We start from the raw sequence: 115,343 nt of genomic DNA on the forward strand, positions 1-115,343 counted from the left end.
TGGTTTTGTAGCGGCTTGGGTTATTGGTTGTGAGGTTTGGGGTGTTTCTGGTTTGTGGTGAAGGGCCGCTCTGGTGAGTGGCCCTTTTTGTGTTTTCGGGGGTCTGTCGATGGTTGCGGCCTGGTGTTGTTGAAGAGGGTGTCTTCGCTTTGTTGGAGGGGCGCTGATGGATGAAGAGTCGCCGGTGGAGTGAGGGCTCCACTGGTGGCTCTTCTTGTGTTTCTGAGCGTTTGATGAGTTGCCGGCCGGTGTCTTTGTTGTCGAGGCTTGGCTTGGTAGGTGGTTCTTTTGCTGCTGGCGTGGGGGTTGGGGCTGGAGGCGTGAGACGGGCGGGTTGATGGGTTTTTGGTGCACGGGGTGCCGTTGCGGGAGCGGTTGGGGGGCAGTGGGTTGGGGGGCAGTGGGTTGGCGGTTGTCTCCAGCTGCAGCTGGGCGTCGGCGTCGGCATCGAGCTGGCGTGGGTGTGGTGACGGTCCGGCTGGCCCTTTTCTGTTTGGGGCTGCCCTCGTGGGGTCGGCATGTCTGTGTTGTGGGTTCATGGTGTGCTGTGTGCTCTGAGGGATTGGTGCTATAGCTCCTTAAGTGTGCTTGTGTTTGACCGTCCCTCCTTTTGTGCGTTCCAGTGTGTTCGCTTGGGTGGTCCGCATAGTGAGAGTGTGCGTTTGTTTATGTCCTGAGGGTGTGCCGCTGGTAACCGCCGGGGCTAATTTTGGGGGTTGCTGCAAACCAGGTCGTGCCCGCCTGGGATGATGGTGTGGGGCTGCGGGTGGGGGAGGCCCTTCGATTTCCCCTGGGGGGCTTTGATCTGGGGTTTTGAGTTGGATTTTTCTGTCGTTGTGGCGTCGTGTTCGCTTTCCTCTGCGAGGCGCTGCTCGGGGGTAAAGGCGGAAATCGCGATGTGCGACTGACTTGGCATGTTCTGTTCATCTTGATCGAGTCGATCTATATCGCGGACGTCGCTCTATAGGATGAATAGTGCTCGCGGCGCGAGAGAAGCGCCATCGGTTGTGACACGGTTGTGAGGCAGGCACGAAGCCGTGGTCGTCGCTCGGGCAGCCCGCCGTCGGCACGGTCCGGGCACGGTCCAGGCGTGGGGTGGTGACGAGCTGCTGCGACCGGCGCGCACGGCCCTCAGGGGCTTGATCAGGGTGAAGTTCAGGGCCGCGAGAGGTGAGGAGAGGCTCAAAGAGGGGAAGGGTCAAGAGGATCTGGCGAAGTACTGGATCGTTCTTGGGAGCACCTAACCCGGGGAGGGTGAGGTTAACCAGGTGAAACTAGGGCGCTAGCCGTACAAACTGGAAAGGGCACTGGGCGTGTCGCATGGCGAACTCCGAATCGTCGGTTACCGTCCAATGTGTCGGGACAAGCCGAATGCGGCGAGTTCCTGAGGAAAGGACAAGCCGATGGGGGCAGTGCGCAAGGTTGCCAGTTACCTTGGTCTGGGCGACGTTGATCATTACGACGATGCCTATGACTATGAGGGCGCTGACTATGAGGAGTGGGCGCCGGCCTCTGAGCGTGCCGCCAAGCGGTGGGGTGGCGAGAGTGCGCCGAACCGGATCATGGTGATCCAGCCACGGCAGTACAACAGTGATGCTCCGTTGATTGGGCGGCATTTTCGTGATGGGCAGGCGGTGATCATGGATGTCTCAGACATGTCGACGCCTGATGCGACCCGCATGGTGGACTTTGCGGCCGGGTTGGCGTTCGGTTGTGAGGGACGCATTGATCGCATCGCGGAGAAGGTGTTCCTGATCGCGCCGGCCAGCATCGAAGTCGACTCCGTTTGAGGCTGAGCGCCCCTTAGCCCATCCTGCTGCTCCGTGCCTCCGCCCGATCAGGTCGGGCGGGGTTCGCTTGTGGGGCTCCCCCAACCCTCAGGCGGCCCGCGGGCCTCGGCGCAGCAGGCGGTTCAGCTCCGTCAGCTCCTCGGCCGCCGTCGTCGCCCGCTGCTCAGACTCGCGGGCATATTCGTGCAACGCCCAGACCGCTCCTTGAGCCTGTTCGCGGAGTTCGGCCACTTGAGCATTGGCGTGTTCGGTGGCGGCGATCGTGTGTTTGCGCCTCATCCACAGCCTGTGGACGCCGAGGGCCAGGAAGAGCACCGCGGCGAGGGCGAGCGGCCAGGTGACGACGAGCCCGGCGACTATTGCGACGGCGGTGAGCGCCAGCAGGGCGTAGGCGAGCCAAGGGGGTCCCTGCCTAGGGATGTTCTCGGTCTTCACCTGTTGTTCCGCGGCGCGCAGGGAGTCCAGGTCCGGACCTTCCGGGCGAAGCAGCACCCGGAGCCCGAGCACAGGCAGCGTGACGGTCGAGGGCGGGGGCAGGCTGGATAGCCGTTGTTGTTCCTCGGCGACGGTACGGATGACCGGTGTCACGACATTGACGGCTATGGCGGTGAGGGTGGGGTCGGCGCCGGGGCGAAGATCGTCGAGCAGGTGGCCGACGAGGGGTGTCCCCGCGGCCTCCTTGTCTTCCCCGTTGATCAGGGCGCGGATCACCGCCAGGGGCTCGTCGTGAGCCCACGTGGCGGGAGACTGGGCGGTCCTCTCGGTGGCCCGGCGGGTTGAGGTGATTTCCACACACCTGGCCATGAGCCGGCTGAGGCGGGCGGATGCCTGGGCGGGGATCGCGAGATCCGGGATCTCTGCCAGCTCCGGATAGTCGGCCAGCGACGGCGGCACCACCGTGGCCGGTTCGTCTGGGATGAGGGCTTGGAGCCACTGCTCCGGGGTGGCCTGGTCGGCCACGGCGACGCCGTCCAGTTTGCGGAGCACGAAGATCTTGCCGGCTGGGCCGTACGCCCCCTTGGCCGCGGCGATCCACAGGGCGCGCTGCCCGAGTGTGACCGGAGTGTCGGCGGCGAGTGTGCCGAACGCCATGCCCAGCCAGGAGGCGTGGATGCGGTCGCCGTGGCCGGCGACGGCAAGCGCCAGGCAGAGGAAGAGGGCTGTGCGGCTTTCGTCGCTCTGAGCGGCCTTTGCGAGGTCGGGGAGTGCGTCTTCGCCGTGGAGGAGAGCGGCCAGCGCCGAGGCGGCCGGGAGGAACCAGGAGTCGGTGCTGTCACTGGCGCCGGGCGGTGGCGCGGTGACGATGCCGCCGGCGGCGAGGGTGGCCAGCAGCGCCTCAGCGTAGCGCTGTAGCTCCGTCGCGGCGTGGGGGCTCGCGGTTAGGTCCATGCTCAAGCGGAGAACTCCCCGAAGACGTGAGGAGTGCACACCCCTACTCAAAACCCTCGCCGGTCTACTCTTCGGCCGGCACCGGGGGCGCGCACTCCAATGACCGCGCAAAGCCTAACCCGAGGAGGCACCATGTGTGAGGTAGGCACGCCCAGAGGTGGACATGTCCGGAGCGCCTCCCAGATGGCCGCGCTGAGCCCAATCAACACCCGCGGCGTACGGCACGAGCCGGGCAGTCGTTTCCCGTGGTCAAGGGGTGAGGCATAGGTGCCGGCCTGGTTCCGCCGACCTGGTTCCCTCCAGGAAGATCGGGGTTCACCCGAGCAGCGTGTGCAAAGCTTCCAGGCAGGCCTGCCAGCCCTTCGTGACGCCGTCGGCGGTGGTGGGGTCGGTGAGGATGTGGATGAACACCATGCGGCATCCCCCACCCTCTCCGGGGTGAAGCTCGATCCTGAGGTGGTCGTCGTATTCCCGCTCCTTGCCCTCGATGTCGTGCTCGTCGAACGCGAACAAGCTCGGTGGGTCAAAGTCGGTGACCGTTCCCGTGAACGTGGTGCCCTCACCGTCGTCGAAGATCAGTTGGCCTCCCACCCAATGGTCCACGTGGGTGACCGTCATCGGATACCACTTGCTGAGCTGGGCGGGTTCGGTGATAGCCGTCCAGACTCTGGCCTGGTCGTGGGCGAGGTGGCGTTCGAAGCGCAGGGCGGGGCGGCCGTTGACGGTGACGAGGTTGCTCATGGGTTTTCCTCCAGGTGTTGTTCGAGCAGGTCGAGGTGGGTGTTCCACAGCTCGCGATAAGGCGTGAGCCAGGCGTCGACCTCGGCGAGTGGCTCCAGCCGCAGTTCGTACCACCGGCGTTGGGCCTCGGGGCGGACCGTGACGAGTCCGGCGGCCCGGAGCACTCGGAGGTGCTTGGAGACACCGGGTTGGCTCGTGCCGAGTTCGGTGACGAGCTCGCCGACGAGCCGGGGGCGGATCCGCAGCAGGTCGAGGATGCGACGCCGGGTGGGGTCGCTTAAGGCATCAAACGGCATGACCACGACACTAGTATGCGAGTCTGGTTATATAAACGCAAGGGCATCTAGCGTGGTGAGGGACATGAAGCGACCCCGCATTCAGGCGGGGTCACAAGGGGAGGCAGGCGCCAGAACGACAACGGAGCCCAAGGAATGCCCTGGGCTCCGAGCCGTCACGGAAGCCGGGGCCGCCAAAGCCCCGGAGGTGATGTCACATGCGCTCAGGCACCGGCACCCCAAGCAGGGTGAGGCCGGTTTCGAGCACGTTCAACGTGATCGCGCACAAGGCCAGCCGCGAGGCCAGCACGTCGGCCGGCGGCGGCGGCAAAATGATCGGGCACTGGTCGTAAAACGAAGTGAACGCCGTAGCCGTCTCAAACAGATAAGCGCACAGCCGATGCGGCTCCGCCGTAGCCGCCGTGTGCTCCACGGCCTGGCCGAAGCCGAGCAGCTGCAGGGCCAGGGCACGCTCCGCGGGCTCGCCGAGCTTGATCGGGCCCTTGGCCGTGGCGGGGTCGACGTCGGCCCGCCGGAAGACGGACTTGATCCGGGTCGTCGCATATTGCATGTAAGGCCCGGTGTTCCCCACGAAGTGGACCATGCGCTCGAGATCGAACACATACTCACTGTCGTGGCTGACCGACAAGTCGGCGTATTTGACCGCGGCCATGCCCACCGCCTGGGCGATCACCTGCTGCGTCTCCTCGTCGTAGCCGCGCTCGGCGATCGCGGTGGCGGCGCGGTCGACGGCCTCGGTGAGGAGGTCGTTGAGCTTGACCGACTCTCCGGACCTGGTGCGGAACCGGCGGCCGTCCTTGCCCAGCATCATGCCGATCTGCACATGCTCGGCCGACACCTTGTCCGTTAGCCAGCCGGCCTCGCGGGCGGCGGCGAAGACCATCTGGAAGTGCAGGGACTGGTCGGCGCCCACGACATAGAGGATGCGGTCGGCCCCGAGGTCGCGGACGCGGTAACGGATGGCGGCCATGTCCGTCGTGGCATAGCCGTATCCACCGTCGCTCTTGCGGATGATCAGCGGGAGGGGCTGGTCGTCGCTGCCGGTGAAGCCGGGCGGGAAGACGCAGAGGGCGCCGTCGCTGATGCGGGCGTGGCCGGACTTCTCAAGGTCTTCGCAGGTCTGGGCGAGCATCGGGTTATACATGCTCTCGCCCGCGATGTCCTTGTCGGTGAGCGTGACGCCGAGCATCGCGTAGATCTTGTTGAAGTAGCGGATCGTGGCGTCCATGAAGACGTGCCAGAGCCGCATGGTCTCGGCGTCCTCGGCCTGCAGGGTGACGACACGCAGCCGGGCCCGCTGCTGGAAGCCCGGATCGGTCTCGAACTTGGCGCGGGCGGCCTTGTAGAACTCGCTGCCCTCGCCGGCCTCCAGCTGGGCGATCGCGGCGGGCTCGCCGACGTCGAGCAGGTGCTCGATCAGCATGCCGAACGGTGTGCCCCAGTCGCCGAGATGGTTTTGCCGGATGACCTCGTTGCCGAGGTGCTCAAACGTGCGGGCCAGCGAGTCGCCCACGATCGTGGTGCGCAGGTGGCCGACGTGCATCTCCTTGGCGGCGTTTGGCGCCGAGTAGTCGATGACGATCCGCTGCGGCGGATTGCTGTGGCCGACTCCGGCGCGAGGGTCGGTGAGCAGCGTCTCGGCCTGCTCGGTGATCCACTCGTCGCTCAAGGTGAGGTTGATGAAGCCAGGCCCGCTCACCTCGACGGTGCCGGGGAAGTCGAGGTGGTCGACGATGGCCTGGGCGACGTCCCGCGGGGCTCGTCGCAGGCGCTTGGCCAGGCTCAGCGCGACGTTCGCCTGGAAGTCGGCGAACTGCGAGGACCGGATCAGCGGGTCTGCGTCGGCGTGCTCGGAACCCAGGGCGGAGGCCATCGCCCGCTGAAGGAGTTCGGTGAGCACAAGCTGCGGGTTGGTCATGCCGTCAAGGGTATCGGCTCTCCGCTCACCGCACCCGCGCGTGCCGGGCCGCCCGGAGCACCCGGTCGGCAGTATCGGCTCCCCGCTCAGCGCACCCGTTCAGGAGCCGCCGGCCGCGGCGGCGGAGGCGGCGGCTCGGCGGGCGGTTTCTTTCGGTGGGTGAAGGTGACGGCGAGGGTGAGCACGGCGGCGGCGAGCACCCCGAAGCCGACGGCGGTGAGATCGTTGATGGCGTTGCCCGGCTGGAGGGCGAACAGGGCGCGGGTCGGGGGCAGTGCCATCGCCAGCGCGAAGAGGCCGACCATGCTCGCGACGAGGATGACGCGCCACCAGGTCATCCGCCCGTCGGCGATGTAGGGACGGGCGACCAGCACCAAGACCCACCAGGTGGCGACGAACAGGGTGATGACCCCCGCCGTGCGCGCGAAGGTCAGATCCGATGAACTCGACTGCGCCAGGGCGAACGACGCGAATGTCGCGATCGCGCACGCCACTCCTGCGGGTACGGCGAGGCGCAGCACACGTGGCACAAAGCCTGTGCGTGCGCGCTCGTAGCTCGGGGCGAGGGCCAGGAAGAAGGCGGGGATGCCGATCGTCAGCGCGTTGACGAGCGTCGAGTGCCGGGGCGCGAAAGGGAAGGCGAGGCCGACGACGCCGGTCAGCAGGGACAAGACGATCGCGTAGAAGGTCTTGGTGAGGAAGAGCCCCGAGACCCGCTCGATGTTGGCGAGCACCCTGCGCCCTTCGCCGACGACGTGCGGGAGGGTGGCGAAGCTGTCGTCGAGGAGCACGACCTGGGCGACGGCCTTGGTCGCGCCGCTGCCGGAGCCCATGGCCACGCCGAGGTCGGCGTCCTTCAGGGCGAGTACGTCGTTGACGCCGTCGCCGGTCATCGCCACGGTGTGGCCGCGCGATTGCAGGGCGCCGACGAACAGGCGTTTCTGCTGCGGGGTGACACGTCCGAAGACGGTGTGCGTTTCAAGGATCTCGGCGAGCTTGTCCTGGTCGTCCTCGGGGAGGGTGCGGGCGTCGACGGCGCGGTCGCCGCCGGGCACGTTGAGTGAGGTGGCGATGGCCGAGACGGATTCGGGGTTGTCGCCGGAGATGATCTTGAGGGTGACGTTCTGCCTGGCGAAGTAGGCGAGGGTGTCGGGGGCGTCGGGACGGATGCGCTGGCTGAGGGTGATGAGGGCGGCCGCATTGAGGGGGCCGAGGTCGTCGGGGCGGGCGAGCGCGCCGTCCCCGACATGGCAGAGCGCCAGCACACGGAGGCCGGTGGCGGCCAGGTCGGCGGCTTTGCCGTACCCGGGAGTGCCGGGTTCGAGAAGGATGTCGGGGGCGCCGAGCACCCAGGAGCCGTGGGTCTCGAACTCGGTGCCGCTCCATTTGCGGGCGGAGGAGAAGGGCACGCTGGCCCGCGCGATCCAGCCGGGGGAGTCGGGGTAGCGCTGCCGCACCGCGAGGGCGGTCGCGTTGGGGCGGGGGTCGGCGTTGGCGAGGGCGCCGAGGGCGTCGGGCACGGGCAGGTCGTCGTCGAGGACGATGACCTCGGAGAGGTCCATGCCGCCCGCGGTGAGGGTGCCGGTTTTGTCGAGGCAGAGCACGTCGACGCGGGCCAGTCCCTCGATGGCGGGGAGCTCCTGGACGAGGCATTTGCGCTGGCCGAGGCGGACGACGCCGACGGCGAAGGCGATGCTGGTCATCAGCACGAGGCCCTCGGGGATCATCGTGACAATGCCGGCGACGGTACTGGTGAGGGCCTCGTCGAAGGTGGTGGCGCGGTTGAGCTGGCTGTAGATCAGCAGGAGACCGATGGGGATGACAAGCCAGGTGATGTACTTGATGAACTTGTTCACGCCGTCGCGCAGCTCGGAGTGCGCCAGGGCGAACTTGCTCGCCTCCTCCGCAAGCTTCGCGGCATATGCCTCTTTGCCGACCTTTGTCGCGACATAGATCCCGGTGCCTGCCACGACGAAACTGCCCGAAAGGACGGCGTCGCCGGGTTGCTTGTGCACCGAGTCGGCCTCGCCGGTCAGGAGCGACTCGTCGATCTCCAGCCCCGCCGACGAGGTGACCTCGCCGTCGACGAGCAGGCGGTCGCCCGGTCCCAGCACGACCAGGTCGTCCAGCACGACCGTGCGCGGGGGGATCTCCAGCTCCGCTCCGTCGCGGCGGACGCGGACGGGCGCCTCGCCGACGACGGCGAGCCGGTCGAGGGTGCGCTTGGCGCGCAGCTCCTGCACGATGCCGATGGCGGAGTTGGCCACGATGATCAGGCCGAACATGCCGTCCTGCCATTGGCCGAAGACGAGGATCAGCACCCACAACACGCCGATGACGGCGTTGAACAGTGTGAAGACGTTGGCACGGATGATCGCCGACAACGACCGGCTGGATCTGCGGGGCAGATCGTTGACCTGCCCTAGAGAGACGCGCCTCGCCACCTCACCGGCGGTGAGTCCCGCCGTCAGCTGCCCCTGGGTTGCCACACCTACTCCCCCTGCGACCGTCACCGACTATTCAGCGTACGGCCGGATGAGATCACCAGAGCCGGTGAGGCCGATGTGTGGCGGCGATCCGCTCGCTGATCCGGGTGACAATTCCCTGACGTACAAGGGTGGCGGCGACTTCGCACGCGGCGCTGACGCCCGCGGCCTTGGACGCGCCGTGCGCGATGACCACCGTGCCGTTGAGGCCGAGGAGTACGGCACCGCCGTATTGTTCGGGGTCGAGCCGCTTGTGGAGTTCGCGGATCCGGGAGCGCTGGAGGAAGGCGCCGAACCTGGCGGTCCTGCTGGTGGAGATCGTGTCGCGCAGCTCGCCGAAGGCGTAGCGTACGGTGCCCTCCATGGTCTTGAGCGCGATGTTGCCGGTGAAACCGTCGGCCACGATGACGTTCACCGCTCCGGTGAGCAGGTCGTGGCCTTCGATGTTGCCGGCGAAGTCGATGCCGGGGGCGGTGGAGAGCAGTTCGTTGGCGCGTTTGACGGTCTTGTTGCCCTTCTCGGCTTCGGCACCGATGTTGAGCAGGCCCACCTTCGGCCGCCGGATGTCCAGCGCGGTCTCGGCGTAGGCGACCCCGAGCTGGGCGAACTGCACCAGCATCTCGGGTTTGACCTCGGCGTTCGCGCCTGCGTCGAGCAGGACGGTCGGGTGGGGCAACGTCGGCAGCGTGACGGCGATGGCGGGCCGCGGCACGCCGGTCAGGCCGCGCAGACGCAGCCGTCCGGTGGCCACGACGCCCGCGGTCGAGCCGGCCGACACGACGGCGGAGGCGTCGCCCCGCCGCACCAGGTGGCAGGCGACCGCGATGCTGGAGCGGGGGCGGCGCAGGCTGGCGAGTGCGCCTTCGTGCATGGCCAGGGCCTCTTCCGCGCGCACGATGGGGATCTCGGCCGCGGCGTCGTGGCGGGTGAGGGCCTCGTGGAGAAGGCGGGGCGCGCCGACGAGCACGACGGAGAGGCCCCTTTCGCGCACGGCGTGCACGGCTCCGGCGACGATCTCGTCGGGGGCGTGATCGCCACCCATGGCGTCGAGTGCGATCGGCGCCTGGCGCGAGCCGGTGCCATCCTCGTTGTCAGGCAATCAGCCACCTCTGATGGGAAGCGAGCGTATCCATCCCGCTCCGCACCTGGGAGGGCGGTTCGGTGGACCCTGCGACCGTTGGTCGTGCGGTCCGGTCGGCGCCGGTCGCGCATCCCGGGGTGGTCAGGGTGATGGGAAATGCTCAGTCTCTCCGCATCGTAGGCAGGACGCTACCCCAGGTTGACCAGTGGGTAGCCGGAGACATGCTTCGATTCCCGCGCCGTGAGGTCAAAGGTGCGAGGGACATAGCCGGATGTCAGGTGTGAAGGCGGCTTCTGAGGGCAGGGAGCAAGGCGGCATGTGGGGGGTGACGTGAGGAAACCTCACTTAACCCGTTATTGACCAAGGTTTTGGACAAATGACCAAGGGCTGACCTGGTGCGGGAAGCGTCGGGGGAGCGGTACCGTCCGGGTATACGGGCTTTCTGCCTCACAACATCATCGAAGGGTCTATATCAGGCGAAAACCGCGAAGGGGACGTACCTAGTGATCCTTGATCAAAGGGGGGAGCGCCGATTTCGGGCGTACTCCACGAAGCATCTCGACGAGCTTCTTCAGCGTGCCGGCCTCGGCGATGAAGAGCGACTCCGGATCCGAGCGGTGGCGACCGTGTTGCCGTTCCGTACCAACTCCTATGTTGTGGAAGAGCTGATCGACTGGTCCCGGGTCCCCTCAGACCCGATCTACCGGCTCGTCTTCCCCCAATCCGACATGCTGCCCGAAAGCGACGTCATACGACTCGCCACCCTTTTGCGCGACGGAGCCGCCCCGGCCGAGTTGCGTACGGCGGTGCACGAGGTGCGCATGCGACTCAACCCCCAGCCCGCAGGTCAGCTTGACCTCAACCTGCCCTACCTTGACTCGCAGCCGATGCCCGGCATGCAGCACAAATATCCCGAGACGCTGCTCTACTTCCCCAGACAAGGGCAGACGTGTCACGCCTACTGCACCTACTGCTTCCGCTGGGCGCAGTTCGTGGACGAACCCGAGCTCAAGATGGCCTCGGGCGACGTCGAGAACCTCGTGGCCTACCTCCGTGCCCACCCTGAGGTGACCAGCGTCCTGCTGACCGGTGGCGACCCGATGATCATGAGTGGGTCGGTGCTGGCACGTTATATCGAACCCCTGCTGGCACTCGACCAGCTCGAATCCATCCGGATCGGCACCAAGTCCCTGGCCTACTGGCCACAGAGATTCCTCACCGACCCCGACGCCGACGAGACCCTGCGGTTGTTCGAACGTGTGGTGAAGAGCGGCAAGAACCTGGCGTTCATGGCGCACTTCTCGCACCCACGCGAGATGGAGACCGACCTGGTCGAACGGGCGGTGGCCGCCCTGCTCGGCACCGGCGCGGTCATCCGCACCCAGGCGCCACTGATCCGCACGATCAACGACCACCCGGACACGTGGTCGAACATGTGGCGGCACCAGGTCAGGCTGGGCATGGTGCCCTACTACATGTTCGTGGAACGTGACACCGGCCCGCAGGACTACTTCGCGGTGCCGCTCGCGCGAGCCTACGAGATCTTCCAGCGCGCCTACTCCGGCGTCTCCGGGCTGTGCCGTACGGTCCGGGGGCCCTCCATGTCCGCCACCCCCGGCAAGGTGTGCGTGGACGGCGTCGCGGAGATCGCCGGCCAGCGTGTGTTCGTCCTCCACCTCATTCAGGCCCGCGACCCCGAACTGGTGGGGCGTCCCTTCTTCGCCCGCTTCGATCCCCAGGCCACCTGGCTCACCGATCTCCGCCCGGCATTCGCGGACCGATTCCCCTTCGATCCCGCCGCCCCGGCGAGACGAATCTCCGCCTGATTTCACCGCGTACGGCGGAGGCCGCCGAGGCGCCTCCCGCCCCTGTGGCCGCCCTGTGCCTTCCGGCCGGGGCGGCCACGTTGCGGAAGATTGGCGGAGAGACGAGGAAAAGAGGGACCGGCATTTCTGTGCCGGTCTTTTTTCTATGCGGCCGAGGCGGTATCGCGCGGTCGGCCGGAGGTCGCGGGCGCGGGGGAGCAAGGGCCATTCTTTGCCGTGCTGTCGTTTATTTCGCGCTGGATTGGAAGGGGGTGTGCAAGTCATCACAAATCGCCGCTGAACTGGTCGTACGTCGGGCAGGAGGTCCTTGGGCGCCGCCTCTCGCGGTGATACAAATACCCGAGCAAGTGAGCCGGAGCGCACACCCTGTGGATGGTGCCCCACAGCGAGCGCTTTTCGTCCCTCACTGCGATTTCACCGGTCGTCCGGCGTCGGTCGGGTGGTTCACCCGGCCGCCGTCGGCATCCGGAGCGGACTCGCCGGTCGGGATGAAGAATGCTCAGTGTCGTCGCCGGTTTACGGGGGATTTGATTCACCTTTCAATGTGTCCTTCTCGCAGGCAGCCACGTCTTCCGGGATGGGTGCGGAGAAAGGGGATCACATAACAAGCCGGGAGGCATTGATGAATAGAGCGCTTCAGGTGGCGGTGGCCACGGCGGGCTTCGGTCTCGCCGCTGCCTTCGCCACGCCGGTCCAGGCGCAGGTCGCTCCGAACGAGCACGGCCCCCTTCCGGGCGAGGTAGTCGCTCCGTCGAAGGCCGTGAAGTTCCACCCCGGAAGCATGCGCGACCGGGGCATGGTCACTCACAAGCCGGGCTCTCCGTTGCCCAGCGCGGGCACGCCTGCCCAGATCGGTCACCATGGCGCGCTCCAGTCCAAGGAGTCCGTCGGCGCGGTCCAGGACCGTGGCTCGATGTGGGCTCATGAGATGTCGCAGCCGGGACGTGACGTCCTGGCTCCGGCACAGCAGCACGGAACCATGATCCGGGACATGGCTCACGCCGAGAGCGTGGTCCGGGACATGGCTCAGGCGCCCAAGGGTGAGATCCACAAGGGTGAGGCTCACCAGGGTGAGGCCTTCCGTCCGTTCGAGGCCCACCAGGGTGAGGCCAAGCCGGCGGAGGCCCATCGGGGCGAGGCTCAGCAGTGGCAGGCCCACCGGGGTGAGGCTCAGCAGCATGAGGCTCAGCAGGGCGAGGCTCAGCAGGGCGAGGCCAGGCCGTTCGAGGCTCACGCCAAGCCGGCCGGGGCTCACCAGGGCGAGGCTCAGCAGGGCGAGGCCAGGCCGTTCGAGGCTCACGCCAAGCCGGCCGAGGCTCACAAGGGTGAGGCTCAGCAGTGGCAGGCCCACGCCAAGCCGGCCGAGGCTCACCAGGCTCAGCCGTTCGCTCACCAGGCTCAGCCGTTCGAGGCTCACCAGGGTCACGCCAAGCCGTTCCAGGCTCACCAGGGTGAGGCCAAGCCGTTCGAGGCTCACGCCAAGCCGGCGGAGGCCCACAAGGGCGAGGCTCAGCACTGGCAGCAGGCTCAGCACTGGCAGCAGGCTCAGCAGGGTGAGGCCCACAAGGGTGAGGCCCAGCGTGTTCACGCCCAGCCGGCGCAGATTCAGCAGATCAAGCAGATCCGCGTCCACCGGGCCGAGCCTGTGCACGGCCGGTTCCAGCAGGGACCGATCCAGCAGGCCGCCGTCCGGGCGCCGCACCCGGCCAAGGACGTGCCGGCGTCGGCTCACGCCGTGGTCCGTCACCCGGGGCACCCCGGGACGATGGTCCAGGGCAAGGCCGCCGTCGAGCCCAGGCCGGCTCACGCGATGCCCATTGCGGGCATCCGTGACATGCCATCCGCGGCTCATGGCATGATCGAGGCCGCCCGTCCCGAGGTCCGCCACGCGGCCCCCGCCATGCCCCAGGGCATGCAGGAGGCCGTGAAGCCGGCGCAGCACATGGCGGGGCCCGTTCCCGCCCACGCGCCGGCCGTCAATGAGGCGTCGAAGGCGTGGGAGGCTCACGCCTCCCACGCCCGTCCCATGGCGCAGGAGCCTTCCCAGCAGGTCGCCGGGCAGCAGCCCGCGGCCGCGCAGGAGGCTTCCCGCCCGTGGGCAGCCCAGCCCGCCGCCGAGCACATTCGTCCCTGGGCTCAGGAATCGTCGAGTGTCGCTCCCAAGGCTCAGGAGGCCCACAAGAGCCTTCCTTGGGCCGAGCAGGGCAAGACCGAGCCGGTCGTCTGGGCGTGGTCGGTAGCCAAGCCGTCTGGAGTCACCGGAGCCGCGGCCGCGGCTGCGCTCCAGGACTGTATGTTCAAGGCGGTTCGGGGCATCGGTGTGGTGCTGGGCGAGATGCACCACGAGATGGACCGCATCATCCGCGCGATGGGCGCTCCGGCCGCCTCGCAGGCGACCTCGGTGAAGGCACCCGCCGCCGCTGAGGCCGCCACCGCCGCGGCCCCGGCCGTGGCGGAGGTCGCGTCCCAGGCGCAGCAGGCCGTTGAGGCGGCTCCTGCTGTGGCCGAGGCCGGTGCCAAGGCCGAGCAGGCCGCCGCCGTCGTGGCTCCGGCCGTGGCGGAGGGCGCGTCCAAGGCTCAGGAAGGCGCCGCGCCGACGGTCGAGGCCGCCAAGGGCACAGTGGCCGACAAGGCCAAGGCTGTGCAGCAGGCCGATAAGGCCAAGGCTGTGCAGGAGGCCGGCTCGATCGTCGAGTCCGCCTCGGCCAAGAAGATGGTCGAGACCGCCTCCGGCCGCTGACGGTCGCGTCTAGGGCAAGCGCCCCGGGCGTCGCTCGACGCCCGACATCATAAAAACGCCGACGGGTGGATTAAGCCGACCTCCTAGCCGAGGCTGACCGAGTCCATCCCCGGCAGCACCAAGCCGGTGGCCCAGGGGAATCCCCCCTGGGCCACCGGTCGTTTGGGTCCGGACTGAGTCTCTTGCAGCTGGTCCTCACCGGTGAGACGGGCCGCGCTCCGGGATCACCGGGGCGCTCCGTACGGTGCCCCCAGCCGATCGTGCGTGAATCCCGAACCGCGGATGGCGTGCCGGGTCGTGTGGGGGCCTTGCCTCTGCCGTCAACGGGCGGTCCGATGGGTGTCATGGGCTGCCGATTGTGATCCCCGTGGTGGCCGGGGGCCGTGCCTCCCGGGACCTGGGCCCCGCCACCCGCCCCCGGTCGCGGGGGCAGGGCCCGGTGCGTGGGGCGGTTACGCGCCCGGGACCCTCACCCATGTGCGCCTGGCGATCTGGACCTGCAGGCGGGCCATCTGGCGGTGCAGCTCGACGAGTTGTTCGACCAGTTGGGCGCGGGGAAGGTCGGCCGGATCCTCATCGGCCAGGTGATCGATCGCGGAAGACAGGCCTATCATCGTGCCCCCCTATGGCAGTGACCCAATGACATCGGATCGAATATACGTTCGAAATCCTATCCGAATCCGAGCCGCACTGTCAGGCGATTACCCCGTGCCTCCCCGCCGCTCCGCGCCCGCCGGGATTCAGAGTTCGTAAACCGGTGCGATGTAGCCCCTGGCCAGCGTGTTGGCCGTGATGTTGAAGCCCACGACCGCCGGTGGCGCGTCGCTGTCGACGCCGAGTGTGTCGGCCGCGAGGGCGTGCACCGTGAACAGGTAGCGGTGCGGGGAACCCGGCGGAGGGGCGGCTCCGCCGTACTCTTTCCTGCTGTAGTCGTTGCGCGCGTGGATCGCGCCCGGCGGCAGGCCCTTGAAGTCGCCGCCGCCCGCGCCGGCGGGCAGCTCGGTGATCTCCGGCGGCAGATCGAACAGGACCCAGTGCCAGAAACCGCTGCCCGTGGGAGCGTCGGGGTCGAAGCACGTGACGGCGTAGCTCCGGGTGCCGGCGGGGGCGCCGCTCCAGCGCAGGTGGGGGGAGATGTTCTGCCCCGTCATGCCCCAGTCGTTGAAGACGTGCTTGTCCGCGAGGCGCTCGCCGTCTCGGATGTCGTCGCTCTCGACGGTGAGGACGGGCACTTCGGGCAGGTAGTCGTAGGGGATAGGTGGTTGCTTGGGCACCGCTGGCCTCCCGGCGGACGTTGATCGATGGTCGTGAACCATCTTGGTCGTCCGCCGGTCGGCGTACAAACGTGTGTACGGCGGGGCGCGGGCGGCTCAGCCCTTGTTGTAGGCCGCGAGCACCGTCTCGGGATCGCCGTCCATCCGGATTTTGCCCTTGTGCAGCCAGATGACCCGGTTGCAGGTGTCCTCGATCACGTCGAGGTTGTGGGCGACGAGGAAGACCGTGCCGGCCTCGGCGCGCATCTGCTTGATGCGCTCCTGGCTCTTGCGCTTGAACTCACGGTCACCGGTGGCGAGTGCCTCGTCGATGAGGAGGACGTCGTGGGTCTTGGCGGAGGCGATGGCGAACCGCAACCGGGCTCCCATGCCCGACGAGTAGGTCGACATAGGGAACTGCACGAACTCCCCAATGCCGGAGAAGTCGACGATGTCGTCGAACTTGTCTTTGACCTGCGTGGGGTTCATGCCCATGGCGTAGCAGCCGAGCACGATGTTGCGCTCGCCGGTCAGTTCGCGCATGAGGGCGGCGTTGACGCCGAGCAGGGACGGCTGGCCGTCGGTGTAGACCGCGCCCTTGTGCGGGGGGAGCAGCCCGGCGATGGCCCGCAGGAGCGTCGACTTGCCGGAGCCGTTGCGCCCTACGATGCCGATCGCGTCGCCGTGGTAGGCGACGAAGGACACGCCCTTGACGGCGTGCACCTCCTTCATCTGCGGGCGCCCCTGTCTACGGACCAGACGCAGCAGGGCGCTGGCCGCGTTGCCCTTCTCGTGGTCGGTGGTGGCACCGTAGACGCGGTAGATGATGTGCAGGTCGTCGACGATGACGGTGGGGGTGCCTTTGGGCTCGGGCGCCGGTGCCGGTGCCGGTGCCGGTGCCGGAGGGGGCTTCGGGGCCTGCTGGGATTCCTCCACCGGGAACAGCTCCTTGGTCAACTCAGCCACGCCCGTACCTCTCTTCGGCCCGCCAGAAGTACCAGAAACCGAAGAACAGCGCGAACACCGCCCAGAATACGCAGACGATCCAGATTCCCGGACGGGGGGGATGCGACTGGATCAGGATGTCGCGCATGAACTCGATGTAGGCCGCCGCGGGGTTGAAGTACATGACGTCGGCGATCCACTGGGGGAAGTTGGCGCTCTCGACGACCTTGTCCTGAATGGAGAAGAACACGCCTGACGTATAGAGCCAGGTGCGCATGATGAACGGCAGGAGCTGATTGAGGTCTCGCGCCGTGGCGCCGACACGGGCGAGCACGAGGCTCGCGCCCACGTTGAAACAGCTTTGGAGGATCAGTGCGACCGGGATGAGCAGCCAGTAGACCGTGACCGGCTCCTGGGTGATCAACACCAGCCCGACCAGGATGCCCATGGAGATCAGGAGCTGCTGGAGCTCCTGGATTGTGTACGCCAAAGGCAAGGCGGCCCGGGGAAAGTGCAAAGCCCTGATCAGCGACAGGTTGCCCGAGATCGACTTCGCCCCACCCGTCACCGAGCGCTGGGTATAGGTGAAGACGAACATCCCCGTGATCAGGAAGGCCGCGTAGTTCGTGATGTCGTTGCTGGCGCCCAGGATGAGGCCGAACATCAACCAATAGATCAGGGCGTTGAGCAGCGGCGTGAGAATCTGCCAGAGCTGCCCAAGCATCGAGTTGCTGTATTTGGAGACGTTGCGCGAGGTGGCGTACGTCTTGATGAAGTGCCGTCGTTCCCACAGTTGGCGCAGGTAGACGGGCAGACTAGGGCGTGCGATGGCACGCCGAAGCCCGTAACGCTGGGCGAGCTTGGCCAGTGGCTCCTTGCCCCGCGGAGGGGTGCCGCCATTCCGGCCGCCCGCCTGGGCGTCCGCGATGGCGGATTCCGGCTGGCTCATGGCATGGACTCTATTGGATATGCGTAGGCGGGATAGCTGGACGGTGGTGCACGCGGCTGTCGCCGCACAGGGTTGGACGTGATCTCTAGGGGAAGAGGTTCCAGGGGATTTGTTACGAATTGCTCCTGGTCTGCGTGGCCCTGTGCGACCAGGCCCTCTTCACTTCCCGTGCTCCGCCCGCAGGTGGCGGTGGCGTGCCGGCCGGCCTGCTCGATCGGCCGCACGGCCCAGGGTGCTCGGGAGGACGAAGAAAGCTCGGCGGGTCAACGGTAGCCCAGGACATGGGCTGATGCGGGCATTGGCGCAAGCAGTCACCCCGGAGGTGAATTTTGCCTCGTCCGCTCTGGAGGGTTTGTCGCCCTGCGGGGACTTTGCGTTGTTATGGGCCTCTTTCACCGAGCGAGCTGTTATGGCGTGTGACGCCCGACACACGCACGTGTGACCGAACTGCAACGCGGCAGAGACTCGCTGGTGAGAAGTAGTGAGGGATGGTAGCGATCGACTGGCAGGGCGTCAGCCGGTTTGACCAGGTCAGCCAACCCGGGGAAGACACCTCCCCAGGAGTTCCGCGTCGCCCACGGCGCGGTTCAGCGCGGGCGCCCACCTGTAGAGGGAGGAACTACTAACAATGCGTGTTACTAAGGGCGTACAGCTAGTCGCCGGTACCGCGCTGCTCGCCCTCGCGGTTGCCGCGTGTGGTGGCAGTGCGGGAACACCCCAGCAAGGGGCCACCGGAAGCGGTGAACAGCCGGTCCGCATGGAGCTCGGTGAGCCGCAGAAGTTGTTCTACCCTGGGGACACCACTGAGACCGAGGGTTCTGAGGTCCTTAACGCGGTCTTCGCTCCACTCGTTAAATATGACGATGCCAAGAAGGCCGTTGAAGAGGTGGCCCAGTCGATCACCACCACCGACAACAAGGTGTGGACGATCAAGCTGAAGCCAGGGTACACCTGGCACAACGGTGAACCTCTCATCGCCCAGAACTACGTCGACGCCTGGAACTACGCCGCCAATCAGGAGAACAAGCAGAGCGCGAGCTACTTCTTCGGCCGCGTCGACGGCTACAAGGACGTCTCACCCGGCGAGGGCAAGACCCCGACCAGCAAGACCATGAAGGGTCTCAAGGTCGTGGACGACTCCACCTTCGAGGTCACCCTCGCCGCGCCGTTCTCGCAGTTCAAGACCATGCTCGGCTACACCTCGTTCTACCCGCTGCCGAAGGCCGCGTTCGACGCCTCGGGCAAGGTGACCGACGCATATGCCGCCAAGCCGATCGGCCAGGGGCAGTTCCAGTTCGACAAGCCGTACGCCAAGGGCACCGACCAGACGATCGACCTGACGCGCTACGACAAGTACATCGGAGCCAAGCCCTCCTTCAGCAAGCTCCAGTTCAAGCTCTACACCCAGTCCGAGGTGGCCTACAACGACCTGCGGGCCAACAACCTCGACATCCAGGACCAGCTCCCGGCCACCGCCATCGCGACCGCCAAGACCGACCTCGGCGACCGCTACATCGACCAGCCGGACGCGGGCATCGGGTACATCAGCTTCCCGCTGAAGTACAACAAGGACTACGAGAACGTCAAGATCCGCGAGGCCATCTCGATGGCGATCGACCGCAAGACGATCGCCGACACGGTCTTCTCGGGCACCCGTGTCCCCGCGGACGACTTCATCAACCCGGCCATCGCCGGCTACCGCCAGGGCGCCTGCGCCGTCTGCACCTACGACCCGACCAAGGCCAAGGAGCTTTACACCGCGGCCAACGGACCGAAGAAGCTGGAGATCGGCTACAACAACGACGGCGGCCACAAGGAGTGGATCGAGGCCGTCGCGATCAACCTGAGGTCCAGCCTCGGCATCGAGGTCACGGTGAAGCCGTTCGAGAAGTTCGCCGCCATTCTCGACGACCTCGCCGCGAAGAAGTACGGCGGCATGTTCCGCATGGGATGGGCGATCGACTATCCGTCGGCGGAGAACTATCTCGCCCCGATTTTCTCGACCGGCGCCATCGAGACGGGTTCGAACTACTCGGGTTACTCCAACCCCGAGTTCGACGAGCTCATCGCGAAGGGCGACAGCGCGAAGACCGAGGAGGAGAGCCTCAAGTTCTACCAGCAGGCAAGCGACATCCTGATCAAGGACCTCCCCTACATCCCCGTCTACTTCTACCGGGTCAACGCCGGCTACTCCACCAGCGTGAAGGGCGTCAAGATCGACCTGCAGAACCACGTGGTGTGGGAGTCGGTACAGAAGTCCTAACCGGTGCGCGGTGGGCAGCGATATGAGTATTTTTCATCTCTATGAGTGCCCCCGGTGGTAGGAAAGTGCCTGATCGGGCATATCCCTGTCACCGATTGAGGATGCGGAATGGGATGAAAATTAGCTGCCTGCCCTGATGGACCCGCATTTGGGGGCAGTCGCTCGGCACCGCACACATCTCTGGTGCGAGAGACTGCCCTCAAGGCATGTACGGGAGGCTTGAATGGGCCGTTATGTCATAAGGCGCCTGTTGCAGGCGATACCAGTCGCTCTGGGCGCCACCTTGTTGATCTTCGCATTAGTCTTCGCTCTCCCCGGCGACCCCATCACGGCGCTGGCGGGAGAGAAGAGGATGGACCCCGCGGTCGCTGACGCCTTGCGGGAGCAATATCACCTGAACGACCCGCTGCTCCTTCAGTATTGGTACTACATCACGGGTCTGCTCCAAGGCGACCTCGGCACCACCTTCTCCAGGGTGCCGGTGTCCCAGCTTCTGGTGGGCAAGTTCCAGGTCACCATCAACCTCGCCTTCACCGCTCTCATCCTCGAAGGCGTCATCGGCATCGGCCTCGGCCTGTGGGCCGCGCTGCGCAAGGGCAAGGCCACCGACACCGCGATCCTCGCCGTCACCCTGCTGCTCATCTCGGTGCCTGTGCTGGTGACCGGGTTCGTCCTCCAGCTTGTCCTCGGTGTCCAGCTCAAAAAGTCCCTGGGGATCGACTTCTTCCCCGTGGCAGGCGCCTTCGAAGGCTGGCGGAGCTACTTGCTGCCCGGTTTCGTGCTCGCCGGCACCTCGATCGCCTATCTCACCCGGCTGACACGGACCAGCCTGGTCGAGACGTTGCGCGCGGACTACATCCGCACCGCGACCGCCAAGGGCCTGACCCGGCGAAGGGTGATCGGCAGGCACGCGCTGCGCAACGCGCTGATCCCGCTGGTGACCTATCTCGGCGCCGACCTCGGCACCCTGATGGGAGGCGCCATCATCACCGAAAGCATCTTCAACCTAAACGGCATCGGCCAGCAGCTCGCCCAGTCGGTCTATCTACGCGAGGGGCCCGTTGTCGTCGGCATCGTGACGTTTCTCGTGATGGTCTACATCGTGGCCAACCTGATCGTCGACCTGTTGTACGCCGTCCTCGACCCGAGGATCCGCTATGAGTGAGAGCACACCGATGGCGCCGGGGACCTCCGACACCCTGCTGAACCCCGCCCCGCCGCTGCCCCCATCGCCGGGAAGCCGGCCGGGGAAAGCCGAAAAACCCGCGAGCCTGTGGAGCGACGCGTGGCACGACCTGCGCCGCCGCCCGCTGTTCATCGGGTCCAGCATCATGATCGTTATCCTGGTCGTGATGGCGATCTTCCCATCCCTGTTCTCGTCGGTCGACCCCACCCAGGCCACCACCTGCCAGCTGGCCACGGCGCGGCAACCGCCGAGCGCCATGCACTGGTTCGGCAAGGACAATCTCGGCTGCGACACCTTCGCCCGCACGATCTACGGTGCCCGCGTGTCGATCGTCGTCGGAATCACCGCCACGATCGTGACCGCGCTGGTCGGCGGCCTGCTCGGCCTGATCGCCGGCTTCGCCGGAGGGGGCACCGACACCCTGCTGTCCCGGGTGACGGAGATCTTCTTCGCCATCCCCGCCATCCTCGGCGCCCTGCTCATCCTCTCGGTGTTCGATACGGGCAACATGTGGACGGTCACCCTGGCGCTCTCCGTGCTCGCCTGGCCGATGATCTTCCGGATCATGCGGGCCGCGGTCATCACGACCAAGAGTCAGGACTACGTCGTGGCGGCCCGGGCACTGGGCGCGGGCAAATCGCGCATCATGTTCCGCCACATCCTGCCCAACGCGGTGACACCGGTGATCGTCATCTCGATGATCAACCTGGGGATGTTCATCTCGGCCGAGGCGGCGTTGTCCTTCCTCGGGGTGGGCATCCGGTCGCCCGAAATCTCCTGGGGTGTCATGATCGCCGACGCGCGCCCGAGGTTCCTTGAGGCGCCCAGCCCGCTGCTGTTCCCCGCCGCGTTCCTCAGCATCACCGTCCTGGCGTTCATCATGCTCGGCGACGCCGTACGCGACGCCCTCGACCCCAAACTGCGTTAGGAGGGATTCCCGTGAAGAAGACCGCGGCCGATGTATTGCCCACCGAGGGAGGGCTGGGCAATGAGCCGCTGCTCGCAGTCGACGATCTGCACGTGGAGTTCACCACGCGGCAGGGAGTGGTCAAGGCGGTCAACGGCGTCAGCTATGACCTGCGGGCGGGTGAGACGCTGGCGGTCCTCGGCGAGTCCGGGTCCGGCAAGTCGGTGACCGCCCAGGCCATCATGGGCATCCTGGACATGCCTCCGGCGCGCATCCCGAAGGGGGCTATCCGCTTCCGGGGCACCGATCTCCTCAAACTGTCGGAGGAGGCGCGGGCGCAGATCCGCGGCCAGCGCGTCGCCATGATCTTCCAGGACGCGCTGTCCGCGCTGAACCCCGTGTTCACCGTCGGATGGCAGATCGGCGAGATGTTCCGCGTCCACCGCGGCATGTCACGCAAGGACGCACAGAAACGCGCCGTCGAGCTCATGGACCGGGTGCGCATCCCCGCCGCCCGGCAGCGTGTGCACGACTTCCCCCACCAGTTTTCCGGGGGCATGCGCCAGCGCATCATGATCGCCATGTCGATCGCGCTGGACCCCGAGGTGCTGATCGCCGACGAGCCCACCACCGCGCTCGACGTGACCGTGCAGGCCCAGATCATGGAACTGCTCGCCGAGCTGCAGCGTGAAAGCAATATGGGCCTCATCCTGATCACGCACGACCTCGGCGTCGTGGCCGACGTGGCCGACAAGATCGCGGTCATGTACGGCGGGCGCATCGTGGAGAACGCCCAGGTCCACGATGTTTACCGGGCTCCCGCCCACCCCTACTCCAAGGGGCTGCTGGAGTCGATTCCCCGGGTGGACCTCAAGGGTCACGAGCTCTACGCCATCAAGGGCCTGCCGCCCAACCTCCTGGACATGCCGCCCGGCTGCGCGTTCAACCCGAGGTGCCCCTACCGGCAGGACAACTGCGTGTCCTCGGAGCCGCCGCTCTACGAGATCAACTCGACCCGCAGCAGCGCCTGCCACTACTGGAGGGAGGTCCTCGATGGCAGCCACGGATAACCCCCCGGTCCTCGAAGTGCGCGACCTCGTCAAGCACTTCCCGCTGACCCAGGGACTGCTGGTCAAACGCCAGATCGGATCCATCAAGGCCGTCGACGGCGTCTCCTTCGACCTGCGCCGCGGGGAGACGCTCGGCATCGTGGGCGAGTCGGGCTGCGGCAAGTCCACCCTGGCCAAGCTGCTCATGGCGCTGGAACGCCCCACCTCGGGCTCTGTCAAGATCAACGGCCGGGACATGGCGGCGGCCAAGGGGCGCGAGCTCAAGGCCATGCGGCGCAACGTCCAGATGGTGATGCAGGACCCCTACACCTCGCTCAACCCGAGGATGACGGTCGGCGACATCATCGGCGAACCATTCGAGATCCACTCGGACGTCGCCCCCAAGGGCATGCGCCGCCGCAAGGTGAAGGACCTGCTGGAGGTCGTGGGCCTCAACCCCGACCACATCAACCGCTATCCCCACCAGTTCTCCGGAGGCCAGCGCCAGCGCATCGGCATCGCCCGCGGCCTCGCGCTCAACCCGGAGATCATCATCTGTGACGAGCCGGTCTCGGCACTCGACGTGTCGATCCAGGCACAGGTGATCAACCTCTTGGAGCGGTTGCAGAACGAGTTCAACCTCGCCTACATCTTCATCGCCCACGACCTGTCGGTGGTGCGCCACATCTCCGACCGCGTCGCGGTGATGTATCTCGGGAAGATCGTGGAACTCGGCGGCGACGTCGAGATCTACGACCGCCCGGCCCACCCCTACACCCAGGCCCTGCTGTCGGCGGTGCCTGTGCCGAACCCCGACGGCAGGGAGGGACGCGAACGCATCATCCTGCAGGGTGACCCGCCTTCACCCGCCAACCCGCCATCGGGGTGCAGGTTCCGCACCCGGTGCTGGAAGGCGACACCCGTCTGCACCGACCGGGAGCCCCTGCTGGAGATCCGCTCGAAGACCGACCACCTGAGCGCCTGCCACCACGCCGAGAGCCACGACGTGGTCCACGCGCAATAACGCCCGGTACGGCATAAGCCACATCGTGGCCAAGCGAAGCCCCCAGCCGATTCCTGTGCGGCTGGGGGCTTCACCCTTGTCAGGCGGCCTGCTGTCAGGCGGCCTGCTGTCAGGCGGCCTGCGGATGATCGGCGGGCCGGCACCTGAGCTCGGCGGTTTCGTGGACGTGCGGTGACTTGTAGACCGCTGAGTTCGGCGGTTTGCCAACGACCTGCAGGTGTGTCTTCCTTGTCGGCTTCGTCCGGCCGTCCGGGTCAGCGCGCGGGGAGATGCGGCTGGGTGTAGAGCAGATCGGGCACGGTGCCCGGGAGCTCCTGGTTGGGCAGCAGGAGCAGGTCGTCGACGACCTTGCCCGCGGGGCCGCCGAGCCGTTCCGCGGGGCCCGCGGAGGTGTTCGTGGCGTTGGCGCCGAGTCCTTCCGAGACGGCGCCGACGGTGTTCCCCACCGGGTCGGGAGCCTTGGCGGCGGACACGGCGGCGGGACCGAGCAGGACGAGACCGGCGATGGCCGCGCCGGCGATGCTGCGTCGGATCATGGAGTTCTCCTGAGGCTGAGGGGTCGGAATCAGCACACATCCAGCGATGCACACCGTATCCGAATAACTACATTTAGTGATCTGACACCATGGTGAGGCCGGGAACCATAGAGGTTTCCCTGAAAAAGAGCTGTCGGCAAAAGGCCGAAGCCCTCCGCCGTCCGGATCGGCGAAGGGCTTCGTGACGTGTCGGCACACGTGGTTCGATGCAGTGGTCCGGCGCACGTGGCTCGGCGCACGCGATGGGCCAGATCGCGGACGCCCGCCCCGCCGGCACCCGATGGTGGGGCCGCCCCGGGCGCGGTGGTGGCGCGCGGACCAGTCAGAGGGGCGGTCGTCAGCCGGCGGACGGCACGACGCTGGTCACGCCGCTGACGGCGGCGGTGGAGCCCTGGGCCGCCTTGAGCTTCGCGATGAGGTCGTTCAGCGGGATGCTCTGGCCGCCCGTGAGCAGCGCGAGGACGGCCTTCTCGATGGCGAGAACCGGCTTGCAGAGGGCCTCGGTGACCTTGTGCGGGCCGAGGCACTGGGCCTCGCCGCTGCCCACCAGGCCGCCGAGGAGGTCGAGGCCCGAGACGGGAACGGGCGTGTGCTTGACGGCGGCCGAGGCGGTGGCGGCGGGGCCGAGAACGGCGAGGCCGACGATGGCGGTGCCCACGAGAATACGACGGATCATGGTGTTTCCCCCGATGGAATCTCGGCTCGATCGCGCACCCGTTGATGCGCTCCGTGGCCGAGTGGCTACGCATTGTCGTCAAGAAGTATGCCGTGGGATTCGCGCCTGACCACGCCGAGAAGGCGTCATCCAAAACATGTGGTGGCGATAATGGCTGACCCGTGACCAAAGGCTCTCCGGCTTGCCGTTCTCCCGACTGTCACGCGGCCGATCAGCCGTGTTCCATTGTGGTTTTCAAGGTCCCGCCCAGGCTCCGCTCGGCCCGTCGACGTGGCTTCGCCGTACGGCGGGGCCTGGTGCGTGGAGATATGAGCGGTTGGCGGTGATCGATGGCGTATGGGGAGGTAAGGCATTTTCCGGGAGTGTCTCTGCGGGGCGGTCATGCGGCCGGGCGGTTCGGCAGAGGTTGTTCGGCGAGGTGGGACGCCAGGCGGAGGGCGAGGCCGGCGTCGGCGATACCGGCAGGTGGGGACGGGCCCGGTGGTCGCCGGGTGGCCGATCCTTCGATGGCCTCGCGCACCTGGGCGGGGGAGAGCGCGGGGAACTCCGCCGTGATGAGCGCGGCGATGCCCGCGACGAGCGCCGCCGCCGAACTCGTGCCGTCGCCGACCGTGTAGGAGTCGCCGCCCGCCGCGGCCAGGATGCGGGTGCCGGGTGCCATCACCGACACGTAGTCCTGGCCGTTGGAGAACGGCGCCACGCGCAGTTGCTCGTCGACGGCGCCGACCGCGATCACACCGGGGTAGGCGGCCGGGTAGTGGCGCCGGTTGCCGTTCGCGCCGTCGTTGCCGGAGGAGGCCACGAGCACGGCGCCGCGCGCGATGGCGTAACGCACGGCTGCCGCCTCGCTGGGCGATCCCTCCGCCGAGCGGTGGCCCCCGCCGAGCGACATGCTGATGACCCTCGCGCCGAGGTCCGCGGCGTGGCGAATGCCGTCGGCGAGCGCGTTCCTGCCCTCCGCAGGGGGCGCCGCGGGGGTGCGGGGGGCCTCCCGGTGAGGTGCGCCGCTCTCCTCGGTCACCTTGATGGACAGGATCGTCGCCTCGGGGGCGACGCCCAGCACTCCCGGTAAGCGGCCTGTGCCCCGGCCGCGCCCGGCGATGAGGCTGGCCATGGCGCTGCCGTGTTTCCCCCAGCGGCCGGGTGCGAATGCCGCGCCGGTGAGATCGGGGCCGGTGAGGTAGGTGCCGGCGAGATCGCGGCCGGTGAGGTTCGGACCGGTGAGGTCGGGGCCGGGCACGACGGCTCCGGCGAGGTCGGGGTGGGCAGGGTCGGCTCCGGTGTCGAGCACGGCGACGGTGACGCCCGCCCCCCGGCTCCACTGCCACGCCTGCGACACGCGCAGGGCGGTGAGGGACCATTGGGCGGGGCGCGGGTTGCCGTCCCCGCGAAGGGGTTCCGTGCCGCCGATCGCGGCGACGGCCAGGCAGACCGGCAGGAGGACGACCGCCGCCCAGGGGAAACGGTTGTCGTGGCGGGTGGAACGGCGGGCACGATGCGTGCCGTGCCGCCTCATGCGTGGTGGACGCGGGTGGATCACAGGTGGCCTCGGTAGGTGGTTCGCCGCGGCCAGGCGGGCGAAGGGATGACAGGAGAGGGTCGGGGGGGCGAACCGTGCGCATGCGCCATGGGCACGAACCGCCTGTGCGAGGCGGTGTGCGAGGACCTATGGGCGACCTGGGGGCCACCTAAGGGCGAGCGATCTATGGGCATGGACGACCGGTGTGTGCACAACATCTGTCATCGGACGGTGTTCGGCCGTTTACACGGAGACACCCCCGACGTCCCACATTGTGACATGCACCTGTTCGACGATTCCGACCCTTCAGTAAACAAATAGATACGTACAGTAACGAGGCTTATGTCCGCCAAGGGAACTGTGAGGTTGTTTATCCCTGAGGGGGGCATGGAGTGAGAGGCGTGACGCAGGTCTCGACATCCGCCGTGAACACCCGCAATCCGCCTACTACGATGACCACGGGCCGTTCGCGCGCGTCGCACCTCGCCGCGCGCCGGACCGAGGAGGAGACCATGGACACCGCGCCGCCCCCCGAAGGCGACAAGTCCCGGGACGACGACCCCGCCGGCGAGGCGGAGACCACGGGTGCGGTGCCCACCGGTGACGAGCTGAGCGACCGGGACCGCGAGATCCTCGCCTTCGAGCGCCAATGGTGGCGTTACGCCGGGGCCAAGGAGCAGGCCATCAGGGAGGCGTTCGGCTTCTCCACCACGCGCTACTACCAGCTCCTCGGCGAACTCATCGAGCGCCCCGAAGCCATCGCACACGACCCGATGCTGGTCAAGCGGCTGCGCAGACTCCGCGCCACCCGGCAACGCGAACGCGCCGCCCGCCGCTTCGGCCCCCGCCCCTCCTGACGCCCCACGCGCGCCGCCTGCCGTTCCGGCTCGCGCTCCTCCTGACGCCTCCTGCTGCGGGCCCACATGGCGGACGGCGGACACCCCCCGCGGGCTGTGCTGCTTATGCCCACTTGTCTGGCATGTGGGATGAGGTGTCCGGAATCGGGGTACGGCTCGCCAACATGAGCATGCCGCTGCCCCAACCGACCACCGAGGCCGGAGCCGCCGGGCTCGCCGCGATCCTCACCGCCCCCGAGGCGGCGGTGATCGGGCTTGACTTCGACGGCACCCTGTCGCCCATCGTGGCCGATCCCGCCGCGGCCCGCATCCACCCCGACGCGCCCGCGGTGCTCGTCGCGCTGGGCCGCCTGGTCCGCGCCGTCGTGATCGTGACCGGCCGCCCCGTCGCCTCGGCCATCGAGTACGGCACAGCACCCGGCGGCCTCGGCCTGTCGGACGTGCCCGGCCTGGTGGTGCTCGGGCAGTACGGGGTGGAGCGCTGGGAGAACCACGCGGTGACCGCCCCTCCTCCGCCGCAGGGTGTCGCGCTCGTCAGGCAGGCGCTGCCGGCTCTCGTCGCCGCGTTCGGGGACCGGGCCTGGGTGAAGGGCGTGTGGATCGAGGACAAGGGGCGGGCTCTCGCCGTACACACGCGGAGGTCGGCCGATCCGCAGGAGGCGCTGGCGGCGCTGCGCGAGCCGCTGGCGGAGCTCGCGGAGGAACACGGGCTCGCGGTCGAGCCGGGGCGGATGGTGATCGAGCTGCGGTCGCCGGGGGTGGACAAGGGGGACGCGCTGCTGGGGTTCCTGGCGGAACGGTCGGCGAAGTCGGTGATGTTCGCCGGGGATGACCTGGGAGATCTGCCCGCGTTCGCGGCGGTGCGTGCAAGTGGGTTGCCGGGGCTTGCGGTGTGTAGTGGTTCGGCCGAGGTCGGGGTGCTGGCGGAGCGGGCCGATCTGGTCGTCGACGGGCCCGCCGGGGTGGTCAAGTTGCTCGCGGCGCTGGTGTCGACGATCAGCAGGCATCCCTAGGATGCGAAACACGCGAATCCTGGCGTTAGCCCTGCAATCGGGAGACTCCACTGCTCAGCTGGGGTGATTGATCATGATTTGCCCAGCGAACGCCAAGCAAACTGCAAGCCGATCTGGATAACGTCGGCGCTCATGTGGAAGAAGGCAATTGTTCTCGCGGCCGCCGCCTGCGCCGCACTGGTGACCGTCCCCGCTCCCGCCACGGCAACCGCCGCCCTCGGTGAGAGCACCAAACCCCTCCGTCTGCGCGCCGGCCTCACCCTGAAGGTGCCGGCTACCTGGAAGACCGTGACGAAGGGGGACTGGACACGGGTGATCACCGGGAAGTGCGCGCAGCCTCAAGGGGGATATTTCACCGCCGAGTGCAAGAGCTTCTGGGTGCTGGGTCCCAAGGTCATCAAGTTCGGCGACCTCGGGACCAAGCCGTACGACGCCGAGCAGCCGTTCTACCCCAGCAGCGATGTGAGCACCTGCCCGCAAAACCGGAAATATGTCCAGGTACACGGCAAGGCGACCGCGATCGGCTACCGCAAGGTCGGCGACCGCAAGGCGCACTACCGCTCGTGGCCCGGTCGCTGCGTGGTCGACGCGACCGGCGAGCACAAGTTCTTCTTCACCCAGCGTGAGTGGTTCCTCCCGCGGTCGGGGGTTTTGATCGTGGACCAGTGGCGGACCCCCGGCCTCGCCGCCGTCCTGGGTTCGGCGACCTGGGGATGAGCGGGGCCCCCGGTCAGCCGGACAGGGCGGTGAGCTGGTCGGCGAACCACTTTCTCGGCGGCAGCGCCGTCGCCGCCGCCGAGAGCCGGACGGCCCTGGCCATGCGCTCGGCCTCCGGCATCACCAGGGCCGCGTGCAGCGCGTCGGCGGTGCCCGACACGTCGTAAGGGTTGACGAGCAGTGCGTCGCCGCCGAGTTCGGCGGCGGCGCCCGCCTCCCGCGACAACACCAGCGCGGCGCGGGGCGACAGGATCGGCCCTTCCTTCGCGACGAGGTTCATCCCATCGCGGATGGGGTTGACCAGCAACACGTCAGCGATGCGGTAGGCCGCCAGTGAACGCGCGTAATCGTCGTCGACGTTGAGCACCAGCGGATCCCAGTCGTCGGTGCCGAACTCGTCCTCGATCTCCTTGGCGTAGCGTTGCACGGCGGCGGTGTATTCGCGGTATTCGGGTAGGTCGTGCCGGGACGGATAGGCGAAGGCGAGATGCACGACCCGCCCATGCCACTCCGGGTGCCCGGCCAGGAACTCCCGGTAGGCCATGAGGCCCCGCACGATGTTCTTGGACAGCTCCGTGCGGTCGATGCGCACGATCACCTGCCGGTCGCCCGTCTGCGCCCGCAGGGCGGCCACGTGGGACTCCACATCGGGTTCCGACGCCCGCACCCACAACTCGTGCCCGTCCACGCCGAGCGGGTGCACCCCGACGCGGGTGGTGCGGCCGTCGTGGGTCACCGTACGGCAGGCGCGGTCGACCTTGGCCCCGAGCTGGGACTCGCAGCAGTCCATGAACGCCGAGGCCCAGCGTTCGGCAAGGAAACCCGCATGGTCGGCGCCGAGTACACCCGACAGCACCTCGGCCCCGATGTCGCCCGGCAGCAGCGAGAAGTAGTCCGGCGGGGCCCACGGCGTGTGCGAGAAATGGGAGACGCGCAGGTCGGGGCGGGTGGCGCGCAACATCCCCGGGACCAGAGTGAGGTGGTAGTCCTGCACCATCACCCTCGCACCGGGGGCGGCCTCCTCGGCGAGCGCGGCGGCGAACGTCTCGTTGTAGGCCCGGTAGGACTCCCACTCGCGGCGGAAAAGCCCGTCGAACCGCGGTGAGTTGGGTGTGTTGTAGAGCAGGTGGTGGACGAACCAGAGGGTCGAGTTGGCGATCGCGTTGTAGGCCCGGTGGAAGGTCGCCGGCGGGATGTCCAGCATGCGGAGCGGGCCCGTCTCATATCCGCTGCGGTCGACCCGGCCGCCCGGCGACAGCCGTACGGCACGCCGGTCGCCGTCGGAGAGGGCCGAGCAGATCCACAACATGCCCGGCGGCGCGTCGGCCCCGGCGGCGACGTTGGACAGGCCCGAGACCAGCCCGCCGCCGCCCCTGCGGACGATGAGCTCGCCGTCCTCGGCCAGGGTGAAGGTGACCGGGCCGCGGTTGGAGGCCAGGAGCACGGTGTTCTGCTCGTGGGGCGTCATCTCGTACGACTGTATGTAACCGGAGGTCGCGCAGGTGTGCGGGGGGTCGGGAGGCGGTGGATCCGCCCCCTCGTGAGGCCCGTCGCAGGGGAGAAAGCCCTTACCTGAAGGGTTGTTCACGTAAACCCGCCTCTCCCGCAGGCTTGCCAATAGGTTAATCAGAGTTGACCCTCGACCTTAGGATGGCGAACAGTCCCGGCTGAGGCGACGGACTCGCGCGCCTCCGACGGACTGACACTGTTGATCCGACGGGACTGGCTATGGCGCTGGACGACACGACCGAGGAGCTGGCTCGCGCGGCGGCCACGGGCGATCATCGTGCCCTCGGCGAGCTGCTCAAGCAGATCGAGCCGCACGTGATGCGCCACTGCATGCGCATCCTGCCCTACCAGCAGGACGCCGAGGAGGCATGCCAGGACACCCTGTTCGCCGTGGCCCGCCACATCTCGCGGTTCGAGGGCAGGGCGAGGTTCAGCACATGGCTGCACATCGTCACCGCCAACTGCGCGCGCACGACCTATCGCACGCTCAAACGCCGCGCGGCCGAACAGGCGGACGAGGAGCTCCCGACCCAGCGGCCCGACCCGCGCCGGGTCAGCGTGATCGCGGGGTCCAGGCTCGACCTGCTCGACGCGATGGAGGCATTGGAGTCCGACAAGCCCGATCTGCTGCAGGCGCTGGTGTTGCGCGACATCTGCCAACTCGAATACGCGGAGGTCGCCGAGCAGCTCAACATCCCTTTGGGCACCGCTAAGTCGCGCATCCACCAGGCCCGCAAGTTCGTCCAGGCGGCGCTGGGATCGGACTACGGCATCTCGCGGTGAGGACGACTTCGTCTCACAGCGTGGGACATGTGTCCAGTCTCGCCCAAGAGCGTTGTAGAGTCGTATCGGCCTGCTTGCCGGGTTCACAATTCCATATTTGCTCATCCAGAGGGGTGGAGGGACCGGCCCTGCGAAGCCCCGGCAACCCTCCCGGTTAAGATCTCGCGCCGATCGCGGGGCCCACCGGGACAGGTGCCAAGTCCGGCCCGCGACCAAGGTGGTCGCCGGGCGAAGATGAGGGAAAGGCCTCGCTTCATGGCGCTCGCAACCACAAAGACCCCCGCCGCTCTCGACTTCGGTCCCGCCGCCGCGCTCTCCTGTCGCGAGTGCGGCGCTCGTTATGATCTCGGCCCGAACTTTGCCTGTCTGGAGTGTTTCGGCCCCCTGGAGATCGCCTACGAGTTCGGCAGGGTGACCCGCGAGCAGATCGCCGCCGGGCCCTCGAACATCTGGCGTTACCGCGCGCTCCTGCCCGTTCCCGTCGACGTCGGGAGCAAGCCCAACCTCGCGCCGGGGTGGACCAAGCTCGTCAAGGCCGGCAACCTCGCCCGCGAGCTCGGCCTGCGCTCCCTGCACGTCAAGGACGACTCGGGCAACCCCACCCACTCCTTCAAGGACCGCGTGGTGGCCATCGCCCTGGAGGCGGCGCGCAACTTCGGCTTCCACACCCTGTCGTGCTCCTCCACCGGCAACCTCGCCGGAGCCGTCACCGCCGCCGCCGCCCGCGCCGGGCTCGACGCCTGCGTGTTCATCCCCGCGGACCTCGAAGAGGCCAAGATCGTGATGGCCTCGATCTACGGCGGCAAGCTGGTCGGCATCGAGGGCACCTACGACGACGTCAACCGGTTCTGCTCGGAGCTCATCGGCGACCCGCTCGGCGACAAGTGGGGATTCACCAACGTCAACCTCCGGCCCTACTACGCCGAAGGCTCCAAGACCCTCGCCTACGAGATCGCCGAGCAGCTCGGCTGGCGCCTCCCCGAGCAGATCGTCATCCCGGTGGCCTCCGGCTCCCAGCTCACCAAGGTCGACAAGGGGTTCCGTGAGCTCGTGAAGCTCGGCCTGGTCGAGGACACCCCGGTTAGGATCTTCGGCGCCCAGGCGACCGGATGCTCGCCCGTCTCGGCGGCCTACAAGGCCGGCCACGACATCGTCCAGCCGGTCAAGCCCGACACCATCGCCAAATCCCTCGCCATCGGCAACCCCGCCGACGGGCCCTACGTGCTCGACATCGCCCGCCGCACCGGTGGAGCCGTGGCGGACGTCGACGACGCCCAGGTGGTCGATGCCATCCGCCTGCTCGCCCGCACCGAGGGCATCTTCGCCGAGACCGCGGGCGGCGTGACCGTCGGCGTGCTGCGCAAACTGATCGCGGAAGGCACGCTCGACCCCGAAGCCGAGACCGTCGTGATCAATACCGGCGACGGACTCAAGACACTCGACGCCGTGGCCGCCCACGCCCGCCCCACCGCGGTGATCCGGCCCTCCCTTGAGGCGTTCCGTACGGCTGTCGCCGACGCCTGACCCCCTCGGCCCCCCGTGACCATTCGAGCAACGAAAGCGAGCGCAAGATGAGCGTTTCCGTGCGCATCCCCACGATCCTTCGCACTTACACCGGCGGCGCGGCCGAAGTCGCGGGTGAGGGCGCCACCCTCCGTGACGTCCTCGCCAAGCTGGACGCCGACTACCCCGGCATCGGCGCGCGGATCCTCGACGAGTCCGGCAAGATCCGTCGTTTCGTCAACGTCTACGTCGGTGACGAGGACGTGCGTTTCGCCGACGGACTCGACACCGCCACGCCGGACGGCGTCCAGGTCTCCGTCATCCCCGCCGTCGCCGGCGGGTGCTAGCGCTTCGGCGTTCGACAGGAGTTCTCATACGACCGCGACCGCGGGCCGCCGGGTGCGTCCCGTGTTGTCGCGGTGCCATTGAGGCCGAGGGCTTGTATGCCCCTCGGCCTCTTGTGTTTTACCGGCACATGCGGCCCTTGAGGGGTGTTGGGCTGGTTCGTCCGGAGGCTTTGGAGTTCCGGGTGTTCTCCGGTGGGTGGAGGCCACTGCTCTCCACGGCTCTGGGGAAGGCGTGCCGTTGACCGGTCCAGGGGTGGGCACGTGTCGTGGCCGGGGGCCGTTCGCGGGTGCTTCTGCGGGCTCCCCGGAGGCCGCGTGGCGAGGCGTGCCCCGGGCCTGGGGATTCGCAGGGGGTTCGAGGGCGGGAGTCGCGATGCCGTGGCGCGCGGGCCTCGCGCGGCGGCTGGGGTGGCGGTGGGTTCTCGGAGGGGCGGCGCGGCCTGGCCGGGGCGCCGGATGGGGGCCGGGGGGCGGTGACGAGGTGCCTGGGAACCGTATGCGGCAAGAAGTGGCTGAAACACTCGCCTTTGGCAACTCGCGGGATCCGCGCTGTTCCTGTCCGAGCATGATGAGGATGCTGGGGAAGACCGCAATTTCTGCGCCCTTCTTCCCCATCCCGGCGCTTCTCTTTCTGCTTCTACCACTTCCAGGGAACTGTTCCCGGCGAATGATGAGTACTTTCTCATCTGTTCACCTGCTGGTCGGCAGCCGGTTGCTTGAGTCGTATCTGCTGTTGGCGTGTCATGACACCCGATGTTGGTTGGTAAGCAATAACGTTCGATCTCCAAAGTTCCTCGCCCGTGCCTTTGCAAGTGCTTATGCCCGTGCTTATGCCCATGCAACTGCGAGTGCGAATGCAGGTGCAGCTGCAGGTGCGAATGCAGGTGCAACACAACTTCCGAGGGCTCCTCACACTCATCTCCATGGCCGTAACCACCCTGTGGAGCAAGGCGCGGGGAGCGGTTCCCCCTCGTAGAGCCGCGCGTTCGGCCGCCGGGACGCCGGCCGAGCCGGCGTTTGCGCGCCCGGCCGCGCCGTGAGGCGCCGGGTGTGGGGCAGGGTCGAGTAGTCGCAGCTCAAGGGCCTTGGGTGGCTCCGCGGCATGGCGCACCGGGCTGTTCCGCCAATGTGAGGGAACGTTCCAAGAGGGGCCTATAAGCGTTCACGGAGCGGGTGTTTGTGCCGTCCTGGGGATGTCGCGGCCACGTCGTTTTCGGCGGCGGCAGTGGTTTACATCACATGCTACATAATGCAGTTTTTGACTAACTAATCTGCTCAGAACAATTCTTCGATCGTGCTATCGGCGAACGAGAAGAACTAGTTTGTCGATTGACTCTGTTGCCCCAAGGCTTCGCACAGGTATGGTCGAGGACGATCGACGTAGCGGGGCCCGCTTCAACGGGCTTAGGCAACGAAGGTCAAGGGCCATGCAAGAGGAATGGGTGTGGTCCACAGCCCAGTAAGAGGAGTCGGAAAGTGGCGCAGGGCACCGTCAAGTGGTTCAACGCGGACAAGGGCTACGGCTTCATCGCGGTCGACGGTGGTAAGGATGTGTTCGTCCATTACTCGGCGATCTTGATGGATGGCTACCGAGCTCTAGAGCAGGGTCAGCGGGTCGAGTTCGAGATCACCCAGGGCCAGAAAGGCCCGCAGGCTGAGTCCGTGCGAACAGTCTGACGTTGCACTAGTCCTGTCAGGTCGTCGGCAGGGTCCGGCGGATCACATGGCAACGCAGTCCATGAGGATCCGGTGGGCACCTCGTTGACTCGAACCCCACTGGGCCCGACTCCTCCAGAGTCGGGCCCTTTTAGTGTCTTGGGAACTCATCCCGTTGGTCGGCGGCCGATATGCGGACCCGTGCCTGACCAGGTCGGAGTCTGGTGCCGGACCGGGAGCTCCCCGCTCGGTGCTCCGGCGATCCAGGCGGGGAACGGCGGCGGCTCGCCCGGTTGAGGAAGACGGCTTGGTGCCTCGAGGGGCTGTGCCGTTGGACTGCGGCCGATCCGTGATCCCGCTCATCGGCCGCGTCCGACCAGGTCAGGGCCTGGCACCGGACCGGCGGCTCAAGGTGTTGCCGGGCTGCGACCTGCTCAACGTCGCCTTTCCCTTCGGACCGGGTGGGTAGGCGGCTCAAGGCGTTGCCGGTATGCCGGCCGGCATTTTCGGGTCCCTGGCCAGACGACACGGGCCCGGCATCTCGTGCTCAGCCGCTCCTCGCTCGGTGTCCCCCGGCGGCACTGGTAGGGAGGAACGGGCGGCGGTTAGGACCTTGGGGGGCCTCTGAGGGCCTCTGGGGGGTTGGGGAGGGTGATGGTGGGGTGCGGCTTTGCTGGGGATTCCGAACTTCTGGGAGGTAATCGGTGGTTATAGGGCTCTGACGTGGCCGTTGAGGGGGTCTCTCCGCTGGAGATGGGATTCCTTGCAGCGGTTTGAGCCTGGTCAGACGGGATGGCGCTTGCACTCGGGAGGTGAGAGTGCTAAACAGTTCGTTGGCACTCTCCTAGGGAGAGTGACAATCCGGGATCGGGGCCGATGGAGCCTGGCCGACCACGGCGACTGGTGTCGTGGGCAGGCGGGTTCGCAAGCCGTCGCGGGCGTCGACTCGATCCGCTGCAAGCCACCCTGTTATCTGGGAGGTCTAGCCGTATGGCAGCCAAGATGATCGCGTTCGACGAGGACGCCCGGCGCGGTCTTGAGCGCGGAATGAACCAGCTCGCCGACGCCGTCAAGGTGACCCTGGGTCCCAAGGGGCGCAACGTCGTTCTGGAGAAGAAGTGGGGCGCTCCCACGATCACCAACGACGGTGTCTCCATCGCCAAGGAGATCGAGCTCGAGGACCCGTGGGAGAAGATCGGCGCCGAGCTCGTCAAAGAGGTCGCCAAGAAGACCGATGACGTAGCCGGCGACGGCACCACGACCGCCACCGTGCTCGCCCAGGCGCTGGTGCGTGAGGGCCTGCGCAACGTCGCCGCGGGCGCCAACCCGATGTCCCTGAAGAAGGGCATCGAGGCGGCGGTCGAGCGCGTGAGCGAGGAGCTCTCCAAGATCGCCAAGGACGTGGAGACCAAGGAGCAGATCGCCTCCACCGCCTCCATCTCCGCCGGCGACGCCCAGATCGGCGAGATGATCGCCGAGGCGATGGACAAGGTCGGCAAGGAAGGCGTCATCACCGTCGAGGAGAGCAACACCTTCGGGCTCGAGCTTGAGCTCACCGAGGGCATGCGCTTCGACAAGGGTTACATCTCGCACTACTTCGCGACCGACCCCGAGCGCATGGAAGCGGTCCTCGAGGACCCCTACATCCTCATCGTCAACTCCAAGGTCTCCGCGAACAAGGACCTGCTGCCCCTGCTCGACAAGGTCGTGCAGTCCGGCAAGCCGCTCCTGATCATCGCTGAGGACGTCGAGGGCGAGGCCCTGGCCACCCTGGTCGTCAACAAGATCCGCGGCCTGTTCCGCTCCGTGGCCGTCAAGGCCCCCGGCTTCGGCGACCGCCGCAAGGCCATGCTCGGCGACATCGCCATCCTCGCCGGTGGCCAGGTCATCGCCGAGGAGGTCGGCCTCAAGCTGGAGACCGCCACCCTCGACCTGCTCGGCCGCGCCCGCAAGGTCGTGGTCACCAAGGACGAGACGACGATCGTCGACGGCGCCGGTGACGCCGAGCAGATCGCCGGCCGCGTCAACCAGATCCGCGCCGAGATCGACAACACCGACTCCGACTACGACCGCGAGAAGCTCCAGGAGCGCCTCGCCAAGCTCGCCGGCGGCGTCGCCGTCATCAAGGCGGGCGCGGCCACCGAGGTCGAGCTCAAGGAGCGCAAGCACCGCATCGAGGACGCCGTCCGCAACGCGAAGGCGGCCGTCGAGGAGGGCATCGTCCCCGGCGGTGGCGTGGCGCTGATCCAGGCCGGCGCCAAGGCGTTCGACAAGCTCGAGCTGGGCGGCGACGAGGCCACCGGTGCCTCCATCGTCAAGAAGGCGCTTGAGGAGCCGCTGAAGCAGATCGCCGTCAACGCCGGCCTTGAGGGTGGCGTCGTCGTCGAGCGCGTCCGCAACCTCACCCCCGGTGAGGGCCTCAACGCCGCCTCGGGCGACTACGTCAACATGTTCGAGGCGGGCATCATCGACCCGGCCAAGGTGACCCGTTCCGCTCTGCAGAACGCGGCCTCCATCGCGGCGCTGTTCCTCACCACCGAGGCAGTCATCGCCGAGAAGCCGGAGAAGGAGAAGGCCCCGGCCATGCCGGGCGGCGGCGGGGACATGGACTTCTGAGTCCGTCTTCTCAGCCTCTAGAAGGGGTGGCCCCAGGCACCGGGGTCACCCTTTCTCGCCTTTCCGGCCCCTCCCGGCGTGGGTATTCCCGGCCGTCCCCAGCGTGAGCTTTCCGGTCCTCCCCGGCGCGAGCATCCCCGGTCGTTCCTGGCGCGAGCATTTCCGGCCGTCTCCGGCGTGGGCGTCCAGGCCTTCCTCGGCGTGGGCTTTCCCGGCCGTCTCCGGCGTGGGCTTTCCCGGCACTCCCCGACTTGAGCCTTCCCGGCCGTCTCCGGCGTGGGCTTTCCCGGCACTCCCCGGCGTGAGCATCCCCCGGCCCTCCTCAGCGTGAGCTTTCCCGGCCGTCTCCGGAGTGGGCTGGGGCGCGGGCTTTCTGTTCTGGCATGGCTTATCGCCGGCTTCTGGAGGGGGCGCGGGGGCTGGGCCACCCCTTCTCGCGTTTGCGGCCCGTCCCGGTGTGGGGTTGGGGCGGGTCTTCTTCTGGTGCGGCTTTCCGTCTGCGCATCGGCCGTGGACCGACGGGTAGGACGGGCCGTTGCTGGCCGAGCGGCCGGTGGGCGGGCTTGCGCACCGGCCGCGGATCAACGGGTAGGACGGGCCCCTGCTTGCCGAGCGGGCGGGGAGTGGGCCGATGGTCTGAGGGACTGTCGCCGGCACGTTGCGTCCCCGGGCAGTTGGGTCGGCTCAGGCCGCGGGGAGGGGAAGGGTGCCAAAAATGTGGAGGCCGGCAGGGCGCTCCCCGGCCATTCGTGCGGCTAGTCGGTCAGGGCTTCGGGGAGTGGGGTGGTGTGGAGGACGGTGAGGGTGGTCACGGCGCGGGTGAGGGCGACGTAGAGGCGGGCCAGGCCGCGTTCCTCGGCGGTGGCGATGGCGGCGGGTTCGACGACGATGACGTGGTCGTATTCGAGGCCCTTGGCGAGGGTGGCGGGAACCAGGGCCAGGCGGTGGTCGGCGTCGCCGTCGGGGGTGAGGACCGCGTGGGCGTGGCCGGCGGCGGTGAGGGTGGCGGACAGGGCCGGGAGGGCGTCGTCGGCGGCGATGAGGCCGATGGAGCCCTCGCGGGCCAGGGCGGCGGCCACGGCCTCGGTGAGGGCCTCGTCCGTCGCGGCGGGGCGCAGGGTGAGGGAGCCGGCTCCGGGGCGCAGGGAGCGCGGAGGGGCGAGGCCTGGCGCGATCGAGGGGAGGAGCCGCGCGGCGTAGTCGAGGACCTCGCGGGGCACGCGGAAGCCGAGGGTCAGCTCCGTGACGGCGCCGCCGTCGATGCCGAGGTGGAGCAGCACGTCGTCCCAGGAGGTGGCGGACCACGGGGTGGTGCCCTGGGCGAGGTCGCCGAGCACGGTGGCCGAGCCGTTGCGGCAGCGGCGTCCGAGGGCGCGGAGCTGCATGGGGGAGAGGTCTTGGGCTTCGTCCACGATGAGGTGGCCGATGGAGGGGGAGCGGTCGATGAGGTCGGCGAGTTCGTCGAGCAGGGCCGCGTCGGCGGCGCTCCAGCGGGCCGACTTCCACGATCGCGGTGCTTTGCGCCAGAGGAGCAGCTCGTGCTCTTCGGGGGTGAAGGCACCCCGGTTGGCGGCGCTCAGGAAGTCGCCGTCGCTGAGAAGCCGGAAGAGCACCTGTTCTGGCACGAGCTTCGGCCACACCTGCTCGACGAGCTTCTTGACCGGCTGTGAGCGCGCGACGGACTCCTGCACCCGGTCGTCGGGGGACTCGCCGCGGCGTTCCATGCTGACGAGCACGGCGTGGGCCAGCCTCTGGGCCAGCGCCGTGCGCCCCGGGCCGTAACGGGTGGTGCCACGCAGCCCGGCCACGATCTCGCGGACCTCGTAGTCGGCCACGCGGTGCCGGTGCGACCCCTTGCTGATCAGCAGGCCCTCGTCGGGTTTGCTCACGTGCGCCCAGATGGCCCGCCGCAGAACGTCGATCATGCGGGGGTCGCCTTTGAGCGCGGCGACGGCGGGGTCCTCGGGGGTGGCGTGCCCGCCGAGCAGGCCGGTGACGGTGGTCTGGTCGACCTTGACCTCGCCGAGCGCGGGCAGCACGGAGGAGATGTAGGCGAGGAAGGCCCGGTTGGGGCCGACGATCGTCACACCGGCGCGGGTCAGCCGGTCGCGGTGGGTGAACAGGAGGTAGGCGGCGCGGTGGAGGCCGACCGCGGTCTTGCCGGTGCCGGGCGCACCCTGCACGCAGACGGTCTGCGCGAGGTCGGATCGCACGATGTCGTCCTGGTCGGGCTGGATCGTGGCGACGATGTCGCGCATGGGGCCGGTGCGGGGGCGCTCGATCTCTTCGGTCAGGATTCTGGACTGGCCGAGGGGACTGTCGCCGGTGAGAGGCTCGTCCTCGTAGGCGGTGAGTTCGCCGCCTTGATAGCCGAATCTCCGCCGCATCGCGACACCCATGGGGTTGGCCGGCCCGGCCTGGTAGAAGGCGCGGGACACTGGTGCCCGCCAGTCGACGACGAGCGGCTTGCTCGCCTGGTCGTGCACATGCCGGCGGCCCACGTGGAGGGTCGGGGGCAGGTCGTCGTCGGCGTCTCGGTTGAGGCGGCCGAAGAAGAGCGGCGTGTCGGGGTGGTCGGCGAGGGCGGCGATGCGCTGGTCGAGCAGGCCGCGCAGCGTCTGCTGCGACACCCAGTCGGCGGCGGCGTCCTCCGACAGCCCTTCGGCGTGCTCACGCATGGCGCGCAGCGCCACCCGGGAGGCTGTGAGGTGGGCGCGCTCGGCGGCGAGCACGGGGTCGGGGGAGTCCCGGGAGAGGGAATCGGTCTCGGATGGAGGTGGTGGGATTTCGGTTATGTCAGGGGCGAGTTGACTGTCGGGCACGCGACATCTCCTTGGCGCGGTGTTGGAGTGAGGGGAAACTCGCCAGACTACTCGTTCGAACGCGAAGACCTCCACCCATTTATGGTTCGCGCATGTCGACTGAGAATTGGCGCGATGGGGTAGGTGATCCACGTGACCCGCGCCCATATGGGGCTTTCCCCCGCTATACCGACAGTAGCCAGTCTGTTGCTCGCGGCTCTATGGGCCTTGTCAGTGTTTGCCGGTTGGGGGTTTGCCGCGTTCTGTGAGAGCGGGGATCTTGTGGCGGAGTGTGAGCGGCGACTGGGCTTTGCCGTGACCCTCTCGGGCGTGTTCGCCGTGGTAGCGGCGGTGTGTACGGCGGGAGCCTGGCTGGCCTTCGCCATACACCGAAACCTCTCGCGTTTCAATATCGGGATGGGAGTGGCGATTGCCGCATGGGTGGTCGCCGAGGGTGTGCTCTTCATAGGAGGAATGCTCGTTCGGTAGCCATTCCCACACTAAGCGTGATTGTGTTCCGCCTCTCGCCAAGATTCGCGGAAAAAGCCGGGCAAGTCTGGTGAATTCAGCAGATCATGGGGTATGCCGGAAGCTGGTCATCAGACCAGGCGAGGGGGTGGTTCTCTTGTCCAAGATCCGTGGTATTTCCTGGACCTAGGTCGTGAGTACTTTTCATCCTCTGTTACGAGCCGTTGTCGGCGAGGGCTCCCATGGGTTCACTGGCATGAGGGTTCAGCCGACCGTTCCAGCGGGTCGGGCAAGGGATGGAAAGTCTGCGTTCGCCCGGAGGTGTGCCCCGATGGCACACCGGCGGGCGGACACTGTTGTTGGCGGACATTGGGTTCGTGGCCATTGGTTTCATGGGCGCCGCGGTTTCATGGGCGCCGCGCCAGCGGACACCGTGTTCGCGAGGCGGTCCGCAGGCCGGGTCCGCGCCGACGAGGTCATGCCGCCATGCCCTCGGGTGCGACGCCCCGCCGGGAGGGAGCGCCGTGGCGCAGCGTGCGGTGCGCGCCGCCGTCGGCATGCCCGCGACGAGGCCGTAACGCCATCCCCCGCCATGTCCACGGCTTCCAGCGTCATGCGCCCGCTTCGCCGTACCGAACATCGCGCCCGCCTGAAGCCGCACCTCGAAGCCCGTAAAACCGCGCCGTGAAAACGACCCGGCGATTCCAGCCTACTCAAGCATCGTCGAGCACGTCGTCCGCGTCGACGATCTGATAGGCATATCCCTGTTCGGCGAGGAATCGTTGCCGGTGAGCGGCGAAATCCTGGTCGACCGTGTCCCTGCTGACCACCGAATAGAAGCGCGCCCCACCTCCGTCGGCCTTGGGACGGAGCACACGCCCGAGCCGCTGCGCCTCCTCCTGCCGTGACCCGAAGGTGCCGGACACCTGGATGGCCACCGACGCCTCCGGCAGGTCGATCGAGAAGTTCGCCACTTTGGAGACCACCAGGACCCGGATCTCCTTGTCGCGGAACGCCTGGAACAGCCGCTCACGCTCGCGCACCCGCGTCTCGCCCTTGATGACCGGGGCGGAGAGGTGCTCGGCGAGCTCGTCCAGCTGGTCGATGTATTGCCCGATGACCAGCACCTGGTCGTCGACGTGCCGCTTGACCAGGGCCTCGGTGATGCGCAGCTTCGACGGTGTCGTGGCGCAGAACCGGTAGCGCTCCTCGGCCTCGGCCATCGCGTAGGACAGCCGCTCGGCGTCGCTCAGCGTGACCCGGACCTCGACGCAGTCGGCGGGGGCGATCCACCCCTGGTTCTCCATCTCCTTCCACGGCGCGTCATAACGCTTGGGGCCGATCAGGGAGAACACGTCGCCCTCCCGCCCGTCCTCGCGGACGAGGGTCGCGGTCAGCCCGATGCGCCGCCGCGCCTGGAGGTCGGCGGTCATGCGGAAGATCGGCGCCGGCAGCAGGTGCACCTCGTCGTAGACGACGAGACCCCAGTCGCGCGCGTCGAACAGCTCAAGGTGGCGGTAGACGCCCTGCCTGCGCGTGGTCATCACCTGGTAGGTGGCGATGGTGACCGGGCGGATCTCCTTTTTGGTCCCGGTGTATTCGCCGATCTCGTCCTCGGTCAGCGTGGTGCGGCGCAGCAGCTCCTGCTTCCACTGGTGGGCCGAGACGGTGTTGGTGACCAGGATGAGCGTGGTGGCCGAGGCCCGCGCCATCGCGGCGGCGCCGACGATCGTCTTGCCCGCGCCGCAGGGGAGGACCACGACGCCCGAGCCGCCGTGCCAGAAGGAGTCGGCGGCGTCGCGCTGGTATGCCCGCAGCGCCCAGCCGTCCTCCACCAGGCCGATGTCGTGCCGCTCGCCGTCGACGTAGCCCGCGAGGTCCTCGGCGGGCCACCCCAGCTTGAGCAGCGCCTGCTTGAGGGTGCCCCGCTCGCTCGGGTGCACGCGGACGGTGTCGTCGCCGATGCGCTCGCCCAGCAACGGCTGGATCTTCTTGGACCGCAGCACCTCCTCAAGCACGGCCCGGTCGGTGCTGCTCAGCACAAGATCGTGCACGGGGTGCTTCTCCAGGCGCAGCCGCCCGAAGCGCGACATGGTCTCGGCCACGTCGACCAGGAGCGCGTGGGGCACCGGGTAGCGGCTGTGGGTGATCAGCGCGTCCACGACCTGCTCGGCGTCGTGACCGGCCGCCCTCGCGTTCCACAGGGCGAGGGGGGTCACCCGGTAGGTGTGGACGTGCTCGGGCGCGCGCTCCAGCTCGGCGAAGGGCGCGATCGCCTTGCGGCAGGCGTCGGCACCCGGGTGGCCGACCTCGAGGAGCAGGGTCTTGTCCGATTGGACGATGAGTGGGCCATCATTCACAGTGCGGACTCCAGACGTGGGCGGCTATCGCATATCAAACACCCGCGGTGCCCGAATGAGTCCCGGATCCGGAAAGCGCGCCCCCGCGGGCGTGGCCGCCCAGGATACCTGTGAGCTGTGCGAATCGCCGCCGTGCTACCGGACTGCCGCCGAGTACGGCTGTCGCGGGCGGCCGGCCGCCTCAGTCGAGATAGCCGCCCAGGCCGAAGAAGACGAGCATGCCGGCGCCGAGGACGAGGAGCCCGGCGTTCACGCCGAGGGCGATCCACGCGCCCCGCAGCAGCTTGCGGGCGCCCTGCGGGTCCTGGTCGGCCTTGGACAAGCCGATGATCGACAGGATCGTGCCGATGATCCCGCCGATGCTGACATAGCAGGTGGGCAGCGCCACGACGCTGAGCACCAGCGCCACGATGGCCTGGGTCTTGGGGCTGTCGGGGTGCGGGTTGCCGGGGCCGTAGTGCTGGTGGGGGGCGCCGTATCCCGCGCCGTATCCGGGTTGTCCGTAGTCGACCGGGCCGTATCCAGGCTGAGCGCCGTAATCGGGGCCGTAACCCGGCTGGGCGTAGTCCGTGGAGGCGTATCCCGGCTGGCCGTAGTCGGGGCCGTATCCCGGCTGGCCGTAGGACTGGCCGTAGTCCTGGGGAGGCGGGTAGCCCGGGTCCGATCCGTACGGGGCGCCGGAGGGGTAGGGGTTGGAGTCCGGTCCCTGTCCGTAATGGGGCGGCGGCGCGGAGTGCGGCCCCGAGCCGTATTGCCGGGTGGACGGCTGCTCGTAGGGGTTGCTGTGCGGGCCCACGTTGTAGGGGTCCTGCCAGGGATCCCCAGGCCCTTCAGGGGTGTAACCGCTGCTCACGTGGCTCGTCTCATTAGGTAAAGCGGGAATCGATTTGTTAAAACAATAGTCAACAGCAGCGGATCATGCGTCCTGTCAGTCACTTATGTCCGTGACGCCAGTGATGCGGTGAAGCTGGAATCGATGCACCGCCGCACGCGTCTCGTCGTAGGCGGTGAGATAGCCCGCCTCCATCCGCGCCGGCTCCAGGATGCGGCTCGTCGCGTTGCCCTGCGAGTCCAGATAGCCGATCCACACCCGGGTCCCCCGCTTGATCGCCTCCTGGAGCGCCGAGATCGTGGCCGTCGACGGGGTGCGCGGCACCTGCCCCATCGGCGCGGCGGTCGGCCGCCGCCTGGCCAGATGCGCCGCGTCCCCCGCCCGGATGGCGCGGATCGCCGCCGTGACCGCCTCGGCGGGCAGGCCGGCGAAGGAGGAGGTGACCTTGGCCGGCGGCGCGGCCTCCGCGCGGCGGGCCTCCAAGTGCGTGATCATCACATCGCCCTCGGCCGACTCGGCCACCGGCGCATATCCCATCGCCCGCAACGAGTCGACCAGCGCCGTGCTCCCGGTGCGGGAGGCGATCACCGTGGGGGCGAGCCGCCGCAGTCGCAGCGGAATGGACCGCCTGTCGGCCATCACCTGGTCGAGCAGCGCGGAGTCGTCACACCTGATGTAGGCCGAGGCGGTGCCGACCCTCATGCGCCCGTGCCGCCGCGCGGCGTCGGTGACGAGGTAGGACAGCGGCTGGGGGACCGGCGTGGCCGAGTGGCGCTCCAGCATGGACAGCAGGTCGTCGGCGCTCTGCCCCGCGTCGAGCGCCCGCCGGATCGACTGCTCGCCGAACCTGTAGACCGTCGCGCCCCCGGTCGACTCGACCTCCGCGGCGAGCGCCAGGAAGCGGTTCAGCTCCGCGGTGAGCGGGCCCGGCGCGACCGCCGTCAGGTCGGCCTGGAGCAGCACATGGTCGACCGGCTCCGGGAGCAGGGGGCCGAGCAGGTCGGCGGCCGATCTGTTGCCGATCGCGCCGTTGGGTCTGCTCTGAGGCCGCGCCTTGGACCCGGACGACAACGCCGCGCCGTGCGCGGACAGGGCGCCGAGCCCGGTGACGCCGAGTAGTTCGGCCTCCCGGAGGGTGAACTCCACAAGCTGATCGCGATAGGGCCCGCGTCTGCGGGGCTGCTCCCAGGCCAGGCGGTCGAGCACGGCGGCGAGATCGGGCGCGAGCCCCCGTTCCGCGCTCGCCAGCACGCCGAGCGTCGCCGCGCGCACCTCGGGGGCGGCCGACCGGCGGAGGTCCGGGTGGAGGGCGTTGAGGAGGCGGTCGCGTTCGTCACGATCGCCCACGATGCCGGGCACGCGGTCGGTCGAGAGCCATGCTCCGGCGAGGATGGCCCACCTGTCCTCAGTGCATTTCACCCGCCACACGTCATATCCCGACGTGGGCAGCCACTCGCCGTCCACCCCGCCGCTCGCCGCGATCAGTCCCGCCGCGAAGGCCACCTCGGTCACGAGCGCCGCCGCCTGCTCTGGCACGTCGAGCAGTTGCGCGGTGCGCTTCAGGTCGCGTACGGCGAGGCCACCCGTGCGCAGCACCCCCGGCGGGTCGAACCCCCAGCGCTCGCACAGCTCCTCCACCGCGCGCACGAAGGTGAACGCCTGTCCCGCCGCCGTCCTGTCGGACAGGCCGGAATCGCGGGAGGTGCCCCGCAGCGGCGGCGGCTCGGGGGACAGGTCGCGGTGCAGGCGTCCGCCGCGCAGGAAGAGCCCGACCTCCCTCGGCAGCGCCACACTCTCGTCACCCGTGGCCGCGAGCAGCCCGCGGGCGAGCAGTTCCTCGATGGGCGACTTCGCCGTGGAGGTACGGACTTCGCGTCTGGCGTTGGGCACCCGCCCGCTGGCCGGCCCCCAGGCGAGTTCGCCGAGCGCGGCCCGCGCCTGCGGCGACACCTCGGCGACCAGGCGCTCGACGACGGCGATGTCGTCGAGCAGATCGGCGAGTCTCTCCCTGGCCGCCGCCGAGTCGGCGAACGGCCCGGGGGCGGCGGGATCGAGGCCGATATCGGCGATGAGCAGCTCAAGCCGGTCCTGCGGGCTGTGGCGGAACGCATCGAACACGGGCGGCCCGAGCCCGGCGGGCCCCTCCAGCACCTCACGCACCCCGGGGGCCACGGAAAGGGCCTCGCACGGGCCATAGACGAGTGCGAGCATCCGCAGTCGCTCCACGGTCGCCGACACCGGGGCGGCCAGCATCGCGCGTGCGCTCTTGACCTTGCCGGCGGTGCGGCCGCCCTTGCCCGGGCCCTTGCCCGGGAGGGCCCCGGCGTCCTCGCCTGGGCCGGGCACGGCACGGGCGAGCAGCTCGACAAGGTCGGTGACCGACATGGCGGCGGGCTGCACGGCCAGCGTCTCCACCACCGCCAGGGAAAAGCGATCAAGCCGGTCGAGCACGCGGCCGACGGCCGAGGGACTCGTGGCCCGCGAGGCCAGCCCGGCCAGGTGGGCGGGGACGGGCGTCACCAGTTCGGGACGCGCTGAAGCCAGAGCGCACAACTGCTCGTCGTCGCGCTCTCGCAACCATTCAATGAACTCGCCGCTCATCGGTTCCATCGTAGGAGGTACGGCAGGCCGGGGAAGTGGGATCAAACACTTGAAGAGCGCTGGACCCGACCAACAGGACATCGGGGGCGTAGCAGGGCGTGTCCGGGGGTGTCGGGCGGGCGGGGTGCCTCACAGGGGTCATCTCTCGATCGTTGGGATCGCTATAGGGGGAAACTGGATCGCAAATACGTGTGTAGGCCACTTATTGTGGAGATGGCCGGTGCCGTTGGCCTCGATCCCCAATTTGCGGTCGATTCCACGGTCGCTTGACGCCTTGGGTGGGCATAACCTACATCCATTCACTTTCACGACAGTCTGAACGAGGTCACCCCTGTGCCGAGTGGCAAGGTCAAGTGGTACGACGCCGACAAGGGTTTCGGCTTCCTCACCCGCGACGACGGCGGTGAGGTCTTCGTGCATTCCTCCGCACTCCCCAGCGGGGTTGACTCCCTCAAGCCTGGCCAGAAGGTCGAATTCGGAGTAGCCGAGGGCCGTAGGGGACAACAGGCACTTTCCGTGCGAGTCCTCGAACAACCCCCAACTCTGGCTAAGTCTCCAAGGGCCAAGGGGAAGCGTAAGAAGCCCGACGAGATGGTCGTCATCGTTGAGGACCTGATCAAGCTGTTGGACGCCGTCTCCACGTCCTACCAAAAGGGCAAGCACCCCGACGCCACCCACGCCCGCAAGGTCGCCACGGTGCTGCGCGCGGTGGCCGACGACCTGGAAGGCTGACCCCGCGTCACCGCCGGTCCCGGCTTCGCCGTACGGCTAAGCCGGGACACGTGCCTTTGTCCCCCGAAACCGTCCTCCGGAGCCCGGCCGGCTCAGCCGAAGGGGTTGGTGAGCGGTTTGGTGCGCTCGACCGTGGCCTGGTTGTCGACGTCGTCGGCGTGGGCGGGCGGGTGGGCGGTGCGCGCCGGGGGCCGGAACGGCGCGAGGCGTTTGCGCCTGGCGATCAGCAGCCACCCGAGCATGACCCCCATGACGGCGCAGGTGAACATGAGCCCGGCCGGCCCCGTCGAGAACAGCGACATGAGCAGGCCGGCCACGCCGCCCAGCACCCAGGCGAGCTGGAGCAGCGCCTCCACGACGCCGAAGGTGGACGATCGCACCTCCTCGCCGATCTCCTGCTGGACGACCGCGTCGAGCGCCAGCTTGCCGAGCTCCTGGGCGAAGGCCGCGACGAGGGCGATCGCCACCGCCGCCCACAATCCGAAGAAATATGCCGTCACGGCGGCAGCCGCGGTGCTCAGACCCAGGGTGACGAGCACGGTGACCTGTGGCGAGCGACCGCGCACCAGGGAGGCCGCGGCGGCGCCCAGCAGGCCGCCGGCGCCCGCCGCGCCGGCGAGCAGCGCGATGACGGCCTCGGGCCGCATTCCCGGCAGATGCCTTTCCTGCACCAGGAAAAGCAGATAAAAAAGCATAAATCCCGAGAAAATGCGGATTGCGGCGTTGGCGCGCATTGCCTCGGTCACGGCGGGCCCGAGGGCGAGCAGGTCGCGCACCGCCCGCCTGCGGGGCACACGCTCGGCCGCCCGCGCCTCCTCCGCGTCGCCGAGGTCCTCGTCGTAGAGATCGGGCGAGTCGAGGTGCCGCGGCAGCCGTACGGCCTGCACCCCGAGGGCCAGGAACAGCACCATCGCGATCCGCAGCACCCACTCCGCGCCGAGCCAGGCGGTCAGCCCCGCCCCGACCGGCAGTGCGACGCCAGCCGAGACCAGCGAGAACAGCGCGACCCTGGCGTTGGCGGTGACCAGGGTGATGTCCGCGGGCAGCACACTCGGCATGATCGCGGCACGCGACACGTTGTACGCCTTGGACAGCACAAGCACACCGAGCGCCGCCGGGAACAACGTGATCAGGTCCCCCGCGGGCACCGCGGCCGCCATGGCGAAACAGAGCAGGCCCCGGGCGAACAGGGTGCCCGCCATCACATAGCGCCGTCCCGAACGAAACCGGTCGAGCACCGGCCCGACAAACGGCGCCACCACCGCGAACGGCACCATCGTGATCAACAGGTAGAGCGCGACCTGGCCGCGCGCCTCGTCCACCGGCAGCCCGAAGAACAGGGTGCCGGCCAGCGCCACGGTGATCAACGCGTCGCCGGCGCTGTGCGCGGCGGTCAGCTCGATCAGGCGGCCGAGCCCGGTGCGTCCCGCGCCGTTGGCGTGGGTGAGCCGCCGTGTCGCCCGGCCGACCTTCTTGGTCGCCCCCGCGGCCCCCTTGCCCACCGCGCGGGAGGTGTGGGCCGCACCACGCCCCGCGCGCACGCTCGCGTGCCCCGCCCGGGAAGCCCCCCGGCCGAGACCACGGGCGATCTTCCCGATCGTCTCCCCCGCCCTCCGCCACGCTGTCACTTCTTTATTCTCATACGTGTCGATCCGTGGCGTGTTCACACCCCGCTGTGCCCCTGTGACCGGCTGCTACTTTCGGGGCTGAAGTGGCCTGTGAGGCGCGCCACGACCCTCGTTGCGAAGGTCCGTCGCGGCTTTGGTGCGATGCGGGGTACTGGCCGCTGTGGGGATGGGTGAGAATGAAGTGTGAGCCGTACTCGATCCCGCACCCCAGCACTCGACAAGGCATGCGTCGACGCCGTTGAGTTGGCCCGCGCGGCGGCGGAGGAGATCGCGCGGCCCGGCGAGGTGGGCGACCACCTGGGCCACCAGAGCGAGGGCGACCGGGTCGTCACGCATTACTTCGCCTGCCTCGACCGCGCCTACCGCGGCTGGCGCTGGGCGGTGACGGTGGCGCGGGCGTCGCGGGCCCGCCACGTGACGGTCAGCGAGACGGTGCTGCTGCCGGGGGCCGGGGCGCTCATGCCGCCGGCGTGGGTGCCGTGGAGCGAGCGGCTCCGTCCCGGCGACCTCGGCGTGGGCGACCTGCTGCCGACCTCGGCCGACGACGACCGGCTCGTGCCGGGCTTCACCGAGACCGACGACGACACCGATCACCAGATGTTCTTCGAATACGGCTTGGGCCGGGCCAGGGTGTTGTCCGCCCTCGGCCGCGACCAGGCCGTCCGGCGGTGGCACTCGGGCGAGTCCGGCCCGCACTCGCCGCTGGCCCACGCCGCCCCGGCGCAGTGCTCGACCTGCGGCTTCTACTGGCCGCTCGCGGGTGCGCTGCGCATCGGGTTCGGGGTGTGCGCCAACGAATACGCCCCCGACGACGGCCGCGTGGTGGCGGCCGACCACGGGTGCGGCGCGCACTCGGAGGCCGCGGTCGTGCCCCCGGCGGTCGAGCAGCCTCCGCCGATTCTTGACGATCTCGGTTACGACCTGATGGAGGCCGACGAGGAGGCCGCCGATCTGGCCGGATCGGTCGAAGAGGATGTGTCCGAGCCTTTCGGCCACTCTTGATCGCGATCTGCCGACGCACCGCCTTCTTTTTTGGCATCCTTCCCCTCGTGAATGAGGGGATCCCGGAGCGGGATCCCCTCGCGATCGGTCGTGCCCGCGTGCGGTTCCGCGCGGCTGGGCAGGGATTCTTCAGAGGTCTCCGCCGCACGGCCGGCAAGGTACGATCGACCGAGCCCCGCACCGCACAAGTGTTCGAAGTGTGACTTGCGACGGTGTTGGCTCGGAACAGTGCTGGCTTGCAAACAGTGCTCGCTTGCAACAGTGCTCGCTGCAAACAGTGCTCGCTGCAAACAGTGCTTGCTGCAAACAGTGCTGGCTTGAAACAAACGTTTGGGTGCGGCCGCTTGCCGCGTTTCCTCCCCCGCCTAACCCGCGGGTCTTGACGCTTCGGGAGTCCGGATGACCGATATCTCTGGCGCTGATCCCGCTAGCAGTGCCGATTCGAACAGCGCCGCCTTGAGCAGTGCCGATTCGAACAGCGGCGCCGCGAGCGGTGCCACCACCGGCGACGACGCGTTCGGCACCGCGCGGATGCGCGCCGCGGTCCTCGACGCCTGGGTGGCGTCGCCGGCCAGGTTCCGCGAAGACGCCAACGCCGAGGAGGACTTCGCGCTCGGCGGTTACCGCGACCGGCTGATCGTGGAGCTCGCGCAAAACGCCGCCGACGCCGCCCTGCGGGCCGGGGTGCCAGGCCGCCTGCGCCTCGTGCTCAAGGACGGCGTGCTGACCGCTGCCAACACCGGCGCCCCCCTCGACGCCCCCGGCGTCGAAGGGCTCGCGACCCTCCGCGTCTCCGCCAAACGCGACGAGAAGGGCGCGGCCGGCCGCTTCGGCGTCGGCTTCGCCGCCGTGGTGTCGGTCTGCGACGCGCCGCTCATCGCCTCCCGTGCCACCGGCGCGGTGCGCTGGTCGCGCGAGGAGACCACCGCGCTCGTGTCCGGCCTGCCCGCGCTCGCCGCTGCCCTCCGCGAGCGCGCCGGCCACGTGCCCATGCTGCGCCTGCCGTTCGCCGCCCCGCCCGTGGAGATCCCCGAGGGCTTCGACACGATCGTCCGGCTGCCGCTGCGCGACAAGACCGCCGAGGAGAGCGTCCGGCGCATGCTGGACGAGACCGACGCCGCCCTGCCGCTCGGCATGCCGTCGCTCGGCGTGATCGAGATCGAGATCGACGGCGCCGTCCGCACGGTCACCGCCGACAACTGGAAGGTCGTGTCGGCCTCAGGCGAGTTCACCCCCGAGCAGGTGGCCGAGCTGTTCGCCGACCGGCCCACCGAGGAGCGGGCCCGCCCGCACTGGCTCGTGCGCTGGGCCGTGCCCGTCGCCGGCAACGGCGAGCCCCGGCCGCTGCCCGCGGGCGTGCCGCCCGTCGTGCACGCGCCCACCCCGAGCGACGAGCCGCTCGACCTGCCCGTGCTGCTGATCGCGACCCTCCCCATGGCGACCGACCGCAGGCACGCCGCGACCGGCCCCCTGCGGGCCTTCCTCGTCGAGCGCGCCGCCGAGGCCTACCTTGAGCTGCTCACCGAGCTGCCCCGCACCCCCGCCCTGCTGAGCCTCGTGCCCGGCCTCATGGGCAAGGCCGAGCTCGACGCCGAGATCCGCCGCGCCATCCTGCGCAGGTTGCCCGACACGCCGTTGCTGCCCGCCCTGTCGGCCCCCGCCGAGCCCACCGAGGCCGCCCCCGCGGGACCCGACGCCTTCGAGCTGCTCAACGCGCCGGAAAAGGCCGTGCGCCGCGAGGAGACCGACGGCTGGTGGCGGCCCTTCGACGGCGCGGTGGCCGGCCGCCGCGCCGCCTCCGTCGCCGGCTCCGCCGAGCTGCTCGACCTCGTCGCCCCCGTCGTGCCCGGCCTCCTGCCCGCCGACTGGCCGACCCGCCACCCCGCGCTCACCACCCTCGGCGTCAAGAGGGTCGAGCTCGCCGAGGTCATCGAGATGTTGTCCGGCGACGCGGTCGAAAGCCGCGACCCCGCCTGGTGGCGCTCCCTCTACGACGTGTTGCCGGCCGACGACCCCGAGGCCATCGGCGCGCTGCCCGTGCCGCTGGCCGACGGACGTCTCGTGCGCGGCCCCCGCGGCACCCTGGTGATGAAGGAGGGTTCCGCACTCGACCCGGCCGTGCTCGCCCCCCTCGGGCTGCGCGTCGTCCACCCAGGCGCCGCCCACCCGCTGCTGCTGCGCCTCGGCGCCGCCGAGGCCACCCCGCGCACCGTCCTCGACGACCCGCTCACCCGCGCCGCGGTGTCGGAGTCCCTTGAGAGCGGCGACGCCGATCCCGTCGCGCAGGCCGTGCTCGCCCTCGTCGACGCCGCCGGACTCACCGCCGGTGAGGCCCCCTGGCTCGGCGATCTCGCCCTGCGCAGCACCGCCGGCGACCTTTACCCCGCCGCCGAGCTACTCCTCGCCGGCGGCACCCTCGCCGGGCTCGTCGAGGAGGACACCCCGTTCGGCGTGGCCGCCCCCGACCTCGTCGAGCGTTACGGCCCGCGTGTGCTCGCCGCCGCCGGTGTGCTCGACGGCTTCGCCGTCGCCAACGACACCGACGTGCTGCTCGACCCCGACGAGTGCGACCACGGGCTCGACCGGGAGGAGGAGTGGCTCGAAGCAGTGCTCGACACGCTGCCCGACCTGTCCGTGCCGCCCGTCGCGCCCGAGTTCAGCGCCATCCGCGATCTCGAATACGTCGCCGACTGGCCCACCGCCCTCACCCTCCTCACCCGCCCCCCGCTGCGCGCCGCCCTCCACCCGCTGCGCCTCGTCGCCGGCGGCGAGACCGTCGAGGTGCCCTCCTACACCGCGTGGTGGCTCAGCACCCACCCCGTGCTCGGCGGGCGCACTCCCACCGGCCTGCGTGTCCCCGGCGGCGACCCCCTCCTCTTCGGGTTGTACGGCGAAGCCCCCGCAGGCCTCGACCCCGCCGCCCTGGCCCTGATCGGCGTGCGCACCACGCTGGCCGACCTGCTCGCCCAGCGCGGCGGCCCCGAAGAGCTGCTCGACCTCATGGGCGACCCCGACCTGGAGGTCGACCGCGCCCAGCTCCGCTCCCTGTGGATGGCGCTCGCCGGCGTCGACCCCTCCAGGGTCGAGCCCCCCGGCTCCGTGCGCGCCGTCCTGCACGGCGAGATCGTCGTCGCCGACGCCGAGACCGGCGACCCAGGCCCCGTCGTGGTGGAGGCCCCCGACCTGCTTCCCCACGTGGCGGACCGCCCCCTCATCCTGTCGCCCTTCGACCTCGCCGAAGCCCTGTCCGAGCTCCTCGACCTGCCCCTCGCCGGCGAGGTCGTCACCGGCGAGGTCACCTCTACCGGCACCCGCCGCGACGTGCCCCCCGCCGTCCGCTCCCTGCTCCCCACCGCCCCCGCGACCTACATGGCGCACGACCCCCTCCTCGTCGACGGCGCCCCCGCCACGTGGCGCTTCTACGACGGCACCGTGCACTGCTCCGACATCGACGGCCTGGCCCGCGGCCTGGCCTGGGCCTGCGGCCAGTGGGGCGACCGCCTGGCCGTGGCCGCCCTCCTCCGCGACCCCGACGCCGTCCCCCTCCTCCTGGCCGAAGCCGACCTCGACAGCCTGAACGCCTAACCCCGACCCAGCCGCACGAGCGGGGGTCGGCTTCGCTCCGCGCCCGGGGGCGCGGGCATTCCCACCGTCGGTGGGTTCCCCCGCCTCGGGATGGCCCGGGCTGTTCCGTGCCCCTGCCGTGGCGACTCTCCTGGCGGCAGCCGATCTTGGCAGCTCATGCCCCTGCCGCTCGCCTCAGGGCGGCCAGGCGCCGATCAAAGCCGGCCACCCTGGAGCGCGTCATGGCGCACGGCCCGCCGGCCGCTTCCGTCAGGGTGGTCACCGAGCCGGCGCGACGCGTGGCGGTGGTCACGGCGACGGCGGCGGACCCGTCAGACGTCGACGGGCCACCACGGCTGCCGTCGCCGGCCTGCGAGCCGCGCCGCCGGCCGCCGCTTCCGAGCTCATCGGCTTGTTCCCGCTCGGCCTCGGCGAGCCCGTCACCGTCACCGTGGCTCTTGTCAGCGAAGAGCCGGTGGCAGGGGCCACGCTCGACCTGCTGCCCGGCGGCCGGTTCGCCAGTGCCACCCACGTCGGCCCCTACGACCAGATCGGGCTGATCGCGTATGCACTGCTGTCCTGGTGCGCCGAGCGGCACTATCCCGCCTGCGGCCCGATCCGCGAGGTGTAGGTGTCCGACCCGGCGACCACCCCACCCGATCGCCTGATCACCCACCTGATGATTCCCCTGGAGAACAATGACGCCGCAGTTGATCCACTGCGACTCCGTCACCTGCCTCAACGTCACCGGTCTCGGCGAGCCAGGCGGCAGCGAGCACGTCTCGGCCATCGGCGCCCTATATGCCGTGGCCTCCGCCATGGGCGGGGCCGACGGAGGGCCGTTGGTGGGTGGAGGACTCTCGGCCTCCGCTGGAGAAGCCGCGCGATCAGTGGCGGTGGCATCTGCTGCTGCCTCTGCCCGGGTCCCGGCCGCCATATGAGCGGGAGGCCGGGCGTCCCGCTTCGGCTCGGCTAGCGCGGCCCGGCTTGGCGGCGGCGGTCTCGACGGTGGATGTACCACAGGCCGAAGAGGCCGCCGACGATGCCGGCGACGCAGGTCCACACCCACCAGTCCTGTTCCAGGTCGGGCTGGAACACCAGGAGAACCACGAGCGCGATCGCCCACAGGCCCATGCCCGCCAGGATGGCGGCCTTGTCGTTGGTCTTGAGCGGCTCGGGGTCGGGCCTGCGGGGCTGTCTCACGCCGTCCACACTACTTCGCGGGTTGACCTCGGCGGCGACGTCCGGGCAGGTCGCCGCGGATAGGGGGCGGGGGTGTCCAGTGGTGGTCGCAGGCGGTGGGGACGCCATGGCGGCCCCGGGTGGGCGTGCGCCCGGGGTGATCGCGAGGCTCCCGCCGTACGGGCGAGGCGCGGGCTGCCGTGCCGCCGGGCGTGGCCCGGGTGCGGAAGAGGCGGCGGGGAGCAGGTGCCTGGGTAGGTGCCCGGGGGAGACACCGGGGGTGCGGGTGCCTGGATAGGCTCTGGCATCTGCCGTGAAAAGGGGCGATTGGTGGGAATGCCATGGAGCCGTATATAGTTAGCAAAGGTAATGAGACATGCTAACGAACCCTCCCAAGATGAGCCCGGCCGCGAATCTGCGAAGCGACGCCGGGTTGGCTTCCGCGCTACGCGTGACGTTGGCGCGACTGAACAGAAGACTGCGAAGACAGGCGGCGAAGCACTCGCTGACAGCCACACAGCTCGCGACGCTCGCCGCAGTGGAACGGCATTCCGCGATAACCCCCGGCGAATTGGCCGAGCAAGAGAAGGTGCAGCCACCCTCGATCACAAGGGTGATCGCCGCACTGGACGAGCGCGGCCTGATCGCCCGATCCCCCCATCCGACCGACCGGCGGCAAGTGACCGTGAGCGTGACCGAGGCCGGGCTGGCGCTGTTGAAGGAGGAGCGCCGCCGCAAGGAAGCCTGGCTGGCACAACGGTTGAAGGAACTGACTCCCGAGGAGAAGACCGTGTTGCGGCAGGCGGCGCAGATCCTGGAGAAGCTCAGCAAGATCTAGCGGACCCAGAAGAACGCCGCGCGGCCGTGCCGAAGGCGCGGCCGCGGATTCGTCCTGCCGGCGAACGCCCCGATGTGGGGCGCGCCGGATGTGTCGAAGGTGTCGGACGTCGGCCTGGAACGGGAGCGCGGGCCGGATTCGACGGTGGCACGACTGTATTGAGAGATATGAGTGGGGCCACGGTGCTCGCCGGCGACCGCGTCATGCTGGAAGGGCCGGCGATGCCCACCACGGGCCTCGCCTTATGCGACGACCCCGCGCCGCCGCGCGGAGAAACCATCCCCGGCCCCCGTGTCCCGGACACCAAGGGCGATGCCGGCGCGCAAGCCGCGGTCAAGGTCGCGGAGCTGGAGGAGCAGGCCGATGCCGTACCCGTGAAGGGTGGCATGTTCCGCTCCCTCCGGAACCACAACTATCGCCTGTTCGCCAGTGGTGGCGTGGTCTCCAACGTCGGCACCTGGATGCAGCGCACCGCGCAGGACTGGCTGGTGCTGGACCTGACGAACGGCAGTGCCGTGGCGCTTGGGGTGGCGACGGCGTTGCAGTTCATGCCGCAGTTGTTCTTCGGCCTGTGGGGCGGTGTGCTGGCGGACCGCTATGCGAAGCGGCCGGTGATGATCATCGCTCAGACGATCATGGGGCTGCTCGCGCTGACGCTGGGCCTGCTCACAGTGACCGGCACGGCGGAGATCTGGCACGTATACGCGATGGCGTTCGCGCTCGGTGTGGTCGCCTGTGTGGAGGTGCCCACGCGGCAGTCCTTCATCGTGGAGATGGTCGGCAAGCCCGACCTGACCAACGCGATCGCCCTCAACAGTTCGATCTTCAACCTGGCCCGTGTGGTCGGGCCGGCCCTGGCCGGTCTGCTGATCTACGCGCTGGGCGGCACCGGGCCGATCTTCCTGCTCAACGCGGTGTCGTTCGCGGCGGTGATCTCGGGGCTGCTGCTGATGCGCAAGGCGGAGCTGAATCCGTCCGAGCGGGTGCCGAGGGCCAAGGGGCAGCTGCGGGAAGGCCTGCGCTATGTGCTGGACCGGCCCGAACTGCTGATGCCGGTGTTGCTGATCGCCTTCGTGTCGATGTACGCGCAGAGTTTCGGCATGACGATAGCGCTTATGGCCCGCGAGGTCTTCCAGGCCGGGGCGTCGTCGTTCGGTGTGGCCTCCAGCGCGTTCGCGGTCGGGGCGCTCGCGGGGGCGCTGCTGGCGGCGCGCCGGGTGAGACCCACCAAGAAGCTGATCATCGGCGGTGCGGTGATCTTCTCGGTGCTGCAAATGGCGTCGGCGCTCGCCCCCTGGTACCCGCTCTACCTGGCGATGCTGGTGCCGGCCGGCATGGCGCTGATCACCGTGAACACCGCGGCCAACGCCGCCGTGCAACTCGCCACGTCGGCGGAGATGCGCGGCCGGGTAATGGGCATCTACGTGCTCGTGTTCACCGGCGGTGTGCCGGTGGGGGCGGCCGTGCTGGGCTGGCTGGCGGAGTTCGGCGGGCCGCGCGCGGGTGTGATGATTGCGGGAGCGCTCTGCCTGGTCGGTGTCGGCCTTGCGACGACGCTCACCAAGGTGATCACACGCAGGAGGAAGTCACGTGCGGCTGTTCACGGCGTTGCTCCCGCCCCCGGCGGTGCTCGGTGAGGTCGAGCGCGCGCTAGAGCCGCATCGCGACGCCTGGCCGGGCCTGCGCTGGGTGGACCCGGCGACCTGGCACCTCACCCTGACGTTCATGGGTGAGGTGCCGGCCGATGTGCAGCACGATCTGGAGGTACGGCTGGCGCGGGCGGCTTCGCGCCGTCCGCCGATGACGTTGTCCTTCGCCGGGGCGGGGGCCTTCCCGTCCCGGAAGCGGGCGCGGGTGCTCTGGATAGGGGTGTGCGGGCCGAAGCCGGTGCTCAGCCGTCTGGCCGACTCCTCGCAGGCCGCCGCGCGGCGGGCGGGGGCGGCCCACGGCGAGGCCAGGCCGTTCCACCCGCATCTCACGGTGGCCCGGACCCGGACACGAACCGGGGGAGACGACGTGAGGGAGCTGGTCGAGGCGCTGGCGGAGTTCGAGGGGACCGAGTGGCGGGCTGAGGAGATCCACCTCATGCGCAGCCATCTCGGGCCCCGCGTGCGATATGAGTCACTGAGGTCGTGGCCGCTACATGGCCGAAACACCCTCTAATCGGGGCTAGGCTCCAGAACGTGGAACGTCCTCGTCGCTGGATTGTGCCCCTTGTCCTCGGGCTGCTGGTGCTGATCGTGGTGGTCGGTGCCGCTCTGAGCTGATCTCGGGCACCTACCAGGCGTAAGACTCAGGAGCGGTCTGGTAGCCGGGGAAGATCTCGTTGATGCGCATCAACGCCTTGTCGTCCAGCTTGATCTCCAGCGCCTTGAGCGCGCCGTCCAGCTGTGCCATGGTGCGGGGGCCGATGATCGGCGCGGTGACGGCCGGCTGGTGGAGCAGCCAGGCGAGGCTGACGTCGGCGGTGTCCTGCCCGAACTCATCGCAGAACTTCTCATACCGCTCGATCTTGTCGCGGTGCTTCTCCAGCTGCTCCAGGGCGAACCCCGACGCCGAGCGACCCTTGTCGATCTTGCGGAGGATGCCGCCGAGCACGCCGCCCGCGAGCGGGCTCCACGGAATCAGGCCCAGGCCGTAGTGCTCGCAGGCGGGCACGACCTCTAGCTCGGCGGCGCGAACGATCAGGTTGTAGTGGGATTGTTCGGACACCAGGCCGAACGAGCCCCGCCTGCGTGCCGCCTCCTGGGCCTGCGCGATGTGCCAGCCGGCGAAGTTGGACGACCCGACGTAGACGATCTTGCCCTGCTGGCGCAGGACATCCATGGCCTCCCAGAACTCCTCGAAAGGGGTGTTCCTATCGATGTGGTGCGCCTGGTAGATGTCGATGTAGTCGGTCTGCAGCCGCTTCAGCGAGGCATCGCAGGCACGCCGGATGTTGAGCGCGGACAGCAGGTTGTCGTTGGGCCAGTCGCCCATGGATCCGTAGAGTTTGGTGGCGATGACCGTCTTCTCACGCCGGCCGCCGCCTTTGGCGAACCAGCGGCCGATGATCTGCTCGGTGATCCCCTCTCCCTTTTGCCGCCCATAGACGTTGGCGGTGTCAAAGAAGTTGATGCCCACCTCAAGGGCCCGATCCATGATGGCGTGGGAGTCCTCCTCGGAGGTCTCCGGGCCGAAGTTCATGGTCCCGAGGCAGAGTCGGCTGACCGATAGTCCGCTGCGTCCCAGGTTCGCGTAATCCATGGGTTTCAGGGTAGATACCTGGAGTGCGCTCCTGTCGAGCCCCACGCCGTTGCGGAGTGGCAAGATCAAATGCTGGAATGGTCGTCCGCTCTCCAGCGAAGTGATCCTTCCCCTGACGTCACGTTAGCGGTCCACAGGGCATGATGGCCACATGGGGACTCGATCGCGCATCCGAAAACCGCTGGTCACCGGGGCCGCGCTGGCCGCGGTGCTCGCCACTTGGGCGGCGCCGGCCTGGGGTGCGGCGGCCCTTGAGCCGGAGGACGAGGAGGGGCTCGCCTTCAAGATCGCCGACTCGCGGATCGGCGAATCGAGCGGCCTCGCGGTGTCCCTCACCCACGACAACGTGATCTACACCCACAACGACAGCGACGACGGCCCCGTGTTCTACGCCCTCGGCGCCGACGGCCGCACCCGGGCGAGGTTCACCCTCAGCGGCGCGGCGGCCCGCGACTGGGAGGGCATGGCCGCCTCGGTCGACAAGAGCACCGGGCGGGGGGTGCTCTGGTTCGGCGACGTGGGCGACAACTTCAACGGCGCCTGGCCCGACATCTCCATCTACAAGGTCAACGAGCCCACGTCGATGCGCGGGGGCGCTCTGCCCGCCGTGCGCTACCGGTTCCGCTACGAGGACGGGGGGCGCAACGCCGAGGGCATCATGGTCAACCCGCGCACCGGCAGGCTATACGTCGTCAGCAAGGAGTTCGGCGGCTCCATCTACGAGGCGCCGCGCCGCCTGCGCACCGACCGCGTCAACGTGCTCCGCCGCGTCGGCTCGGCGCCCGTCATGGCGACGGACGCGGCCTACGCGCCTGACGGGTCGAGCTTTGTCATCCGCACCTATCTGTCCGCCTCGCTCTATCGGGCGCCCGACGAGCTGATCTCCCGCTTGGACATGCCCGCGGTCAAACAGGCCGAGAGCATCACCTACACCCGCGACGGCACCGCCGTACTCACCGGCACCGAGGGGGCCAAGAGCCCCGTCTACCGCGTGCCCCTGCCGCGGGAGGCCCTGCCCACCCCGACGCCCACACCTAAGCCAGCCGCAGAAGGCGAGAAGAAGCCCGCCAAGGGGCCCGCCGACGTGTCGGCGGCGGGGGCTGAGGACAAGGACGCGGAGGCGGGCGGTGTTCCTGTGGGCACGATCGCCCTGTGGCTGGTCGTCGCGGTCGGAGCCACGGCGGTCATCGCCTTCATCGCCCGCCGCGCGCACTAGACGCGGGCACCGGAGCCGGGTGCTGGAGGCGGGTGCTAAAGGCGGGCACTGGAGTCGGGTGCTAGAGGTGGGCGCTGTGGACGCTGCCGTGAGGTGATCGGGATTCCACCAACAGTTGATCTTTAGATGACCTTTCGTCCCGACGTACTGGACGGCCATATCGAGGGGATTTCCGGTTGTGGCGGCCCTTTGCGTGGAACACACCGGGGTAAGAAGATCGGTAAGTTGGCAGGCGACCCTTCCTAGATGCGGTTAGTAGCGCTAATTTTCCGGCATGCGGCTGTTGGTGCATGGAGCGTCTGTTTTCGTGGGCCCACATGCCGTGGCCAAGTTCTCCACCGACGGCAACGGACCAGCGCAACTCCCTCATGATCACGATAAAGATCGCCCAGCTCCGACATCCATAGAACCCGCCGGTGAAGTGCATGTTCGCACCTGCGGGCCGCCGGGGAATGCGGTGGTGATTGTCCACCCGGGGGGCGTGCTCGGTCCCGGACAGCCTACGCTCAATGCACCGAACGAGGGGTTCAAGGCCGGAGTAAGCCAAGCCTGGCCTATGGTGAAAGGCGGTGTTGGATTGGTTGATATGCGTGATCTGGCGACCGCTCCGTCAAGGTGCGTGGAGCAGGAGAGAGGACCCCGCGGGTTCATGCCGGGCGGACGTTTTCTCCCGTTCCCCGGCTTCCCCGACGACGAGGTCACCGGGCTCACCCGCCGCCGGCGTCGGCCCCCTGGCGTGCTCCCGCACGCTGTCGTCTCCCCGCTCCATCTGCTTAAACGGATCACCGCCATCGAAACCCCACTGACAACGGACGCGGCCGGCCTCACGGTCACGCCGACCTCCGTCCACATCCGTACGCCGCGCGCCGAGCGCCAGGCCGCCCGCCGGAGAGGTGCCGCCACCGTGACCACGCCGCGCCGCCACACGCAGGGAAGACGCCTATACGCGCCGGGAGCGGCGCGATGACCGGGGAGCGGATCGGCGTCGTCGGCGCGGGCATCCTCGGCCTCGCGATCGCCAGGGAGTTCGCCCGTGTCCACGGCGCCGAGGTGACGGTGCTGGACAAGGAGGACCGCGTCGCGGCCCACCAGACCGGCCGCAACAGCGGTGTCGTGCACGCCGGGATCTACTACACCCCGGGTTCGCTCAAGGCCAGGTTGTGCCGTGAGGGCATGGCGATGTTGAAGGCCTACTGCGCCGAGCACGCTCTGCCGTACGACGAGGTGGGCAAACTGGTCGTCGCCGTTGACTCGACCGAGCGCGCGGGGCTGCGGCGGGTCGCGGAGCGGGCGCGGGCCAACGGCGTGCCGGGCATCGCGGTGCTCGACGGGCTCGGGCTGCGGGAGATCGAGCCGCACGCGATCGGGGTGGGAGCGGTGCATTCGCCGCACACCGCGATCACCGATTTCGCGGCGGTCGCCCGCCGCGTCGCCGCCGACGTCGAGGACAACGGGGGTTCGGTACGGCTGTCGCATCCGGTGCGCGCGATCCGGGAGGGTTCGCGTGGTGTGCGGGTGCGGGCGGGTGACGCGGAGTTCACTTTCGACAGGCTTGTCGTGTGCGCGGGGCTGGGCACGGACTCGGTGGCGCGCATGACCGGACGCGCGGGTGACGTGCGTATTGTGCCCTTCAGGGGGGAATTTCATAGACTGCTGGGATCTGCGCGTGATCTCGTAAATGGGTTGATCTACCCGGTTCCAGATCCCCGTTACCCATTCCTCGGAGTGCATCTCACCCGTAGGGTGGACGGCGAGGTGCTGGTCGGGCCCAACGCGGTCATGGCGCTCGCCTACGAAGGCTACTCCTGGGGGCGCGTCGTCCCCTCGGAGTTGCGGGACATCCTGGCCTGGGAGGGCACCCGGCGCATGGCGGTCAAACATTGGCGTACCGGGCTATCCGAGGTTTACGGCTCCCTGGCTAAAAGGGCGTTCCTCGCCGGCGCGCAGCGGTTTGTGCCCGCGCTCTCCAAAGACGACCTCGCCCCGGCAGACGGCGGCGTGCGTGCCCAGGCCGTCGCCAGAGACGGCGGGCTTCTCGATGACTTCTCCATTGATGTGCACGGTGACGTGGTTCTCGTGCGCAACGCGCCGTCCCCTGCGGCGACGTCCAGTCTGGCGATCGCCCGGCATGTGGCGTCCGTCGTCTTGTCGAAGGGCCACGGCACCAATTGACCACCGGAATTCTCCCAGTAGGGGGTGAAGATAGGGACGTGACCGACTCTCCGGAGGCACGACTCCTCATCGTCGAGGATGAGCCCAACATCCTCGAGTTATTGGCCGCGAGCCTCAGATTCGCGGGATTTGACGTTAAAACTGCCGGCACCGGGTTGGAAGCCGTCTCTGCCGTACAACGTCACCGGCCCGACCTTGTTGTGCTGGACGTGATGTTGCCGGACATGGATGGGTTCGATGTTGTTCGCAGATTGAGGGGTGGCGGGACACACACGCCCGTGGTCTTCCTGACCGCGAGAGACGGCACCGAAGACAAGATCCGCGGCCTGACACTGGGCGGCGACGACTATGTGACCAAGCCTTTCAGCCTCGAAGAGGTGATCGCCCGCATCCGGGCGGTGTTGCGGCGCACCGCGGGTGGCCCCTTCACCCCGCCGCCCCGGCTGACGTTCGCCGACATCGAACTCGACGAGGAGAGTCACGAGGCGTGGAGAGGAGGAAGGGCCGTCTCGCTCTCGCCAACCGAGTTCAAGCTATTGCGTTATTTCATGGCCAACGCGGGACGTGTGTTGTCGAAGGCTCAGATCCTCGACCACGTATGGGATTACGACTTCCGAGGTGATGCGGGGATCGTGGAGTCCTACGTCTCCGTGCTCCGCCGCAAGATCGACAACCGTGAGCCCCGGCTTATCCACACCCTGCGCGGTGTCGGCTACGTACTGCGGTTGCCGCCGGGGTCGTGATGCCCACCCGGCTCAGGCGGCTCTCGGTCCGCACACCCCTCAGGATCAAGCTGATCGCCGCCGTGCTGGCCCTGATGGTGACCGGCCTCGCCGCCGTCGGCCTGGGCAGTGTGTCGCTGCTGGACGAGCACCTGATCGACCGGGTGGACACCCGCATCGACGAGGTGGAGAACCGGGTCCTCTGGCGTGTGATCCGCTATCCCAAGAACGACCCCAGCCGTGTCTGGATGCCGCACGACGCGATCGTGCGCGTCACCGACGCCGACGGCAGGACCACGTTCTCCTCGAAGGGCGGGGACGTCTCGGGGCTGCCCGAGCCCAACCTTCAGGGCGTGCCGTACCACGAACCCCAGACGGTCGACTCCATCACAGGCGAGGACCAGTGGCGGGTGAAACTGCAACCGTCCGACGGCGGGGCGGTCATCATGGTGGCCCTGACGATGGCGGATGTCAGCCAGACCACCGGCACCCTCGCGGGTTTCGTCCTGCTCGGCGGCGTCGCGGTGCTGGTGACGCTCGCCTCCGTCGGCATCGTGATCGTACGGCGGAGCCTGCGCCCGCTGTCCGAGATCGAGCGCACGGCGGAGGCCATCGCGGCCGGCGATCTCAGCCGCCGGGTGCCGTTGGGGGAGGGCGACACCGAGGTGGGCCGCCTCGCCCGCGCCATCAACGGCATGTTGTCGCAGATCGAGGCGGCCTTCCTGGCACGCTCGAACTCCGAGTCCGCGGCCAAGCGCTCCGAGGAGCGGATGCGTCAGTTCGTGGCCGACGCCTCCCACGAACTGCGCACCCCGCTCACCTCGATCAGAGGATTCGCGGAGTACTACCGGCAGAACTCCAGCGCCGACGTGGGCGAGCTGATGTATCGCGTCGAGACGCAGGCCGCGCGTATGGGCCTGCTCGTCGACGACCTGCTTCTGCTCGCCCGCCTCGACCAGCAGCGCCCGCTGGAGACCCACCCGGTGGACCTGCTCGCCATCGCGGCCGACTCCATGCACGACGCCCGCCTGCTCGCGCCGGAGCGCGAGGTGTCCCTGGAGGTCATCGGCGAACACGCCATGATCGTCTCAGCGGACGAGACGCGGCTGCGCCAGGTCGTGGGCAACCTCATGGCCAACGCCCTCACCTACACGCCGGGGACGACGCCCATCACCATCCGGGTGGGCGCCGACGAGGAGACTGCCTTCATCGAGGTCGCCGACCAGGGCCCCGGCCTGTCGGCTCAGCAGGCCGAGCGGGTCTTCGAACGTTTCTACCGGGCCGACTCCTCCCGCGCCCGCCGCAACGGCGAGGACGGCGGCAGCGGCCTCGGCCTCGCGATCGTGGCGGCGATCGTCGAGGCCCACGGCGGCTCGGTCGCGCTCAAGACCGCGCCCGGCTCCGGCGCCACGTTCCGGGTCACCTTGCCCCTAGCCATGGAGTAGCCGAAATGGCGCTGAGGCAAAAGAACCTCTCGCCGAGGGTGAAGCCTCGACATTGAGGGGCGGCAAGCCTCCGCGGCTTCGAGATGATCACCGGCATGAACTGCTCGATCTCGATCTGCGAGACAGATGTGTCCGCATTCGGGCCGGACCTTGAGGAGCGCGCGGAGCGTCCCCTGGTGCGGGCCGTGGCGCACGCGCTGGCCCGGCTGCGCTCACCTGCGGGCCGCCACGACCCTTACTCGGTCTACACCCGTTTACGGGAGCTCGGCCCGCTGCTGCCGACCCTGTGGGGCGGGCTGCTCGCGACCGACCACGAAACCTGCGCGCGTGTGCTCAAGGAGCCCGGCTGGCTGGTGACGAGCACGCAATGGAAGGACGGCAACCTGCCGGGCTGGCGGCGCCGGGTCTCCCTCGGTGAGGTGGCCCGCACCATGATGCACCTCGACGGCTCCCCGCACGCCGTGCAGCGCGCCGCGCTCGCCGGGCGCATGACCGCCCGCGCCCTCGCCGACCTGCTGCCAAGGATCCGGCGCGTCGTCGACGAGCGGCTCGACGCGCTCGACGACGAGCTCCGCCGCGAGGGACACGCCGACTTCGCCCGCGTCGTGGCCGACCCGCTGCCGATGGCCGTGGTGTGCATCCTGCTGGGCCTGCCCGTCGCCGACACGGCCCGGCTGGTGGACGCCGCGCGGAGCTACTCCTATGTCCTTGAGCTGTCGCCCACCGCCGGCGAGCTCGACGCGGCCGACTACGCCGCCATCGAGATCTACGACTACATGGTGGACGAGATCGAGCGCCGCCGTGCCGCGCCCAGGGGCGACCTGCTGAGCGAGCTGGTCCGCATGGAGGACGGGCGGGGGCCGGAGGAGCTCGCCTACCTCATCGGCAGCACCCTGCTCGTGTCGGGCTGGAGGACCACCGCCGGAATGCTCAACAGCATGATGCTGGGGCTCGCCCGCCACCCCGAGCAGGCCGAGTGGATCCGTGCCCGGCCCGAGTCGGCCGCCCAGGCCTGCCGCGAGATCCTGCGGTGGGATTCGCCCGTGCAGGTCACCAGCAGGGTGGCCGAGCACGACACGGTCCTCGCCGGACAACCGGTCGCGGCGGGGCAGATGGTCCACACGCTGCTCGGGGCCGCGCAACACGACACACGTGTGGTGCCGAGGCCGGAGCGGCTGGAGTTCGGCCGCCCCTCCGTGCCGCTGCTGGCCTTCGGGCTCGGCCCGCATTACTGCGTGGGTTCGCAGCTCGCTCAGCTTGAGGGGTCGCTGGTGCTGCCCGCGCTGGCCGGACGTTTCCCCGGCCTCAGGGTGGCGGGCACTCCGGTGCGGCCCCGGGGCGTCACCTTCCGGGACGTCACCTCGTTGACGGTGGCGCGCGGATGACCGCCGGCCATCCCCCCGTGATCGGCGTGTGCCGGGAAGGGCCGGTCGCCTATCTCACCCTCAACCAGCCAGAGTCCGGCAACGCGCTCAACTTCCTCCTCCTACACGCTCTGGCGGGGGCTCTGCGCGAGCTGAACGGCGAGGCCGATGTCCGTGTGATCGTGTTGTCCGGCGCGGGGGAGTGCTTCAGCGTGGGCGCCGACGTGCATGAGTTGCACCGCCTGGCCGCCGCGGATCCAAGCGGGCGCGCCGTGCGCGAGGCCGTCGACCTCGGCCGGGAGGTCTGCCAGGCGCTGGCGGCGGCCAAACCCATCACCCTGGCACGTCTGCACGGCAAGGTCGTCGGGGCCGGGCTGGCCCTCGCGGTCCACTGCGATCTGCGTGTGGCGTCCGCAGACACCCACTTCAGGCTGCCCGAGCTCTCCCTCGGCGTCCCGCCCCTCTGGGGCGGCGCCGGGCCCCGGCTCGTCGCCGAGATCGGTGCCTCACGCACCCGTGAGCTGGTCTTCCTCGGCGACGCGATCGACGCTCGCACGGCTTACACCTACGGCCTGCTCAACGGCGTCACCTCGCCGCACACCCTGGAGCAGACGGTCGACCGGTGGGCCCAGCGGCTCAGCCGCAGAAAGGAGGCCGCGGTGCGTCTCACCAAGACCGCGCTGCGCGCCGCGGAGGCGGCCACTCGCCAAGGCGACCTCACTCTTACGGAGAGTGATCTTTTCTACTATGGTCTAAGTGTCAAGTGACGAATGTGAGCTTTACCCCTCCACTCGTAACTGCCGGCAAGTGCCCCAGAGCTCCATGAATCCACAGCAAATAGTCAGCAAGAGCTGAGCTTGGCTCAAGCGCGTTCGGGGATCGTTAACCAACGTGAACCTGACGACCACTTCTGGAGCGACCCCCCTCCGTCGTCCGTCGCGGGTCCGGTGGGTGGCTGCCGACCACCTGGCTGTCGACCACAACGCCGATCGGCACATCGATCGCCGTGGTGCACGCCGGTGAAGGCGGCCGAGGCGCGCCTGCTCGTCGTGGACGACGAGCCCAACATCAGGGAACTGCTCTCCGCCAGCCTGCGCTATAGCGGGTTCGACGTGGTGACCGCGTGTGACGGCCGCGAGGCCGTGCGGCTCGTCGAGAGGATGCAGCCGGACCTGATCGTGCTCGACGTGATGCTCCCGGACCTCGACGGCTTCGCCGTCACCTCCCGATTGCGCTCGGCCGGGCACAGAATGCCGGTTCTCTACCTCACCGCGAGAGACGCCACCGAGGACAAGGTGGCCGGGCTGGCGCTGGGCGACGACTACGTGACCAAGCCCTTCAGCCTGGAGGAGGTGCTGGCGCGCATCCGGGCCGTGCTCCGGCGCACACGCGGGGACCTGGAGCTTCCCGCGAGGCTCCAGATCGCCGATCTGGAGATGGACGAGGAGTCGCACCAGGTGTGGAAGGCCGGGCGGGCTGTACGGCTTTCGCCGACCGAGTTCAAACTCCTCCACTACTTTATGGTTAATTCCGGACGTGTCCTGTCGAAAGCGCAGATACTCGACCACGTGTGGAACTACGACTTCGGCGGCGATGGAGGCGTGGTGGAATCCTACGTTTCCTACCTGCGCCGCAAAATCGATAAAACCGAACCCAGACTTATCCACACATTGCGCGGAGTCGGCTACGTGCTGAGGCCCCCGCGCCAGTGATGGTCGACCCGTGGCCTTTGGATGGAGCGCGACGGTGGATCCAGCGCGCCCCACTCTGGCTGCGGCTCGTCCTCGGCACTTCACTGCTGGTCACGCTGGCCCTCGTCCTGATGGGTGTATCCGCGGTGCAACTGCTCCGCGGATACATGCAAGACCGCATCGACGAGCAGCTCACCAGCATCACCCGGGCGCCGCCCCAACTGGCCGAGGGCTCCCAGCCGCACAGCGACGAGGCGGCGGGAGTCGTCGCCGCGCTCCAAGGGGACGGGGACCTCGGGGCGAGAATGCGCCTGCGGCCCTTTCGCGTCTTCGGCATGGTCTACGCGATCACCGTCCGGCCCGACGGACGGCATCTCCGCGTCATCGTCGCCCCGCCCGACGCCGTCCGCCCGAAACTCCCCCCGCTCACCGCGACCGACGTCGTCAAACGGGGCCCCCAGCCGTTCACCGTGGGCTCCACCACCCCCAACGGCCCCGATTGGCGTGTCGTCGTCGCCCTCGCCAGGAACGGCAACGCCCGCGTGGTCGCGATCAGCATGGGGGAGCAGATCGAGACGGTCCGCCAGCTCGTGCACTTCATCGGGCTCACCGGCCTGGCCGTGGTGATCGTCATGGCGACCGCCTGCTACATGCTGGTACGGCGAAGCCTGCGACCCTTGATCGCGATCAAGCGCAGCACCATGGCCATCGCCGCGGGCGATCTGTCGCGCCGGGTGCCCGTGCCGCCGGGCGGCAGCGAGATCGGCCGCCTCGGAGAGGCCATCAACGACATGCTGGCCCAGCTCGAACGGGCCTTCCTCGACCGGCAGGCGTCGGAGGCCGCCGCGCAGGAGGCGGCCAGGGCCGCCGAGAAGTCGGCCAAGGCGGCGAGCGAGTCGGCCGACTCCGCCAAGGACTCCGAGGATCGCATGCGGAGATTCGTCGCCGACGCCTCTCACGAGCTGCGCACCCCGCTGACCTCGATCCGCGGCTTCGCCGAGCTTTACCGGCATCAGGACGCCGGCCGGGACGTCGAGGCGGCACGCCTGCTGCGCCGCATCGAAGACGAGGCCACCCGCATGGGGCTGCTCGTGGACGATCTACTGCTGCTGGCCCGGCTGGACCGGCAGCGGCCGCTCACCACCGCCCCGGTGGACATGCTCAGCCTGGCGGCGGGAGCCGTACTCGACGCGCGGATCCTCGCCCCCGAGCGCGACGTCGACCTGGTGCGCCTGGACGCCGCCGAGGTGCCGGTGATGGTGTCGGGGGATGAGACACGGCTGAGACAGGTGGTGGGCAACCTGGTGGACAACGCCCTGCGGCACACCCCCAAGGGCACCCCGTTCCAGGTGGGGGTCGGGGTGGAGGGCGACGAGGTCGTGCTTGAAGTGGTCGATCAGGGGCCGGGTTTCGGGGCGCTGGACCCGGAGTGGGTGTTTGAGAGGTTCTATCGAGCGGATCCGTCGCGAACGAGAGGTATGGGGGGTGGGAGCGGTCTCGGTCTGTCCATTGTGGCCGCGTTGGTCAAGGCGCACGGCGGCACGGTGACGGCTGAGAGGGCGCCGGGGGGTGGCGCGTTGTTTCGGGTGCGGCTGCCAGGTGAGCGCTCTCTATGAGGAAATATCGGCGCTTGTGGATTCGTAGGGGACCGATCCACGCCACAGAAGTAAACACGCGTTTCACCAGCTAGGTCGCATGGACCGATCTAGCCACGCTGGGATACGGGAATCACCGTAGTGTTCTCAGGTTTCATTCAGCTTGACCGGACCTGGCATTGAGCTTTATGAGCTGGAATGGCTCTTGAGATGCTCCCCTTGAGGTGGAGATCCTGACATTGACTCCCGCTGCGGGGGAGCCGTCGGGAGACTCCATCCGTTCCCCGTGGGAGATGTCGTCCGGCCGGGCATGCCCCCGTGGCCCGGCCGGACGACCCTCGTTCGCCGTTAATCCACGCGCTTGGCGTTCTTCTGCTGCAGATCCGCCAGCGGATCGGCTGCGGTGCCGCCTGCCGAGATCTGGCGCGGTCCTTCACCCTCAGAGGCGTCGGCGACGGCTTCCGCCGCGGCCTCGGCGGCCTGCGCGGCCTCCTCCTTCGCCGCTCGCGCCACACTCTCCTCCGAGTCGCTCGCGTCGCGGGTCGCCGCCGATCTCGGCAGCGCCTCGGTGAAGGCCCGCGATACACCCTGCAGGGCCGAGGTGACCTCGCTCGGGATCACCCAGAAGGTGTTGCCCTCGCCCTGGGCGAGCTGCGGTAGCACCTGGAGATATTGGTAGGCGAGCAGCTTGGGGTCGGGGTCGTTGCGGTGCACGGCCTGGAAGACCTGGTCGATGGCCCGCGACTGGCCTTCGGCCTTCAAGATGGCCGCGGTGCGCTCGCCCTCCGCACGCAGGATGTTGCTCTGCTTCTCGCCCTCGGCGGTCAGGATCTGCGATTGCCGCTGACCTTCGGCGGTGAGGATGGCCGCGCGCTTGTCACGCTCGGCGCGCATCTGCTTCTCCATCGCCTCTTTGATGGTCTTGGGCGGGTCGATGGCCTTGATCTCCACCCGGTTGACGCGGATGCCCCACTTGCCGGTGGCCTCGTCGAGGACCCCGCGTAGCTGGCTGTTGATGGTGTCACGGGAGGTGAGCGTGCGCTCAAGGTCCATGCCGCCGATGACGTTGCGCAGCGTGGTGACCGTCAGTTGCTCGATCGCCTGGATGTAGTTCGCGATCTCGTAGGCCGCCGCCCTCGGGTCGGTGACCTGGAAGTAGAGCACGGTGTCGATCTCGACGACCAGGTTGTCCTCGGTGATCACCGGCTGGGGGCGGAAGGAGACGACCTGTTCGCGCAGGTCGATCATGGGGTGGACACGGTCGATGTACGGAATGACGAAGTTCAGCCCGGGCTGCAATGTGCGGTGGTACCGCCCGAGCCGTTCCACATTGCGGGCTCGGGCCTGGGGCACGATACGGACGGCCCGCAGGACGGTGAACACGGCGAACAACGCTATAAGCAGGCCGGCTACCAGCACCGCTTCCATGGTGACTCCTCTTCGTCGGCTACCGGGGGGCCTCGGCGGATCTATTCCCGCGGGTAGACCAGAGCGGTGGCCCCCTCGATCTGCATGACGTCCACCGTGGCACCCTCAGGTATCACGAGCGTCTCGTCGAAGGAACGGGCCGACCACTCCTCGCCGCCGATGCGCACCCGTCCGCTGCGGGCGGTGACCTCCTGCGTGACATAGGCGGACTGGCCGATGAGCGCCTGCACACCGAAACGCTGGGAGGGCAGGGCGGCCTGGCGGAGGTGGCGGGTGGCGATGGGTCTGATCACCAGCATCCCGGACGCCGCGGCCAGCACGAAGACGCCGAGTTGGAGGGGCAAAGGCAGGCCCACGGCGGCCACCCCCGCGGTGAGAAGGGCGGCTCCACCCAGTAGCCCCAGCGCGGTGGTCAGCGTGAAGATCTCCGCCACCCCGAGGGCAACCGCGAGAATCAGCCAGATGATCCACGCTTCCATGCCCGTCCTCCCGTCGGCCCGGGACGGCCTCCGGTCTGTAGGCGCGCCTCGTGCCCTATTCCTACGTTAGCTCGCACCATAGGTATAAAGCGGACGTCAGTCCAATAGGAATCGGCTTGTGGCCGCCGGGAGGGTTGCTTACCGGAATTACCCGACCTATCGGGCGGGTTTGACGGTCCCGGTCACCTCCCCGAGGGCCAGACCGCCCGCCGTCGCCGAGATCGTGACGGTGTCGCCGTCCTCCAGGAAGGTCCGCGTCTCGCCGTTCGCCAGCTTGATCGGCTCTGTGCCGTTCCAGGTCATCTCGATGAACGAGCCCCGCTCGCCGGACTCCGCGCCCGACACCGTGCCGCTGGCGAAAAGGTCACCCGTGCGGAGGGACGCGCCGTTCACCGTCATGTGGGCGAGCATTTGATCCGGCGTCCAGTACATCCCCCGGTAGGGCGGCCGTGAGACCACCTCGCCGTTGAGCCGCACCTCCATCGCCAGATCGAGCCCCCAGTTCTCCGCCCGGCGCAGATAGTCCATCGGCTCGGGCTCCTGCGCCCGGCCCGGCACCCGCACGTGCTCCAGCGCCGCCAGCGGGGTGATCCACGGGGAGACGGAGGTGGCGAACGACTTCCCGAGGAACGGTCCGAGCGGCACATATTCCCACGCCTGGATGTCTCGCGCGCTCCAGTCGTTCACCAGGGTCACGCCGAACACGTGGTCGGCGAAGCTCCCCGCCCGCTCCCCGAGAGCCGTCGGCACTCCCACGACGAATCCCAGCTCGACCTCGATGTCCAGCTTCGCCGACGGGCCGAACACCGGCCCGGGCGCCCGCTGGCCCGACGGCCGCACGACGGACGTGCCCGACGCCACCACCGTGCCCGCCCGCCCGTGGTAGCCCACGGGCAGATGACGCCAGTTCGGCTTCAGCGGCTCCTCGTCCGGGCGGAACATCCGCCCCAGGTTCGAGGCGTGCTCCAGCGAACAGTAGAAGTCCACATAATCCGCCACCTCGAAGGGCATGTGCATCCGCACCTCGGCCAGCGGCACAAGGTGCGTCTCCGCCGTGCCCCGCGATTCCTCCTGCGTCAGCAGCGCCTGCACCCGCCGCCGCGTCTCGTCCCACGCCGCACGTCCGCGCGCCAGGAAGGGGTTCAGCGACCCCGAGGCGAACACCTCGTCCGCCAGCGCGGGCGCGAGATCGAGGACGTAATCACCGATGCGCACACCCACCGCGCGCCGATCCTCGCCTGACCTGGAGAAAGCCCCATAAGGCAGGTTGTCCACATCGAAGGCCGACCCCGCGGCACCCGGCACCCAAGTCGGCATCAGCCGTTCCCCTCCTCGATCAGGCCCAATGCCCGAAGCTCCGCGATCGGCGTGCTCGTGCTGCACGACCCATAACTCACCATCAGTTCCCGCGCCCGCCGCGCCGTCTCCACCGGTACGGCATGAGCCGCCTTGACCAGATCCTCGCTCTCGGCCGAGGCGAGGATCTCGAAGGGGCTCTCCCGCTGGACCGCGGCGCACGTGGCGAGCAGGATGTTGAGGAAGCCGTGGCGATAGACGTCGAGCTCGGGATCGTAGTGGCGGACCGCGTGATGCAGCCCCGCCGTGGCCTTGAACGGAAGGCCGAGATCGACGCAGATCTCGATGAACGACCCCAGCTCCTCCGGCGTCGGAAACATCTCCGGCGTGACCCCGCCGCAGCGCACCTTCGCCGCGAGCCCCGGTGTGTGCTTCAGCGCCGCCACCGCGGCGAGCCAGCCGGGTGCGCATCTGTCGGGCTCGACGTAGACGGGCAGGCCGGTCGCCAGGCACTCGTTCACGAGGGGTTCGGTGCCCTGGGCCGGCAGGTCGATCGACACGATGTTCAAGCTGTTCGTGCCTGGCAGCTCGCCCTTGTCCAGGATCAGCCCGATATGCGGCGGCGGGCGGTCGGCGAGCTGACCCAGCCGGGTCGCCGGACACAGGAAGAGATGCGTCAGCACCGGGCTGCGCCCGGAGAGGTCACGGGCGTGCCGGGCGAGCGCCTCGTCCATCGGCAGGGAAGTGGGCGGGAACAACCCCGCGTCGTCCACCAGCCGCTCGAACAGCGGTGACGCCGTCACCGCGCCCACGTCCAGGCGTAAGCCGGGTCCTCGCAGGCCAGCGCCGCCTCACCCAGGTCAAGCGGGCGGAAGGTGTCCACCATCACGGCCAGCTCGCTCGTGATCACGTGCCCCTTCCTGACCGCGTCGATCGACGCCTCCACCGCGCCGGGCTGCGGGCCGTGCGTGAAACCGGCCGGGTGCAGCGAGATCGAGCCGACGTCGATGCCGGACCCCTTGCGCGCGGTGTAGTCGCCGCCCACGTAGAACATGAACTCGTCGGAGTCGACGTTGTGGTGGTTGTAGGGGATCGGGATGGCTTCTGGGTGGAAGTCGAGGGGGCGGGGGCAGAAGGAGCAGATCACGAAGTTCGGCCCCTCGAAGGTCTGGTGCACCGGCGGCGGCGCGTGGGTGCGCTTCACGATCGGCTCGAAGTCGGCGATGTTGAACGCGTAGGGGTAGAGGTAGCCGTCCCAGCCGACCACGTCGAACGGGTGATTGCGGTAGACAAGCCGCGTCAGCCCGCCGCGCGTGCGCACAAGCACCGGCACCTCCTCGCCCTCCACCAGCAGGGGCTCGCCAGGGGCGCGGAGATCACGCTCGCAGTAGGGCGCGTGCTCAAGGAACTGGCCGTATTTCGACAGATAGCGCTTCGGCGGCCTAATGTGCCCCGACGCCTCGATCGCCAGCGCCGTCACCCGGGCCGACAGCGGCACCCAGCGGTGGATGGTGCCGGTGGGGATCACGACATAATCCCCTTCGCCCACCTCCAGCGCACCGTAGGTCGACTCGAACCTCGCGGTGCCCTCCTGGATGTAGACGCACTCGTCGCCCATGGAGTTGCGGTAGAGCTCACTCGGGTCGCCGACCGAGGCGTACGAAATGCGGACGTCGCCGTTGCCCGTGAGCAGCCGCCTGCCCGTGACGAGGTCGCCGCCCGACGGCAGATCCTGGGTGCGGAAGTGCCTCGGCGACAGCGGCAGGTTCGGCGACAGCACCGACCCGGCCGGCGGCTCGACCGCCTCCGCCTTGATGATCGCCGTCGGAAGATACCGGTGGTAGAGGAGCGACGAGTCCGACGAGAACCCTTCCTCTCCCATCAGCTCCTCGGCGTACAACCCGCCATCGGGCCGCCGGAACTGCACATGACGCTTCCGCGGAACCTCTCCCACGACCCGGTAGTACGGCATGGCCCCACTCCACCCTCTGTCCGTTTATCGGACGCTACTGTCCTCTATACGTACGACAATCGGCCATGGGGGAGCGTATGTCAAACATCTCGCGGTGGATCGACGGCGCCACGTCAGGACCTGAGCGCCTCCGAGAGCTCGGTGGCCGCCTGGAGAACGTGGTGGCCGGTGCTCTCGGTGGCGAGCGGGCCGAAGCTCACCACGCCCACCGACGCCTCCAGGCCGGGGAGGCCCGCGATGGGGGCGGCGATGCCGCGGGCGCCCTCCTGGAGTTGGCCCTCGGTCGCGCGATAGCCCGTGTCGCCATGGCGGGCGGCGAGGATGGCGAGACCGGCGGCGCCGCGGTTGAGCGGGTGGCGGGAGCCTTCGCGGTAGGCGACGTGGAGGTCGGTCCAGGAGGGTTCGACCACGGCCACGGCCAGACCGTCGTCCCCCTCGGCGACGGTGAGGTGGGCCGTCGCGCCCACCCGTTCGGCCAGGCGGCGCAACGTGGGGAGCGCGGCGGCCCGCAACAGGGGTTGTACGGCTTGCGCCAGGGCGAGCACCCCGAAACCCAGGTGGACACGGCCCTCGCGGTCACGGCGCACGAAACCCTCGTTCTGGAGCGCGGTGACCAGCCGGTAGACGACGGGACGGCTGAGCGACAGGTCGGCGGCGAGCTCGGTGGGAGTGCGGGGACCGTGGCCACCGGCGAGCAGCCGGAGGAGGCGCAGGCCCCGCTCCAACGTCTGAGAGGACTCCGCCGCCATCACACGCACCACCACAGATCACGCATGTATTCGATTATCCGGCGCGACTCGGCCGGGAAAGGTGCGCGTATCGCTGGAAGATCGTCACGCTCTGTGATCGCATGGGCATTCGTTGAACGTGCGTCGGGTAGAACCGCCACGTTCTCACACCTGGCGGCCCGGCTTTCGCCGTACACCCGGCCGGTTGGACCGCCGCCGCTTCGACAGCAACGGGGGATCGATGTCCAACCACCACACAGGGGAGCGAACGTCGCCACGAAGGCCCTGGTCCGGGGCACTGCTCGTGGCGAGCATCGCCGGCGCCGCCGGTTTCGCCGCTCTCCCCGCCCACGCGGAGCAGCGCAGTGTCCCGGGGGCCGCGCCGCGTGGAGTGAAGCTGCACACGCTTTTCGCGGGCTCAGCCAGTGAGCAGCTCGCCTGTGCGCACTCGCTGGGCAAGAGCATGGTCGTGACCCGCTGGTCGGGGGCCGCCATCGGGGCCGACGGTCGTGCCTACGACGTCGACGTGTCGAGCGCCCGGCCGCAGCAGGCACCGGGGGCGGATCTGGCGCCGCAGTGGGATCTGGAGCAGTCGGAGAGCGGCGAGCGTGCCGATCGGGTCGAGGGTGCCGATCGGGGCGAGCGTGCCGATCGGGTCGAGCGTGCTGAGAAGGCCGAAGGCGTCGATCGAGGCGAACGCGGTGAGAAGGCCGAAGGCGCCGATCGGATCGAACGTGCGGAGAAGCCGGAACGCACGGAGGAAGCCGGGCGAGTCGAGCGGGCTCACGTGCCGCCACCGCTGTTCAACGACCGGGCGGCGCAGGTGCGGCTCGACGAGCACCGGTGGACGTTGGACGACACGTTGGACTCCGCCAAGGACGATGACCGTGACGTGGCCGCACAGGCGGGAGCCGACCCGCTGCCCTCGGCGGCCGAGGAGTTGCAGGCGGAGGCCGACGACAGGAAGCCGTCCCTCACCTCGGACGTGGCGGACCTCACCAGCGGAAAGCCCCTCACCGCCGGCAAACCGCCGACCTCGGGAAAGCCGTCGACGGCGGGCAAGCCGCTGACCTCCGGCAAACCCCTGACGGCGGGCAAGCCGTCGGCGAAGAAGCCGCCGGCGAAGAAGCCGAGGTCCGCGAGCACCGCGCTCCTTGGGCAGGGCGACCGCGCGCAGGGGCAGGTGTTCGCCCCGCAGGCCGATGAGTTCGCGGGCGACGTCAAGCCGGAGACACCCGCCGAGGGCGCCGTGAAGTCGCCGGAGATCGCCGTCGCCGACGGAGTGGAGTCCGCCGCGGAGAAGCCGGCTAAAGGGCGTTTCGCGGTGGCCCCGCTGGAATATGCCGGTGAGACCGGGACCCCGCTCAAGGGGCTGATCGGCGTCACCGGCGGACGGGACGACGCTCTCGTCACCGTCACTGTCAGCGATCTCGCCGCGCTGCCCGACGGTGTGGTCGTGGGGCCCGACGGCAGGCTGAGCGGCACGCCGACGCAGGCAGGCACCTTTGAGGTGCCCGTCAAGGTCTGCGCGGCGGGGGCCTGCCGCTATGCCATCGTCACGTTCACCATCGCCGAAGGCGCCGGCCCCATGGTGGCCGGAGCCGCGCCGGAGGCCGATCCGCTGGGACCGGTCGAGATCGCCGAGCCCGTGCCCGCGGCTCCCGCGGTCAGCCCGCAGCGGCCCGAGGAGGCCGCCGGCACTGCGCGCCCGGGGGAGTCCGGCGTCGTCATCGGATCGCTTCTCGATCTCGCCTTGAGCCTCTCCAGCAGCGGGCCCTCCATCGCGCAGGCCCATTTGAAGGGTCTGGAGCAGGTCTTCAAGAAGTGGCTCGCTCAAGGAAAACCGAAGATGCTCTGGTTCGGGCCGGGGCAACTTCTCGTGAGTTCCACCAAGGGAGACGGCACCTACACCATCAAGGTTACCGACGGCAAAGGCGGCCTGGCCGTGCTCAACGTGAGTGTCAATCCCCGTGTCCCCGAGGGCGGCCGATTCTTCACATGGCCTCGGCACTTCCCGCTTAAGTAACCCTGGTTTATCCGGCGATCCCGCACTGGGGCGGCTCATCGGACCGCCCCAGTGTTCCCTTTTGCTGCTGGTGAATTCTTGGGGTATTCGGGCGTGGCTCTTGAGGTTTCGGGGCAGTCCTCTACGTTGGTGGGGGAAGAGGAGGTCTCCCGGGAACTGCGTCTCTCCGTGGGGAGAGATGGGAAAGAGGGGTGTGCCCGTGTCGTCGGAACCTGGGGCCAGAGCGAAGATGGTCGAGGCGGTTTCGGACCAGGCGCGCATCGCCGCGATGAGGTCGATGCTCTTTCATATGGGGCTGGCCGCGAAGGCGGGGATCAATGCGAGCGACTTCAATTGTGTCGCGCTGCTGGACAAGGAAGGGCCCATGCCGCCGCAGCAGCTCGCCGAAAGGATCGGGCTGGGCCGCGGCGGGGCGATCACGGTGATGGTTGACCGGTTGGAAATGGCGGGATATGTGCGGCGCCGTAGGCATGCGGACGACCGCGGCAGGGTCTTCGTGGAGCTGGTGCGCGGGGGACCCTATAACCGGCTGCAGAAGATAATCGCCGACGTCAGCCTGGCCTTCACCGAATTGGCGGAGAGTTATAGCGATGCCGAGCTGGCGGTCATCCAGGATTTCGCCAGCCGGGCCAACGACGTCGTGCTGGGGCAGACGCTGAGGCTCGGGGGCGCCTGAGCCCGCCGGCCCCGCGCACCACACCGACATGCTGATATCCGGCCAATGGGATGATTCGGGCAAATGTCTTCAGGGCAGGATGATCAGCATGAAATCTGCGGTCGTGGTCGGGGCGGGCATCTGGGGTGTGTCGCTCGCGTGGAAGCTGGCTGAGCTGGGATGGCGGGTCACGGTGGTGGAGCAGCACCACCCAGGACATGTACGGCAGGCCAGCGCGGGCGAGACGAGGTTGATCAGGGCGGCCCACGGTACGGACGAGTGGTACACCCGCATGGCCTGGACGGCGCGGACCGGCTGGCGGGAGATCGAGCGGCGGGCCGGAGAGGAACTCTTCATCGAGGCGGGGCTTGTGTGGTTCGCACGGGACGCGGACGGCTGGGAACGTGCCAGTGCCCGCACGCTGGCGGAGGCCGGCATCCCGCACGAAATGTGGGAGCCCGAGCGGGCGGGCCGGATGTTCCCGGACTTCTCGGCGGACGGTGTGGAGTTCGCCCTGTGGGAGCCGGGGGCCGGCGTGGTGCGGGCACGGCGGTCGGTGCAGGTGCTGGCCGGCCTGGCCAGGGCCGCCGGGGTCGAGTTCGTGCGCGCGCGGGCTCTGCCGTACCCGAAGCCGGGGATGAGGGGGGTCGTGCTCGACGGCGGTGAGGTGCTCGCGGCCGATCGGGTGGTCTGGGCCAGTGGGGCGTGGATGCCGGAGGTCTTCCCGGAGATCGGCAAGCTTGAGGTGACAAAGCAGGACACGTTTCACTTCGGCGTGCCGGCCGCCTGGACGGCACCGCGGGTGCCCGCGTGGGTGGATTACGACCTCTCGGCCTACGGCCACGGCGACATCGACGGAACCGGCATGAAGGCCACCTCGGACGCCGAGGGCGAACCTTACGACCCGGAGAACGGCAGCCGCGCCGTCTCGGCGTCGAGTGAGCGGATGTCCCGCGCCTACCTGGCCCGCCGCTTCCCCTCCCTGGCCGCCGCTCCGGTGGTGTTCACCCAGGTCTGTCAGTACATCTCCACGCCGGACGGCAACTGGATCATCGCGGAGGTGGACGACGGGGTGTGGCTGCTCGGCGGTGACTCGGGGCACGGGTTCAAGCACGCCCCCGCCCTGGCGGACTACATGGCCGCGATCCTTTCGGACAAGGAGGAACCGGAGGCCAGGTTCGGTCTGCACGACCGCACATGGGCCCGCGGGTTGCGCACCAGCGGCCAGACGGAGTGATCTGTTCACCCCTGCTTTCGGTGAGGGCCCTGGTCCTGGGTAGATCGTCCGGTTACAGTGCTATTTGATCGTTTCCAGGATCGGTGACGGGGGTTGAGGCGCAATGCGAATGGCTCTCCGGAGGGTCTTCGCCGTGGTCGCGGGTATGGCGGTGCTCGGCATGGGAGTGCCCGCCGCCAGTGCGCTCTCCCCGGACGATCCGCGGGACTGCACCGGCGACCTCGGCGCCGACACCCCCTCCTACGTGGTGTGCCGCTGGCTGAACACCCCGGAGGAGGCCCGCGAGGCCGCGATGTACTGGCTCACCTCCGGCGCCCTTGAGGCGGCCAAGCCGTCCGAGGGCGCCTACTGCCCCGAGGGCCAGGAGTGCCTGACGGAGGTCACCGGTGAGCCGGTCGAGGGCGGCGAGGGCGACCCCGCGCCCGAGGACCACGTCGAGGACGACGCCAAGCCCGAGTGCGACCCACCCGGTTCGGCGTGTTACGTCGACGCGGAAGAGGTCCGGGCCGACGAGGCCGCCGTGGCCGCGGCGGGGGAGAGCGACACGGGCAAGGCGCTGACGGCTGCCGCGGACGCGCGCCTGCGCACCTGGGTGAGCACGGAGCTGGCCGACGACTGGAAGGCCGGCGACGAGGCGTACACCGACGCGCTCAAGCGGGTCGTGGCGCAGGCTTCCCGGCCCGGTGTGGTGGGGGTGCGGTTCACCTCGCAACTCGGCTACAACGACACGTTCACCGACACCGAGGAGATCAACCGCTTTGTCGCGGCGACGTCCAAGGTGCTGCGCGAAGCCGTACCCGGCAAGAAGCTGGCGCTCCACACGGTCGTGCCCGAGCTCGCGTGCGGCACGTCGGAGGAGTGCCGGGCGGAGATGCGGCAGAAGTATCCCCGCGTGACCCCCGAGCAGGTCGAGACGTATCTGACCTCCGGGGCCGTCGACCAGCTCGCGATCGACGACGGGCTGCTCGGGCAGTATTCCCGCTGGAAGATCGACGCCGAGAAGGCCCAGCGCAACCAGTGGCTCCAGGTCCAGGCGCGCGCCTGGGACGCCTACGGGCAGATCGCGGCCGAGGACGCCGGTCTCATCAAACCGGGTGGTTCCCCCCTGAACGCCGCGCAGGCCGACAAGACGGTGGCCGAGCGCGTCGCGATGCCGCTGCTGGCCAATGCCGCCGAGGTCGTGAACGTGTGGACCCGATGGCAGGACGCCGAAGGCGTCGCCCACACCGTGTACGGCAAAGCCTTCGCGGCCAATCCCACCTGGGACAGGCTGGCCAAGCTCGACGAGGTGAAGCCGCGGCTGGCGACGTTCTACGACCCGGCGAGCCCGGAGGTGGACACGGCGACCGATGTGGCAAAGCTCGCCGAGGTGTTCGGCCAGGTCTACGTTAATCTAAGCTGACCTGCCTAAATTCCCCCATAAGTTCGGGTCCTGATCAGGGCGTGCACGCCCGGTCGTAGCCTGGACTTTCTAAGGAGGGGAGTTCCATGGCACGCGGGCGGTTGCGCGTCTACCTGGGCGCGGCCCCCGGCGTCGGCAAGACATACTCGATGCTGAGCGAGGGCCTCCGGCGTCAGGGACGAGGCACCGATGTGGCGGTCGGCCTGGTGGAGACGCACGGGCGCAAAGTCACGGCGGCGCTCTTGGACGGGCTTGAGGTCATTCCCCGCCGGGAGATGACACACCGGAACGTGACATTCACCGAGATGGATGTCGACGCCGTGATCGAGCGCAAACCCAAGGTCGCGCTCGTCGACGAGCTGGCCCACACCAACGTGCCGGGCTCCCGCAACGACAAACGCTGGCAGGACATCGAGGAGATCCTCGACGCCGGCATCGATGTGATCTCCACGGTGAACATCCAGCACCTGGAGTCGGTCAACGACGTCGTCCAGCGCATCACGGGTGTGCCGCAGCGGGAGACCGTGCCCGACGAGGTCGTCCGCCGCGCCGACCAGGTCGAACTCGTCGACATCGACCCCGAGGCGCTGCGCCGCCGCATGGCGCACGGCAACGTCTACCCGCCGGAGAAGATCGACGCCTCCCTGTCCAACTACTTCCGCGAGGGCAACCTGACCGCCCTGCGCGAGCTGGCGCTGCTGTGGGTGGCGGGCAAGGTCGACGAGCAGCTCGACCGCTACCGCGCGGGCCACCACATCGACGACGTGTGGGAGACCCGCGAGCGGGTCGTGGTGGCGTTGACCGGCGGCCCCGAGGGCGACACCCTGGTACGGCGGGCCGCCCGCATCGCCGCCCGCACCAAGGGGGCCGATCTGCTCGCGGTGCACATCACCCGCGCCGACGGCCTGATCGGGGCCGACCCCGCCAACCTGGCCCGGCAGCGCACCCTCGTGGAGAGCCTCGGCGGCACCTACCACCAGGTCGTGGGCGACGACGTGCCGAGAGCGCTGATCGACTTCGCCGAGGGTGTCAACGCCACCCAGCTCGTGCTGGGCGCGTCCCGCCGCGGCAGGTGGGCCCAGCTCCTCGCCAGGGGCGTGGGGGTGACGACCACGGCGTTGTCCGGCCCCATCGACGTGCACCTCGTGACCCACGCCGAGGTCGCGGGCGGCGGCAGGCGGTCCGGCAGGCCGCCGCGGGAAGTCCTGTCGCGCGGGCGCCGGGCCGCCGGGTGGGCGATGGCGCTGGTCGGCATGCCCGGCGTGGCATGGTTGCTTGAGCCCTACCGCGGCTGGCTGACGTTGTCGACCGAGATCGTGCTGTTCCTGCTGATGGTGATCTGCGTGGCCCTGGTCGGCGGCATGAAACCGGCGATCACCGCGGCCTTCGTGGGGTTCGCCCTGCTCAACTGGTTCTTCACTCCGCCCTTCCACTCCTTCGGGGTGACCGGGCTGGAAAACCTCCTCGCCCTGTCGATCTACGTGCTGGTCGCCGCGATGGTGAGCGCCGTGGTCGACCTGGCGGCCCGCCGCACCCGGGAGGCCGCCCGTGCGAGGGCCGACGCCGAGGTGTTGTCGACGCTCGCCGGCAGCGTGCTGCGCGGCGAACACGCGCTGAACGCCCTGCTGGCGCGGCTGCGGGAGACCTTCGGGCTGTCGTCGGTGACGCTGCTGGAGCGTGCCGAGGAGCCGAGCCCCGGCGACACCTCCGATCCGACGGCGTGGCGCATCGTGGCGACGGCGGGCGGCGCGCCCTGTACGGCGCCGGCCCTGTCGGACACCGACGTGACCATCGACGACGAACTCGTGCTGACGGCCAACGGCAGGCTGCTGGACGCCTCCGACCGCCGGGTGCTTGAGGCGTTCGCCGCCGAGGCGGCGGTCGCGCTGCGGCAGGAGCGGCTGCGCCGGGAGGCCGAGCGGGCCAGGCCGCTCGCCGAGGCCGACAAGATGCGCACGGCGCTGCTCGCGGCGGTCAGCCACGATCTGCGCACGCCGCTGGCGTCGGCGAAGGCGGCGGTGGAGAGCCTGCGCACGACCGACGTGCAGTGGAGCGAGCAGGACGAGGAGGAACTGCTCGCGACGGCGGAGGAGTCGCTGGACAAGCTGGACCGGCTGGTGGCCAACCTGCTCGACATGAGCCGGCTGCAGGCGGGGGTGCTGGGCCTGTCGCCGCAGCCGGTGGTGCTGGAGGAGGTCTTTCCCCGGGCGCTGGACGATCTGGGAACGGACGCGGAGCGTGTTCACCGCACATGGCCGGATTTTTTGCCACCTGTAGCGGCTGATCCGGCTCTTCTGGAACGGGTGTTGGTGAACTTGATGTCCAATGCCGTCCGGTACAGTCCACCGGAGGAACGGGTGCTGGTCACGGCCGGCGTCCTTGGGCAGATCATGGAGATCAGGGTGATCGATCGAGGTCCCGGGGTGCCGGACACCGATCGCGAACGCATTTTCCTGCCCTTCCAGCGTCTCGGCGACCGCGACAACCACAGCGGAGTCGGCCTCGGTCTCGCACTCGCCCGCGGCCTCGCCGAGGCGATGAGCGGGTCGCTCACTCCCGAGGAGACGCCCGGAGGGGGACTCACCATGGTTCTCACCCTGCCCTTGGACCTCCCTCCGGACCAGCTTGAGCACAACCCAGTGGAGGGGCCGGCATGACCCGCATCCTGGTCGTCGACGACGAACCCCAGCTCTTGCGTGCCCTCCGGGTCAACCTGGTGGCCCGGCAATACGAGGTGGCGGTCGCCGCCGACGGCGGCACCGCCCTCAGGCAGGCCGCCGACTGGCACCCCGACCTCGTCGTGCTCGACCTCGGCCTGCCCGACATGGACGGCGTCGAGGTCATCCACGGGCTGCGCGGCTGGACCCGCATCCCGATCATCGTGCTGTCCGGCCGCGCCGACAGCCACGACAAGGTCGACGCCCTCGACGCCGGCGCCGACGACTACGTCACCAAGCCCTTCGGCATCGACGAGCTCCTGGCCCGCATCCGCGCCGTGACCCGCCGCGCCACCGTCTCCGAGGGCGGCTCCCCCCGAGTCCAGGTGGGGTCCTTCGAGGTCGACTTGGCCGCCAAGACCATCTCCGGCGGCATCCGGCTCACCCCCACCGAATGGCACCTCCTCGAACTGCTGGTCCGCAACCCGGGCAAACTCATCAGCCAGCGCCAGCTCCTCACCGAGGTCTGGGGCCCCGCCTACGTGAAGGAAAGCCACTACCTCCGGCAGTACATGGCCCAGCTCCGCCGCAAACTGGAAGCCGATCCCGGCCGCCCGGCCCACCTCCTGACCGAACCCGGCATGGGCTACCGCTTCCAACCTTGACCGTTGCTTTTCGCACGTCCGGTGGCCGACGCGGTTCGCCCGGTCGTCGAGTGGATCGATCACCCGCCGGCCGCCTCGCTCACCGCGATCGACCGGGGTAAGCCGGTCGGCATGTCCCTGAAGACCCTCAAGCCCGACGACGCCACTCGCCTGGGCGCCTATACCGAGGAACGGCTTCGCCGTCTCCGCACCCCGGGGGGCGCCCAGGCGGGGTGATAGGGGGAGCCTCGGTGTCTCGCCTGTGCCCATCCTCATGACCCACCCACGGGCGGAGGCCAAGTGCCGGTGAGCGGCGGGTGCGCACGGCGGCGGTAAGGGCCTCCGGCGGCGCGTGGTGGGAGCGGGCCTTGGGTCCACGTGGGCTGTGCCGTGAAGATCCCTGCCGTGAAGATCCCTACCGTAATGAACCCTACCGTAATGAACCCTGCGGTAAGAGAGCCCTGCGGTAAGAGAGCCCTGCCGTTACAAGCTCTGCAGTAACAAGCCCTGCAGTAACAAGCCCTGCAGTAACAAGCCCTGCAGTAACAAGCCCTGCCGTGACGGGCCCTGAGGTCCGGGGATCCCCGCGTGCTGGGACGAAGGGATCCCCGGAGGGCGCCTACACCACGGCGCCGCTGCCCTCACGTGGCCGTCCGGTGCGTTTGGCCTTGGGGCGGGGTGGTGGGGTGGTGCTGAAGCGTTCGAGGCCGATGGCGAGGGGGGCGGCGACGAACGCGGAGGAGAAGGTGCCCGTGATGATGCCGATGAGCAGCGCGACCGCGAAGTCGGTGAGCGAGTCACCGCCGAGGGCGGCCAGGGCGGCGAGGATGAACAGCGCCCCGAGCCCGGTGCTGATCGTGCGTGGCACGGTTTGCAGGATGGCCGAGTTGGCGATCCCCGCGAGCGGTGCCTTGGGTTGCCCGGCCCACAGTTCGCGGACGCGGTCGAAGACGACGACCTTGTCGTTCACCGAGTAGCCGATGACGGTCAGCATCGCGGCGAGGAACACCCCGTCGATGGGCTTGCCGAGCCAGGCGAACACCCCGACGACGGCGGCCACGTCGACGGAGAGGGCGAGGACGGCGGCGGTCCCGAAGGACCAGCGGAACCGGAAGGCGAGGTAGAGCAGCTGGGCGGCCAGGGCGACGCCGAGGGCGATGAGGGCGTTGCGCCGGAGTTCCTCGCCGAGGCTGGGCCCGATGAGCTCGTCGCGCTGTTTGACGGCGTCTCCGGCGCCGAGACCGGAGAGCGCCTCACCGATCTTGACGACCTCGTCGTTGCCGATCTGCCCGGTGCGGACGGAGATGCCGTCGCCGCTGCTCTGTACGACGGCGCTGGGGAAGCCGGCGTCGGCGACGGCCTGCCTGGCGACGTCGGCGCCGACGGTCTTGGTGGTGGCGAACTCCATGACACGCCCGCCGGTGAACTCGACGCCGAAGTTGAGTCCCCGGACGAACAGCCCGGACAGGGCGACCACGGCGAGGAGGGCGGCGGTGCCGAGCCAGAGGTTGCGGCGTTTCATCAGGTCGGGTGCGCGCCTGGTGAGCCACGCCCGCACTCTGCCGATGCTCGAGATGCCGGTGATGCGGGGCCGGTTGGAGATGAGGCGCCGGTCGAGGGCCCAGGTGGCCAGCACCCGCGTGATCAGCATGGCGGACACGAGGGAGGCGATGACGCCGATCGACAGTGTCACGCCGAAGCCGCGCACGGGGCCGGAGGCGAGGACGAACAGCAGTCCGGCGGCGAGGAGTGTGGTCACGTTGGAGTCGGCCACGGCGCTCCACGCGTTGCGGAACCCCTTCTCCAAAGATCCGCGCAGCCCCTTGGCGGGGGCGGCGCCGTATTCCTCGCGGGCGCGTTCGAAGACCAGCACGTTGGCGTCGACCGCCATGCCGATGGCGAGCACGAACCCGGCGAGTCCCGGCAGAGTGAGGGTCGCGCCGAAGGCGACGAGGGCGGCGTAGGAGATCAGCGCGTAGCAGGCCAGCGCCACGGTGGCGAGCAGGCCGAGCAGGCGGTACATCACGATGATGAACACCGCGGTGAGCAGGGCGCCGATGACGGCGGCCTGGGCGCTCGCGGTGATCGCGGCGGCGCCGAGCGTGGGGCCGACGGTCCGCTGCTCGATGATCTCCACGGGCACGGGGAGGGCGCCGCCCTTGATGAGGACGGCGAGGTCCTCGGCCTCTTCCGGGGTGAAGTTGCCGATGATCTGCCGCGGGCCGCCGGTGCCGGCGTTGCAGCCGACGCTCTCGTTGATCTGCGGCGAGGAAATGATCTTGTTGTCGAGCACGATGGCGACGCGCCGCTGCGGGTCGCCGTAGGGGGCGCAGGCGGCGGTCCCCTCCAGCTTGGCCCAGTCGCGGTCGCCTTCGGTGCGGAAGTTCATGTCGACGAACCATCCGCCGCCGCTCTGCGGATCGACCCCGGCGGAGGCGTCGGCCACGCCGTCGCCGGTCAGCCCGGCGGCCCCGAGCCGCAGGCGTTGCCCGGACTCGTCGGGCAGGATGAGTTCGCCCTTCTTAGGGGTGGCCTGGGCATCGGCGATGCCGAGCACCTGGTGGAAGGTGAGTTGCGCGGTCTGGCCGATCACCTCGGCGGCCTTGCGGGGGTCGAGCACGCCGGGCAGTTCGACGATGATCCGCTGTTCGCCCGAGCGCACCATGACGGGGTCGACGACGCCGAGCCCGTCGGCGCGGCGGCGGAGCACCTCGGCGGTGCGGTCGGTGGCTTCGGAGTTGGCTTTGACGGTGGGGGAGTCGCGGGTCTCGAAGACGAGCTGGGTGCCGCCGCGCAGGTCGAGGCCGAGGCGGGGCGACATGGAGAACACGATGGCGATCGAGGCCACGATGATGGCGAGCGCGGGTAGCGCACGCCACAGATAGGGACGTGGACGTGACACGGTAAAGCCTCCACAGGCAGGGCAGAGGGGAAAAGTTCGCTCAGACCTGTGGAGAGGGCGGCGCGCGGCCGGACGCGACCCCGAGGGTGGTGAGCGGGCGTGCCCGCACGTCCCCGGGGACGGCTGTGATCTGTGAGACGGGCCGGACGCCTGCTGTGCCGTACGGCAGAGCCGCCGTGGCCCAGGACCCGCCGGTGGGCGCCGGAGCCGCGGTGCCGCCCGCCGCCGCCATGCGCGGCCATTCGGGCGCGACGGGCTGGGACTTGGGCGCGGTGGGCTCACGGTCCTCGGCCGCGGAGACCGCGACCGAGACGGGCGCCGCGCCGCCGCCGAAGCCGAAGGCGTGCAGCGCCGCCGTGGTGAGGGCACCGTGGCCGGTGGTCAGCAGCACGCTGACGAGCAGCACGAGCAGAGCGTGTGGCGCTGTGCGCCCACGCGCCGGCTCTGCCCGCCCGACGGCCACCATGACCTCGCTGAAGGTAAATGTATGGGTTTGATCTTTTAAACGTGATCTGCCGCCCACGCTACCCGCTGGGCGCGCCGTACCGGACATCGAATGCGGAACGCCGCCGGACCGGATGATCTCGGCGGCGCCGCATCTACTGCCACAGAAGGGCTTAGTCCCAGCTGACGTACAGGCGCCGGAGGCCGATCGTGGATCTTGTCTTGGCGATCGTCACGGCGATGGTGATGTTCGCGCACAACGTCCCGGCACACACCTTGATCGGCACCTTGTAGGTCCCGGCGGTGGTGGGGGTGCCGGTGATCTTCCCGTCGGGGGTGACGGTGATGCCAGGCGGTAGTTTGGCGGGGTCGGTGATGGTGTAGGTGACCTTGACCCCTGCGGGGGTGCCGGTCGTGGTGATGGAGCCCGATACAGGTTGACCGGGGACGCTGGTGTAGCTCGCCGACACCACCCAGTGAGCGGTGCTCGCCGGGGCGACGGCGAGCGACAGTGTGAAGGGGACACACTCCGCGGCGGCGCACATCTTGACCGGCACCTTGAACGTGCCACTGGCGGTGGGCGTACCGATGATCTTGCCGCGACGGGTGACGGTAATGCCGGGCGGCAACGCGGTGGCGTCGGTGACCACGTATTTGATCCTCACGCCCGCAGGGAGCCCGATGGCGGAGACGTAGCCGGTCGCGGGTTCGCCGACCGTGCCGGCGAAGCGGACCGACACCTGCCAGTGCGCGAAGGTGAGAGGGGGCACCACCACGATCGGGATGGTCGTCGTCTGGCAGATGCCCGCCGCGCACATGCGCACGGGCACCTGATAGGTGCCGATCTTGGTGGGGGTGCCGGAGATCGTGCCGGAGGCGGAGAAGGTGAGGCCTGGCGGCAACGTGGCGGGATCGGCGGTGACGGTCACGGATTCCCCGCTTGAGACCGTGAACACATAGCGCCCGGTGTATGCCTCGCCCAGGACGGCCGGACCGCTCTTGCTGGTGACGTGAAAGTCGGCAGGTTCGGCGAAGGGGTTCGGCGAGACGTCGGGGTCGGGCACGGGCGGAGTGACCGGCACGCCGGTCTCCGCAACGCCGGCCACCGCAACGCCGGCCACCGCAACGCCGGCCACCGCAACGCCGGCCACCGCAACGCCGGCCACCGCAACGCCGGTCTCCGCAACGCCGGTCTCCGCGGCGCCGAGCGCCATATGCGCGCTGTCAGGCGATGCCGGCGAGGCGTGGGCGGCGGGAAGGCCGGAAAGAGCCGTGTTCCCCCACACGGCGGCGAGGACCGTGCATATCAGGACCCGGCGGCCCCCGGGTACGCCGAAGCGGACTGTGGACATGTGACTCCCCCGAGTGCAGGTGTTGATCACTGCCTACATACCCGCGCGGCGAAGCCCGCTCCGCTCGTGGTGATCTCTTGGGCCAACGCGGAGATCCGTGTAAGAAAGGCCCGGGGACCGGTCAGAGTCCCCAGGCCGTGTGCGTTGTGTGCGGTTGGAAGGTGTGCGGTTAGGAGGTGACGTTCTCGGGGCGAGGGCGCTTGCCCCGGGTGAGCATGGCGTGCTGGACGAGGTTGATGAGCACCTCTTTCCCGGAGTCGCGCTTACGCGCGTCGCACAGGATGACCGGGATGCTGGGAGCGATCCCGAGTGCCATCCGCACCTCGTCGAGTGCGTACTGACGCGCTCCCTCGAAGCAGTTCACCGCGACGACGAAGGGGGTGCCGCGGCGTTCGAAGAAGTCCACGGACGGGAAGCAGTCGGCGAGTTTGCGGGTGTCGGCGAGCACGACGGCGCCGAGGGCGCCGAGGGCCAGCTCGTCCCAGACAAACCAGAACCGCTCCTGCCCGGGGGTGCCGAACAGGTAGAGGACGTACTGGTCTTTGATGGTGATGCGTCCGAAGTCCATCGCGACCGTCGTCGTCGCCTTGGCCTCCACCCCCGAGATGTCGTCGACGCCGACGCTCCGGTTGGTGAGGGTTTCCTCCGTACGGAGGGGCGTGGTTTCCGACACCGCGCCGACCAGCGTGGTCTTGCCGGCTCCGAACCCTCCCGCGATCAGGATTTTGATCGCCGAGGGGATACGCTTGCGCCCTCCGCCTCGCTCAGAGCGACCGAAGTCCATCGATCACCGCCTGGTAGAAGCAGTCGTCGTCCAATTCGGTCTCCGGGTGGGGTTCCTGCACGTCGATGAAGCCCCGGTCGAGCAGATCGCCGAGCAGCACCCGGATGGTGCCCGCAGGCAGGTCCATGCGGGCGGCGATCTCCGCGACGGACAGGAAGTCGTCGCAGAGCCTGAGGATGGTGAGGTGTTCCGGACCCAGCCCGATCTCGACGGGCGACGGTGTGCGGGTGGCCACCACCAGGGAGATGAGGTCGAACTTCCCGCGGGTCGGCTCGGTGCGCCCGCGTGTCATGACATAGGGACGGACGATCGGGCCCGCTTCTTCGTCGAGCCAGCGATCCTCGTTGAATTCCTCGGGCGATCTCATCGGGCCGCTTCGCTCCCTGCGCGGCTCTCAGGCGTGCGCGCCGGCGAGGTGAGATATTGCCCGACCCTGGCGACCAGCATCGCCATTTCGTAGGCCACGAGTCCGATGTCGGCCTCCTCACGGCAGAGCACCGCCAGGCACGCGCCCTCCCCCGCCACGGTCACGAGCAGGAAAACCGACCGCATCTCGATGATGGTCTGGCGTACGGCACCGCCGCCGAAACGCTCACTCACTCCTCTGGCCAGGCTCTGCACCCCGGCCGCCACGGCCGAAAGGTGCTCGGCGTCGTCGGCTTTGAGTCCGTGCGACGAGGCCATCAACAGGCCGTCCGTGGAGAGCAGGATGCCGTGCTCGGCTTCCTGCACACGCCCGACAAGGTCGTCTAGCAACCAGGTGAGGTCGGCGGAAGAGCTCTTCTGCGCCACTCGTTGTCCTCCTTCTGCCGGCCGAATCTGCCGTTGCCGACCTCCGGTGCTCCGGCACTCATGCGGGTCGTGATCGACGTGGGGTTCAAGTCGTCGACCCGTCTTCTGATGGAGGCGGTACCGGGCCGCCTGAATGAGGAGTTCCCGACCCGTTCGGCTCGGATGCCGGGTGAGTGTCCGGCTTGAGCAGTGCCGCCGCGTCGGACCTGCCGCGTAGCGTGCCGGTCTGGAACGACCCCATGAGTCTGCGGATCTCATCAGGCGAGCGCTCGCTGTCCCCGTCGTCGGCGCTCGAGTCGTCTGTGAGAGGTCCGTCGGTGCGCAGGCGAGGGGCGAGGCTCGCCTGAGGCACCCTGAAGGGCAATCCGGAGGGGGTGAACTCTGTCACCGGTGGAGGGCTTTCCCGCTGGGCGGGCGGTGGTGCCTTTCTACGGCCGTGCGACTCCGTCCGGTCGCTCGGCGGGCCCGCGTGGCGCCCGCCGCCGAACGGTCCGCTGTCGCGCGGCTCCGGCACCGCCGTCAAGGTGGGCCGGCGAACGGGTTCCTGCGGGGGCACCGCGCTGTTCACCGAGGCGATCCTGACGAGCGGGCCGTCGTATCCGGTGTCGCCGGAGGGGAGGGCGTCCGGGCCATCGGAGGTGTCCTCCTCCACGCTCTCGTCGTCTTCGAGCACGATCTCGTGGGGGAGCAGGATGACGGCGGTGGTGCCGCCGTAAGGCGAGTCTTTGAGCGATACACGCACGTGGTGGCGTTCGGCGAGCCGGCTCACCACATAGAGGCCGAGGCGGGCGGTGCTCGACAGGTTGAACTCCGGCGGGTCGGCGATGCGCTCGTTGGCTTCGGCCAGGTCCTCGGGGCTCATCCCAAGGCCTCTGTCCTCGACCTCGATCGCGTAGCCGTTGGACACGCGCTGCCCGCTGACCTGCACCATCGTGTAGGGCGGCGAGAAGGCGGCGGCGTTCTCCACCAGCTCGGCCAGCAGGTGGATGACGTCGCCGACGGCCCGTCCGACGAGGCGCGCGTCTCCCATGGGGAGTACGGTGACCCGCGTGTAGTCCTCGACCTCAGCCAGCGCGCCGCGCACGACGTCGACCATCGGCACGGGCCGGCGCCAGGCGCGGCCCGGTGACGAGCCGGACAACACGATGAGGTTCTCCGCGTTGCGCCGCATGCGTGTGGCCAGGTGGTCGACCCTGAAGAGGTCTTTCAGCTCGGTCGCGTTGGTCTCCCGCCGCTCCATCGCGTCCAGCAGCGTCAGCTGGCGGTGGACGAGCGACTGGGTGCGGCGGGCCAGGCTGAGCAGGATGTCGCGGATGCTGCGGCGCAGCTCGGCCTGTTCGACGGCGACCTCGATGGCGGTGCGCTGCACCGCGTTGAACGCCTCACCCACCTGGCCGATCTCGTCGGTGCCGAAGGCCAGCGGCGGCGCCTCGGTCTCGACGTCCACCTCCTCGCCGTGGCCGAGTCTGCTGACGACGCCGGGCAGGCGCTCGTTGGCGAGCTCCCAGGCCGAGGTGCGCAGTTTGGAGAGCTGGGCGACCAGAGCGCGGGTCGTGGTGATGGAGAGCACGACGGAAGCGATGACGGCGAAGAGGCCTAGTCCGCCGGCGAGCGCGAGCCGGACGAAGATTCCGACGACCACGGGCTGGGTGCGGTCAAGGAGGCGGTTGCCTCCGGTGTCGACGAGTTTCTCCAGCTCGTTGAGCACTGCGGGGGCTGCCGTGTTCCACTGTTCGGCGGTGATGGGAGGCGTTGTGCTGTGCACATCACTTTGCAGGAGATTGTTCTGCAAAGCCCGAAAACGGGTAAATAGGGCGCCCTTAACTAGGGTTGTGTACTCATTCCTATCGAAATCTGGCAGGTCAGCGGCAGCTCGGCTCACGTGGAATTGCTGCGCGCCCACGAGCTGGGCATAGAGCGTTCGCTCGGCGTTGCCGAAACGGCCGGCGGCCAGGAACCCCGCGACGAGCGCGTCCTCCTGGGCGAGGAGCTCCTTGGCCCGGCTCATCTCGATGAGGGTGGCCGCGTCCCTGGCGATGTCGTCGTCGTCCAGGGCGCCGACGGACTCGTAGACGCGGAAGAAGGCGTCGATGATGTCGGTGTAGCTCTTCAGCAGCCGCTCGCTGCTGCCCGCACCACCGCCCTTGGCGATGGAACGCATCGAGGCCAGCCCGTCCAAGTGCTTCAGGCTTTCCTGCATACGCTCCGTGAGCTGGGCGGACGCCGCGAGTTCGACGCTGCTCGTATCTATCGAGGTGCGATACTCGGTGGCCAGCGTGTCGGTGCGGGCCTGCTGGAGCTCCAGCGCTGAGCGGTTCTGCGCGCTGGGTGCGCCCACCTGGATCAAGGCGAGCCGCCGTTCGCGCTGGAGCTCGACCACGAGCGCCGAGCCCGGATCGGCGACGGAGGAGTTGAGGGTCGCGATCCACAGGATGTTCATGCCATCGCGCAAGGTCACCCATGCGGCGAACACCCACAGCGCGGCCAGCGACACCAGCATGGCTGTGACCTTGGTTCGCACACGCGAGTTGCGAAGGCGCATTACACCCGTCCCGGCGAAATGATTTCGAGTGGGCCCGCCATCTTGGCCGGCTGCTTAACAGCTCTTCACAGCCAGATGTCACGGAGCGTGGAACGCCGCAGCGCCCCACGCCTCGGGAACTTTAGCAATAAGCGGAAATTGGCTCAAGGCGGCATTGTCTACATGTGACAATGTGTCCGTCTTTAGCGGGTGTGCCTGGTTTATGGTTATATTGCCCGATGTTGAGCGGTAAAGGGTGAGCTGACCTGGGCCAGATGAGCTGCTGTGACGACCGAGGATCGCACGATGGCGGCCGGGAGGTACAGATCCTTGTCCACCCAGAGTGGCGGTTCGTTCTCCAGCCAGTCCGCCGCCTCGGTGCGGGCGAGCAGGAACTCCGTCCCCTGGGCCACCGCGACGTCCACCGCTCCTCGCCAGCGGTGGTCGGTGACCGGACGGGTCATCAGCAGCGTGTGCAGGGCGTAGGCGGTCTCCTCGGCTGTGCCGTACCACCTGCCCCACGAACCGTCGGGGCGCTGCGTGTCGAGGGTCCACCGCACAGCCGCCCCCACGGCGGCGCGTACGGCGGGAGCCTCGATGCCGTAGTGATCGAGGGCGAGCGCGCACGAGGCCGTCGCGTAATAGGGAGAGGTATGCCAGCGGTCGGTCCAGCTGCCGTCGGGCTCCTGCCGTTCCAGCAGCCACCACGACAACTTCCGCCGGGTCATGTGGTGATCGGATCTGGATTGGCGGCGGGCGTGGGCGCCGAATACGTCGAGCACGTGGGCGTTGACCGACACCGATTCCCCCTCCTCACCAGGCCAGGTGCAAAAGTGGGTGGGAAGCTCATAGCGCCGCAGCACTTCGGGGTCGACCTGGGCGTTCAGCAGCTCGAGAGTGTAGAGCGCGACCGCGGTCGTGTCGGCGTCCATCGGTAGCCCGCTGCTCGTGCACGCCCCCAGGGGCTTCAGCGCGGCGCTCATCTCCGTCACCATCGACGCCGGGGCCGCGTAGGTGAGCCCCGCCCGCGACAGGCCGCTGAGCACCCACGATCTTTCGAATGTGGTGATCGGATAGGTGCACGGTGCGAGCCAGGAGTGATCGGCGGCGGTGCTCTCCAGATAACGCAGCGGCGACTCGGGTACGGCGACGCCGTCCTTGCCGAGCCATGCCGCCGTGGCCGCGGGCGACGCTCCGACGCTGCCCGTCGCCGCAGGGCGGACCGCCGGCGCCCGGCGCGCACTGGGGCCTGCGACCTCCAACAGGTGCACGAATTTATCCGGCAAATCCGCACCTGAGGAGACTCGTGCGCGCACTGCGTCGAGTGTCTCCGGAGCCACCCCGGCGGGCAGGGGCAGCCTCGCCTCACCCTTCCATTGGTCCAGGCCGGGCACCTCGCGCTCGCCGAGCGCGGCCAGATGCTCGTTCACCTGGGTGACCAGGGACAGGAGGATCAATTCCACACCCGGGGTGTCGGGCAGGGGGGAGGGACGGTCGCTCAGGCGGCGGAAGGCCGACGCCAGCCCCCTGTCGATCGCGGGTGTCAGGGAGTCGCTGTCCTCGGAGCGGTCCAGGAGGCCGAGCAGCGCCTCCGTGGCGCTCAGCGTGGGCACCAGACTGTAGTCCCCGGGGCCGCCCCAGCCCCCGTCGGCCCGCTGGCTGTCGATCACATGGCGGACGCGCCGGTCGTGGCCGGTCAGCCAGGGAGCAAAGGAGACCAGGCGGGCCGTCTCATAGATCGAGGCGGAGACCTCCCCGTGGGGACGGTCGGCCAGTCTCGTGATCACATCGCTTAGCACACCGGTTCTTCTCACGCTTCACCCCAGAAGTCGGTGAGCTGGTAGAAGCCAGTGGTGAATTCCATTTGCCGCTCCATGTAGTTCGCCAGGTCGGCGTGATCCTGGTGGTCCTGCCGCAGTGCGGTCAGCAGGTCTCGGGCCTTGTCCGTGTGGTGTGCGAGCGCCTCGGCCACCGCGTCGCGGGAGTCGAGGATCAGCGCGTTGAGGTCTCCGGAGAGCAGTTCACGCTCGTAGGTTCCCTGATCGTTCAATAGACGTATGACCCGCTGGACTGCGTCGGCCACGTCGAGCACGCGAGGGATGAGAGCGGGGGAGGGTGGCTCGCAGGTGGAGATCCAATGGGAGACGATGACGAAGACAAAGCCGGTGTTGTCGGAGTTGTCAAGGTATTGGGGGAGGGAGGGTAAGCGTGTCCCGTTCTGTGTGTGGGCCGTCCTCCACATCCACTCGGTGCGCATAGCCGAGAGCAGCCTGTCGAGTGCTTCGAGCCACGCCTCGCGCAGCAACTCAAAAGTGGGGGAGGCGGCCAGTTCATCGCGAATATCGGCGAGAAATCGGGTCAGGTCGTCGCCCTCGGCCCGGGTGGAACCGGCCGCAGTTCTGCGGCATCGCCGTACGATATCGGTGACCTCGTCGGCCGAGCCGGCTTGCTGATCGACCCGCCAGTCAAGGCCGAAAAGCCAGACCGCCGCCTTGTTCGCCAGCATAAGCCGGTCGGCGTCGAGTGAGGGGGCGCCCAACGCCGATGCGCTCGCGAGAATGCTGTGCAGTCCGGCGTCGAACATGGGCTGCTCGTAAAGCCGTGGATATGCGGCCGTGCATTTAAGCAGGGAACGCTGGATCTTTCCCGCTGTCGCGCAGATCCTTCCTACTTCCCTTGACGACCACTCGGTCTGCAGGCCGGTGGTATTGCGCATTCAATCCTGTCCTTTCGATAGGTCTCGAAGGGGAAGCAGGGTGAGGGCGACGGATTCGCGCATGCGCAGGGAGGCTCCGGCCGCGGGAGTGAAGGTCGCGCCTTCCCGGATTTCAGTGCGATATTTGCTCAGAATGGTCGCCACGGTGAGCATGCCCGAGGTCATGAAGAGGTGTTCGCCTATGCAGCTGCGCGGACCGACGCCGAAGGGCACGTAGGAGTAGGGGGCGCGGCGCGGTGCGTTCTCGGCGAAGCGTCCTGGGTCGAAGGCGAGCGGGTCATCCCAGAACTCCTCAAGCCGGTGCGTGAGATAGGGGCTGAGCAGCATGGTGGCCCCGCCCTGGATGCGCACCCCGTCGATCGTGTCGTCCATGACCGCCGTGCGGGAGAACAGCCAGCCCGACGGATAGAGCCGCAGCACCTCACGCAGGAACGCCCGAAGGTAGGTCAGCTGCTCCACGTGCTCCGGGGTGACCGGCCCGTCGCCCACCACTCGGGCGATCTCGTCGTACACCCGGCCGGCCAAGGCGGGGTGTTTGTGCAGCATGGGCCACACCCAGGTGAGATTGCGGGCGGAGGTCTCCAGGGAGGCGCCGATCAGGTTGATGAGGTTGTCGCGGACCTTCCGCCTGGCCGCCTCGTCGGTCTTGACCTCCGGTTCGTGGCAGAGCGCCGAGATCACGTCGTCGCCCGGCCGGTGCTCGGTCTCCGCCATGAGCGGATAGATGATGTCGTCGATCTCACGTGTGGCACGCTGGAAGGCACGATCGCCGGGCAGAGGGATCGTGTTCGGCATGAAGGGGAACAGAAGGCGCGCCTTGATCGATTCGGTGGCGGCGTCGCATGACTGGGCGAGCCGGGCGGCGGCGTCGAAGGAGATGCGGTCCCCGCACAGGATCCGCATGAAGACCACGCGTAAGATTCTGGAGATCTCGGTCAGGGTGTCGACCGGTTTTCCGGCTTGGGCGTCGTCGTGCAGGAGGTCGACCTGTTCGGCGATCGTCCGCGTCACCGAGCCGCCGATGGCGGTGACATGTCTGCGAGTGAAGAAGGGCTGCATCGATTTGCGGCTGCGCTCCCATGAGGCGCCGTTGGCGGTGACGATGCCGTCGCCCAGCAGCCGGCGCATCGGCTGCCATAGCAGGCCCTCGCGGACATAGTTTGGACTATTGCCCTTAAGAATGTGCTTGAGGTGCTCGGGGTGGGTCGCCAAATAGGCCGTGAACGGCCCCAGCTTAAGCTCGACAATCCTGCCGCGCGCCTCTGCGCTAAGCGTTTCCAGCACTTCGATCGGATCGCGGAGGAGTCCGGAGATCAGTCGGCGGCCCGCGCAGCGCATGGGTTTCACACTGCTCACTGAGATCGACATCAGCTTGCCTTTGTCTCGGTATCTGGGACGGTGGGAATCCCCCGTGTCGAAAGAGTGAGCTTCCGCTACGCGTGGTTATGTCGTGCTGTCGCAGTATCACATGATCATCCATTGATCATCAAGGGAAGTTGGGTGTGAATTTTGGTACGCATTGGAGGGTTCACGAACCGGGTGTAGTTGAGTAAAGTGGTTCCTCTTCTGCGGGAGCGCTATGTTGAATGGATATTTCGGCCTTTCTTAAGGTTGAGGGACGGATTCCGGTTTAGGGTGCCGCCGAAAACCCTTTTCGGTCGTACGGCACAGCCGGCGATGCCCCGCCCCGGCCTCTCGCGTGTGCCTCCATCCCCCCGTATGGAGCGGTCCATGCAGTGGTCCGCGTCCCCGCGTGGAGCGGTCCGCGCCCCCGTGCGGAGCGGCAGGTCCGCGTCTGCGAGGGTGGAGTGGTGAACGTACGCATGTGGGAGTTGTCGACGGTCGAGGTGGCGGAGCGCATCGCCGCCGGGTGCACGACCGCGGTCGTGGTCGCCGGCTCGACCGAGCAACACGGGCCACACCTGCCCACCTTCACCGACTCCTACCAGGCGCACGCCATCGGTGAACGTTTCGCGGAACGTATCGGCGCCCTCCTGGCCGCGCCGATCCCCGTGGGGTGCGCCGACCACCACTTGGCCTTCCCCGGCACGATCTCGCTGCCGGAACCCGTGCTGATCGACATAGTCGAGGCATATGCCGCGAGCCTGTTCCTGGGCGGATTCACGAGGGTCGTCGTGTTCTCCACGCACGGGGGGAACTTCGGCCCGCTTGAGCGGGGAACCGATCGCCTGCGCGAACGTTTGGAGAGCCCCGGCCGCCGGGTGGTGGTGTTGTCGGACCTCAACGCCTACGTCGCCGGTTATACGGCGGCCCTGACCCAGGCCGGCCTGCCGATCAGCGCGCTCCCGCACGCGGAGGCGGCCGAGACCTCGATCATCTTGGCCGTCCACCCGGAGCTGGTGAAGATGGAGCTGGCCGAGCCCGGATTCACGGGAGAGGTGCCCTTGGAGAAGCTCGTCTCCGACGGCCTCGCCGCCGTGACGCCCAACGGGGTGCTCGGAGATCCCCGGGGGGCGACCGCCGAGATCGGCGAGGAGTGCCTCGCGAACGTCGTGGATGCTCTAGAGGACATGTTGCGAGCTGCCGAATAGGACCGAAAATCCCTATTGCCCGCTTTTCGGTCATCGTCCCTATCTCCCGGCGAACCCCGATTCTCCCGGCGGACCCGATGAATCGGGTCCGCCGGGAAGCTCAGCCGATCGGGACAGGGCGGTCGTTCCGGTGATAACGGTCGGAGAGCGCCTGGTTCGCCAGCGGATCTCCCCGCACCGCCGCCTTGCGCAACACCTCCTCGGCCTCCCGATACCGCCCCTGCTCGCTCAGCAGATCGGCGAGGCCGAGTACGGCGAGGCTGTCGCCGGCCTCGGCCGCACGGTAAAGCACCGACTCCGTACGGAGAATCGAGATCGGCTTGCCCTCCAGCCTCGCCAGGGCCTGCTGGGCGATGTCGACCCCCGCGTCGGCGGCCCGGTGCCAGGTCTCGATGGCCTCGTCGATAAAGCCGGCCTGCTCAAGCAGCACCGCCAGCTCCCGCAGCGCCGCCGCGCCCCCGGCCTCCGCCGCCCCCCGCCACGCCTCGATGGCCTCCTCGACCCGGCCCGCACGCTCCAGCAGGGTCGCGAGCTCCCGCTTGGCCGAGATGTCACCCGCGGCGGCGGCCGACCGCAGATGCACACACGCCTCGTCGATCCGCCCGATGGCCGCCAGCCGCCTCGCCAGCGTCTTGAGCGCGCTGAGGTTGCCCGCCGCGGCCGCCTGCCGCCACATGCCGATCGCCTCCTCGACCCGGCCCGCACGGTCGAGGAGCGCGGCGAGCTCCATGGTGGCGTGGATGCCACCGGCCGCCGCGGCCTGCCGCCACATCTGGATGGCCTCGTGCACCCTGCCGGTCTTCTCCAGCAGCCGGGTGAGTTCCCGTTTGGCCTCGGTGCCCCGCGTCTGCCGCCAGATGCGGATCGCCTCGGGCACCCGGTCGGTCTTCTCCAGCAGCCGGGTGAGCTCCCGCTTGGCCTCGGCGTCGCCCGACTGCGCGGCCCGGCGCAGCCACAACTCGGCCTCGCCGGTGTCGCCGCGGCGTTCGAGCAGCTCCGCCATGACCGACATGGCGTAGGTGTTGCCGTGGGCGGCAGCCGTACGCCACAGTCCGGCGGCCTGGTCGGGGCGGCCGGCGCGTTCAAGCTGGTCGGTCAGGTTCCACAAGGTGAGGGTTTCGTCGGTCGTGACCGCGACGTCCCGGGGGGTGTCGGGCTCGGCCTTGGTGAGGCGCCTCGCGCCGAGCCACAACGACCGGGCGATTTCGAGTTCCTGCCCGATTTCAAGCTCATGGCCGGTGTCGGGCTGATGGCCGCTGTCGAGCGGGGGGAGCGGGTCGCCGGTCTTTCTGGGCGGCGTCAGCACCCGGACGAGTTGCGCGGTGAACTCCCAGGTGGGCAGGGGAGCCTGGCCGCCCAGCACGGTCGCGATGTGGGTGTGGCTGCACCCCATGTGCTGGGCGATCTCCCGCAGGGGCGGGTTGTTCGCCTTGTCGCGGAGCCGCACGAGATATTGCACGAACTCCGCATATTCCGAGCTGACCGGGCGGATCAAGGTTCCCCGGAGTTCACGGCGGGCACGACTCAGCCGTCCGTACACCGCCATGGGTGACATGCCGAGCATGTCGGCGGTGTCCTGCACCGAGAAACCGGCCGCCCGCCGATAGACGATCTCCCTGGTGGTCGCGTCGAGCTCTTGCAGCAGATCGCCGATCGAGAACCGCTCGACCACGTCCTCGGCGATGTCGGGCAGGGTGAGCACGGCAGCCGCCCGCGGTTCCCCGGCCACGTCCTCCAGCGGGTCGCCTGCGGGGGCGGGCAGGTGGTGGGCCCGCCGCACCGCCTGCTGGCACACCCATCGCCGCAGGTCGGGGGTGGTGCTGAGCACGTCGTGCCACCGTTGGTGCGCGGTCAGCAGGGTCTCCTGCGCGATGTCCTCGGCGTCGGGCGAGCCGACCCCGGCGGCCGCGAGCGCCGACAGCGCCCACCGCATGCCGAGCGGATAGAAGTCGGAGAACTCCAAGGGGATGCGTTCGCCGTATCTGATGCTCTGTTCGGCGAGGTTGCGGCGCATCGTCCACTCGGACATGTCGCCGCCGCAGGCCCAGACAACGGTTTCCAGCAGACGTTCGGAGGGGAGCGCGCGTCCGGAGAACGCCTCGGACAACGCCGCCCGGCTGTAGAACGTGCGCTCGGCGAGTTGCCGTAAGGACGGACTGCCGGCGCCGGCGCGCAGGTGCCGCAGGTCGAGGACGAACTCCGCGACGATCTGGTCGGCGCTCACCGGCGCGCCCGGCTCACGGGTGTCGCTCGGCGGCGGTGCGGGGGGCGGTGCGGGCGGGGGATCGGTGCGCTTGCGCAGCGCGGTCGTGACCTGTTCCCGTCCTTGGTGCGTCAGCCGGTAGTAACGCCGCCGGGGGCCTTTGCCGCGGCCTGAGGATTCCCAGCTCGCTTCGAGCCAGCCGACTTTTTCCAGTCGCGTGAGCAGGGGATAAACAGTGCCGGTGGGACGTTGAGTGAGTGTGGCGACCTGAAGTCCGTAGACGGGTTGGCCGTCGGCGGAGGCAAAGACATCGAGCACGTCGAGGGTCGCATTTGTAAGACGAACAGCGCTTGGCATCGTCGAAACCATCTACCTATATAGAGATAGAGCCAGGTGTTCAGTCCTCACGATGTAATAGCGCGAGGAGCTGAATGAAGGTGAGGGCCCCGAGCGCGCGATTACTGCTCACGGGACCCCCGCCTCTTGCGGTGCCGTTGGCGGGCCCGAACTCTCTACAGTTCGGGCCAGCCTGCACGGATGGCCAGATAGAGCTGGATCAACGCGGTGGTTCCCGTGCTGATCCGCACCAGCCATCCGTGCCAGCGGCGATAGCGACGTTCCTCTCCGGGTCTTGAGGAGGAGCACTCATCGCACTCCTCCTCTCCGCCCTTCGACTCATCGCCGCCGCGCGGATTCTCCATGACGTAGCCCTCTCCTTCGGTGCCAGGGGGAACCAGACAGGTCCCGCGGGAACCGGCCGGGTGCGTTCCGCGGGCACCTCAAGAGAGGGTTAAGGCATAGCGTAGCGGGATATGTCGCCATTGAGGGGCAAGTGAAGGCGTAACCGTTTCGTTATCTTACGGCGTGTGTCCGATAACGTTATTTGTCTGGATTATTGGCCTTATTCTCTGGGCGAACGTGACATGGCTTAAGTGTCCTTACGGCGGACCCGGCCGAGGATCACATCCAAGGCGAGAAACGCCACCAGGGAGACGCCGAGCAGCGGCAACGCATAGCCGACACCCGCCGTGACCACCACGAGCACACCCAGCGCCGGCCACGGCACCGCGCGCCACCCGCCACGCGGATATGGGCGGCCGAACGACCATCCGCGTTCCCGCGTCGGACGCCGCTGCCACCACATGCGATATCCCAGGACGATAAGAACGACCAATCCGATCGCCAGCACCCCGAGCAGGATCTGGTTGACAAGCCCGAACATCACCCCCATGTGGGTGTTGATCCCCCAGGTGCTGAGCTTCGCGATCAGCGGGAAGTCGTCGAACCGCAGGGTGCCGGCCACCGTGCCGTTCTCCGCCACGGCCATCTGGTCCATGCGTGTCGGCCATACCTTGTCGATCTCCTTGACGAGGTACGGTGAGCCGTGCTCACGGGGCGCCCCGATCTCCAGCGGCCCCGACAGGCCGCCCGACCTGGCCGTCTCGGTCACCCGGTCGAACACGGCGACGTCCGCCGGCCCGCCGTGCGCCGCGTGGTCGCCGCCACCCCCGCCGTGATCGCTGTGGCCACCGGCCACCGCCAGCGAAGGAGTCGTCCAGCCGAGCGCCTGCCGTACCTGGTCGAAGTGGTCACCGGCGTACTTCGACCAGGTCAGGCCGGTCGCCGAAAGGAACAGCAGGCCGAGCACGGCCCACACGCCCACCGAGCCGTGCCACGACAACACCCGCCGCCGGCCGGCGACGCCGCGCTCCGGCAGCAGCAGGGCCCGCACCTTGCGCTTGGCGCGGCGGCGGCTCAGCCACAACACCACGCCGCCCGCCGCGACCACCCACAACCAGCTCGCGGCCAGCTCGCTGTAGATGCGGCCGACCTCGCCGAGGTGCAGATGGCGGTGGAGCACCGAGATCCACGTGCGCACCGGCAGGGCTCCTGAGCTGCCGTAACTCTCCAGGGTGCCGCGCACCTCGGCAGTATGGGGGTTGACGAAGACCGCGAGACGGGTGCTGGAGTCCCCGTCGGGGGTGTCGAACAGCACCTGGGTCGTGGCGCCGGGTTCGGCGGCCGGGCGCACCAGCACGACCGGTTCGCCGGGGCGGGTCGCCTGTGCCGCCGCGACCTGCTGCGACAGCGGCACGGTCGTGTCCGAGGCGGGCACGGACAACTCGTGGCGGTGGATGATCTTCTCGAGTTCGAAGGACGCCGCGTACAGCAGGCCGGTGACCGCGGCGACCAGGAGGAAGGGCGCCACGAGCACACCGGCGTAGAAGTGCAGCCGGAGCAGCAGCGGGCGCAACGCCGCCCAGGTGGACGGGCGGGGTGGGGGAGTCTCGTCGGACAGGGGTTCTGTCGTGACAGGGGAAGACATGGGGAGTCTCTCCGTTCTCGGGGCGTGGAGGCGTGCGTCGCCAGGGACGTGTCACCTCGCACCGGGATGTGGTCCGTGGTCCGGTGGGATGGCGGACGCCACGGATCGGCCGCTCACCCGCAGAAGTGGCGGGCATAGGCGGAAAAGTCGGGTGCCCTCCGGCTACTGCGCAGCCGGCGAGGACATGCCGATCAGAGGACGGAGAAAGACAACGGCGGACCGCGCCGCGTCACCGTCGCCGCGAGCAGCGCGGTGACGGGGCGCGGAGTCGAGTCCGCCGGGGCAGGGGCCGTGACCGGCTCGTACGGCAGGAGCAGGATCAGCAGCCGGGGCCACAACCGCGCCAGATAGGCCGTGGCGAGAAGGGTCGCGAGGTCGAGGAAGGAGGCGAGTGCGGATTCGCCCCGCTCCAGCCACCACCCGGAGGCGAGCGCCGCGACCACGTGGACGAAGAACATCCCGAAACCCGAGGTGTGCCCGTCGTGTATGACCTGCGGGGCGATCTCGTCGGCCGGGGTGCCGGCCACGAAAAGGAGGTGCAAACCGTACTGCACAGCGAAACTGGCGCCGAGAAGCACGCCGAGGCCGCGGGGCTGGCCGGCCAGCGCATAAGCGCCGACGGCGACCAGCGCCGCCGCGACCACTAACGTGGACAGGCGCATGACGGGACCACCCGCCAGCACATGCAGCCCCGCCGACACCGTCACGCAGACCGCCGCGAAAACCGCGGCGCGCGCTGCGCGAAAGTGGGCTTGGCCGCTATGCACACCGTCATAGTGCCAGAAAATGCATTGTTGTCCGGTACTTCGGAAAGATGATCACGAAGTGGGTGGGGGTTCCATGGGAATGCTCACCGTCACCTGACCCGGTGCAAACCTTGCGAACGACTGCTCCCAGCGGCGTTCCGGCCATATGTAGGAGACACGCCCCTCGGCGGGAAAGTAGGCGGCGGTGTAGAGAGTGCCCATCCACTGGGCGTATTTCACGCCATAGAGGGGCGGGCGGAGCAACGCCTGTACCGTGGCCTCCACCGGATCACCGGTCCCCAACGCGTCACGCGCCGCGTTCCGCAATGTCGCGAACCGCCGCATGGTGCCCGTGGTGGCCTCCTCCTCGTCGCTCACCCGGCCGGTCTGGTGGTTCGTGACGCACACCTCCCGGGCGCGCACCGCCTCGATATCGGGGCCGACGTGCACGGTGAGCGCCTGCTCGGCGTCCACCAGCGTGAGATTCTGAGCCGTCGCGACAGGCAACCGGCGCAGCTTCTCCCACGCCTGCTCCGCCGTCTCGCACGTCTCCAGCAGATAGCGGACCACCAGCATCACGTGGAATCCCGGGCCATACACGAACCGTCCGCCGAAGGTCAGGGAGACGGCCAGCCCCGCGTCGTTCATGCCGTCGAGCAGCCCCCACATCAGGTCGGACATGCCTATCACCGGGCGTAGGAAACGGGATAACGCCACCGTTGGATCGAACTGGTCGGGATGGAAGTCGTAGTTGCGGAGCAACGCCCCCGCGACGGAGGTCTGCGAGCAAGAGGAGAAGAACGGCTTGAACGCCGTGTGCGTCAGCAGCGCCGCCCCTCCCTCCCGGTCCAGCAGGGTGGCGAGCCGGTGGAGCACCGGCTCCAGCTCCGGCATGTGGCGGCCGAACAGATCGAGCGCCTCCCGCTCGGCCTGAGGAGTGCGGCTTGCCTCGGGGATCAACGGGGTCATGTGCGGCCACGCCGCCTGGGCGGCGCTCGCCCACCGCTCGCCGCCGTCGGCGACATCAACCGCTTGGAAGGTAAGAGATCTGCTCAACGGGCCCTCCAGAGGATGGGATGGAGGGTCCATCTCTAAAGCCTCACACGGCGAGAAGGTCAACCTTTGACGGCGGAGTGTTGCTTGACCAGCCCGCCCGGCACGACGCGCCGCTCGTCGTCTTGCGGCGTGATCCGCTCCTGCAACTCGGTCACCCACTGGTCGGGGCAGTCGGGCGGGGAGTGCAGATAGACCTCCCGGGCGAATCCCGTCGAACGGTGGTTGTGCTCCTCCATCCACGCGGCCAGCGACTGGAAGGCCAGCCCGATCTCGCGAACCGGGCCGCGGTGCACGGTCGTCGCCGCGGCGAAGCCGGGGAGGTCCACCACCGCGAACGGGTATTCCGCCTTGGTGGTCGCCGCGACGGGGAAGGCGGCGTGGACGACGACTCCGTCCACCGAGTTCTCGTAGTAGGCGAAAAGCGGTCCCACCGGTGCTAGCCCCACCTCCTCCGTCTGCTGGATCAGCGTGTCGAAGCAGGACCCCACGACCGGGCCGATGTGCTCATGGGAGTAACTCGCGGCGAGCCCGGTGACCTCGGCGGCCCGCACCGAGTCGACCGTCTTGAGCAGGACGTCGGCGTTGTTCATATTGCCCTCCCGCTCGATCATCCGCAGCCGCCCCTCGACCCGTGACAACCGCTCGGTGTCGGCCGTGATGCGTTCGCGAAGCTCTGTGCGGCGGGTGTTCAGCATCCCGGAGAGCCCGTCGCCCGTGACCCGGCCCTCGAGCATCGCGCGCACCTGCTCCAGCGTGAACCCGAGCTCCTTGAGGGCGATGATCCGGTTGAGCTGGGGAAGCTGGACCGCGGTATAGAACCGGTAACCGGTGCCCGGGTCGACGTAAGCGGGCTGCAGCAGGCCGATGGCGTCGTAGTGGCGCAGCATTCGCACTGATACGAGCCCGAGCCTGGCAAAATCTCCGATTGTGATCATTCTAAGTCCCAACGGGAGGTATCAATAATTTAGGCCGTATGTAGGTTATTGCAGATCGAGAAAGAGTAAACCCATAAATTCATGTGCCGGTGTGGAGAGAGCCTTGTTACACCGCGTGCGGCTTTTCCGCACCAGGTGCACCCTCTTACACCGAGCCGGGGGCTTTAGTGGCGCGCGAGGGCTGGTTCGGTTGCATGGGCCGGGTGCGTGGCGGCTGCCACCCGTGAGTGCGGGCAGGCAGATCGTCGGCTCCGGCACATGTGATGTGCAGGTGCGTTGTCCGAAGGCAGATGTTACCGAGATCACGGCTCAGGTCCACGGCGACCTCGCCGCTAACCGCCACGGGTGCTGTGCCGTACGGCTCCGCCTCCATGATGTGGCGTGACAAGTGAGCAATTGTCGGTATTAGCTGGGTGTGGCCCGTGCGGGGTCGGCTTGGCGGTGGCTTGTGCCGTACGACCCGCGTGTGGAGAGGCCGCGGGTGGGTTTCGGGTGGCGGGTCGGGCCGGGTTTCGGGCGGGTGGGAATGAGTGGCCGGCCGGTCGGGGTGGCTCGCGGCGGGAATTTCCCGACTGAGGGGATTTTCGGGAGCCCGGCTATAAGGCATCTCGCCGGAATTTCCCGGTGCTGCCCACGTCCTGGTGCTGTTGTTCGGGGTGTTCGCCGTGTCGATGGTGCCGGCCAACGTCGGCACCCCATTAGCGCGGGAGCCATAGCGGAGCTCTCCGGCGGCGTGCAGATCCTCGACCTCCAACCCCGGAGCGACCCCCACGGCGCGCTGACCGCCTATGGCCCGGCGGGCCGTGAGCGATACGGCCTTCTGCTCGTCACCTTCGACATCCTGCTGCCCGCCGCGCTGGCCCTCACGGTCGTCTCGGCACTCCTCGTCAACGGCGGCCGATGGGCTCGGCGCGCGACCGCCGTACCGCTCCTCGGATGGGTATGCGACTACACGGAGAACATCATGATCTTCGTGCTCCTCCGCGCCTACCCCGGCCGCGCCGACGGCGCCGCGGCGGTCCTCCCCACTCTCACCCAGACCAAGACCGCCCTCATCGCGGCCGGCGCCCTGCTGGCCGTCGCCGCACTCGCCCAGACCGCCGTCCGGCGCCTGAGGCGCGCCGGTCCCGCACGCTGACCTCCGGAAACCGTCGGTGCCGGATGGGAGGATCCAAGGGTCGAGGAAACGAGAGAAAGGGCTGGTCACATGCCTGCGCTGGTGCCACCGATCGCCGGCGAGCGCGAAGGTCTGCTCGCCTACCTCGCCCAGCAGCGCCATGTCGTGCGGGTGGCCGCGCACGGCCTCACCGACGAGCAGGCGCGGGCCACACCGACCGCCGGCGCGTTGAGCGTCGGGGGATTGATCAAACACCTCGTCCACATGGAGCGGGGCTGGGTCGACCTGATCGTCCAGCGGGTGCGTGAGGACGAAGCCGGTTATGAGGAGCAGTTCACGCTCGGCCCCGGCGAGACCCTCGCGAGTGTGCTCGACCTCTACGCCGAGGTGGCGGCGGAGACCGAGGAGATCGTGGCGGGGGTGGCCGACCTGGCCCAGGAGGTGCCGGTGCCGCCGGAGCCGTGGTATCCCTCGGATGTGAAGGCGTGGTCGGTGCGCTGGGTGCTTTTCCACCTCATCGAGGAGACGGCCCGGCACGCCGGCCACGCCGACATCGTGCGCGAGGCGATCGACGGGGCGACCGCCTTTCCTCTGATGGCCGCCGCCGAGGGCTGGCCGGCCACCGAGTGGCTCACGCCGTGGGAGCCGCCTTCGGCGTGAGCGTTCCGGGGGATGCCGAGGGCCGTCTTGAACGGTCCAGCGGTTGCGGGGGGCCGGTCGGCCCTTAGCGGTCCGGTGGTTGCCGGGGAGACGCTTTAAGAGCTAATCCAGGGCTTATCTACACCTTATGGCCACCTTAACGGGGAAAATGCGGATCCAGCATGGCTGAGGATTCAACCATGACAATTGGACACGCATAGTGAGAAAGCTCACCGGGTTATCCCTGGCCGCGATAGGGGGCCTCGTCGCCTCCCTCCTCCAGCTCCCGCCCGCCGTCGCGCAGGCCCCCGAGGCTGAAGCGCGATCCATCACCTGGGCTCCTTGTGCGGAAGACCCCGCGGTCGACTGCGGCACCCTCACCCTGCCGATCGACTGGGAGAATCCCACCGGCCCCACATTCGAGCTCGCCGTCGCACGTCGCAAGGCCACCAACCCCTCCACCAGGATCGGTTCCCTGGTGTTCCAGCTGGGTGGCCCAGGTGAACCAGGCGTGGTCGGCACAATCTACAATTGGTATTCGTTCTCCGGCGACCTCACCAGCCGTTTCGACATCGTGGGCTTCGATCCGCGTGGCGTCGGCCGCAGCAGTCCGATCGTCTGCTCGACCGACGTGTTGTTCCGCGATCCCGGATTCCTGATGGAAAGCCAGGCCGACTTCGACGCGGCCCTCGCCTACAACAAGGAGCGCAGGGACGATTGCCGGGCCAAAACCGGCCCGATCTACGACCACGTCGACACACTGAGTGTGGCCCGTGATCTGGAGGCACTGCGCGCGGCCCTCGGTGACGACAAACTCACCTACTACGGCGCGTCCTACGGCACCCTCATCGCGCAGATGTACGCCGAGCGTTATCCGCGGAAAGTCCGGGCCCTGATGCTCGACGCCAACATCGACCACAGCCTCGACACCCGCAGGATGACCGGCGAGTCCGCGTGGGCGGTCGAGGATTCCTTCAACGCGTTCGTCGCCTGGTGCGACAAGTCCGCGGAATGCGCGTTGAACGGCAAGGACGTGCGGGCCGTCTGGCGGGACCTGCTGGCCAAGGCCGAGCGCGGCGAGCTCACCCGCCCCGGTGACCCCACGTCGCGCATCTCCAAGCTGGAGCTCATCTACGAGGTCTGGGGCGCGGGCTACGGCCCCACCTGGGCGCGGCTCGCCACCACCCTCGCCGCCTACGCGGACGGCACCGGCACCCCGGCCTCCGCGCTCATGTCCCTGAAGACCTCGGCGGACACGCTCCCGTATCCGATGGAGATCTTCTGCCAGGACTACCGCCTGCCCATTCGCGACTATCGCCACTACGCAGGGCTCATGCGGCGGTCCGAGTCGATCGCGCCGAACGTGAAGTTCAACCCCCTCGGTTTCGGCACCACCGTGAGCTGCCTCGGGTATCCGCCGGTGAAATATCCCCAGCGGCCCGTGCGGGTGAACGGCACACCTCCGCTGCTGCTCACCAGCACTCTGCACGACCCCGCCACACCGCTCATCTGGTCGGAGAGCGTCGCCCGGCAGATCGGCTCCGAGGCCAGGCTGGTCACCTACGAGGGCGCCGGTCACGGCGGGTACACCAGAGGCCCGTGCATGCGGGACGCCGCGGATCGGTACTTCATCTCCTTGACGGCACCGCGGAACGGCACCCGGTGTGCCGACACGGCGGCGGACACCGCGCGGGTGGCCAAGACACAGGTGGCCAGTCCCCGCAGGATGCCCGCCGGCCCGCTGCCAGGGCTTCCGGGGGTGACCTTCCGCTCCTGACAACTCGTTCAATTCGTCGGTGGTGATGCGCGGGCCGTCCTCAAGGGCGGCCCGCGCATCAGTGTTTTCCACAAGATTCACGCCAACCGCAGGGAGATAGATCCCCTCAAGTGCCGTTCCCTACCTCTCAGGCCACTGCCGTACTACAAAGGCCCATTGATCGTCGACTGACTGACTTTGGGCCCCCGGCCTCACCGTCAAGGTTTGCCCTCTTCGACCTGCGGAAACAGGATGCTATCCCGGCGTCGTCTCGACATAGTAGGACGTCCTACTATATTTTTGCCGCGCTATCCCAACCGGATACGGGCTATCCCAACCTGGATGAAGGCAGGTTCAACGATGATCCCTGAGCTCACACATTTCATCCATGGCAGACGCGTCCCCGGCACCTCGGGTGACTTCGGCGACGTCTTCGACCCCAACACCGGCGCCGTGCAGGCCCGCGTGCCGCTCGCCGGGCGGGCCGAGACCGAGGCGGCCATCGCCGACGCCGAGGAAGCCCAGCTCGAGTGGGCCGCCTGGAACCCCCAGCGGCGCGCCCGGGTGCTCCTGCGTTTCCTCGATCTCGCCCAGCGCGAGATGGACTCCCTGGCCCGCCTGCTCGCCTCGGAGCACGGCAAGACCATCCCGGACGCCAAGGGCGACATCCAGCGCGGCCTTGAGGTCGTGGAGTTCGCCGCCGGTGTGCCGCACCTGCTCAAGGGCGAGTTCACCGACGCGGCCGGCACCGGCATCGACGTGCACTCGCTGCGTCAGCCGCTCGGCGTCGTGGCCGGCATCACGCCGTTCAACTTCCCGGCCATGATCCCGCTGTGGAAGGCGGCGCCCGCGCTGGCCTGCGGCAACGCGTTCGTGCTCAAGCCGTCCGAGCGTGACCCTTCGGTGCCGCTGCGCCTGGCCGAGCTGTTCATTGAGGCGGGGCTGCCGGCGGGTGTGCTCAACGTGGTCAACGGCGGCAAGGAGGCGGTCGACACCCTGCTGACCGACCCGCGCATCGCCGCCGTCGGGTTTGTCGGCTCCACCCCGATCGCCGAATACATCTACTCGACGGCCGCCGCCCACGGGAAGCGCGCCCAGTGCTTCGGCGGCGCCAAGAACCACATGGTGATCATGCCGGACGCCGACCTCGACCAGGTCGCCGACGCGCTCATCGGCGCGGGGTACGGCTCGGCCGGCGAGCGTTGCATGGCCATCTCGGTCGCGGTCCCGGTGGGCGAGGAGACGGCCGAGGCCCTGGTGGAGAAGCTCATGCCGCGTGTCGCGGCGCTGCGCATCGGGCCCTCCCACGACGAGACCGCCGACTTCGGCCCGCTCGTCACCCGCGACGCGCTCAACCGCGTGCGCGACTACATCCAGATCGGCGTCGACGAGGGCGCGAAGCTCCTGGTCGACGGGCGTGACTTCACCCTGCCGGGCTACGAGGACGGCTTCTTCATCGGCGGCTCCCTCTTCGACCACGTGAAGCCGGGGTCGCGCATCCACCGGGAGGAGATCTTCGGCCCGGTGCTCTCGATCGTGCGCGCCGCGAACTACGAGGAGGCGCTGCGCCTGCCCAGCGAGCACGAGTTCGGCAACGGCGTGGCGATCTTCACCCGCGACGGCGACACCGCGCGTGACTTCTCCCGCCGCGTCAACACCGGCATGGTCGGCGTCAACGTGCCGATTCCGGTGCCGATCGCCTATCACACCTTCGGCGGGTGGAAGCGCTCAGGTTTCGGTGACCTCAACCAGCACGGTCCCGACTCGATCCGGTTCTACACCAAGACCAAGACCGTCACCTCCCGCTGGCCCTCGGGGGTCAAGGAGGGCGCGAGCTTCGTCATTCCCACGATGAGCTGACGCCGATGTTCACCTTGACCGATGACCAGCGCGCCATCATGGAGGCGGCCCGCTCGTTCGCCGACGAGCACCTCGCTCCGCACGCGGTTGCCTGGGACCACGACAAACACTTCCCGGTCGACGTGCTGCGCAAGGCGGCCGAGCTCGGCATGGGCGGCATCTACGTCCGGGAGGACGTCGGCGGGTCCGACCTGTCGCGCCTCGACGCGGCGTTGATCTTCGAGTCGCTCGCCACGGGCTGCCCGTCGATCGCGGCGTACATCTCCATCCACAACATGACGGCGTGGATGATCGACCGCTACGGCGACGAGGAGCAGCGCTCCCGCTGGTTGCCCGGCATGTGTGCGATGGACGACCTGGGCAGCTACTGCCTGACCGAGCCCGAGGCCGGGTCGGACGCGGCGGCGCTGCGCACCCGGGCCGACCGCGACGGCGACGACTATGTCCTCAACGGGGTCAAACAGTTCATCTCCGGTGCCGGTGCCGCACAGAACTACATCGTGATGGCCCGCACCGGCGGCTCCGGCGCACGCGGCATCACCGCCTTCGTCGTGGAGAACGGCGCAGCCGGCATGACGTTCGGCCCCAACGAGGTGAAGATGGGCTGGAACGCCCAGCCGACCCGGCAGGTCATTTTCGACGGGGTGCGTGTCCCGGCCGCCAACCGGCTTGGGGCCGAGGGCGAGGGGTTCCGCATCGCGATGAGCGGCCTCAACGGAGGGCGGCTCAACATCGGGGCCTGCTCACTCGGCGGTGCCCAGTTCGCCCTGGATCGCACGGTGGCATATCTCGGCGAGCGTCAGGCGTTCGGCGCGAAACTCCTCACGTTGCAGGCTTTGCAGTTCAAGGTGGCCGACATGGGCACCGAACTCGAAGCCGCGCGCACCCTCCTGTGGCGCGCCGCCGCGGCTCTGGACAGTGGCGACCCGCGGGCCGTCGAACTGTGCGCGATGGCCAAACGCCTCGCCACCGACGTCGGTTTCGAGGTGGCCAATGGCGCGCTCCAACTTCACGGTGGATACGGTTACCTGGCGGAATACGGCATTGAGAAGGTTGTGCGAGATCTGCGTGTGCACCAGATTCTGGAGGGCACGAACGAGATCATGCGCCTGATCGTCTCACGAGCATTGACGGGAGCCGCCTGATGAGCACCGCGGACGTGCTGCTCAGCAAAGAGGATGGTCTCGGCAGGATCATCCTCAACCGCCCGAAGGCCCTCAATGCCCTCACCCACGGCATGGTCCTGGAGATCGCCGCGGCCCTGACCGCCTGGGAGGACGACGACGATGTGCGGGCCGTCGTCATCACCGGCGCGGGGGAGCGCGGCCTGTGCGCCGGCGGCGACATCCGGGCCATCTACCACGACGCCCGGGCGGGCGGTCGCGGCGCCGTGGACTTCTGGCGCGACGAATACCGGATGAACGCCCACATCAGCCGCTATCGGAAGCCCTATGTGGCGATCATGGACGGCATCGTGATGGGCGGCGGCGTCGGGGTCTCGGCCCACGGCAACGTCCGTATCGTCACGGAACGCTCCGTCGTCGGCATGCCCGAGGTCGGCATCGGGTTCATCCCCGACGTCGGCGGCACCTACCTGCTGTCCCGCGCTCCGGGCGAACTCGGCACCCATGCCGCCCTCACCAGTGCCCGCCTCGGCCCCGGCGACGCCCTCGCTCTCGGCCTCGCCGACCACTTCGTGCCCGCCGAGCGGCTCGGCGACCTCATCGAGGCTCTCGCCGTACACGGTCCGCAGGCTGCCGTAGCCGCGCACGCCGCGACACCGCCCCCCTCCGAAGTCGCCGCCCAGCGCGCCTGGATCGACGCGTGCTACTCGGCCGCGACGGTGGAGGAGATCGTCGTACGGCTGCGCGACGCCGGTGACCAGTCCGCGAAGGAGGCGGCCGAGCAGATCACCGGCAAATCGCCGACCTCGCTCAAGGTGACCCTCCGCGCGCTGCGCGAGGCCCGCGACCTGTCGACCCTGGAGGAGGCGCTCGAGCGCGAGCTGCGCATCGCGACCGTCCTGCTCGGCGCCCACGACCTGGCCGAGGGCATCAGGGCACAGGTGATCGACAAAGACCGCAACCCCCAATGGTCCCCGGCCACGCTCGAACAGGTGACACCCGAGCTGGTCGACAGCTACTTCGCCCCGGAGGAGACCAGGTGAGCACGTCGGTAGCATTCATCGGCCTCGGCAACATGGGCGGCCCGATGGCGGCCAACCTGGTCAAGGCAGGACACAAGGTCACCGGGTTCGACCTGGTGCCGGCCCTTCTCACCCACGCCGCCGAGCAGGGTGTGCATGTGGCGCAGAGCGCGGCCGAAGCCGTCAAAGAGGCCGACGTCGTCATCACGATGTTGCCGAGCGGGCGGCACGTGCTCAACAGCTACGCCGAACTGCTGCCCGCGGCGGCGCCCGGCACGCTGTTCGCCGACTGCTCGACCATCGACGTCGCCGACGCCCGCGCCGCACACGACAAGGCGGTTGAAGCCGGGCACCGCTCGGTGGACGCCCCGGTGTCCGGCGGCGTCGTGGGCGCGACCGCCGCGACCCTGACCTTCATGGTCGGCGGCTCGGACGACGACTTCGCCCAGGTCGAGCCGCTGCTCGGCGCCATGGGGCGGCGCATCGTGCACTGCGGGCAACCCGGCGCCGGGCAGGCCGCCAAGATCTGCAACAACATGATCCTCGGCATCTCGATGATCGCGGTCAGCGAGGCGTTCGTGCTCGGGGAACGGCTCGGCCTTACCAACCAGGCGCTGTTCGACGTGGCCTCCGCCGCCTCCGGCCAGTGCTGGGCACTCACCACCAACTGCCCGGTGCCCGGCCCGGTGCCGACCAGCCCCGCCAACAACGACTACCGCCCCGGCTTCGCCGCCGCCCTCATGTCGAAGGACCTCACCCTGGCTGCCAACGCCGTGGAGGCCAACGGGGTCGCCGCCGACCTGGGGTTGCGCGCCGCCGAGTTGTACGCGCGGTTCGCCGCTGAGGGCGGGGCGGACAAGGACTTCTCCGCCATCGTCAACGCCATCAGGGCCGAGTCCGCCGCACCTGCCGAAAGAAGCGAGCAATGACCTCATACGAGACGATCCTCATCGACCGGAAGGACCGGGTGGGGGTGATCACCCTCAACCGTCCCGAGGCGCTCAACGCACTCAACCTCCAGGTCATGCACGAGGTGATCGCCGCCGCGACCGAGTTCGACCGCGACCCGGGGATCGGCTGCATCGTGCTCACCGGCTCCGCGAAAGCCTTCGCCGCCGGGGCCGACATCAAAGAGATGCAGCCCAACTCGTACATGGATGTGTATCTCGCGGACTGGTTCACCGCCTGGGACCGGCTCGCCGAGATCCGCACCCCGACGATCGCCGCGGTCTCCGGCTACGCCCTCGGCGGCGGCTGCGAACTCGCCATGATCTGCGACATCATCCTCGCCGCCGACACCGCCAAATTCGGCCAGCCGGAGATCAAACTCGGCGTCATCCCCGGCATCGGCGGCTCCCAGCGCCTCACCCGCGCCGTCGGGAAGGCCAAGGCCATGGAACTCTGCCTCACCGGCCGCATGATGGACGCCGCCGAAGCCGAACGCGCAGGCCTCGTCTCCCGCATCGTGCCCGCCGCCGACCTGGCCGACGAGGCCATCTCGGTCGCCACCACCATCGCGGGGATGTCCCTCCCCATCGCGATGATGGCCAAGGAGAGCGTCAACCGCGCCTTCGAGACAACCCTCGCCGAAGGCGTACGTTTCGAGCGCCGCGTCTTCCACGCGACCTTCGCCACCGCCGACCAGAAGGAAGGCATGGCGGCCTTCGTCGAGAAGCGCAAGCCGACCTTCGAACACCGCTGACATCCCGGGGCCACGCGCTTCGGACGGCCAATTGTCTGGCCAAACCGAAGCACGTGGCCTCCCGCATGCTCGGCCTACGGGGCTGTGCCGTACATACCTATTTGCAGGGATTTTTGGGCAGGTGGGCTTGGTGGGGTGCTCTGCTGCGAGCCGCTTGACCTCAAGTTCCCTTCAGGTTGCACCATGGTCCACATGAGCACGAAACACATGGACAAGCAGACCCGTGACGCCGAAGTTGAAGCCATCACACAGGTGGTCGCGACCCTTGAGCACTCCCAGCGCAACGAACTTCCCGAAGAGTTCCTCGGCCTGTTCCGGGAGGACGCGATATGGACGACGGCCCACGGTAAGTTCCTGGCGAACCGCGATGAGATCTCGGCGTTCACCCGCCAGGTGCTTCCCGGGGCCATGAAGGACTCCACGGTCACATATGAAGTCGCGCAGGTGGTCTTCATCCGCCCGGATGTGGCGGCGGTCAAGGTGCGCGGGCAATATACGACCCTTGACGGCGCGCCGCTGGGCAACCCTACTTCCCCGCTTTACGTCATGGCCAAGGAAGACGGGCAGTGGAAACTGGTGGCCAATCAGAACACCGAGGTATTGCCTGGTTGACGGACGAGAGGCACGGCGGAGGGCGGTCCCCGACTGGGAACCGCCCTCCCATCTTGTGACCTCGGGTAGCCCCGGGCACATATGGCCTCAGGAGACTTGCGACCTACAGCGGCCCTTGCCCTTATGCCCTTGCGCCTGACCTAGGCCGCCCGCTCGACGAGTTCTGCGTCCAGACGCAGGTGGGCTGGGGCCTTGCGCCTGACCTACGACCGCCCGCTCGTGAGCCGGTCGGCGACAAGCTCCGCGAATCGCACGAAGGCCGGCCCGGCTTCGCCGTTCCCACCCCCCTGGGCGAGCGCCGCGTTGCCGCCGCCCCTGCCGCCGAGCGTCTCGCGCAGCAGCTCGGCCGCCGACAGCCCAAGCCCGCGCCCGGCCCCGCTCACTGCGGCGACCAGCACGAACTTCCCGTCGCCGGGTACGGCGACGGCCACGACCCCGGGCCGATCGAACCGTTCGCCCACGGACTCCGCCAACGCCCGGCCCGAGGCGGTGTCGGGCGCAGTCGCCGTCACGAGCCCCACCCCGGCGACGTCGGACGCCCGCGCCGCGAGCTCCGCGGCCTGCGCGATCAGCAGCCGCGCACGCAGCCGCTCCGACTCGCGCTCCGCCTCCTTCACCCGCGCG

Annotated in this window: 95 protein-coding genes and 1 riboswitch (1 of these 96 running past the window's edge); of the genes, 51 read left to right on the top strand and 44 right to left on the bottom strand. The window is 68.7% G+C overall.

Features of this window, described 5'->3' with window-relative positions; all coding sequences use genetic code 11:
• The first annotated feature begins 1,403 nt into the window (after nucleotides 1-1,403).
• Nucleotides 1,404-1,790: a cell division protein SepF gene (locus Ssi02_RS24290; RefSeq protein ID WP_204029575.1), complete on the top strand. Its 387-nt coding sequence runs from the start codon at nucleotides 1,404-1,406 to the stop codon at nucleotides 1,788-1,790.
• An 87-nt stretch (nucleotides 1,791-1,877) separates the two neighbouring features.
• On the opposite strand, the gene Ssi02_RS24295 is transcribed toward Ssi02_RS24290, so the two are convergent.
• The 6 genes from Ssi02_RS24295 to plsX form a co-directional block, all read right to left on the bottom strand.
• Complete coding sequence (locus tag Ssi02_RS24295; protein ID WP_204029871.1) at nucleotides 1,878-3,179, bottom strand: hypothetical protein; 1,302 nt, start codon at nucleotides 3,177-3,179, stop codon at nucleotides 1,878-1,880.
• A 315-nt stretch (nucleotides 3,180-3,494) separates the two neighbouring features.
• Nucleotides 3,495-3,920, bottom strand: a complete 426-nt coding sequence (locus tag Ssi02_RS24300) for an SRPBCC domain-containing protein (RefSeq protein ID WP_204029577.1) — start codon at nucleotides 3,918-3,920, stop codon at nucleotides 3,495-3,497.
• Entirely contained in the window at nucleotides 3,917-4,222 is a 306-nt protein-coding gene (locus Ssi02_RS24305; RefSeq protein ID WP_239129516.1) for an ArsR/SmtB family transcription factor, read from the bottom strand. The genes Ssi02_RS24300 and Ssi02_RS24305 overlap by 4 nt, the downstream gene beginning before the upstream one ends.
• 187 nt (nucleotides 4,223-4,409) lie before the next feature.
• Nucleotides 4,410-6,134, bottom strand: coding sequence for an arginine--tRNA ligase (gene argS, locus Ssi02_RS24310; protein WP_204029581.1), 1,725 nt, complete (start codon nucleotides 6,132-6,134; stop codon nucleotides 4,410-4,412).
• 86 nt (nucleotides 6,135-6,220) lie between these two features.
• Entirely contained in the window at nucleotides 6,221-8,623 is a 2,403-nt protein-coding gene (locus Ssi02_RS24315; protein ID WP_204029582.1) for an HAD-IC family P-type ATPase, read from the bottom strand.
• A gap of 52 nt (nucleotides 8,624-8,675) precedes the next feature.
• Nucleotides 8,676-9,719 carry a phosphate acyltransferase PlsX gene (gene plsX / locus Ssi02_RS24320; RefSeq protein WP_275410741.1) on the bottom strand — a complete coding sequence of 348 codons (1,044 nt, stop codon included), beginning with the start codon at nucleotides 9,717-9,719 and terminating at the stop codon, nucleotides 8,676-8,678.
• A gap of 485 nt (nucleotides 9,720-10,204) precedes the next feature.
• On the opposite strand from plsX, the gene Ssi02_RS24325 reads away from it, so the two are divergent.
• Both Ssi02_RS24325 and Ssi02_RS39410 read left to right on the top strand, forming a co-directional pair.
• A complete protein-coding gene (locus tag Ssi02_RS24325) occupies nucleotides 10,205-11,527 on the top strand; it encodes a KamA family radical SAM protein (RefSeq protein ID WP_204029584.1) in 1,323 nt (440 codons plus the stop codon).
• A 622-nt stretch (nucleotides 11,528-12,149) separates the two neighbouring features.
• Nucleotides 12,150-14,267: a hypothetical protein gene (locus tag Ssi02_RS39410; RefSeq protein ID WP_204029586.1), complete on the top strand. Its 2,118-nt coding sequence runs from the start codon at nucleotides 12,150-12,152 to the stop codon at nucleotides 14,265-14,267.
• A 452-nt stretch (nucleotides 14,268-14,719) separates the two neighbouring features.
• Here the strand turns inward: Ssi02_RS39410 and Ssi02_RS24335 are convergent, their stop codons facing one another.
• From Ssi02_RS24335 to Ssi02_RS24350, 4 genes are all read right to left on the bottom strand, one after another.
• Complete coding sequence (locus Ssi02_RS24335) at nucleotides 14,720-14,881, bottom strand: hypothetical protein (protein WP_204029588.1); 162 nt, start codon at nucleotides 14,879-14,881, stop codon at nucleotides 14,720-14,722.
• A gap of 126 nt (nucleotides 14,882-15,007) precedes the next feature.
• Nucleotides 15,008-15,541: a YbhB/YbcL family Raf kinase inhibitor-like protein gene (locus Ssi02_RS24340; protein WP_239129527.1), complete on the bottom strand. Its 534-nt coding sequence runs from the start codon at nucleotides 15,539-15,541 to the stop codon at nucleotides 15,008-15,010.
• A gap of 96 nt (nucleotides 15,542-15,637) precedes the next feature.
• A complete protein-coding gene (locus Ssi02_RS24345) occupies nucleotides 15,638-16,486 on the bottom strand; it encodes an ABC transporter ATP-binding protein (RefSeq protein WP_204029592.1) in 849 nt (282 codons plus the stop codon).
• The gene (locus Ssi02_RS24350; protein WP_204029594.1) at nucleotides 16,479-17,414 is read right to left on the bottom strand and encodes an ABC transporter permease; all 936 of its coding nucleotides are present in this window, start codon (nucleotides 17,412-17,414) and stop codon (nucleotides 16,479-16,481) included. The genes Ssi02_RS24345 and Ssi02_RS24350 overlap by 8 nt, the downstream gene beginning before the upstream one ends.
• 628 nt (nucleotides 17,415-18,042) lie before the next feature.
• Here Ssi02_RS24350 and Ssi02_RS24355 point away from each other — a divergent pair.
• The 5 genes from Ssi02_RS24355 (at nucleotide 18,043) to Ssi02_RS24375 (ending at nucleotide 23,843) form a co-directional block, all read left to right on the top strand.
• The gene (locus Ssi02_RS24355) at nucleotides 18,043-19,677 is read left to right on the top strand and encodes a peptide ABC transporter substrate-binding protein (protein ID WP_204029596.1); all 1,635 of its coding nucleotides are present in this window, start codon (nucleotides 18,043-18,045) and stop codon (nucleotides 19,675-19,677) included.
• 223 nt (nucleotides 19,678-19,900) lie between these two features.
• On the top strand, nucleotides 19,901-20,842 hold the full coding sequence (locus tag Ssi02_RS24360) for an ABC transporter permease (protein ID WP_204029598.1): 942 nt from the start codon (nucleotides 19,901-19,903) through the stop codon (nucleotides 20,840-20,842).
• Nucleotides 20,835-21,791: an ABC transporter permease gene (locus Ssi02_RS24365; RefSeq protein WP_239129530.1), complete on the top strand. Its 957-nt coding sequence runs from the start codon at nucleotides 20,835-20,837 to the stop codon at nucleotides 21,789-21,791. The genes Ssi02_RS24360 and Ssi02_RS24365 overlap by 8 nt, the downstream gene beginning before the upstream one ends.
• 11 nt (nucleotides 21,792-21,802) lie before the next feature.
• Nucleotides 21,803-22,840: an ABC transporter ATP-binding protein gene (locus Ssi02_RS24370; protein WP_239129532.1), complete on the top strand. Its 1,038-nt coding sequence runs from the start codon at nucleotides 21,803-21,805 to the stop codon at nucleotides 22,838-22,840.
• Nucleotides 22,824-23,843, top strand: coding sequence for an ABC transporter ATP-binding protein (locus Ssi02_RS24375; protein ID WP_204029600.1), 1,020 nt, complete (start codon nucleotides 22,824-22,826; stop codon nucleotides 23,841-23,843). Before Ssi02_RS24370 ends, Ssi02_RS24375 begins: the two co-directional genes overlap by 17 nt.
• Before the next feature lie 254 nt (nucleotides 23,844-24,097).
• Here the strand turns inward: Ssi02_RS24375 and Ssi02_RS24380 are convergent, their stop codons facing one another.
• The 3 genes from Ssi02_RS24380 to Ssi02_RS24390 all read right to left on the bottom strand — a co-directional run bounded on the left by Ssi02_RS24380 (nucleotide 24,098) and on the right by Ssi02_RS24390 (nucleotide 26,595).
• A complete protein-coding gene (locus Ssi02_RS24380; RefSeq protein ID WP_204029602.1) occupies nucleotides 24,098-24,379 on the bottom strand; it encodes a hypothetical protein in 282 nt (93 codons plus the stop codon).
• Nucleotides 24,380-24,716: 337 nt separating this feature from the next.
• The gene (locus Ssi02_RS24385) at nucleotides 24,717-25,055 is read right to left on the bottom strand and encodes a hypothetical protein (RefSeq protein ID WP_204029604.1); all 339 of its coding nucleotides are present in this window, start codon (nucleotides 25,053-25,055) and stop codon (nucleotides 24,717-24,719) included.
• A 379-nt stretch (nucleotides 25,056-25,434) separates the two neighbouring features.
• A complete protein-coding gene (locus tag Ssi02_RS24390) occupies nucleotides 25,435-26,595 on the bottom strand; it encodes a S8 family peptidase (protein WP_204029606.1) in 1,161 nt (386 codons plus the stop codon).
• A gap of 491 nt (nucleotides 26,596-27,086) precedes the next feature.
• On the opposite strand from Ssi02_RS24390, the gene Ssi02_RS24395 reads away from it, so the two are divergent.
• The 3 genes from Ssi02_RS24395 (at nucleotide 27,087) to Ssi02_RS24405 (ending at nucleotide 29,161) form a co-directional block, all read left to right on the top strand.
• Entirely contained in the window at nucleotides 27,087-27,431 is a 345-nt protein-coding gene (locus tag Ssi02_RS24395; RefSeq protein ID WP_204029879.1) for a DUF3263 domain-containing protein, read from the top strand.
• Between the two features lie 170 nt (nucleotides 27,432-27,601).
• A complete protein-coding gene (otsB, locus tag Ssi02_RS24400) occupies nucleotides 27,602-28,444 on the top strand; it encodes a trehalose-phosphatase (protein WP_204029881.1) in 843 nt (280 codons plus the stop codon).
• Between the two features lie 132 nt (nucleotides 28,445-28,576).
• Nucleotides 28,577-29,161: a hypothetical protein gene (locus tag Ssi02_RS24405; RefSeq protein WP_204029608.1), complete on the top strand. Its 585-nt coding sequence runs from the start codon at nucleotides 28,577-28,579 to the stop codon at nucleotides 29,159-29,161.
• 13 nt (nucleotides 29,162-29,174) lie between these two features.
• Here Ssi02_RS24405 and Ssi02_RS24410 read toward each other — a convergent pair whose 3' ends face one another.
• The gene (locus Ssi02_RS24410) at nucleotides 29,175-30,629 is read right to left on the bottom strand and encodes an alpha,alpha-trehalose-phosphate synthase (UDP-forming) (protein ID WP_204029610.1); all 1,455 of its coding nucleotides are present in this window, start codon (nucleotides 30,627-30,629) and stop codon (nucleotides 29,175-29,177) included.
• A gap of 260 nt (nucleotides 30,630-30,889) precedes the next feature.
• Between Ssi02_RS24410 and Ssi02_RS24415 the strand changes: the two genes are divergently transcribed.
• The 5 genes from Ssi02_RS24415 to groL all read left to right on the top strand — a co-directional run bounded on the left by Ssi02_RS24415 (nucleotide 30,890) and on the right by groL (nucleotide 37,575).
• The gene (locus Ssi02_RS24415) at nucleotides 30,890-31,453 is read left to right on the top strand and encodes an RNA polymerase sigma factor (RefSeq protein ID WP_204029612.1); all 564 of its coding nucleotides are present in this window, start codon (nucleotides 30,890-30,892) and stop codon (nucleotides 31,451-31,453) included.
• Between the two features lie 98 nt (nucleotides 31,454-31,551).
• A riboswitch (SAM riboswitch) is annotated at nucleotides 31,552-31,694 on the top strand.
• Between the two features lie 14 nt (nucleotides 31,695-31,708).
• Nucleotides 31,709-32,977 (top strand): threonine synthase, encoded by a 1,269-nt coding sequence (thrC, locus tag Ssi02_RS24420; RefSeq protein ID WP_204029614.1) that lies wholly within the window; start codon nucleotides 31,709-31,711, stop codon nucleotides 32,975-32,977.
• 47 nt (nucleotides 32,978-33,024) lie between these two features.
• A complete protein-coding gene (locus Ssi02_RS24425) occupies nucleotides 33,025-33,303 on the top strand; it encodes a MoaD/ThiS family protein (protein ID WP_204029615.1) in 279 nt (92 codons plus the stop codon).
• Nucleotides 33,304-34,779: 1,476 nt separating this feature from the next.
• Nucleotides 34,780-34,980: a cold-shock protein gene (locus Ssi02_RS24430; RefSeq protein ID WP_055507665.1), complete on the top strand. Its 201-nt coding sequence runs from the start codon at nucleotides 34,780-34,782 to the stop codon at nucleotides 34,978-34,980.
• 969 nt (nucleotides 34,981-35,949) lie between these two features.
• The gene (groL, locus tag Ssi02_RS24435; RefSeq protein ID WP_204029617.1) at nucleotides 35,950-37,575 is read left to right on the top strand and encodes a chaperonin GroEL; all 1,626 of its coding nucleotides are present in this window, start codon (nucleotides 35,950-35,952) and stop codon (nucleotides 37,573-37,575) included.
• Between the two features lie 755 nt (nucleotides 37,576-38,330).
• On the opposite strand, the gene Ssi02_RS24440 is transcribed toward groL, so the two are convergent.
• Nucleotides 38,331-40,397: a HelD family protein gene (locus Ssi02_RS24440; RefSeq protein ID WP_373870190.1), complete on the bottom strand. Its 2,067-nt coding sequence runs from the start codon at nucleotides 40,395-40,397 to the stop codon at nucleotides 38,331-38,333.
• Between the two features lie 132 nt (nucleotides 40,398-40,529).
• Here Ssi02_RS24440 and Ssi02_RS24445 point away from each other — a divergent pair, with 132 nt between their 5' ends.
• Nucleotides 40,530-40,865, top strand: coding sequence for a hypothetical protein (locus Ssi02_RS24445; RefSeq protein WP_204029619.1), 336 nt, complete (start codon nucleotides 40,530-40,532; stop codon nucleotides 40,863-40,865).
• 692 nt (nucleotides 40,866-41,557) lie between these two features.
• Here Ssi02_RS24445 and Ssi02_RS24450 read toward each other — a convergent pair.
• The 3 genes from Ssi02_RS24450 to Ssi02_RS24460 form a co-directional block, all read right to left on the bottom strand.
• Nucleotides 41,558-43,204 carry a DNA repair helicase XPB gene (locus Ssi02_RS24450; protein WP_204029621.1) on the bottom strand — a complete coding sequence of 549 codons (1,647 nt, stop codon included), beginning with the start codon at nucleotides 43,202-43,204 and terminating at the stop codon, nucleotides 41,558-41,560.
• A gap of 181 nt (nucleotides 43,205-43,385) precedes the next feature.
• A complete protein-coding gene (locus Ssi02_RS24455; RefSeq protein ID WP_204029623.1) occupies nucleotides 43,386-44,057 on the bottom strand; it encodes a DUF4190 domain-containing protein in 672 nt (223 codons plus the stop codon).
• Nucleotides 44,058-44,132: 75 nt separating this feature from the next.
• A complete protein-coding gene (locus Ssi02_RS24460; RefSeq protein WP_204029625.1) occupies nucleotides 44,133-46,637 on the bottom strand; it encodes a helicase-associated domain-containing protein in 2,505 nt (834 codons plus the stop codon).
• Nucleotides 46,638-46,970: 333 nt separating this feature from the next.
• Between Ssi02_RS24460 and Ssi02_RS24465 the strand changes: the two genes are divergently transcribed.
• Entirely contained in the window at nucleotides 46,971-47,369 is a 399-nt protein-coding gene (locus Ssi02_RS24465) for a cold-shock protein (RefSeq protein ID WP_204029627.1), read from the top strand.
• A gap of 92 nt (nucleotides 47,370-47,461) precedes the next feature.
• On the opposite strand, the gene Ssi02_RS24470 is transcribed toward Ssi02_RS24465, so the two are convergent.
• Nucleotides 47,462-48,997, bottom strand: a complete 1,536-nt coding sequence (locus tag Ssi02_RS24470; protein ID WP_239129534.1) for an MFS transporter — start codon at nucleotides 48,995-48,997, stop codon at nucleotides 47,462-47,464.
• A gap of 183 nt (nucleotides 48,998-49,180) precedes the next feature.
• On the opposite strand from Ssi02_RS24470, the gene Ssi02_RS24475 reads away from it, so the two are divergent.
• The 3 genes from Ssi02_RS24475 to Ssi02_RS24485 all read left to right on the top strand — a co-directional run bounded on the left by Ssi02_RS24475 (nucleotide 49,181) and on the right by Ssi02_RS24485 (nucleotide 54,194).
• Complete coding sequence (locus Ssi02_RS24475) at nucleotides 49,181-49,999, top strand: DUF3027 domain-containing protein (protein ID WP_204029629.1); 819 nt, start codon at nucleotides 49,181-49,183, stop codon at nucleotides 49,997-49,999.
• 531 nt (nucleotides 50,000-50,530) lie between these two features.
• Complete coding sequence (locus Ssi02_RS24480; RefSeq protein ID WP_204029887.1) at nucleotides 50,531-53,584, top strand: sacsin N-terminal ATP-binding-like domain-containing protein; 3,054 nt, start codon at nucleotides 50,531-50,533, stop codon at nucleotides 53,582-53,584.
• A 391-nt stretch (nucleotides 53,585-53,975) separates the two neighbouring features.
• Nucleotides 53,976-54,194, top strand: coding sequence for a GyrI-like domain-containing protein (locus tag Ssi02_RS24485; protein WP_204029631.1), 219 nt, complete (start codon nucleotides 53,976-53,978; stop codon nucleotides 54,192-54,194).
• A 341-nt stretch (nucleotides 54,195-54,535) separates the two neighbouring features.
• Here Ssi02_RS24485 and Ssi02_RS24490 read toward each other — a convergent pair whose 3' ends face one another.
• Nucleotides 54,536-54,766, bottom strand: coding sequence for a DUF2530 domain-containing protein (locus tag Ssi02_RS24490; protein ID WP_239129537.1), 231 nt, complete (start codon nucleotides 54,764-54,766; stop codon nucleotides 54,536-54,538).
• 376 nt (nucleotides 54,767-55,142) lie between these two features.
• Between Ssi02_RS24490 and Ssi02_RS24495 the strand changes: the two genes are divergently transcribed.
• The 3 genes from Ssi02_RS24495 (at nucleotide 55,143) to thpR (ending at nucleotide 57,746) form a co-directional block, all read left to right on the top strand.
• Entirely contained in the window at nucleotides 55,143-55,583 is a 441-nt protein-coding gene (locus tag Ssi02_RS24495) for a MarR family winged helix-turn-helix transcriptional regulator (protein ID WP_239129539.1), read from the top strand.
• A 167-nt stretch (nucleotides 55,584-55,750) separates the two neighbouring features.
• Nucleotides 55,751-57,220 carry an MFS transporter gene (locus Ssi02_RS24500; RefSeq protein WP_239129541.1) on the top strand — a complete coding sequence of 490 codons (1,470 nt, stop codon included), beginning with the start codon at nucleotides 55,751-55,753 and terminating at the stop codon, nucleotides 57,218-57,220.
• Complete coding sequence (gene thpR, locus Ssi02_RS24505; RefSeq protein ID WP_204029637.1) at nucleotides 57,174-57,746, top strand: RNA 2',3'-cyclic phosphodiesterase; 573 nt, start codon at nucleotides 57,174-57,176, stop codon at nucleotides 57,744-57,746. The genes Ssi02_RS24500 and thpR overlap by 47 nt, the downstream gene beginning before the upstream one ends.
• A 114-nt stretch (nucleotides 57,747-57,860) precedes the next feature.
• Here the strand turns inward: thpR and Ssi02_RS24510 are convergent, their stop codons facing one another.
• Complete coding sequence (locus Ssi02_RS24510; protein WP_204029639.1) at nucleotides 57,861-58,829, bottom strand: aldo/keto reductase; 969 nt, start codon at nucleotides 58,827-58,829, stop codon at nucleotides 57,861-57,863.
• 151 nt (nucleotides 58,830-58,980) lie between these two features.
• Between Ssi02_RS24510 and Ssi02_RS24515 the strand changes: the two genes are divergently transcribed.
• The 9 genes from Ssi02_RS24515 (at nucleotide 58,981) to Ssi02_RS24555 (ending at nucleotide 69,055) form a co-directional block, all read left to right on the top strand.
• Nucleotides 58,981-60,045 (top strand): hypothetical protein, encoded by a 1,065-nt coding sequence (locus Ssi02_RS24515; RefSeq protein WP_204029641.1) that lies wholly within the window; start codon nucleotides 58,981-58,983, stop codon nucleotides 60,043-60,045.
• 649 nt (nucleotides 60,046-60,694) lie between these two features.
• Nucleotides 60,695-61,012: a hypothetical protein gene (locus tag Ssi02_RS24520; protein ID WP_204029643.1), complete on the top strand. Its 318-nt coding sequence runs from the start codon at nucleotides 60,695-60,697 to the stop codon at nucleotides 61,010-61,012.
• Complete coding sequence (gene lhgD, locus Ssi02_RS24525) at nucleotides 61,009-62,217, top strand: L-2-hydroxyglutarate dehydrogenase (RefSeq protein WP_204029645.1); 1,209 nt, start codon at nucleotides 61,009-61,011, stop codon at nucleotides 62,215-62,217. The genes Ssi02_RS24520 and lhgD overlap by 4 nt, the downstream gene beginning before the upstream one ends.
• 38 nt (nucleotides 62,218-62,255) lie before the next feature.
• Nucleotides 62,256-62,960: a response regulator transcription factor gene (locus Ssi02_RS24530; RefSeq protein ID WP_204029647.1), complete on the top strand. Its 705-nt coding sequence runs from the start codon at nucleotides 62,256-62,258 to the stop codon at nucleotides 62,958-62,960.
• Nucleotides 62,960-64,384 (top strand): sensor histidine kinase, encoded by a 1,425-nt coding sequence (locus Ssi02_RS24535; RefSeq protein WP_204029648.1) that lies wholly within the window; start codon nucleotides 62,960-62,962, stop codon nucleotides 64,382-64,384. Before Ssi02_RS24530 ends, Ssi02_RS24535 begins: the two co-directional genes overlap by 1 nt.
• A 95-nt stretch (nucleotides 64,385-64,479) precedes the next feature.
• The gene (locus Ssi02_RS24540) at nucleotides 64,480-65,769 is read left to right on the top strand and encodes a cytochrome P450 (RefSeq protein WP_204029651.1); all 1,290 of its coding nucleotides are present in this window, start codon (nucleotides 64,480-64,482) and stop codon (nucleotides 65,767-65,769) included.
• Nucleotides 65,766-66,515 (top strand): enoyl-CoA hydratase/isomerase family protein, encoded by a 750-nt coding sequence (locus Ssi02_RS24545; protein WP_204029653.1) that lies wholly within the window; start codon nucleotides 65,766-65,768, stop codon nucleotides 66,513-66,515. Before Ssi02_RS24540 ends, Ssi02_RS24545 begins: the two co-directional genes overlap by 4 nt.
• Nucleotides 66,516-66,767: 252 nt before the next feature.
• Nucleotides 66,768-67,460 carry a response regulator transcription factor gene (locus Ssi02_RS24550; protein ID WP_204029655.1) on the top strand — a complete coding sequence of 231 codons (693 nt, stop codon included), beginning with the start codon at nucleotides 66,768-66,770 and terminating at the stop codon, nucleotides 67,458-67,460.
• 17 nt (nucleotides 67,461-67,477) lie between these two features.
• Nucleotides 67,478-69,055, top strand: coding sequence for a sensor histidine kinase (locus tag Ssi02_RS24555; protein WP_239129544.1), 1,578 nt, complete (start codon nucleotides 67,478-67,480; stop codon nucleotides 69,053-69,055).
• Nucleotides 69,056-69,382: 327 nt separating this feature from the next.
• Here Ssi02_RS24555 and Ssi02_RS24560 read toward each other — a convergent pair whose 3' ends face one another.
• The 6 genes from Ssi02_RS24560 to Ssi02_RS24585 all read right to left on the bottom strand — a co-directional run bounded on the left by Ssi02_RS24560 (nucleotide 69,383) and on the right by Ssi02_RS24585 (nucleotide 74,958).
• On the bottom strand, nucleotides 69,383-70,462 hold the full coding sequence (locus Ssi02_RS24560; protein WP_204029657.1) for an SPFH domain-containing protein: 1,080 nt from the start codon (nucleotides 70,460-70,462) through the stop codon (nucleotides 69,383-69,385).
• A gap of 41 nt (nucleotides 70,463-70,503) precedes the next feature.
• Nucleotides 70,504-70,941, bottom strand: a complete 438-nt coding sequence (locus tag Ssi02_RS24565) for an NfeD family protein (protein ID WP_204029659.1) — start codon at nucleotides 70,939-70,941, stop codon at nucleotides 70,504-70,506.
• 156 nt (nucleotides 70,942-71,097) lie between these two features.
• A complete protein-coding gene (gene fahA, locus Ssi02_RS24570) occupies nucleotides 71,098-72,258 on the bottom strand; it encodes a fumarylacetoacetase (protein ID WP_204029660.1) in 1,161 nt (386 codons plus the stop codon).
• Nucleotides 72,258-73,040 carry a hypothetical protein gene (locus Ssi02_RS24575; protein WP_239129547.1) on the bottom strand — a complete coding sequence of 261 codons (783 nt, stop codon included), beginning with the start codon at nucleotides 73,038-73,040 and terminating at the stop codon, nucleotides 72,258-72,260. The genes fahA and Ssi02_RS24575 overlap by 1 nt, the downstream gene beginning before the upstream one ends.
• Nucleotides 73,037-74,209: a homogentisate 1,2-dioxygenase gene (locus Ssi02_RS24580; protein ID WP_204029680.1), complete on the bottom strand. Its 1,173-nt coding sequence runs from the start codon at nucleotides 74,207-74,209 to the stop codon at nucleotides 73,037-73,039. The genes Ssi02_RS24575 and Ssi02_RS24580 overlap by 4 nt, the downstream gene beginning before the upstream one ends.
• Nucleotides 74,210-74,322: 113 nt before the next feature.
• Complete coding sequence (locus Ssi02_RS24585) at nucleotides 74,323-74,958, bottom strand: helix-turn-helix domain-containing protein (protein ID WP_204029688.1); 636 nt, start codon at nucleotides 74,956-74,958, stop codon at nucleotides 74,323-74,325.
• Nucleotides 74,959-75,241: 283 nt separating this feature from the next.
• Here Ssi02_RS24585 and Ssi02_RS24590 point away from each other — a divergent pair, with 283 nt between their 5' ends.
• The 7 genes from Ssi02_RS24590 (at nucleotide 75,242) to Ssi02_RS24620 (ending at nucleotide 83,795) form a co-directional block, all read left to right on the top strand.
• Nucleotides 75,242-76,963: a putative Ig domain-containing protein gene (locus Ssi02_RS24590; RefSeq protein WP_204029694.1), complete on the top strand. Its 1,722-nt coding sequence runs from the start codon at nucleotides 75,242-75,244 to the stop codon at nucleotides 76,961-76,963.
• Between the two features lie 229 nt (nucleotides 76,964-77,192).
• Nucleotides 77,193-77,639 carry a MarR family transcriptional regulator gene (locus Ssi02_RS24595; protein WP_204029696.1) on the top strand — a complete coding sequence of 149 codons (447 nt, stop codon included), beginning with the start codon at nucleotides 77,193-77,195 and terminating at the stop codon, nucleotides 77,637-77,639.
• A gap of 88 nt (nucleotides 77,640-77,727) precedes the next feature.
• On the top strand, nucleotides 77,728-78,855 hold the full coding sequence (locus Ssi02_RS24600; protein WP_204029698.1) for an NAD(P)/FAD-dependent oxidoreductase: 1,128 nt from the start codon (nucleotides 77,728-77,730) through the stop codon (nucleotides 78,853-78,855).
• A gap of 103 nt (nucleotides 78,856-78,958) precedes the next feature.
• Entirely contained in the window at nucleotides 78,959-80,257 is a 1,299-nt protein-coding gene (locus tag Ssi02_RS24605; protein ID WP_204029700.1) for a hypothetical protein, read from the top strand.
• An 86-nt stretch (nucleotides 80,258-80,343) separates the two neighbouring features.
• Nucleotides 80,344-82,914, top strand: a complete 2,571-nt coding sequence (locus Ssi02_RS24610) for a sensor histidine kinase (protein ID WP_204029702.1) — start codon at nucleotides 80,344-80,346, stop codon at nucleotides 82,912-82,914.
• Nucleotides 82,911-83,579, top strand: a complete 669-nt coding sequence (locus Ssi02_RS24615) for a response regulator (RefSeq protein WP_204029704.1) — start codon at nucleotides 82,911-82,913, stop codon at nucleotides 83,577-83,579. Before Ssi02_RS24610 ends, Ssi02_RS24615 begins: the two co-directional genes overlap by 4 nt.
• A gap of 3 nt (nucleotides 83,580-83,582) precedes the next feature.
• Nucleotides 83,583-83,795 (top strand): hypothetical protein, encoded by a 213-nt coding sequence (locus Ssi02_RS24620; protein WP_204029706.1) that lies wholly within the window; start codon nucleotides 83,583-83,585, stop codon nucleotides 83,793-83,795.
• 382 nt (nucleotides 83,796-84,177) lie between these two features.
• On the opposite strand, the gene secD is transcribed toward Ssi02_RS24620, so the two are convergent.
• The 3 genes from secD to Ssi02_RS39890 form a co-directional block, all read right to left on the bottom strand.
• On the bottom strand, nucleotides 84,178-86,460 hold the full coding sequence (gene secD / locus Ssi02_RS24630; RefSeq protein WP_204029707.1) for a protein translocase subunit SecD: 2,283 nt from the start codon (nucleotides 86,458-86,460) through the stop codon (nucleotides 84,178-84,180).
• Nucleotides 86,461-86,500: 40 nt separating this feature from the next.
• Nucleotides 86,501-86,923 (bottom strand): hypothetical protein, encoded by a 423-nt coding sequence (locus Ssi02_RS24635; RefSeq protein ID WP_204029709.1) that lies wholly within the window; start codon nucleotides 86,921-86,923, stop codon nucleotides 86,501-86,503.
• Between the two features lie 154 nt (nucleotides 86,924-87,077).
• Nucleotides 87,078-87,833: a putative Ig domain-containing protein gene (locus tag Ssi02_RS39890; RefSeq protein WP_204029711.1), complete on the bottom strand. Its 756-nt coding sequence runs from the start codon at nucleotides 87,831-87,833 to the stop codon at nucleotides 87,078-87,080.
• A gap of 81 nt (nucleotides 87,834-87,914) precedes the next feature.
• On the opposite strand from Ssi02_RS39890, the gene Ssi02_RS39895 reads away from it, so the two are divergent.
• Nucleotides 87,915-88,436, top strand: coding sequence for a hypothetical protein (locus tag Ssi02_RS39895; protein ID WP_204029713.1), 522 nt, complete (start codon nucleotides 87,915-87,917; stop codon nucleotides 88,434-88,436).
• Here the strand turns inward: Ssi02_RS39895 and Ssi02_RS24650 are convergent.
• The 7 genes from Ssi02_RS24650 to Ssi02_RS24680 form a co-directional block, all read right to left on the bottom strand.
• Nucleotides 88,426-89,040 carry a GTP-binding protein gene (locus tag Ssi02_RS24650; RefSeq protein ID WP_204029715.1) on the bottom strand — a complete coding sequence of 205 codons (615 nt, stop codon included), beginning with the start codon at nucleotides 89,038-89,040 and terminating at the stop codon, nucleotides 88,426-88,428. The two genes, Ssi02_RS39895 and Ssi02_RS24650, sit on opposite strands and share 11 nt — an antisense overlap.
• Entirely contained in the window at nucleotides 89,021-89,407 is a 387-nt protein-coding gene (locus Ssi02_RS24655; protein WP_204029717.1) for a DUF742 domain-containing protein, read from the bottom strand. The genes Ssi02_RS24650 and Ssi02_RS24655 overlap by 20 nt, the downstream gene beginning before the upstream one ends.
• Nucleotides 89,404-89,832, bottom strand: a complete 429-nt coding sequence (locus Ssi02_RS24660; protein ID WP_204029900.1) for a roadblock/LC7 domain-containing protein — start codon at nucleotides 89,830-89,832, stop codon at nucleotides 89,404-89,406. The genes Ssi02_RS24655 and Ssi02_RS24660 overlap by 4 nt, the downstream gene beginning before the upstream one ends.
• Before the next feature lie 85 nt (nucleotides 89,833-89,917).
• On the bottom strand, nucleotides 89,918-92,332 hold the full coding sequence (locus Ssi02_RS24665; RefSeq protein ID WP_239129553.1) for a sensor histidine kinase: 2,415 nt from the start codon (nucleotides 92,330-92,332) through the stop codon (nucleotides 89,918-89,920).
• A 248-nt stretch (nucleotides 92,333-92,580) separates the two neighbouring features.
• Nucleotides 92,581-94,152, bottom strand: a complete 1,572-nt coding sequence (locus Ssi02_RS24670) for a prenyltransferase/squalene oxidase repeat-containing protein (protein ID WP_204029721.1) — start codon at nucleotides 94,150-94,152, stop codon at nucleotides 92,581-92,583.
• Nucleotides 94,153-94,163: 11 nt separating this feature from the next.
• A complete protein-coding gene (locus tag Ssi02_RS24675) occupies nucleotides 94,164-95,069 on the bottom strand; it encodes a terpene synthase family protein (protein WP_204029723.1) in 906 nt (301 codons plus the stop codon).
• On the bottom strand, nucleotides 95,070-96,437 hold the full coding sequence (locus Ssi02_RS24680) for a cytochrome P450 (RefSeq protein ID WP_204029725.1): 1,368 nt from the start codon (nucleotides 96,435-96,437) through the stop codon (nucleotides 95,070-95,072).
• A gap of 443 nt (nucleotides 96,438-96,880) precedes the next feature.
• Between Ssi02_RS24680 and Ssi02_RS24685 the strand changes: the two genes are divergently transcribed.
• Nucleotides 96,881-97,621 (top strand): creatininase family protein, encoded by a 741-nt coding sequence (locus tag Ssi02_RS24685; protein WP_204029727.1) that lies wholly within the window; start codon nucleotides 96,881-96,883, stop codon nucleotides 97,619-97,621.
• 100 nt (nucleotides 97,622-97,721) lie between these two features.
• On the opposite strand, the gene Ssi02_RS24690 is transcribed toward Ssi02_RS24685, so the two are convergent.
• From Ssi02_RS24690 to Ssi02_RS24715, 6 genes are all read right to left on the bottom strand, one after another.
• A complete protein-coding gene (locus tag Ssi02_RS24690) occupies nucleotides 97,722-100,181 on the bottom strand; it encodes a helix-turn-helix transcriptional regulator (protein ID WP_204029729.1) in 2,460 nt (819 codons plus the stop codon).
• Between the two features lie 155 nt (nucleotides 100,182-100,336).
• Nucleotides 100,337-100,525 carry a hypothetical protein gene (locus Ssi02_RS24695; RefSeq protein WP_204029731.1) on the bottom strand — a complete coding sequence of 63 codons (189 nt, stop codon included), beginning with the start codon at nucleotides 100,523-100,525 and terminating at the stop codon, nucleotides 100,337-100,339.
• Between the two features lie 227 nt (nucleotides 100,526-100,752).
• Entirely contained in the window at nucleotides 100,753-102,150 is a 1,398-nt protein-coding gene (locus Ssi02_RS24700; protein WP_204029732.1) for a PepSY-associated TM helix domain-containing protein, read from the bottom strand.
• A gap of 191 nt (nucleotides 102,151-102,341) precedes the next feature.
• Nucleotides 102,342-102,857: a hypothetical protein gene (locus Ssi02_RS24705; protein WP_204029734.1), complete on the bottom strand. Its 516-nt coding sequence runs from the start codon at nucleotides 102,855-102,857 to the stop codon at nucleotides 102,342-102,344.
• Nucleotides 102,858-102,968: 111 nt separating this feature from the next.
• The gene (locus Ssi02_RS24710) at nucleotides 102,969-103,952 is read right to left on the bottom strand and encodes a C45 family autoproteolytic acyltransferase/hydrolase (protein ID WP_204029736.1); all 984 of its coding nucleotides are present in this window, start codon (nucleotides 103,950-103,952) and stop codon (nucleotides 102,969-102,971) included.
• A gap of 59 nt (nucleotides 103,953-104,011) precedes the next feature.
• Nucleotides 104,012-104,887, bottom strand: a complete 876-nt coding sequence (locus Ssi02_RS24715) for a MerR family transcriptional regulator (protein ID WP_204029739.1) — start codon at nucleotides 104,885-104,887, stop codon at nucleotides 104,012-104,014.
• Between the two features lie 733 nt (nucleotides 104,888-105,620).
• Between Ssi02_RS24715 and Ssi02_RS24720 the strand changes: the two genes are divergently transcribed.
• The 9 genes from Ssi02_RS24720 to Ssi02_RS24760 all read left to right on the top strand — a co-directional run bounded on the left by Ssi02_RS24720 (nucleotide 105,621) and on the right by Ssi02_RS24760 (nucleotide 114,719).
• Nucleotides 105,621-106,025, top strand: coding sequence for a hypothetical protein (locus tag Ssi02_RS24720; protein WP_204029741.1), 405 nt, complete (start codon nucleotides 105,621-105,623; stop codon nucleotides 106,023-106,025).
• 69 nt (nucleotides 106,026-106,094) lie between these two features.
• Nucleotides 106,095-106,664: a DinB family protein gene (locus tag Ssi02_RS24725; RefSeq protein ID WP_204029743.1), complete on the top strand. Its 570-nt coding sequence runs from the start codon at nucleotides 106,095-106,097 to the stop codon at nucleotides 106,662-106,664.
• A 199-nt stretch (nucleotides 106,665-106,863) separates the two neighbouring features.
• A complete protein-coding gene (locus tag Ssi02_RS24730; protein WP_204029744.1) occupies nucleotides 106,864-108,420 on the top strand; it encodes an alpha/beta hydrolase in 1,557 nt (518 codons plus the stop codon).
• A gap of 339 nt (nucleotides 108,421-108,759) precedes the next feature.
• Nucleotides 108,760-110,259 (top strand): CoA-acylating methylmalonate-semialdehyde dehydrogenase, encoded by a 1,500-nt coding sequence (locus Ssi02_RS24735; protein WP_204029746.1) that lies wholly within the window; start codon nucleotides 108,760-108,762, stop codon nucleotides 110,257-110,259.
• 5 nt (nucleotides 110,260-110,264) lie between these two features.
• The gene (locus Ssi02_RS24740; RefSeq protein WP_204029748.1) at nucleotides 110,265-111,404 is read left to right on the top strand and encodes an acyl-CoA dehydrogenase family protein; all 1,140 of its coding nucleotides are present in this window, start codon (nucleotides 110,265-110,267) and stop codon (nucleotides 111,402-111,404) included.
• Nucleotides 111,404-112,426 carry an enoyl-CoA hydratase/isomerase family protein gene (locus Ssi02_RS24745; protein ID WP_204029750.1) on the top strand — a complete coding sequence of 341 codons (1,023 nt, stop codon included), beginning with the start codon at nucleotides 111,404-111,406 and terminating at the stop codon, nucleotides 112,424-112,426. Before Ssi02_RS24740 ends, Ssi02_RS24745 begins: the two co-directional genes overlap by 1 nt.
• A complete protein-coding gene (gene mmsB / locus Ssi02_RS24750; protein ID WP_239129556.1) occupies nucleotides 112,423-113,334 on the top strand; it encodes a 3-hydroxyisobutyrate dehydrogenase in 912 nt (303 codons plus the stop codon). The genes Ssi02_RS24745 and mmsB overlap by 4 nt, the downstream gene beginning before the upstream one ends.
• On the top strand, nucleotides 113,331-114,107 hold the full coding sequence (locus Ssi02_RS24755; protein WP_204029754.1) for an enoyl-CoA hydratase: 777 nt from the start codon (nucleotides 113,331-113,333) through the stop codon (nucleotides 114,105-114,107). The genes mmsB and Ssi02_RS24755 overlap by 4 nt, the downstream gene beginning before the upstream one ends.
• A 192-nt stretch (nucleotides 114,108-114,299) precedes the next feature.
• Nucleotides 114,300-114,719 (top strand): SgcJ/EcaC family oxidoreductase, encoded by a 420-nt coding sequence (locus tag Ssi02_RS24760; RefSeq protein WP_204029756.1) that lies wholly within the window; start codon nucleotides 114,300-114,302, stop codon nucleotides 114,717-114,719.
• Nucleotides 114,720-114,922: 203 nt separating this feature from the next.
• Here Ssi02_RS24760 and alaS read toward each other — a convergent pair whose 3' ends face one another.
• A protein-coding gene (alaS, locus tag Ssi02_RS24765; RefSeq protein WP_204029758.1) for an alanine--tRNA ligase crosses the window boundary here: on the bottom strand, nucleotides 114,923-115,343 show its final stretch. The gene runs 2,234 nt beyond the window's last position; 421 of the gene's 2,655 nt are visible here — the last part of the coding sequence; its start codon lies beyond the right edge, outside the window — the gene reads right to left on this strand; the stop codon is at nucleotides 114,923-114,925.

Source organism: Sinosporangium siamense (assembly GCF_016863435.1).
In the GTDB taxonomy this organism is placed as follows: Bacteria; Actinomycetota; Actinomycetes; order Streptosporangiales; family Streptosporangiaceae; genus Sinosporangium; species Sinosporangium siamense.

Excerpts from the sequence above, each read along its gene's own strand:
- Ssi02_RS24290 (WP_204029575.1), top strand. The coding sequence starts at position 1,404 with ATGGGGGCAGTGCGCAAGGTTGCCAGTTACCTTGGTCTGGGCGACGTT.
- Ssi02_RS24295 (WP_204029871.1), bottom strand. The coding sequence starts at position 3,179 with ATGGACCTAACCGCGAGCCCCCACGCCGCGACGGAGCTACAGCGCTAC.
- Ssi02_RS24300 (WP_204029577.1), bottom strand. The coding sequence starts at position 3,920 with ATGAGCAACCTCGTCACCGTCAACGGCCGCCCCGCCCTGCGCTTCGAA.
- argS (WP_204029581.1), bottom strand. The coding sequence starts at position 6,134 with ATGACCAACCCGCAGCTTGTGCTCACCGAACTCCTTCAGCGGGCGATG.
- Ssi02_RS39410 (WP_204029586.1), top strand. The coding sequence starts at position 12,150 with ATGAATAGAGCGCTTCAGGTGGCGGTGGCCACGGCGGGCTTCGGTCTC.
- Ssi02_RS24335 (WP_204029588.1), bottom strand. The coding sequence starts at position 14,881 with ATGATAGGCCTGTCTTCCGCGATCGATCACCTGGCCGATGAGGATCCG.
- Ssi02_RS24350 (WP_204029594.1), bottom strand. The coding sequence starts at position 17,414 with ATGAGCCAGCCGGAATCCGCCATCGCGGACGCCCAGGCGGGCGGCCGG.
- Ssi02_RS24355 (WP_204029596.1), top strand. The coding sequence starts at position 18,043 with ATGCGTGTTACTAAGGGCGTACAGCTAGTCGCCGGTACCGCGCTGCTC.
- Ssi02_RS24360 (WP_204029598.1), top strand. The coding sequence starts at position 19,901 with ATGGGCCGTTATGTCATAAGGCGCCTGTTGCAGGCGATACCAGTCGCT.
- Ssi02_RS24365 (WP_239129530.1), top strand. The coding sequence starts at position 20,835 with ATGAGTGAGAGCACACCGATGGCGCCGGGGACCTCCGACACCCTGCTG.
- Ssi02_RS24375 (WP_204029600.1), top strand. The coding sequence starts at position 22,824 with ATGGCAGCCACGGATAACCCCCCGGTCCTCGAAGTGCGCGACCTCGTC.
- Ssi02_RS24380 (WP_204029602.1), bottom strand. The coding sequence starts at position 24,379 with ATGATCCGACGCAGCATCGCCGGCGCGGCCATCGCCGGTCTCGTCCTG.
- Ssi02_RS24385 (WP_204029604.1), bottom strand. The coding sequence starts at position 25,055 with ATGATCCGTCGTATTCTCGTGGGCACCGCCATCGTCGGCCTCGCCGTT.
- Ssi02_RS24395 (WP_204029879.1), top strand. The coding sequence starts at position 27,087 with ATGGACACCGCGCCGCCCCCCGAAGGCGACAAGTCCCGGGACGACGAC.
- otsB (WP_204029881.1), top strand. The coding sequence starts at position 27,602 with ATGCCGCTGCCCCAACCGACCACCGAGGCCGGAGCCGCCGGGCTCGCC.
- Ssi02_RS24405 (WP_204029608.1), top strand. The coding sequence starts at position 28,577 with ATGTGGAAGAAGGCAATTGTTCTCGCGGCCGCCGCCTGCGCCGCACTG.
- Ssi02_RS24410 (WP_204029610.1), bottom strand. The coding sequence starts at position 30,629 with ATGACGCCCCACGAGCAGAACACCGTGCTCCTGGCCTCCAACCGCGGC.
- Ssi02_RS24415 (WP_204029612.1), top strand. The coding sequence starts at position 30,890 with ATGGCGCTGGACGACACGACCGAGGAGCTGGCTCGCGCGGCGGCCACG.
- thrC (WP_204029614.1), top strand. The coding sequence starts at position 31,709 with ATGGCGCTCGCAACCACAAAGACCCCCGCCGCTCTCGACTTCGGTCCC.
- Ssi02_RS24425 (WP_204029615.1), top strand. The coding sequence starts at position 33,025 with ATGAGCGTTTCCGTGCGCATCCCCACGATCCTTCGCACTTACACCGGC.
- groL (WP_204029617.1), top strand. The coding sequence starts at position 35,950 with ATGGCAGCCAAGATGATCGCGTTCGACGAGGACGCCCGGCGCGGTCTT.
- Ssi02_RS24460 (WP_204029625.1), bottom strand. The coding sequence starts at position 46,637 with ATGAGCGGCGAGTTCATTGAATGGTTGCGAGAGCGCGACGACGAGCAG.
- Ssi02_RS24480 (WP_204029887.1), top strand. The coding sequence starts at position 50,531 with ATGCGCGCCGCGGTCCTCGACGCCTGGGTGGCGTCGCCGGCCAGGTTC.
- Ssi02_RS24495 (WP_239129539.1), top strand. The coding sequence starts at position 55,143 with ATGAGCCCGGCCGCGAATCTGCGAAGCGACGCCGGGTTGGCTTCCGCG.
- Ssi02_RS24500 (WP_239129541.1), top strand. The coding sequence starts at position 55,751 with ATGAGTGGGGCCACGGTGCTCGCCGGCGACCGCGTCATGCTGGAAGGG.
- Ssi02_RS24510 (WP_204029639.1), bottom strand. The coding sequence starts at position 58,829 with ATGGATTACGCGAACCTGGGACGCAGCGGACTATCGGTCAGCCGACTC.
- Ssi02_RS24515 (WP_204029641.1), top strand. The coding sequence starts at position 58,981 with ATGGGGACTCGATCGCGCATCCGAAAACCGCTGGTCACCGGGGCCGCG.
- Ssi02_RS24520 (WP_204029643.1), top strand. The coding sequence starts at position 60,695 with ATGCCGGGCGGACGTTTTCTCCCGTTCCCCGGCTTCCCCGACGACGAG.
- lhgD (WP_204029645.1), top strand. The coding sequence starts at position 61,009 with ATGACCGGGGAGCGGATCGGCGTCGTCGGCGCGGGCATCCTCGGCCTC.
- Ssi02_RS24535 (WP_204029648.1), top strand. The coding sequence starts at position 62,960 with ATGCCCACCCGGCTCAGGCGGCTCTCGGTCCGCACACCCCTCAGGATC.
- Ssi02_RS24540 (WP_204029651.1), top strand. The coding sequence starts at position 64,480 with ATGAACTGCTCGATCTCGATCTGCGAGACAGATGTGTCCGCATTCGGG.
- Ssi02_RS24545 (WP_204029653.1), top strand. The coding sequence starts at position 65,766 with ATGACCGCCGGCCATCCCCCCGTGATCGGCGTGTGCCGGGAAGGGCCG.
- Ssi02_RS24560 (WP_204029657.1), bottom strand. The coding sequence starts at position 70,462 with ATGGAAGCGGTGCTGGTAGCCGGCCTGCTTATAGCGTTGTTCGCCGTG.
- Ssi02_RS24565 (WP_204029659.1), bottom strand. The coding sequence starts at position 70,941 with ATGGAAGCGTGGATCATCTGGCTGATTCTCGCGGTTGCCCTCGGGGTG.
- fahA (WP_204029660.1), bottom strand. The coding sequence starts at position 72,258 with ATGCCGACTTGGGTGCCGGGTGCCGCGGGGTCGGCCTTCGATGTGGAC.
- Ssi02_RS24580 (WP_204029680.1), bottom strand. The coding sequence starts at position 74,209 with ATGCCGTACTACCGGGTCGTGGGAGAGGTTCCGCGGAAGCGTCATGTG.
- Ssi02_RS24585 (WP_204029688.1), bottom strand. The coding sequence starts at position 74,958 with ATGGCGGCGGAGTCCTCTCAGACGTTGGAGCGGGGCCTGCGCCTCCTC.
- Ssi02_RS24595 (WP_204029696.1), top strand. The coding sequence starts at position 77,193 with ATGGTCGAGGCGGTTTCGGACCAGGCGCGCATCGCCGCGATGAGGTCG.
- Ssi02_RS24600 (WP_204029698.1), top strand. The coding sequence starts at position 77,728 with ATGAAATCTGCGGTCGTGGTCGGGGCGGGCATCTGGGGTGTGTCGCTC.
- Ssi02_RS24605 (WP_204029700.1), top strand. The coding sequence starts at position 78,959 with ATGCGAATGGCTCTCCGGAGGGTCTTCGCCGTGGTCGCGGGTATGGCG.
- Ssi02_RS24610 (WP_204029702.1), top strand. The coding sequence starts at position 80,344 with ATGGCACGCGGGCGGTTGCGCGTCTACCTGGGCGCGGCCCCCGGCGTC.
- Ssi02_RS24615 (WP_204029704.1), top strand. The coding sequence starts at position 82,911 with ATGACCCGCATCCTGGTCGTCGACGACGAACCCCAGCTCTTGCGTGCC.
- Ssi02_RS24650 (WP_204029715.1), bottom strand. The coding sequence starts at position 89,040 with ATGGACTTCGGTCGCTCTGAGCGAGGCGGAGGGCGCAAGCGTATCCCC.
- Ssi02_RS24655 (WP_204029717.1), bottom strand. The coding sequence starts at position 89,407 with ATGAGATCGCCCGAGGAATTCAACGAGGATCGCTGGCTCGACGAAGAA.
- Ssi02_RS24665 (WP_239129553.1), bottom strand. The coding sequence starts at position 92,332 with ATGCTGGTGTCGCTGGCCGCGCTGTGGGTGTTCGCCGCATGGGTGACC.
- Ssi02_RS24675 (WP_204029723.1), bottom strand. The coding sequence starts at position 95,069 with ATGCGCAATACCACCGGCCTGCAGACCGAGTGGTCGTCAAGGGAAGTA.
- Ssi02_RS24680 (WP_204029725.1), bottom strand. The coding sequence starts at position 96,437 with ATGTCGATCTCAGTGAGCAGTGTGAAACCCATGCGCTGCGCGGGCCGC.
- Ssi02_RS24690 (WP_204029729.1), bottom strand. The coding sequence starts at position 100,181 with ATGCCAAGCGCTGTTCGTCTTACAAATGCGACCCTCGACGTGCTCGAT.
- Ssi02_RS24695 (WP_204029731.1), bottom strand. The coding sequence starts at position 100,525 with ATGGAGAATCCGCGCGGCGGCGATGAGTCGAAGGGCGGAGAGGAGGAG.
- Ssi02_RS24700 (WP_204029732.1), bottom strand. The coding sequence starts at position 102,150 with ATGTCTTCCCCTGTCACGACAGAACCCCTGTCCGACGAGACTCCCCCA.
- Ssi02_RS24715 (WP_204029739.1), bottom strand. The coding sequence starts at position 104,887 with ATGATCACAATCGGAGATTTTGCCAGGCTCGGGCTCGTATCAGTGCGA.
- Ssi02_RS24725 (WP_204029743.1), top strand. The coding sequence starts at position 106,095 with ATGCCTGCGCTGGTGCCACCGATCGCCGGCGAGCGCGAAGGTCTGCTC.
- Ssi02_RS24735 (WP_204029746.1), top strand. The coding sequence starts at position 108,760 with ATGATCCCTGAGCTCACACATTTCATCCATGGCAGACGCGTCCCCGGC.
- Ssi02_RS24740 (WP_204029748.1), top strand. The coding sequence starts at position 110,265 with ATGTTCACCTTGACCGATGACCAGCGCGCCATCATGGAGGCGGCCCGC.
- Ssi02_RS24745 (WP_204029750.1), top strand. The coding sequence starts at position 111,404 with ATGAGCACCGCGGACGTGCTGCTCAGCAAAGAGGATGGTCTCGGCAGG.
- Ssi02_RS24755 (WP_204029754.1), top strand. The coding sequence starts at position 113,331 with ATGACCTCATACGAGACGATCCTCATCGACCGGAAGGACCGGGTGGGG.
- Ssi02_RS24760 (WP_204029756.1), top strand. The coding sequence starts at position 114,300 with ATGAGCACGAAACACATGGACAAGCAGACCCGTGACGCCGAAGTTGAA.